The organism is Mycetohabitans sp. B2 (genome assembly GCF_021733735.1).
Lineage (GTDB): Bacteria > Pseudomonadota > Gammaproteobacteria > Burkholderiales > Burkholderiaceae > Mycetohabitans > Mycetohabitans rhizoxinica.
In genome coordinates, this window is sequence record NZ_JAHKSP010000043.1 from 1 (window position 1) to 111,717 (window position 111,717).

The window sequence follows — 111,717 nt, forward strand, 5'->3', positions numbered from 1 at the left end:
CACTGGAAGCGGCCTGTGCGAAGCTGTTCGTCTCCGAGGCGTACACGAAGTTTTCGATAGATGCACTGCGCATTTACGGCGCACAAGGCTACCTAGCTGAAACCTCCACTGAAAGAGGACTGCGCGACGCCATCGCATCCCTCCTCTATTCGGGAACATCCGATATTCAGCGCAACATCATTGCCACCGAGCTGGGATTATGAACGGACACAGACAGCGATGCGCCAGCGCAGCGTAGCGATCGAATCAAGCCCGTGTCGCTGTGCGCACTGCGCGGCACAACCCTGAATCGACGAGGAAAACATCGAGATAACAAGCAGAACATAACGACAAACAGAAGCACACGCGCCGCACTCAAAGCCCTTGCCAGCCGAATCCATCCTCTTGTGTCGCAACAATCACATCGGCCGAGGACGCACCGAGGACCGTCGCCAATGCATCTCGCGCAAGTTCGGGTAGATTATTCTGCTGCGACAGGTGGGCCGCGACAATGCAGCGTAGCTTCGAGCGGTCGATCGCCGCCAGGATCGCCGCCGCCTCGTCATTGTTCAAGTGTCCGTGCGTGCCGCCGACCCGGGCCTTCAGCGAGGGTGGATAGCGGCTTTGCGCGAGCATGCGCACGTCGTGGTTACATTCCAATACCAAACCGTCGCAGCCATCCAGCATCTGGATAATGTGCGGCGTCGACGTGCCTACGTCAGTCAGCACGCCAACGCGGTGCTGACCATCGCCGAACACGAACTGCAGCGGCTCGCGCGCGTCATGCGGCACGGTATACGGCAGCCATTCCAAGTCGCCGATGCCAACCGGCTCCCCACCCCACAACACCCGCCATTCGACACCCCGCGCATCGTCTGCGCCGACCGCCTGTGCCGTGCCCCAGCTCATGTAGAGCGGAATCGACGCCCGCCGGGCAACGGCCAGCGCACTGCCGATGTGGTCGGCGTGCTCATGCGTGATCACGATCGCGTGCAACGCATCAAGCGTGACGTCTAAGCGGGCGAGCCGCCGCTCAAGTTCGCGCGCGGAAAACCCGCAATCGAGCAGCACGCGGGTCGTCGTGGTGCCGTCTTGCGCCTCGACAAGCAGCGAGTTGCCGTCGCTGCCGCTGCCTAAGCTCGCAAAACGCACGGTATCACCCGATCAGCAGGTTGCAATCCGGATAAGCTCAATTTAGCTGCTGATGCAAGGCCGCCACCAGCCGCTGCGCATCGCTGGACGTATCGAGTTGGCCACTCGAGTCGATCACCGCAACCTGCGTGGCGCCGTCGCCCTTTGGGCGGATGTTGACCAGGTACTCCTTGCCGATGACATTCGGCTTGCCACCATAGATCAACCTGCCAAGCAGTCCCTCTCGCTTAATCTCCTGCACAGGATCATTGAAACGGACGTAATAGATGCCGCGCTCACGATCGCGGTTATCGACGGCAAAGTTCGTGCGATCGAGCGCCAGGCCGACGCGCAACCACGCGCGGTCAAACGACTCGGCCAAGTCGATCGTCGATGCGCCTGCGCTGCCGATCGCCACCTCCACCTTCGGGCCGGTGTGCCGCGCGCCGTCGAGCAACTGCTGGGCTTGCTTGTCGGTCAGCCCGAACTGCTGCATCAGTTGCGCATAGATCGCCGCCTCCAGCTTCGGATCACGCGGCCGCTCGACCCAGCGCGACGACGTCTTGTCCCGTCCGGTCAGCACTTCCTCCCTCGCGGTGTGCGATATGGTGATCACGGTGGCGTTGCTGTTCGCATTGCGCTCGACCAGCATGCGAAAGCGATCGCGCGTGCCCGACGAGTACACGAAGTCCAACAGCTTGCCCATCGAATTGCGGAACCAGTCGCCCGGGATCTTTGCGCGGTTCTCGGCCCAGTCCGTCTCGATGATTCCCGTTGCCGGCGAATCCGTCTTCAGCACGAAGCCGCTCTGCGCCCAGAACGCCTTGAGCTGCGGCCACAACTCGTCCGGCGTGCGCCCGTTGACCACCAGCCAGCGGCGCGTGCCATCCTGCTCCATGTGCATCCCATAGGGATCCTGCGCGGTAGGCACGCCCTCGGTCGTATTGCCGGCCGGCGTCGCGGCCCGCGTCGGCTGCCCGCCCAGGCCCGCGGTCGTGGACGGAGCGACATAACGCTGATCCAGCGGCGCAGTCTTCAGATCCGCCGGCACCTCGAGCCGCGGCGCGGAAGTCGCGCCCTTGTAGTCGACGCGATCCGGCGCGAGCACGTCATTGAGCGTGTCACAACCTGCCAGCGACAACGCAGCAACCGCCCATACTGTCACGCGCAACCCGCGCGCGGAGAAATCGAAACGTTTCATGAAATCCTTCGTGATGCGAATGGTGCCTGCTGGCCCGGCCATGCAGTCGTCTCGGCAGGGCGCGGTCAATCGGTCAACTCCGCGTCGCGCAGCGCGGCGCGTACCGTTTCATGATGGTGATCGGCCAGCGGTGTCAGCGGCAGGCGGATGCCGCCGCGGATTTTGCCCATCTGCTGCAATGCCCATTTGACCGGGATCGGGTTCGACTCGGCGAACAGGTGCTTGTGCAACGACAACAGCTTCAGGTGGATGGCCCGCGCGCTCTTCGCATCACCGGCGATCGCGGCGCGGCACAGCGCACTCATCGCGCGCGGCGCCACGTTGGCCGTGACCGAGATATTGCCGTGTCCACCCAGCAGCATCAACGCGATCGCGGTCGGATCGTCGCCGCTGAAAATCGAGAAATCGGCCGGTGCTGCCTTGATCAGATGCGCCGCGCGATCGATATTGCCAGTCGCATCCTTCACGCCCGCAATGCCTGGCACCTGAGCGAGCCGCAGGATCGTCTCGTTGCTGATGTCGGCGACGGTACGGCCCGGCACATTGTACAGAAACACCGGCAGGTCAACTGCCTCAGCGATCGCTCTGAAATGCCGGTACATCCCTTCCTGTGTCGGCTTGTTGTAGTACGGCACGACCTGCAGCGACGCGTCAGCGCCGACCTCCTTGGCCGCCCGGGTCAACTCGATCGCTTCGGCAGTCGAGTTGCCGCCCGCGCCGGCGATAATCGGGATGCGACGCGCCGCTTGCTCGACCGCCGTCTTGACCAGCAACACATGCTCCTCGACCGATACTGTCGCCGACTCGCCGCTCGTGCCGACCACGACCAGCGCATCGCTGCCTTCTTCGATATGCCAGTCGATCAGCGCGCGCAGCGCCGGAAGGTCCAACGCCCCGTCATCCAACATCGGCGTGACAATCGCCGGGATGCTGCCGCCAATCGGTGTGGCTTGCATTGCTTGGCTCATGAAACTGTCTGAAAAATCAATCGTTAAACTGAGATTGTAGCGGATTGGTCCGGCAAATCGTATCTCGCTGGCCCATCATGTGCCCCCGTTTTACGGCTGCGCACGTCACCGCGGCTTTCTCGAACGGCACACAGCCGCTGCACGAACGCGGGCTTAGGCCCGGCAATAAAGCCGTCCTCGAACGCAACGACGCGCAACGCGGCGTGCCGCGCTACCTCCAGCAGCTCGCCCGCGCGTAACAGGAAGCGCGGGTTCGAGGGCCGCCCCAGCGTTTCGTGGCCCTGCGCGAACGTCTCGTACAGCAGCACGCCGCCCGACGCCAGCGCGTCGGTCAGGTCATCGAACAGCGGCCGGTGCAGATACTGCGTGACGACGACAGCCGCGAAGCGCTGGTGCGCCTCGAAGGGCCATGCCGCGCTATCCTCATCCGGCTCCAAGTCGGCATGCACGATGCGCACCTTCGGCCATTCGGCCAGCGCGGCCAACGCCTGCACATCGCGATCCAGCGCGACGACCGGATGGCCGCGCTGGGCAAACCAGCGCACATGCCGGCCGCTGCCGCACGCCACGTCGAGCACGGTGCCATCGCGCGGCACCAGATGGGTCCATCGGCGGACCCACTCGGAGGCAGCAGCGAGTGCCATCAGCTGTACGACAGCCCCATAGCCTCGCGCACGTCGCGCATCGTCTCATGAGCGAATTTGCGCGCCTTGTCGCAGCCGTGCGCGACGATCGCGCGCAGCAGTGACGGATCGTCCATGTACTTCTGTGCCCGCTCAAGCATCGGCTGCTGCTCGCGCAGAATGCCGTCGATCACCGGCTGCTTGCACTCCAAGCAGCCGATCCCAGCGCTGCGGCAACCGTGCTGCACCCATTCGTGCGTCGGTTGATCCGTATAGACCTGGTGCAGCTGCCACACCGGGCATTTGTCCGGATCGCCCGGATCGCTGCGGCGCACGCGCGCCGGATCGGTCGGCATCGTGCGGACCTTTTTCTCGATCGACGCCTTGTCTTCCCGCAGCCTAATCGTATTGCCGTACGACTTGGACATCTTCTGCCCATCGAGCCCCGGCATCCGCGATGCCTCGGTCAGCAGTACCTGCGGCTCTACCAAAATGATCTTGCGCGAGCCTTCGAGATAGCCGAACAGCCGCTCGCGGTCACTCATCGACAGGCTTTGCGACTCCTGCAGTAGCGCGCGCGCCTGCTCCAGCGCCTCTTCGTCGCCCTCCTGCTGATAAGCATTGCGCAACTCATGGTACAGCTTGGAGCGCTTGCCGCCGAGTTTTCGCGCTGCCTCGTTGGCCTTGTCCTCGAAGCCCGGCTCGCGACCATACAAGTAGTTGAAGCGGCGTGCGATCTCGCGCGTCATTTCCACGTGTGGCACCTGGTCCTCGCCCACTGGCACCAGCGACGCGCGGTACAGCAGGATGTCCGCAGCCATCAGCACCGGATAGCCGAGAAAACCGTACGTGCCTAGATCCTTATCGCGCAGCTTCTCGATCTGCTCCTTGTAGGTCGGCACCCGCTCGAGCCAGCCAAGCGGCGTGCTCATGCCCAACAGCAGCGACAACTCCGCGTGCTCCTGCACGCGGCTCTGTATGAACAGCGTGGCCTGCGCTGGGTCAATGCCGGACGCGAGCCAGTCGATCAGCACTTCCCACACGTTGTTCTCAATCACATCCGGTGTCTCATAGTGCGTCGTCAGCGCATGCAGATCGACCACGCTGAAAAAGCACGGATACTCGGATTGCAGCTTGATCCAGTTCTTCAGCACGCCATGGTAATGGCCAAGGTGCAGCGAGCCGGTCGGGCGCATGCCGGAGAAGATACGGTCGGGGAACATGGTATCGAGAGGTCGAATGTGAGGAAATCGTCGGAGCCTAGCCAATGCCCGCTCAGACGTGGCTGAACAAAGAAACGATAGGACGCAATATGCCGAACACAACATCGTAGCCCACGTTCACCAGCGGACGCAGCCACAGTGTATCGAGCATGCGCGTCATCACCAACGCCATCACGATGAAAAAGCCGTAGGGCTCGATCTTCGCGAAGCGGTACGCGGCGCGCACCGGCAATAGCGCGGTGAGTACACGGCCCCCATCGAGCGGCAGCAGCGGAAACAGGTTCAGCGCGCATAGCACGAGGTTCACCGCGACACCAGCTGACGCCATACGCACAAAAAACGGCTCCTCGACGTCAAGGCCGCGCAGTCCGATCGCAATACAGGCCCACACGAGCGCTTGCAATAGGTTGCACGCGGGACCCGCGAGCGCGACCCAGAGGCTGTCCCAGCGAGGATTACGCAAGCGGCCGAAGTCGACCGGCACCGGTTTTGCATAGCCGAAGATAAACGCACCGCTGGTCGCAAACAACATAATCAGCGGAATCACGATCGTGCCCATCGGATCGATGTGGCGCATCGGATTGAGCGAGATACGCCCCATTAGGTACGCCGTATTGTCGCCAAAGCGGCGGGCGACGATGCCATGGGCCGCTTCATGCAACGTGATCGCGAAGAGCAGCGGCAACGCGCTGACCAAAATTGTCTGTACGAGAGAGTCCATCACGCTATTGTAACAAGGCGCCGATGGCCAGCCGCGCGCACGCGACGTGCCGCACGCTGCGCCGCCCAGGACTCACGGCGCGAGCCCGAAGGGCTCCAACGGGCCGCGGCCGACCCGCACGAGCACTGGCGCATCCCCACTCAAGTCGATCACGGTTGACGGCTCGGCCGCGCACGCGCCCCCGTCGATCACGAGATCGAGTTGTTTTTCCAGCTGCGCGCGGATCGCTTCGGGCTCGTTCAGCGGCTCATCGTCGCCGGGCAAGATCAACGTTGACGCGATCACCGGCTGCCCAAGCGCTTCGAGCAGCGCAAGTGTGATCGCGTGATCCGGCACGCGCAGCCCGATGGTCTTACGCGACGGATGCGACAGGCGCCGCGGCACTTCCTTGGTCGCCTGCAGGATGAACACATAGGGGCCCGGCGTGACGGCCTTGATCAGCCGATACTGCCGGTTGTCTACCATCGCGAACGTTGCCAATTCGGACAGGTCACGTACCATCAGCGACAAATGCCGGCGCTCGTCAAGGCCGCGGATGCGTCGCAACTGCTCGACGGCGGCCTTGTCGTCGAGATGGCAGGCAAGCGCATAGCTCGAATCGGTCGGCAACGCGACGACGCCGCCACCGTCGATGATCTGCGCGGCCTGTTTGATCAGCCTCGGTTGCGGGTTGTCCGGGTGGATGCGGAAGTATTGGGACATGGATCGGTTAGAGCCAGCGGGTCCACACCGGCGTCAGATCCGACGGCAACGGCGGCAAGCTACCCAGCTCAGTTGCGCCGTCGCCGGGCGCATGGAAATCGGAGCCGCGCGAGGCCTGCAAGCCAAAGCGCCGCGCCACTTGCGCATATTCGCGGTACTGGTCCGGCGTATGGCTGCCGGTCACCACCTCGATCGCCTCGCCGCCGAGTTGCTTGAATGTCGAGAGCAACGTGTCCCATTCCAACGGCGTGTACTTGTAGCGTCCCGGATGCGCGAGCACTGCCACGCCGCCCGCGCCGAGAATCCATCCCATTGCATCCTCGAGCGTAGCCCAGCGGTGCGGCACATACCCTGGCTTGTTCTGCACAAGGTAGCGAGCGAACACGTCGGCGGTGGACACCGCATAACCTGCGTCGACGAGAAAACGCGCAAAGTGCGTGCGCGAGATCAAGTCCGGATTCGATACATAGCGCAGCGCACCTTCATACGCATGATCGATGCCGACCTCGGCGAGCCGCCGGCCGATCTCGACCGCCCTTGCCTGCCGGCCACTGCGCGTCGCCGCCAGCCCATCGACCAGCGCACAGTGGCCTTCATCGATGCCCAGCCCCACCACGTGGATGGTACGCGACGCCCACGTCACCGAAATTTCGACGCCGGTCACATAGCGCATCTGCAACGCCGCGGCGGCTGCGCGCGCCTGCGCGAGGCCGCGCACCTCGTCGTGGTCGGTCAGCGCCCACAACTGCACGCCGCCGTCGGCCGCGCGGCGCGCAACGTCGGCGGGCGACAGGCGTCCGTCTGAAAAGGTCGAGTGGCAATGGAGATCAGCATTCATGGTCGTTCACGGCAGGTCCGACCATTCTACTGCAAGCGCGGCGCAGCGGTCCGCGCCGCCGCGCACCATGGTGCAGCGCTGTGACGGATCAAGCGCAAAACGCGTCGATCAACGCCGCCACCTGCTCCGGCTGGTCATGATGCAGCATATGGCCTGCGTCCGCGATAGTCTCCTGCCGCCAGTGCGTGAACGCCCGGAACCGCGCCTTGAACACCGGGATCGGCACATCGCCGGCCAGCGCATGCAATGTCGGCGAATCGACAGCCTCGACATGCAACACCTTCGCGCTCACGCGTGCCCACACCGCCATCACCTCGTCGAGGTGATACAGCAATGGCCCGCGCAGCTTGTGCGCGGGATCCGCCAGCAACTCGAAGCGCCCGTGCGCACGCTGGCGCGACCAGTGTGTCGCCAGGAACGCGGCACGTGACGGCGCCAGGCGCGGGTTAGTCTGGGTCAGCCGTGCCGCCACCTCGTCTAATGACGCATAGGTCTTCAACGTGGGCGGCTGGCGCAAGTCATCGAGCCAGTGCTCGATACGCGCGCCGGCATGGGCGGGATTGGACGCCGGCAGGCCGAACCCTTCCAGGTCCACGACGCGACGCACCCGGTGCGGTCGCACGCCGGCGTACAGGCAAGCCAGATTCGCCCCCATGCTATGGCCAACCAAGTTCACCGGCCGCTCAGGCGCGTACCGATCCAGCAACGCATCGAGATCCGCCAGGTAGTCATGGAATCCATAATATCCCCCGCCTTGTTGCTGTACGGGCCAATCCGATAATCCGAATCCCCGTGCGTCGGGCGCGATCACGCGCCAGTTTCCGCCTAGCGCGTCGACGACAAACTGGAACGATGCCGATACGTCCATCCAGCCGTGCAGCATGAACAACACCGGCGCATCATCCGGGCCCCAGCAACGCACGTGCAGATTCACGCCGCGCACCGTGAAGAACTCGGAGGTTGAAGCATCCATCTGACCGCCCCAGAAAACGAATGATCGTTCGATTATAGCGGCGCCCACACTGCAGCGCATCGTGATGCTGACTCACGTGGCGTCATACTGTCCCGTTCCGTCCCCGGTCGGCTCGTCGGCTCGGGCTCGGGTCGGGCCCGGCTCATCTCGGCTCATCTCGGCTCATCTCGGCTCATCTCGGCTCAGCTCGACTCAGCTCCGCTCATCTCGGCTTGACTCGGCTCGCCGGATCGGGTCATCGCGCCGGCTCTGCTCATGTCACAAAAGCGCGTCCGGATGGTTCAGCGCGGCAAGCTCCGCGTCGTCAAAGCCCGCCGCGCGACGCGCATCGACGTTGAACGGGCCCTTCAGCCGCGGCGCGCGATACTCGCTCGCAAGCCGGGCGTAAGTGGACAGCGGCGCGATGCCGGCGCGCTCGCACAACCAACGGAACCAATGGTTGCCGATTCGCACATGCCCAATCTCGTCGCGCAGAATCACATCAAGGATGCGCGCGGCGGCCAGATCGCCGGCCTGCTCAAGCTTGCGGCGAATCGGCGGCGACGCATCGAGTCCGCGTGCCTCCAGCGTGCGCGGCACCAATGCGATACGCGCGAGCACATCCGCACGCGTGCGCTCGGCCATCTCCCACAACCCGTCGTGCGCCGGAAAGTCCCCGTACGCATACCCGAGCGTGCCCAGATGATCGGACAACAGCGTGAAGTGATACGCTTCCTCTTCGGCCACGCTCAGCCAGTCGCGATAGAACGCATCGGGCAACCCCGGAAATCGCCAGATCGCATCGAGTGCGAGGTTGATCGCGTTGAACTCGATATGCGCCAGCGCGTGCAGCAGCGCCGCTCGTCCCTGCTCCGTATGCATGCTGCGCCGCTCCAGGCGCTCGGGCGCGACGCGCCGTGGACGCGCCGGGCGCCCCGGCACGCCCGGCGGCTCGCCGAGCACCCGACTCGCATCGATGACGCCGCTGCCCGAGCGCCAATGCGCGCCAAGCGCGGTCACCGCATCGACCTTGTCTCGCGGATCGGTGAGCAGGAGCGCCTCCAGCGCGCGCTGCCGCAAGCACGACTGAACGAGTGACTCGACCATGTTGATGCTTCCTCATGCTGGCGGCGCTAGGACGGCAACTGCGGTAACGGGCTGCGCGCAGCCCGGACGCAGCCGCTGACGCGCCGGTACAATATCGTTTTGGGCAATGTCCCGTGGCATGCATTTTACCGGCGCGCTCGCGCGTCACGGACTATCTGGCCGGCGGGGCCGGACTTCGATAAGGAGACAATGTGGCGATCTACAAGCTCGGCGAGGATGCGCCAACGATCCATGAATCCGCATTCGTCGCCGACAGCGCAACGGTGATCGGCCAGGTCGTACTCGCCGAAAACACCAGTGTGTGGTTCTCGGCGGTGCTGCGCGGCGACAACGAACCGTTGATGATCGGCGCCGGCAGTAACGTGCAGGATGGCGTGGTGATGCATACGGATCCGGGCTTTGCATTGACCATCGGCAAGAACGTATCGATCGGGCACCAGGCGATGTTGCACGGATGCACGATCCATGACAACACGTTGATCGGCATCCAGGCCGTGGTGATGAACGGCGCGGTGATCGGCTGCAATTGCCTAGTGGGCGCCGGCGCGGTGGTCACCGAGGGCAAGACATTTCCGGACAATTCGCTAATTCTCGGCGCGCCAGCGCGCGTGGTGCGCCCGCTCAGCGATGACGAGATTCAGAGTCTGCAAAGGAACGCACGCAGTTACATCGAGCGGCGCCAGCTGTTCAAGGAAAACCTGGTGCGCATCGGCTGATCCGGACCACCGGGCAAGCCCAGCGCCGCGCCGCAATCCATTTGTCGTAGTCAAGGAAGTCAGTCGTGACAGATCAGTTGCAAAAATTCATGTTCGAGGCCGCGCCAGTGCGTGGCAAAGTCGTCACGCTGGAGAAGACGTGGCAGGAAATCCTCGTGCGTCGTGCCTATCCGGCGCCGGTGCGTACGTTACTTGGCGAAATGATGGCCGCCGCTGCGCTGCTGTCGGCCAACATCAAGTTCGACGGCACGCTAGTCATGCAGATCCTGGGCGACGGGCCGGTCAAGATGCTAGTCGTGCAGTGCCGCTCCGATTTGTCGATGCGGGCGACGGCCAAGCTTGGCAGCGAGTGTGACACATTGAGCGACACTGCGTCGCTGACCGAGTTGGTCAACGCAACCGGTCGTGGGCGCTGCGTCATCACGCTGGATCCGCACGAAAAGCTTCCCGGCCAGCAGCCGTATCAGGGTATCGTGCCCTTGAGCAACGCGCACGATGGCCCGCTGGACAGCGTCGCGCAGGTGCTCGAGCACTATATGCGCCACTCGGAGCAGCTCGACACGCGGTTGTGGCTGGCGGCCGACGAACGGCGCGCGGTTGGGATGCTGTTACAGAAATTGCCCGGCGACGGCGGGATCGTGCCGCGCGCGGTGCAGACTGACGCCGACACGTGGGACCGGGTCTGCCACCTCGGCTCGACGCTGAAGGCCGACGAGATGCTCACGGCCGACCCGGATACGCTGATGCGGCGATTGTTCTGGCAAGAGAACGTCAGCCGCTTTGACCCCGCACCGACGCGTTTCGCCTGCACTTGCTCGCGCGAAAAGGTCGGCGGGATGCTGCAAATGCTCGGACGTGACGAGATCGACAGCATTCTGATCGAGCAAGGCCATGTGGAAGTACATTGCGAGTTCTGCAACCAGCGCTATGAATTCGACGCGGTTGACGCCACGCAACTTTTCCACGGCAATGAACGCTCATTGAACGTCGCGGCCGCGCCGAGCCAACAGCGGCATTAAACGGCGGGCCGATGCAGGAAAAGCGACCGGCGCAAGCCATCGCGCATGGCGAGCACAGCATGACGCAGCCGACGGAGATCGATATGAACAGGTATTCCCCTCGCGCCGCCGTGGCGGCGTTTGGTGCGCTCGCCGCCGCGTCGGCGCTGCTGCTCGGCGGCTGCGCCGTCAGTTACCCGCCCACCCCACACACCGTGCTGAGCCAGTTGCCGGAGTCGCCCCGCACCCCACCGACGCCGTTGACTCCAGCAGAAAAACGGCGCTATGACGAAATCGGTCGCCAAGTGTTGCGCGAGCAGGACGCGGCCATGCAGGCCGACGCGCTCGCGCGCGCGTGGTCCCGGTATCCATACGCGGTCACGCCGGTGTATGGCGGATACTACCGCGGACGTTGGGGACCCGGCTGGGGTGTCGGCAGCGGATGGGGCTATCCGGGGTACTATCCGGGCTGGTGATACTGCTGATCGGGCTCGCCGCGACCCATGCCAGCGCACACCAGTGCTGGCGCACAAGCGATGCCCGGCGTTACCGCCGGATTACGAGCAACGCTGGATCTCCACATTACCACTGGAGCCCCACATCACCGCCGGATCCTCACATCACCGTTGGATCCTGACATCACCGCCGGTTCAATGGCCGGGATCATGCCGCCCCCCTGCGCTGTCAGCACGTCGCGCAGCCGTGTCCTTCGCGGCCCGGCTGGCCTTCGTCTTTATGCGCGGCTCGGGATTCGGCACCACGCGCATTGGTTGGGCCGACACCTGGCCACGCGTGGACAGGATCGACGGCGCAGCCGTCGCGGACACCGTCGAGGCATTCGGCGACACGAACTGCACAAACACCTCGCTGTCCTTGATCATCCCCATCTCGTAGCGCGCCCGCTCCTCGACCGCAGCGGTCCCGGCTTGCAAGTCCTGCACTTCTCCGGCGATCCGCTCATTGCGCAGCTTCAAGTCATTGTTTTTCTTCTGCTGCGCCGCAAGTTGCTGCTGCAGCTCGTGCACGTGCAGCCAGCCGCCGTGGCCCCACCACAACGGAAACTGGATCAACACGATCAATCCGATCAAGACAACGGTAACGAGCCGCATAACAAGCTGCCGCCGGGCAAGCGTGGGTTGAACAAAGCCGCCGCCCCGGATCCGGGAGCGGCGGCCACGCGTGTCACAAGGCCCTTATCGGGCCGCCGGCCGCGTCGCCACGCGGCCCAGCCTGTTGCATCAGCGCAGGTTGTAGAACGCGGAGCGTCCAGGGTAGCTCGCGATGTCGCCCAGATCCTCTTCGATGCGCAGCAGCTGATTGTACTTAGCGATCCGGTCGCTGCGCGACAGCGAGCCGGTCTTGATCTGGCCGGCGTTTAGACCGACGGCGATGTCAGCAATCGTCGAGTCCTCGGTTTCGCCGGAGCGGTGCGACACGACAGCGGTATAGCTGGCCCGCTTGGCCATCTCGATCGCCGCGAACGTCTCGGTCAGCGTGCCAATCTGGTTGATCTTGATCAGGATCGAGTTCGCGATGCCCTTCTCGATGCCTTCCTTCAGGATCCGTGTGTTGGTCACGAACAGGTCGTCGCCGACCAGTTGGACCTTTTTGCCGAGCCGATCAGTCAGCAGCTTCCAGCCGTCCCAGTCGCTCTCATGCATGCCGTCCTCGATCGACACGATCGGGAATTTGTCGGCCAACGTCGCAAGATAGTCCGTGAACTCGGACGACGACAACTGCAGGCCCTCACCGGCCAGTTGATACTTACCGTCGTGGTAAAACTCGCTGGCCGCGCAGTCCAGCGCGAGCAGCACGTCTTCGCCGGCGCGATAACCGGCCTTCTCGATCGCCTGAAGGATTGTTGACAGGCATTCGTCGTTGCTGCCGAAGTTCGGCGCAAAGCCGCCTTCGTCGCCAACCGCGGTGCTCATGCCACGGTCCGACAAAATCTTTTTCAACGCATGGAACACCTCGGCGCCGCAGCGCAGCGCCTCGCGAAAGGTCGGCTGGCTCGCCGGCACGATCATGAATTCCTGAATATCCAGGCTGTTATTCGCGTGCGCCCCGCCATTCACGATATTCATCATCGGCACCGGCAATTGCATCGCACCGGAACCGCCGAAGTAGCGGTACAGCGGCAAGCCGGCCTCCTCGGCAGCGGCCTTCGCGACCGCCATCGATACAGCGAGCATTGCGTTCGCGCCGATCCGCGACTTATTGTCGGTGCCATCCAGCTCCAGCAGCGTCTTGTCCAGGAACGCCTGCTCGGACGCGTCCAGGCCCATGATCGCCTCGGAGATCTCGGTGTTCACGTGCTCGACCGCCTTGAGCACCCCCTTGCCGCTGTAGCGGCCCGCTTCGCCGTCGCGCAGCTCGATCGCCTCGCGCGATCCCGTCGATGCACCGGACGGCACCGCTGCGCGACCCATCGTGCCCGATTCGAGCAATACGTCGCATTCGACGGTCGGATTGCCGCGCGAATCGAGAATCTCGCGCCCGATGATGTCTACGATAGCACTCATGATGTCCTCAAAGGAGAGATGAATCGGTTTCGACTACGCTGAAGTCCACGGGGCTGTGGTCCGCGCCGGTCGGCGTCGCCGCCCGATGCCGCCCGCCGGCGTGCCACGCGCCGCGCTCCGGCAGGACGGACTTGCCGATCAGACGCGCCGAGCCATGACAAGGTTCATTCGCGACGCCTCCGACCTGTCCCACTACGCGTGGCTCAGTTGAAATCGTTCTCGAGCAGCGGCGTGGATTTCACCGCGCGATCAAGCGTCACCAGCGTTTCCAGCAATGCGCGCATCCGCTGCAACGGGACCGCGTTCGGGCCATCGGATTTCGCCTGCGCGGGATTCGGATGCGTCTCCATGAACAGTCCCGCCACGCCGACCGCGACCGCGGCACGCGCCAGCACCGGCACGAACTCGCGCTGGCCGCCGGACTGGGTGCCTTGGCCGCCAGGCAACTGCACCGAATGGGTCGCGTCGAACACGACCGGGGCACCGGTCTCGCGCATGATCGCAAGCGAACGCATGTCAGAGACCAGATTGTTGTAGCCGAACGACGCGCCGCGCTCACAAGCGAGGAAGCGGTCCGCCGACAGTCCGGCTTCGCTGGCTGCCGAACGCGCCTTGTCGATCACGTTCTTCATGTCGTGCGGCGCCAGAAATTGCCCTTTCTTGATATTGACGGGCTTGCCCGAACGGGCACACGCGTGAATGAAATCGGTCTGCCGGCACAGGAACGCCGGCGTCTGTAGCACGTCAACGACCGATGCGACCGCGTCGATCTCCTCCTTGGCGTGCACGTCGGTCAACACCGGCACGCCGATCTGGCGACGCACCTCGCTAAGGATACGCAGGCCCGCGTCCATGCCAAGTCCGCGAAACGACTTATCCGAACTGCGATTAGCCTTATCGTACGACGACTTGTAAATGAACGGGATGCGCAGCGCGCCGCAGATCTCGCTGAGCTGGCCGGCGGTGTCGAGCGCCATCTGCTCGGACTCGACCACGCAGGTGCCGGCAATCAGGAAGAACGGCTTATCCAGGCCGACCTCGAAATCGCATAGTTTCATGTTTGCTCCCGGCCCGCGTTAATGGGCACGCAGCGCGGCTGCTACCTTCTCGCCATGCTCGCGTTGTTGGCGATGCACGAGCGCAGCCTGCACGTAGGCTTTGAACAGCGGATGGCCATCGCGCGGCGTCGAGGTGAACTCGGGATGGAACTGGCAGCCGACGAACCATGGATGCAGGTCCTCGCGCAACTCCATCATCTCTGGCAGGTCCTCTGTCGGCGTGCGCGCGCTGATGATCATCCCGCCGGCTTCGAGCGCCGGCACGAAATGATTGTTGACCTCGTAGCGATGCCGATGCCGCTCGTTAACATCGCTGCCGTAAATTTGCTCGGCGCGCGTACCCGGCTTGACGGGACAGCGTTGTGCGCCCAGCCGCATCGTGCCACCCAGGTCCGACGATTCACTGCGCTTCTCGACGGTGCCATCGCGGTCGTACCATTCAGTAATCAGCGCGACGACCGGATTCGGCGTTGACGGATCGAACTCGGTGCTATCGGCCTGCTGCAGGTTTGCGACATGACGCGCGAACTCAATCACCGCCAGTTGCATGCCCAGGCAGATTCCCAGGTACGGCACCTTTGTCTCACGCGCGTAGCGGATCGCCTTGATCTTACCTTCCGTGCCACGCCGGCCGAAACCGCCCGGCACCAAGATCGCGTCCAGATGAGCGAGGCTGCTGGCGCCCTCCGTCTCGATCTGCTCCGAGTCGATGTACTCGATGTTCACACGCGTGAGCGTATGCAAAGACGCATGGCGCAGCGCCTCGATCAACGATTTGTACGATTCGGTGAGTTCGACATACTTGCCGACCATGCCGATTGTGACCTCGTGCTCTGGATGCTCGAGCCGGTGTACCAGATCCGACCACAGCGTCAGATCGGCCGGATTGGGCGCAAGCTTCAACTCGTCGCAGATGATCTCGTCCAGGCCCTGGTCGTGCAACATCTGCGGGATCTTGTAAATGCTGTCCACATCCCACACAGAGATCACCGCATCCTGCGGCACGTTCGAGAACATCGAGATCTTAGCGCGCTCGTCATCCGGAATCCGGCGATCGGCACGACACAGCAGCACGTGCGGCAAGATACCAATTTCCCGCAACTTCTGCACGCTGTGCTGCGTCGGCTTGGTTTTCAGTTCGCCGGCCGTCGCGATGAACGGCACCAGCGTCAGGTGCACGAAGCACGCGCTGTGGCGTCCGAGCCGCAAGCTCATCTGCCGGGCTGCCTCTAGGAACGGCAGCGATTCGATGTCGCCGACCGTGCCGCCGATCTCGACGATCGCCACGTCCGGCTCGCCGCATGTCGCCGACGCGGCGCCACGCTCGATGAACGCCTGGATCTCGTTCGTGATATGAGGAATGACCTGGACCGTCTTGCCAAGGTACTCGCCGCGGCGCTCCTTGCGAATCACCGACTCGTAGATCTGGCCCGTCGTGAAGTTGTTGGCACGGCGCATCTTCGTGCTGATGAAGCGCTCGTAGTGGCCCAAATCCAGATCCGTCTCGGCGCCGTCCTCAGTCACGAACACTTCGCCGTGCTGGAACGGGCTCATCGTGCCGGGATCAACGTTGATGTAGGGATCGAGCTTCAGTAGAGTGACTTTGAGACCGCGCGACTCGAGGATCGCGGCGAGGGAGGCGGCGGCAATGCCCTTGCCCAAGGAGGACACTACACCGCCGGTGACAAATACATATTGGGTCATCGCTGGATGCTCGCGGGAAAGCCGGATTATACTCGAAAGCCCGGCTTTTTCTAAGCGCCCCGCGCCAGGTTGTGCAGCAGGCGCCGGATCGCGCGAGCGGTATTAGGCGGCCGCTCCAGGGGGAAACCAAGGCGAGCCGTCGATCCAGTCAAAAGGGGGAACCACGATGCGCCGTGTCGCATCGAGCCTGACCTGCTGCCCCTGGCCGGAATGCGTGCCGACCAAGAAAACGAGCGGCACCGGCGCGCCATGCGCGAGGCGTGCACCAAGAGTACAGCGCAGCCTACGATAGATCCGATATTCCATTTCCCGGTTGAGCGCCGGTGCGCGGGCGCCACCGGGACCGAGCGGCGGAATCCCGAGTCGGGTGCCCCCCAGTTCTGCTAATCTGAGAAAAAACCGTAAATAGCCCGCAGCCTTCGACGCTTTTGCCCCCATGCGCTTACCCAAACGATATCTCATCACGCCGGATCCCTCTGACGCCGACCCTCCCGCGCTATTTCTCGAACAGTTGAAGCGAACGCTGGACTCGGGCATTGAACTGGTCCAGCTTCGCTCAAAGAAATTGAATGCCATTCATTACATGCGTTTGGCCGAGAAAGCGATGGACCTGTGCCAGCAACATCATGCCCTTCTGCTATTGAACGCCCACGCCCCGCGCAGTGCACGGCACAACGTCGATGGGCTGCACCTGGACAGCCAAAGTCTGATGGCGTGCGACGAACGTCCACTGCCGACAACCAAACTGGTGGCTGCGTCGTGCCACACGATGGCGGAACTCGAAAAGGCGCAGTCCATTGGGGCGGATTTCGTCACACTCTCGCCCGTGCTGCGAACCGCCAGCCATCCCGACGTCGAGCCGCTGGGATGGGATGGCTTTCTCGCGCTGGCCTCGCGGGCCACGTTACCCATCTACGCATTGGGCGGCCTCCCAGCTGATGCACTGCCTCATGCCGAACGACACGGAGCGTACGGCATCGCAGGCATTCGCTGCTTTTGGAAGTCTTGATTGCCCGCCATGGGTAGCCTTGGGCAGCCTTGGTGAGCGACGCACCCCGTGCCACGCAGATCGGCGGGCCTTGCCCAGCGGAAAATGACGCGAGTCAGCGCCCGGTCCAATAGCGCCTGCGTGAGCGGCGATACGCATCGACCATCCAGCCTGATACCCCGCTGTCGATACGCACTGCGCCATCATCATCACTGCGCAGCATATCGACGCCGCGCACACGATAACGCGCGGTGACCAGCGGATGCGGATGGCCGAAGCGATTGCGGTAGCCCACCTGAAATACCGCCATGCGCGGCCGTACCGAATCGATAAAAACATCCGTCGACGACGTCTTGCTGCCATGGTGCGGCACGATCAGCACGTCACTGCTCAATGCCGGCCCATGCCGCTCGACCAGCGCCCGCTCGGCGGCCCGTTCGATATCCGATGCGATCAGCACGGCGCCCAGCGCATTCGAGACACGCAGCACGCATGCCGTTGCATTCGGCTTGCGCGGATCCGCCGCGCCCGCCGGCCACAGGAATTCAAACGTCACGCCGTCCCATCGCCATCGCTCCCCGGCACGGCACGTCCGCGTTATTGCGCCGCGCGCGGTGGCGCGCGCCCACAACGGATGAGCAGGCGGCAGCGACGCCTGCATTTGCGCGATTGGCATATCGGCCAACACCGCAGGCACGCCGCCCGCGTGGTCGACATCGCGATGACTAACGACCAGCATGTCCAATGCGTTCACGTCATGCGCGCGCAGAAACGGCACGACGATACGCTGCCCCGCATTGCCGGCTTCCGGGCCCGGGCCGGCATCGAACAGCAGCCGTCGCTGCGCGGTCTCGACCAGCACGGCGGTGCCCTGCCCGATATCGAGCGCCGTGACGCGAAAACCGTCTGCGAGCGGCGCCCGCGATGCCGGCCACAGCAATGGCAGCCACAGAATGGGCGCAGCCGCGCGCAATGGCCAGCCCCGTGGTCCCAGCATCCAAGCCGCACCGACGAGCGCGAGCAGCAGCGCGGCCGGCTCGGGCGCCGGCAAGTACCACACGCCCCACGCGGGCTCGGCCAACGCATCGAGTATGGCAAACAGCCACTGCACCAGGCGGTGCGCCCATTGCAGCAGCAGCGCATCGAATGGCGCCGGGATCGCAATGGCGAGCAGCACCGCGGGCACGACCAGGGTGCTGACCCACGGAATCGCGATGGCATTGGCCACCGGACCCAGTGCCGGAATCTGCGAAAACCAGACAACCGTCAACGGCGCGAGACCGAGCGTCACCGCCCATTGCACGCGCATGGCCGACGCCAGCCGTGTCGGCATGCCACGCACCGCGGCGCGCATGCGGGCCACGAGCGCGCCAAAAGCCTTGGCAGAACGCGACACACACGTACTAGCAGGCTGCGGGCCAGGCATACCGGCAGGCCGCTCACCCGGCCTGTCCGCGCCAGCCTGCGGCAACGCATCGGCCGGATCAAGTGACGGCCAGTCCGGTTCGTCGTCTCGCTGCGACTGGTTGCGGCCCACGCAGCGCAACGCCACCACAATCGCCGCGACCGCACCGAACGAGAGCGCCGTGCTCGCCGACAACGTCGCCCACGGATCGACGAGCACCACGATCACGAGCGCCCACGCGAGGACCAGTAACGGGTCCACGCGCCGCCCGCTCGCATAAGCAAGCGTCGCGATCAACAGCATGGCAACCGTGCGCTGGGCGGGAATGCCCAACCCTGCGAGTGCAGCATAGCCGGCACCGGCGAGCATCGCACCAACACAACATGCGATGGGAACCGGCACGTGCAGCGGCAACGCCGGCGCAACGCCGAAACCGCGGCGCCAGGCCAGCGCGATGATCGCGGCGGCCAACGCCGCGACCGAGCCGATATGCAAGCCTGATATTGCCATTAGGTGGTTAGTGCCGGTACGGCGCAGCCGCTCCCAGTCCGGCTCCGTAATCGCATCCTGTACACCGATCGCCAGCGCAATCACAATCCCAGCATGCGACCGCGCGGCCTCGTCGCTGCCGCTGCCCGTCCCGGTTCGGTCGGATTCGGACAAGACCTGCTCGATCCGCGTGCGAATGGCCGCACGCCGACGGTCCACGGCGTTGAGCATCGCCCGGATACTAGGACCGCGCTCAATATCGGGCGCGCGTGGCGAGCCGAGGGACGTCCCCGGTTGCCCGCGCGGATCGGCCTGCAGGTGGCGCACGTAGCCCTGCGCACGCACGCCACGCGCCAGCTGCCGCACATCGGTGTCCGGCAATCTGAAATTGCCGTTACCATGCACCCGCTTAAGCCTTGCCACGAGCGTATGGCGCCCGCCCGGCACGAGCGTCGCCGAGGGTTGCCGGCCGAACGCGGCAAGCCAGCTCAATTGGACGGTGCGGGGAAACCGCTCGATCCGGGGCGAAGTCGCCTCGACGTCGAACAGAAAGCGAAGCCCGCGCGCATCGCGCGACGGCAAGCCGCGCACCGTGCCGGTCAGCGTCACATCGCGCCCCTCCCACTGCGGCGGCAAAGCATCCGACAGCGCGCTATGCGCGCGCCACGCCGCGTAGCCAAAACCGAGCAGCGCCGCACACCCGATGCTAGCCGCCCGTGCCAGCCACGACGTGGGCCAGTTGGCGCGCCCCGCTGCCCGCGCACGATACGCGATGCATGCCACCCCAGCAGCGGCGAGCGCTGCCGCACCCCAGGCAAGCCAACCGGCAGTGTCCGGCAAACTGGGTTGCCACTGCAACACGCCCGTGCCCACGACGAACGCGCATAATCGTGCGAGCATCATTCCTCCCTCGGCCGTGCGTTCGTGCGCGACGGATTGCGTAGCGACGACCTGCGCCGGCACAGCGACAAGCGCGCCACCGTAAAGCCCGCGACCGACGCAAGCAGCGCAAGCAGCACAACCCGGCGCCGCGACAAACATCCGGAGCGCCTGAATGCAAAATCCGATTATCGCTACGTGAGGGCGAGCCGCGGCAACGCGGCGTGCGCGTTGGCCGTTGTACAGCGGGCCAGTTGTGGCAACGTCAGCGAACGCATGGCCGCAATCACTGCCGCAATGCGTGGCACTTGGTCGGGCGTGTTGCGCTCCTTGTAGATCCACTGCGGCGCGATATCCGGTGCGTCGGTCTCCACGACCAGTGCATCGAGCGGCAATTGCGCGGCGAGTTGGCGGATGCGCCGAGCACGCTCGAACGTCACATTGCCGCCAAAACCGAGCTTGAAGCCTTGTGCGATATACGCATCGGCCTGTTGAAAGCTGCCATTGAATGCATGCGCGATGCCCCGCACGACGTTGAAGCGTCGCAACTCGGCGATTACCGAGTCTTGCGACTTGCGCACGTGGCAGATCACCGGCAAGTCGAAGTCGCGCGCCATCTTCAACTGTGCCGTATAGATCTCGCGCTGACGCACCGCATCCAACCCCGGCACGAAAAAATCCAAACCAATTTCGCCGACGCCGACAAAACGTGGATCATCCAGGCTGGTGAGGATCTCGCTGCGCAGCACCGCGAGGTCTTCATCCTGCGCGGCCGGCGCATACAGAGGGTGGATACCCAGTGCATAGGCCCCCCCATCCACACGATGGGCCAACTCGCGCACCGCCGAGAAGTTGAAGCGGGCGACCGCTGGAATCACAATGCGCGACACTTGCGCGTCGCGCGCTGCCGACGCCACGGCAGCCCGATCCGCATCGAATTCGGATGCATCCAGATGACAATGGGTATCGATCCACATCGAGGCTCCTCGCTGCCAGTTCGATGCAACGCTGCGCGGCCCGATCCGATCCGATCCGATCCGATCCGATCCGATCCAAACCAAACCAAACCAAACCAAACCAGGCCAGGCCAGGCCAGGCCAGGCCGTCGTTAGGCTATCGTCTTTGCGAGCGCAGCGCGCGCCACCGTTGTTTCATCATGCAGCACGCCGTCCCGCAAACGTAATACCCGGTCGCAGCGCGCGGCCAACTCGATATCGTGCGTGACGATCACGAAGCTCGTCTCGAACGTGCGCGACAACTCCAACATCAACTGGAACACCGTTTCCGCAGTATGGCCATCGAGGTTGCCAGTCGGCTCGTCCGCCAGCACGCACGCGGGCCGCGTCACCAGCGCGCGCGCGATCGCCACGCGCTGCCGTTCACCCCCGGACAGCTCTCCGGGCCGGTGTTTCGCGCGATGCGCGATGCCGACGCGCTCCAGCGTGGCCATCGCCTCGCGACGCGCGCCTTCGACCGGCATCCGGCGGATCCGCAGCGGCATCGCGACGTTGTCCAGCGCAGTAAATTCGGGCAGCAGATGATGAAACTGATAGACGAAACCCAGGGCGCGATTGCGCAAATCGTTGCGCTCACGCTCCGCTAGGTGCGAAAACGGCCGGCCCAATAGCGCGACACGCCCCGCACTGGGCTCGTCGAGCCCGCCCAGCAGATGCAGCAGCGTACTCTTGCCGGAGCCCGACGCGCCGACGATGGCCAGCTTCTCGCCGCGATACACATGCAGTTGCGCGTCGGCCAGCACCGGCACCGGCTGGCCACCCTGCACAAAGGTCTTCGATATGCTGGTCGCGGCCAGCACGATTTGCTGCTCGTTCATTGCTTTACTCATAGCGCAATGCCTCGGCCGGACGCACGCGCGCGCCCCGCCAGCTCGGATACAGTGTCGCGAGCGCAGACAGCACGAACGCAATCGCGCCGATCTTCACCACGTCAGCCGCGACCAAGTCGCTGGGCAGTTCGCTGATGAAGTAGATCGACGGCGGCAGGAATCGGAAGCCCAACACATGCTCGATCAACGGTACTAGCCACGGGATACTGACGGCAAGGGCGCAGCCAAGCACAATGCCAAGGCCGGTGCCCACGAAGCCGATGGTCACGCCCTGAATCACAAAAATCTTCATGATCGAGCGCGGCTGCGCGCCAAGCGTGCGCAGGATCGCGATATCGGCCTGCTTGTCAGTGACCGTCATCACCAGCGAGGAGACGAGGTTGAAGGCGGCGACCGCAATGATCAGCGTCAGGATGATGAACATCATCCGTTTCTCGATCTGTACCGCCGAAAACCATGTCTTGTTCTGCTGCGTCCAGTCGCGGATATAGAGGCCACCGGACAACGATCGCGCGAGTTGTCGCGCGACTTCCGGCGCACGCTGCATGTCCTTGATCCGGAGCCGCACGCCGCTAGGCGCGCTCAACCGGAATAGCGCCTGCGCATCGGCGATCGATACCATCGCCAGCGTGCTGTCGAATTCGTAGTGACCGGACTCGAACACGCCGACGACCGTGAACTGCTTGAGCCGCGGCAACATGCCGGCCGGCGTCATGGTGCCCTCCGGAGCCACCACGGTAACCTTGTCGCCGACGCTCACGCCCATCGCACTTGCCAGGTCAACGCCGAGCACGATGCCGAACGATCCCGGCCGCAGGTCGGTCAGCCGACCAGCCTTCATCTCACCCCCCATGTCGGATACCTGCGGCTCCAGCGCCGGGTCGATGCCGCGCAGCGCGACGCCGTTGACCGCGCTTTGTCGCGTGAGCAGCGCCTGCGCGTCGACGTACGGGGCCGCGCCAATCACCTCCGGATTCTGGCGCGCCTCGTTGGCGGTCAGTTGCCAGCTTGGCATCGAGCCGGTCGGCGAGAAGATCTCGATGTGCGCAAGCACCGACAGCATCCGATCGCGCACTTCCTTCTGGAAGCCGTTCATCACCGACAGCACGACAATCAGCGCCGCGACGCCGAGCGCGATGCCCGACATCGAAATCAGCGAAATAAACGAAATGAACCCGTTGCCAGAAGAACGTTTGCCAGTACGCGTATAGCGCAAGCCAATTTGCCATTCGTAGGGGAGCTTCAAACCAATCCTTTGTATCCACGCTGACCGATCCCGCTGCTGGACACCGCCGCGGGTAACAGCGAAGTTTGCCACATAACAGTGCCCTTCCGCCGCTGCGTGCCGCAATAGGATAAATTTGACCGCCACCTTCTGGCTGCCACGCCTAGGACACGCACGAGCGCCTCGACTCGCGTGTGCTGGATACCGCAATCGCAGGGGGCTCAAGTCACGGAACACGGAACTCAAGCCCATCGTACGCTGCTCCCAATAGAGGCATGGCACCGACTTGCTGGCCACCCCGAGCCGTTATCTTGACAGGCCGCAAGATTTTCAGTTTTTTGATCCTGGTTACCTGCGGTTTTGTACAATGGGATCGTCACAGGACAATTATTCACCCGCCTCCTCAATCTTGAACGAATACCGGTTTCAAACTACCTGGAGCCGCCATATCCCTTTTTTATTCCGCATGAATAGTTCGGCTCGATTGCATTCCGAAGTACTCGAGCGTACATTTTTCTCGCATTCCATTTCGCGACTCAATATCAACAAAGGGTTTCAGATGAGCGGATTTTATTATCCACGACGAGCTACAACTTATATCACCCCAAGCGCTCGCCGCTCGAACTCCATTACCTTAAAACTACCGAATAAAATATATGCACTTAGCATAGCCAGTACATTGATATTTTCTGATGACGCCATCGCATCCTTCCCCAGTTACGAAGAATCACACTTGGAAAGCGTGATGTCGAAACTGCTGGCACCACTTAACTCGTCAATCAAAGCAGTAGAAAAAAATCTACTGCATGCTATGGACGTCGATAATTGCAATATGAACGAAAAGCTGAAGTCCCTGTCTACGCGGCACGACGACGCGGTTTCGAAGCTCAAAAAGCAGCTACTCACACAAAATGAAGCATTGATAGAAAAGATGGATTATATTGGCTCGGCAACGGAAAATCGCATTAAGTCTCAAACAAGAATTTTGGAAAACAAAAATCCAGAATTTTACCAAAAAATAATTCAACACTCGAATGATCAGACAAAATCCATAAAATCCTTATCGCAGGAGATACGGAATACCAAAGCCATTTTAGAGCGGCTATCATTTAATAGCGAATCACTTAACAACAAAGTAGACAATATACCGCTCAAAATCCAGAATCAATTAAATAAGCATTACGAAACAATCAACGATGCTATAGACGACTCCATTGAGATAACAAAAAACCAACTCAAAGATCAAGAGGAAACGCTGGGAAATGGATTGGATAAGTTAGAAAAACGACTAAGAACGACAATAAAAAAAGAAGTGCAAAGGATAAACCAAGGCAATTGGTACGAAGAGGTGAAAGACAAGGTGGCTGCAGAGTCACCCGCCACGGTATCGCTGCAAACAGAGGTAGCCAAGGCGAACGAAAGTGGATACCCGAAACTCATGCTGTCGAGCGACAAAATGCGTCCGGAGCCTGAGCTGACGAACGCGGGCAGCCCACTGGCGCTTACGCTGCTAGACGAGGGTGGGCATCGCGCAGCGGCACAGGGAAGCAAAGGCGTCTATTCCGACCCTACGCTGGCGAACCAAAGCGGGCCCTCCAGACCTACACTGCCGAACCGAGCCAAACTCTCCGAACTTGCGCTGGTGGAGCCAGGCGGGCCCTCCCAACCTGCGCTGCCGAACCGAGCCAAGCCCTCTGAACCTGTGCCGGTGGACCAAAGCGAGCCTTCCGAACCTGCGCTGCCGAACCGAGCTAAGCGCTCCGAACCTGCGCTGGTGGACCCAGGCGGGCCCTCCCAACCTGCGCTGCTGGACCGAGCCAAACTCTCTGAACCTGTGCCGGTGAACCAAGGCGAGCCTTCCGAACCTGCGCTGCCGAACCGAGCCAAGCGCTCCGAACTTGCGCTGGTGGACCAAGGTGGCCCCCCTGAACCTGCGCCGATGGACAAAAGCGAGCTTATCGAACCAATGCCCGCCGGCGACGTCAGCGCCGCTCGGCATCCGCTCCTGGATAGCGGCGGCCATCCCAAGCCGATGCTCGCGGACGAAGTCGCGTCGGATCGCCACGACATTTCTTCCTGCAATCGGCCCGGCGAGTGCGGGGGCGGATCTGCGCGTGAGCGGCTGCGCGAACTCATCGGGGCTGACCTGCCTTCGCTTGTAGCCGAAAAACTGCATATTCACGTCGACGAGACCCGAGTCTCAGTCGGCGAGCCCGGCCATGAACGCAGAATTACCGACGTCGCACGCGGCACGCAGCCCACCGACGCAGTGAACAAAGCGCAAATGGATGAGGCGGTGGCACAGGTGGACCGCAACGCATCGGCGGGCACCGCGGCAGCAATGGCAGTAGCGGGGCTGCCACAGCCAACCTTGCCCGGCAAGAGTTTGATGACGTTCGCCGGTGCGACTTACCGCGGCCAGTACGGTGTGGCGCTTGGCATATCGCACGTGACGCCGAATAACCGCTGGGTGTTGAAATTTGCCGCCAACGCAAACGGCCGTGGCTACGTTGGAATGGTCGCGGCAGGCGGTTTTCAATGGTGAAGATGTGGCACAAAGCGTGCGCTCGCGCGACAGAGATGACGCGCGAGGGGCAAACGAGATCGATATGACCGGGTGGATTGCCCTACAATGCGCTCCATCATGCATGTCGCACACTCCGTTTCCCGCCTCCACCTACTGCTGCCCTTTGCGTTGCCCACCGCGGCCAGCGCACAGCCGGCGCTGCAGGACCTAGATAAGCCGGCGCTGGACAGGTTGCTCGAACGCGCGACGCTCGTCGAACGCGTGATCGGGGACGATTTCCAGCGCACCTTGCCACACGAGCGATGGGTCGCCCGCTGTTTCGGCGTCGGCCATGCCGCTGCACCTACTGCGTCGCGCCAGCAGGCAGACGATGCCGCATCGAGCGAGCGCGCAGTCCAGTCGGCTGCCGCGACCGACGACGAGACCCCGCTTGCCCCGTACATGCTGCTTGCGGACGGCGGCGAACCGCGCGATGCCGTCTGGGCATGCGTCGAGCCCGTCCATGTACAGGTCGCGCACGATCATCTGGTGCTAATCGATCCCGCGACGCTGCAGCTTTCGACGGATGACGCGGCCGCGCTACTTGCCGTCGCACGGCCCCTTATCGAGGCGCTCGGCGTAGAGGTGGCTGCCCCAACGCCGCTGCGCTGGTACTTGTCGAGCGAGCAACTCGGCTCGTTAGCCAGCGCGGCGCCCCTGCGCGCCGCCGGCCGCAGCATCGAGATCTGGCTGCCGCACGAGGCCCATACCGGCCGCCGGCCACGCACGTGGATGAAGCTGCAGAACGAGGTCCAGATGGCCTGGTTCGAGCATCCAGTCAACCAGGCTCGGGAAGCACGCGGGTTGCCCGCCGCCAATTCGATCTGGCTTCACGCACAAGGGCGCATGACGCCGGTGTCGCGGCCCTTCAAGCGCGTGCTATCGCAGGCAGCGGCCACGCGTGGGCTCGCGCTCGCGTCCGGCGCGGCGTTGGCGATACCACCTGCCACTTTCGACATGCTGCGGCAGCAAACCGGCGGTCAGACCGCGGCCCGCGCCACGGGTCGCGGCACAGCCGGTGTGACGTTGGTCGAGCTCGATCAACTGAGCGCGCCATTCGTGCAGCAGGACTGGCCGCGCTTTCGCGCCGCATTCGCGGCGCTGGAGCGCGACTGGTTCGCGCCGGCGCTCGCGGCGTTGCAACGCCGCGAACTCGCGGAACTCGCGTTGACGCTGTGCAGCGACACCGGCACGACGACGCTCATCGTGCGCCCCATCGACATGAAAAAATTTTGGCGACGCCGGTCATTTGCGTCGCTGTTGCCGTGAGCCCGCCCCCATGACCCGAATCGTCACCCGAACCTGCCCGCCCGCCGACGCGCATGCCCTTGCACAGCATGGTATCCATCCGGTGCTCGCTCGGCTGTATGCGTCGCGCGGCATCGGTACGCCCGCCGAGGCGGAAACCGCGCTGGCGCGACTACTGCCGCCAGCGCAGCTTTCAGGCGCCAGCGCCGCAGCCGCGCTGCTGGCCGATGCGATTGCCGCGCGACGGCAGATCCTAGTGGTGGCCGACTATGATTGCGATGGCGCGACCGCATGCGCGGTGGCCGTGCGCGGCCTACGCCTGTTCGGCGCGCACGTCGACTACCTGGTGCCAAACCGATTCGAATACGGCTACGGACTGACGCCGGAGATCGTCGAGCTGGCCGCCCGCCGCCCTGGCGCACGCCCCGACCTGCTGATCACTGTCGACAATGGGATCGCCAGCGTAGACGGCGTGGCGGCCGCCAACGCGCTCGGCATCGACGTGCTGATTACCGATCACCACCTGCCCGGCGACACGCTGCCCGCGGCACGTGCGATCGTCAACCCAAACCAACCGGGCTGCGCGTTCCCGAGCAAGCACCTGGCCGGCGTCGGCGTGATGTTCTACGTGCTACTGGCACTGCGCGCGCTATTGCGCGAGCGCGGCGCCTTCGATGGCCGTCCCGAGCCGCGGCTGGACGGTCTGCTCGACCTGGTCGCGCTGGGCACGGTGGCCGACGTCGTGCGGCTGGACGCGAACAACCGCGTGCTGGTTGCGCAGGGCCTTCAGCGCATCCGCACCGGCAAGATGCAACCGGGCGTGGCCGCGCTTTTCCGGGCGGCCGCGCGCGATGCGCGCAACGCATCCGCATTCGACCTGGGGTTTGCGTTGGGGCCGCGACTGAATGCGGCAGGTCGGCTCTCCGACATGTCGCTTGGCATCGAATGCCTGGTCACCGACGATGCACAGCGCGCCGATGCGCTGGCGCAGCAACTCGATGCAATGAACCGCGAACGGCGTGAAATCGAGGCAGGGATGCAGGAACAGGCGCTGGCCGAACTCGCACTGCTCGATCCGCGCGACGCGGCCACGATCACGCTGTTCAACCCGGCGTGGCACCAGGGGGTGATCGGCATCGTCGCCGGCCGGCTCAAGGAGCGCTTCCACCGGCCGGCAATCACGTTCGCACCGGCCGACGAGTCGGGCGAGCGCGTGAAAGGCTCGGGACGCTCGATTCCGGGATTTCATTTGCGCGACGCGCTGGACTTGATCTCCAAGCGGGAGCCCGGACTGATCGAGCGCTTTGGCGGCCACGCGATGGCCGCCGGCCTCACGCTGCGCACCAGCGACGTGCCGCGCTTCACGGCGGCATTCGAGGCGCTGGCACGCGAATGGCTGAACGAGGACGCGCTCGCGCGACAGATCGAGACCGACGGCGAGCTGGAGGACGCATATCACACACCATCGTTCGTCGAGCTGATCGACAACGCGGTATGGGGCCAGGGCTTCCCGGCGCCGGTTTTTTCAGGGGAGTTCGACGTGCTGTCTCAGTCACTCGTCAAGGAGCGGCACCTGAAGCTGCAGCTTGCCCGCGGGCGCCTGCGCTTTGCGGCCATCTGGTTCAACCACATCGACACGCTTCCGGCACGGGCGCTGTTCGCCTACCGGCTCGTGCGCGACACTTGGAACGGTGTGTCGCGTGTGCAGCTGGTCGTCGAGCATGCGGCTTCCTGATGTCGATCCGCTATAATTTACCCTTTTTGCAAGGCCCCGATCGACATGGAAGCAGAACGTCTGAACGCGATCGAAGCGACCCTCGCCGACCTGCGCAAGCGCGCGGGAGAGCTACGGGGGTATCTTTGACTTCGATGCGAAACAAGCCCGCCTAACGCAAGTCAACACGGCGCTCGAAGATCCGAACGTGTGGAGCGACTCGAAGCAGGCGCAGGCGCTCGGTCGCGAGAAGAAGCTGCTCGACGCGGTCGTGCAGATGCTCTCGGCACTGAACGGCGACCTGACAGACACGCAGGAGCTGTTCGAGCTGGCCAGCGAGGAGCAGGACGATGACACGCTGCTCGCCTGCGAGCGCGACGTGCAGGCCCTGGAGCGCCGCGTGGCCGACATCGAGTTCCGCCGAATGTTCAACAATCCGGCCGATCCGAACAACTGCTTCGTCGACATCCAGGCCGGCGCCGGTGGCACCGAAGCACAGGACTGGGCGTCGATGCTGTTGCGCCAATATCTGCGCTACTGCGAGCGCAAGGGCTTCAAGGCCGAAGTGCTCGAGCAATCCGATGGTGAAGTGGCAGGCATCAAGAATGCCACGATCAAGGTCGAAGGCGAGTATGCCTATGGCTACCTGCGCACCGAGACCGGCATCCACCGCCTGGTGCGCAAGTCGCCGTTTGATTCGTCTGGCGGCCGCCATACGTCGTTCTCGTCGGTGTTCGTGTATCCGGAAGTGGATGAATCGATCGACATCGACGTCAACCCGGCCGACCTGCGCATTGACACGTTTCGCGCATCCGGGGCCGGCGGCCAGCACATCAACAAGACCGACTCGGCGGTACGCATCACGCATTTGCCGTCAGGCATCGTCGTGCAGTGCCAAAACGACCGCTCGCAGCATCGAAACCGCGCCGAGGCGATGGCGATGCTCAAATCGCGGCTGTACGAGGCGGAGATGCGCAAACGCCAGGCCGAGCAGGACAAGCTCGAATCGAGCAAGACCGACGTGGGCTGGGGCCACCAGATCCGCTCCTACGTGCTCGACCAGAGCCGCGTGAAGGACTTGCGCACCAACGTCGAAATCAGCAACACGCGTGCGGTGCTCGACGGGGACCTTGACGATTTCATCAGCGCGAGCCTGAAGCAAGGCGTATAACCGCGGGCGCAACTGACCATGACCGAAAAGAATTTCAATGCCGCGCAAGCCGGCATCGACAGCGGCGACAACGCGATCATCGCAGAGCGCCGCGACAAGCTGCGGGCGCTGCGCGAGCAAGGTATCGCGTATCCGAACGACTTCCGCCCAGAACACAGCGCGGCGGATCTGCACGCTCGCTTCGCCGACACCGACAAGAACGCCCTTGAGGCGCTCGCGCTCAACGTATCGATTGCCGGCCGGATGATGCTCAAGCGCATCATGGGCAAGGCGAGCTTCGCGACCGTGCAGGACGGCACCGGTCAGATCCAGTTCTTCATCACGCCAGCTGACGTCGGTGCCGATACCTACGATGCATTCAAAAAATGGGACCTGGGCGACATCATCGCGGCGCACGGCGTGCTGTTCCGGACCAACAAGGGCGAGCTGTCGGTGCGCTGCACCGGGCTGCGGCTGCTGTCCAAGGCCATCCGGCCGCTGCCGGACAAGTTTCATGGGTTATCCGACCAGGAAACACGCTACCGGCAGCGCTACGTGGACCTGATCGTCACGCCCGAAGCACGCCAGACGTTCCAGGCACGCACGCGCACGATCGCGTCGATCCGTCATTTCATGACGAACGCGGACTTCATGGAAGTCGAAACGCCGATGCTGCACCCGATCCCGGGCGGCGCGGCGGCCAAGCCGTTCATCACGCACCACAATGCGCTGGACATGCAGATGTTCCTGCGCATCGCGCCGGAGCTGTACCTGAAGCGGCTGATCGTCGGCGGATTGAACCGCGTATTCGAAATCAACCGGAATTTCCGCAACGAAGGAGTCTCGCCGCGGCACAATCCGGAATTCACGATGATGGAGTTCTACGCCGCGTACACCGACTACCGCTGGCTGATGGACTTCACTGAGCAGTTGATCCGACAAGCGGCGCTGGACGCGCGAGGTACGACGGCGGTCCACTATCAGGGACGCGAACTGGACTTGGGCAAGCCTTTTCACCGCTTGACGATCACCGGTGCGATCCAAAAGTATGCGCCGCAATATAGCGACGCACAGCTTGCTGACCGCGACTGGCTGCGTGCGGAATTGCACCGGCTCGGCGTCGATACCCACGCTGCGCCGTTGCGCAACGCCGGCGTGGGAGCCCTGCAGCTTGCCCTATTCGAGGAAACCGCTGAAGCGCAGTTGTGGGAGCCGACCTATATCGTCGACTATCCGGTGGAAGTGTCGCCGCTCGCGCGGGCGTCGGACACGGTCCCCGGCATTACCGAGCGCTTCGAGTTGTTCATTACCGGCCGCGAGATCGCAAACGGCTTCTCGGAACTGAACGATCCGGAGGACCAGGCGGCACGTTTTCGCCAGCAGGTCGCGCAGAAAGATGCCGGCGACGAGGAAGCGATGTACTACGACGCTGACTACATCCGCGCGCTCGAATACGGCATGCCGCCAACCGGTGGATGCGGTATCGGCATCGACCGGCTCGTGATGCTGCTGACCGACAGCCCGAGCATCCGCGACGTGATCCTGTTCCCGCACCTGCGGCGCGAGGATTGACGCGACAATACGCGCGTACAGTCGGCCGCGAGCAGGTCCGTGCGCCAACGTCGCCCTGCGGGCCGGCAAGTTGCCGGCCCTAATTATTTGTAACGAACAGTAAAGCGGCGCGGGTGCGGCGGCTGGTACGCCGCAATTGGTTACAACTTGAAACCGACAACGGACGGGGCATCGCGCAGACTAGGCGTATTCGGAAAGCGCCCCCTTCGTGGAGGTCAACAAAATGGAAAGCCCACGCAAGCTCCATCCGCTGGTCGCGGCCGCCGCGGTCGGGGTCATCATTGCCAGCCTGGCCACGACCGCGGCCGTCACCGGGTTGCTGCCTAACGCATCCAGCAGCAGTGCGCGGAACGATGCCGCGCCGATCACCCAAGCCGCGCAGCCGCCGGCCCTGCATTCCGCCGCACCGGCGGCTGCCGTGCAGTCGAGCGCTACGTCGCCCCAGGCGCTCTCGCCCGCACAGCAATCGGCACCGCCCGCCCCACCCGCCGCGTCGTATGCGCCACGTGCACAGCAATCGGGCAGTGCAGCCCTGCCCGCGCCGCCCGCCGACTACGCGCAACATGGCACTGGGTCCGGTGCCGAACCGTCATATGCACCGCCCCGTGTGGCAGCCTGCGCATCATGCGGCACCGTGGAGTCGGTCGTTCCTGTCCGGCGCGAAGGCCATAGCACAGGGCTCGGCGCGCTCGGCGGCGCAGTGGCAGGCGGCGTGATCGGCAACCAGTTCGGCGGCGGCGGTGGACGTACCGCGATGACGTTGCTCGGCGCGCTCGGTGGCGGACTGGCCGGCAACTCGGTCGAGAAACATGTGCGCAGCGAAACGGACTATCGGGTCCACGTACGGATGCAAAACGGCAAGCTGCGCAACTTCACGTACCGGCAGCCCCCCTCCTTCCAGGCCGGTGAGCGCGTACGAATCGAAAACGGCACGCTCAGGCACGCCGGTTGACAGGTCGTGGACTAGGCACCGGCAACCCAGGTTGGGAACACCCGTGACGCAGGCTGGAGGCACCGGCGACGCAGATCGGGGACACCGGCGATGCAGATTGGGGGCGCCGGCGGCACGGATCGGAAGAGTCCATGAAGTTTAGTAGTCAGCGTCCTCGATCCACGCGGCCTGGATCGCCTCGAGAATCTTTTCACTCGAGCGCTCCGGGTCGTCGTCAAAGCCGTCCAGTTCCGTCACCCATCGATGCAGGTCGGTGAAACGCACGTATTGAGGATCAACGTCAGGATAGGCATCGGTCAGTGCCATCGCGATGTCGTTTATGTCGGTCCATTTCATCGCCGCCGCCCTCCTTGGACTCAATGATTTTCCTTCGCATGATTGATCGAGTATTTCGGAATCTCGATCACCAGATCCGCATTTTGCGGCACCTTGGCCTGACACGACAACCGGGAAGTCGGCTCCAGGCCCCAGGCCTTGTCTAGCAAATCGTCCTCATCCTCCTCGGACGGCGCCAGCGCATCGAACCCTTCGCGCACGATCACGTGGCACGTGGTACACGCGCACGACTTCTCGCACGCATGCTCGATCTCGATGCCAGCATCCAGCAACGCATCGCAGACGCTCTTGCCAGGCTCGGCTTCAAGCACCGCCCCCTCGGGACACAACTCGACATGGGGCAAAACAACAATTTGAGACATGGGAGAACAGTCCTGTAAAGCGGCAGTAGCGGCAACGGTCAGCCGATTTCGTCAAGCTTGCGGCCGGCGAGCGCGCCACGAATACTCTTGTCCATGCGCCGCGCGGCGAACTCGTCGGTCGCGGCCGATAGGGCTTTTGTCGCCTCGTCGATGCGGTCCGCGTCGTCACCGTCGATCACGGCGCGCAGCGCGTTCAATTTGGCATCGACGTCGGCACGCTCGGCGGCGTCGAGCAATTCCCCATCGGCCGCCAGCGCCGCGTCGGTGGCGTCCGCCAGGCGCCGCGCGTCGATTTGTGCCTCGCGCAACGCCCTCGCCCGCATGTCGCGCTCCGCGCTGCTGAAACTATCCTCGAGCATTCGCGCAATATCGTCGTCACCCAGCCCATACGACGGCTTGACGACCACCGCCGCCTCCGTGCCCGACTGCATTTCGCGGGCGGACACGGACAACAGCCCGTCCGCATCGACCTGAAACGTGACGCGGATCCGAGCGGCGCCGGCGGTCATCGGCGCAATGTCGCGCAACTCGAAACGCGCGAGCGAGCGACAGTCGGACACCAATTCACGCTCGCCCTGCACCACGTGAATGGCCATCGCGCTCTGGCCGTCCTTGAACGTCGTGAATTCCTGCGCCCGTGCCACAGGAATCGTCGAGTTCCGCGGAATAATCTTCTCCACCAGCCCGCCCATCGTCTCTAACCCGAGCGACAGCGGTATCACGTCGAGCAGCAACCAGTCGTCGCCCTCGCGCCGGTTGCCGGCCAGCACGTCGGCCTGGATCGCGGCGCCCAGTGCAACGACCTGGTCTGGATCCAAGTCGGTCAACGGTGCCTTGCCGAAATACTGCTCGACAGCCCGACGCACACCACGCATACGCGTGGAGCCACCTACCAGCACGATGCCGTCGAAATCCTGCGGCATTGCTTTCGCATCGCGCAACGCCTTGCGCGTGAGTGCCAGCGTACGTTCGACCAGCGGCTGGGTCAGCGTCGCGAATTCGGCTTCCGTGAGCGTCAGCACGACGCGCCGACCACAGGATAACGTGACGTCGAGCACGGCCTCGTCCTGAACCGACAGCGTTTCCTTAGCGACACGCACCGCATCCAGCAGCGCCCGCACGTCCTGCGGCGGCAGCGTGCCGAGCCCCGCGCGATTCAGCACATGCCGATACAGCACCTGGTCGAAGTCATCGCCCCCCAGCGCCGAATCGCCCCCCGTGGACAGTACCTCGAACACGCCACGCGTGAGCTTGAGCACCGACAAGTCAAATGTGCCGCCACCCAAGTCGTACACCGCGTATAGCCCTTGTGCACCGCTGTCCAGCCCATAGGCGATCGCCGCGGCGGTCGGCTCGTTCAACAAGCGCAACACGTTCAAGCCGGCGAGCTGTGCGGCATCTTTCGTGGCCTGCCGCTGCGCGTCGTCAAAATAGGCGGGAACCGTGATGACGGCACCGACTATGTCGTCACCGAGCGTATCCTCGGCGCGCTGCCGCAATGTCGCGAGGATCTCCGCAGAGACCTCGACCGGGCTGCGCACGCCATCCACGGTTTGCAGCTGGACCATGCCGGGCGCGTCAACGAAGGCGTAAGGTGCGTTGTCCAGGTACTGCATGTCGGCCTTGCCGCGTCCCATGAAGCGCTTGACCGAGACAATCGTGTTACGCGGATCCAACGCTGCGTCTTCCTTCGCCGGATAACCGATCTTGCGCCCACCGCCAGGCAGGTAGCGGACGACGGATGGCAGCAACGCCCGCCCTTCGTCGTCAGGCAACACCTCCGGAAGGCTGTTGCGCACCGCGGCTACCAGCGAGTGGGTCGTCCCAAGATCGATGCCGATGGCAATTCGGCGCTGGTGCGGCGCCGGTGCCATGCCGGGTTCGGAGATTTGCAGTAAAGCCATCTTTATCCATGTGGAATACGATGCCGAGCGCATGACGCCCGCGCGTCGCATCGGGCGGCAAGCTTCATGCCGCCTCTAGTTTGTCGATCCGTGCGTCGATTTCGTGCGCGACCCGTTCGATGAACATCAACTGGCGCACCGCTTCGGCCGCCGGCTGGTCTGCGCCGGAATCGAGCCATTCGCCGAGCCGCGTGAGCCGTGCCGATTCCTCGTCCCGCAACTCGTGCAGCAGCGCCTGCAGCGCCTGGACATTGCGCGCCGCAGCCGCATCCTCGGTCCGCTCGCGCCATTCCATTTGCTGCATCAGGAATGCCGGTTCCATCGCGGTATTGTTTTCCGCGCCAACGTCGATGCCACGCAGGTGCAACAGATAGGTCGCGCGTCGCAGCGGTGACTTTAGTGTCCGGTACGCCTCGTTCGCGCGCGTCGCCCATTGCATCGCGATGCGCTTTTGCGCGTCGCCGGCTGAAGCGAAACGGTCCGGATGCACCTGCGCCTGTACGGCGCGATAGGCATTATCGAGCGCGCGCGCGTCCAACCCGAAACGCTCGGGCAACTGGAACAATTCAAAGTGATTCTGGGTTAGCGAACGCATGGTCGGGAATCACAACTAGTGCCCCACTGTATGGTGGCACCGAGGGAATACGCCAAGGGCGCCAAAAACAACATGCGACGAATCAGACGCGGAACGACTCGCCGCACCCGCATTCGTCCTTCACATTCGGGTTGTTAAACCGAAATCCCTCGTTCAGCCCTTCACGAGCGAAATCCAGTTCTGTGCCGTCGATGTACGCCAGGCTCTTCGGATCAACAATGACCTTGATCCCGTGGCTCTCAAACACCATGTCGCCACCGTCCAGTTCATCGACGTATTCGAGCTTGTACGCCAGGCCCGAGCAGCCGGTCGTGCGCACGCCAAGCCGCAGCCCGATGCCCTTGCCACGGCGCGTCAGGTACTTCTGCACATGCTGTGCCGCTTTTTCCGTCAAAGTGATCGCCATCTTCGTTCACCGGTTTGGCCGGCCGTCATTGATCGGTTCGCCCATTGCCGCGCTTGACCGGCCGAACCGGCCGGTCAAGCGGCTCCCCGCGACGGTCAAGCCGCCGCTTCGCCCGCCTGGACAGCAGGTTCGCCGGCTACCGCCACACGTCGCTTCTTGTAGTCAGCCACTGCCGCCTTGATCGCGTCTTCCGCCAGGATCGAGCAGTGGATCTTCACCGGCGGCAGCGCCAACTCCTCGGCGATCTGGGAGTTCTTGATCGAGAGCGCCTGGTCCAGCGTCTTGCCCTTGACCCATTCCGTCACCAGCGAACTGGACGCGATCGCGGAGCCGCAGCCATAGGTCTTGAACTTCGCGTCCTCGATGACTCCATCCGCGCCGACCCGGATTTGCAGCTTCATCACGTCGCCGCACGCTGGCGCGCCGACCATGCCAGTACCAACCGCGTCGTCGTCCTTCGCGAACGATCCGACATTGCGCGGGTTTTCGTAGTGGTCTAAAACCTTGTCGCTATAAGCCATTGCCGTACTCCTTGCTGTATTCGTAGGGGTTCAAGCCATCGCGCTCAATGCGCGGCCCATTGGATCGACGACAGGTCGATCCCTTCCTGATGCATTTCCCACAGCGGCGAAAGCTCGCGCAGCTTCGCGATCTTGTTGTTCAACAACGCGATCACGTAGTCCACTTCCTGCTCGGTCGTAAAGCGCCCCACCGTGAAGCGGATCGAGCTATGCGCCAATTCGTCGTTACGGCCCAGCGCGCGCAGCACGTACGACGGCTCCAGCGACGCGGACGTGCAGGCGGAGCCAGACGATACCGCGACATCCTTGACCGCCATGATTAAAGACTCGCCCTCGACGAAGTTAAAGCTCACGTTCAAGTTGTGCGGCACACGCGCATGCATGTCGCCGTTCACGTACACCTCGTCAATCCGCAGCAGGCCGTCGAGCAAGCGGTCGCGCAGCATCCGCACCCGCTCGTTCTCAGTGGCCATTTCCTCGCGGGCCAGTCGGAACGCCTCGCCCATGCCCACGATTTGATGGGCGGCGAGCGTGCCCGAGCGCATGCCCCGCTCATGGCCACCGCCGTGCATCTGCGCCTCGATCCGCACACGCGGTTTGCGCCGCACATACAGCGCACCGATCCCCTTCGGCCCATAAGTCTTGTGCGCGGAAAACGACATCAGGTCGACCTTTAGCTTCTGCAGGTCGATTTCGACCTTGCCGGTCGCCTGGGCGGCATCAACGTGGAACACAATTCCTTTTTGACGGCAGATCTCGCCGATGGCTGCGATATCCTGGATCACGCCGATCTCGTTGTTCACATGCATCACCGACACGAGAATCGTGTCCGGCCGCAACGCCGCACTGAATGCCTCCAGGTCGAGTAGGCCATTGTCGCGCACGTCCAGGTATGTCACCTCGAAGCCTTGCCGCTCCAATTCGCGCGTGGCGTCGAGCACGGCCTTGTGCTCGGTCTTCACCGTGACAATGTGTTTGCCCTTGCTGCGATAAAAATTCGCCGCGCCCTTCAGCGCCAGGTTGTCCGACTCGGTCGCGCCCGACGTCCAAATGATCTCGCGCGGATCGGCATTGACCAGCGCGGCCACCTGCTCGCGCGCCTGCTCGACCGCGCGCTCGGCTTCCCAGCCATACGCATGGCTGCGCGAGGCCGGGTTGCCGAATTGCTCGCGCAGATACGGGATCATCTTATCCACCACGCGCGGGTCAACAGGCGTCGTCGCGCTGTAGTCCATGTAGATGGGCAAGTGGAACGGGGGATTTTTCATGTGGGGCTCCGCAAGTCTGTGTCTGCTGCCAATACGTGTGTCACGTCGTCGCCTGCTCAGGACTGGGCGATGTTGAATACGGAATTCGGTCCTTTTGGCCCAACGCGGACCGTGTCCGGCGCGACCGGCTCGCCTCGCCGGTCGAGCCGCACCGGCGCTGTACTCTCGCGCAAGCGCTGTTGGTCGACCAAGTCTTGCAGCGACACGGAATCGAGATACTCGACCATCTTCTGGTTCAGCGTCGACCACAATTCATGCGTCATGCAATGGCCGCCTGGCTGCTTGGTGCCTTCGCACGTGCCCTTGCCACCGCACTGCGTCGCGTCCAGCGGCTCGTCAACAGCGATAATGATGTCGGCTACGGTCACCTCGTCGGCGCGGCGCGCAAGATTGTAGCCGCCGCCCGGTCCGCGCACCGACTCGACGATTTCGTGCCGGCGCAACTTGCCAAACAGCTGCTCCAAATAGGACAGCGAGATCCGCTGCCGCTGGCTAATGCCCGCGAGCGTCACGGGGCCCTTTTCTTGGCGCAACGCCAAGTCGATCATCGCGGTAACGGCGAAGCGACCTTTTGTAGTGAGTCTCATGGTGTGGGGCACCCGTAATTCTCGACAATTTCTGTCAAGTATAAATATCCTAGCGTTTTAGTCAAGTACCCCTACCGCGGACAGGGCCAGAACAGCGCGCCGCCCTATGCAGCAACGCGCACCGTCGTCGGCCCGCGCGCTGCGTGCCGCCTAGATCGCGTAGCGATGCCGCAACTGCGCGAGCAAGCCGTCGCAGGCGTCCTCGACTTCGTCAAGCACGCGCTCGAAGCCCTCGTGGCCACCGAAATAAGGATCGCCGACTACGTCGGTATCGTGGCGGCGCGCGAACTCCATCAGCAGACGGATCTTATGCCCATGCTCGGACGGGCAACGGCGCCGCAGCTCGGCGGCGTTGTCGTGGTCCATCGCGAGCAGCAGATCGAACCGCGCAAAATCGCTGGCGATGACCTGCCGGGCGCGCAACGCATCCAACGCGTAACCCCGCGACATCGCGGCACGGCACGCCCGGGGGTCGGGCGCGGCACCCACATGCCAGTCGCCAGTGCCGGCAGAGTCCAAGCGGATCGTGTCGGCCAGCCCAGCCTCGTGCACCTTGGCGCGCATCACCGCTTCGGCGGTGGGGGAACGGCAGATGTTGCCAAGGCAGACGAAAAGCAGCGCGATGGTTTTCATGGATTTGAATGTTCGGAGCGCCGCAATTCTACGCTGGAATCCATGCTCGTGCTGGATGCTTGTGCTGATAGGCACGATTGCCGCGTCGCGCCCGGGCCGCCCGGCACGCCTGGGCATGGGCTCACCATCGATGAGCCGATATGATACGGCACGCGCCAACTTCGCATTGAACCGCTCTTGGCTGAGCGGACCGAGCCAGCGCAACGCGCAGCCCCGCACGGAAGAGCCCGCAAGGCGGATACGCACACTGGCCCTGAGCAGGCGCCACGGGGGCGTGCGCGATGCGTGAGTTGAGCAGTTCAGTCGTGCAGATCGGCCAGCGGATGCACGTCGGCGCGCCACGGCGAGCGCAGCATCGCAGCGACACGCTCTTCGCAGACCTCGGCCAGCGTGACCGGCGCCCAGCGCGGCCGCTTGTCCTTGTCAATCAGGTGCGCCCGCACCCCTTCGCAAAAGTCGCCGTCGTCAATCGCCTGTGTGGCGATTGCCAGTTCCATCCGCAGGCATTCAGCCAGCGTCATGTGGCGTCCCCGCAGCAACGCCTGCCGCGTTACGTTGAGCATGGTGGGGGAATAGGCGGTCAGCGCATCAAGGGTCGCGCCGAGCCATGCGCGCTCGGCCTCGCAGGGACCAGCCGACAGATGGCCGCGCAGCGACGCAACGATCTGCTCAACCGAGTGGCGAGGATTGAAATGACGCACGGCTAGCGCACGCCAATCGTCCACGGTACTGCATACCTGTCCCGGCTCGGGATCCGGGCCGCCGAACACCTGCTTTAGCGCCCGATCGATGTCCGTGGTGTCCGCCTCACACAGTCGCACGTCGAAATCGCGCAACGCATCGGCGTCAACCAGTCGATCGGCCAATCCAAGCCGCTGCGCATCGGCCCCGCTGAGCGTCACGCCGGTCAATCCAACATACAATTCCAACTCTACCGGCATCACGGCCAAAAACCGCGTGGCCCCCACGTCCGGCACGAAACCGATTCGCGTTTCCGGCATCGCGATCCGGCTACGTTGGGTGGCGATCCGCAGCGAGGCACCCTGCGCCAACCCCATTCCGCCGCCCATCGTAATGCCGTCCATCAGCGCCACCACGGGCTTGGGGAAATGATGCAGCGCGAAATCGAGCCGATATTCGTCAATGAAGAATGCTTGCCACGCGCGCTCGCCGGCGATCGCCAGCCGGTACAGCGCCCGCACATCGCCGCCCGCACAAAAGCCCTTGTCACCGGCACCGCGCAGCACTAGCGCCAAAATCCGGTTATCCGCCCGGCATTGCTCGACCCATTGTGCCAGCGTGCGCACCATCGAATGCGACAGTGCGTTCAGCGCATCGGGACGATTCAGCGTCACGACCGCCACCCGGTTGATCACCTGATAACTCAAATGCTCGGCTGTCACCGGTGCTGCGCCTGCTACCTGGGCGTCACCCATGGTTCTGGCGCGCCTGGTAAAGCTCACGGAATGTGCGACCGACCGGCACCGGCATGTCACGCGTGTCGGTCCAGCCGCCGCCGAACGGCAGCTTCGAAATCCGGCGCCCAGACCCGCCTAGGCGCTCCAGTATGCGCACGCCGGCTCGGGTCAATAACGCGTACAACGCCGGGCGCATCGCGACAAAGCCCCACACGGTGAGCGACGCGCGCTCGGTCCATGGCCGCAGCCGGCGCTCGACTTGCTTCTCGCGCAGCACCTTCTCGGCGAGTTCGCGGGCGATGCGCCGCTCCCCCGAGTTGTACGCCGGTTGGCCGCAGCAGGTTTGAGCGGCCGGGACGTGGACATCAAACCCGGCATGCTCCAGCAGCTTGATGACGGAGAACCCGATTTCCGGCCGCATTAGATCGACCAGACAAGTGACAAACAAGCCGACGCGCATTCGTTCCCCTGCATGTGTCATCCCGGCCCCCCATTCCGCTGCAAAATGCCCCGATTATGCGCGCATCGCGTCCAAACCGCATCTGCACGCGCCGCTCGGAGCAGGCTATCAGCGGATTCGCGCGAAACGCTAAGCGGCCCCTAAAAGACCCGTCTCCTCCTGTTCGCACCTTTCATAATACGAGATACAATCAGGCTTCTACTGCAGCATAGCGGTACCCATGATGAGTGACCTGAACGCAGAAGCCAAAACCTCGATCCAGGTAATCGACCGGATGATGCGACTGCTCGACGCACTCGCCGCGCATAGCGATCCTGTCAGCCTTAAGGACCTCGCGCAATGCACCGCGCTTCATCCGTCGACTGCCCATCGGATCCTGAACGACATGGTAACGTGCCGGCTCGTCGATCGTTCGGATCCCGGCACGTACCGCCTAGGCATGCGCCTGCTCGAGTTGGGCAATCTGGTGAAAGCCCGGTTGTCGGTGCGCGACGCCGCGCTCGGCCCGATGCGCGAACTGCACCGGCTCACGGGTCAAACGGTGAACCTATCTGTTAGGCAAAGCGACGAAATCGTCTATATCGAGCGCGCCTATTCGGAGCGCTCCGGCATGCAGGTGGTCCGCGCGATCGGCGGCCGCGCGCCACTGCACCTGACGTCCGTCGGCAAGCTATTCTTGGCTGCGGACGAAGCATCGCGCGTGCGCGCCTACGCGACGCGCACCGGGCTGGCCGGCCATACGCAGAACAGCATCACGGATCTAGCAAAACTGGAGCGCGAACTGGCACACGTGCGCCAGCAAGCGTGCGCACGTGACAATGAGGAACTGGAACTGGGCGTGCGATGTATCGCAGCTGGCATCTATGACGACAGCTCGAAACTGGTGGCGGGCCTGTCACTGTCCGCGCCGGCGGACCGCTTGCAAGACGCATGGATCGCCCAACTCACCCATACCGCGTTGGAAATTTCACAGGCGCTCGGGTACCAACCACCGGCAAGCGCCACCACGGCCGCCGCCGCGTGAAATAAACGATCCCGCCGTCCGCCCAGTATCACCAGCGGACGATGGACCCGCAAACACACGCCGGCCCGGCCAGCGCCAGGGCGCGGATTGGCCGCACACTAGCACACGGGTGCGGTTCAGGTGCCGGCGCCGTTGGTCTGTGCGCTCGTCACGCGTTGCACTCCGCCATTGCCCATCCAATTGCGCAACCGTTGCGCATCGGCAAAACGAGAATACTTGCCGAACGAGTCCAGCAACACCATGATCACGGGCCGGCCATGAATCGTCGCCTGCATGACCAGGCATTCGCCGGCCTCGTTGATGAAGCCGGTTTTTTGCAACCCGATGTCCCACGAAGCGTTGCGCACCAGTGCATTCGTACTGTTATAGGCGAGCGTGCGCTTGCCGGTGAATACATCGTAGCTGCGGTCAGTCGAGAACTGGCGGATCAGCGGATACTGATACGCCGCATTGACCATTTTCACGAGGTCACGCGCGCTGGACACGTTCTGCGACGTCAGGCCGGTCGCGTTCTGGAAATGGGTTTGCGCCATGCCCAATTCGGCGGCCTTGCGGTTCATCGCCGCGATGAACCCGGGCCGGCCGCCGGGATAGTAGCGCGACAGCGCCGCGGCGGCGCGATTCTCCGAGGCCATCAGCGCAATGTGCAACATATCCTCACGCGACAATGTCGAGCCGATCGACAACCGGGAACCGGTGCCCTTCTCGTAGTCGCGGTCCTCGTCGGTCACCGTCAGCCTTTCATTGAGTGGCGCCTTCGAATCCAGCACAACCATCGCAGTCATCAGCTTCGTGATCGACGCGATCGGCACAACTGACGCCGAGTTCTTGTCGTACAGTACCTCGCCGGTGTGCTGATCGACCATGAAGCCCACCGTCGAGCGCAACGCCACGCTGCCGTCGGACCGCAACGTGAACGCGCCTAGCGCGGGCCTAGGTTGGTACGCGACCCGGCGCACCGCCGCATGGTGCGCGCGACCCTCTAGGCGCGCCGACACGCGCCGTTTCGACGGCCGCGCGGCAGCCTGACGCACCACCTTGCTCGAGCGCACAGCGCAAACCCGCTGAGCCTTGGACACGCGCTTCGCGGCCCACACCTTGCCACCTTTGCCGGCGGCAGCATGGCTCGCGCGCGACGCGCGCGCATCCTTCGCGGCGGTGGCGACATACGCGTTGGCCGGCGCGACCAGCGCGGCCATCAGTACGGCTGAGCCGGCGAGGGACAACGCCGCGCTGAAGGCAGCAACACGGATGCCTTTCAGCGAAGAAAACAGGGAGCTTTTCATTCGTGTTATGACCGAATTTTCCGAAAGTGTAGCCAAGCCTGGAATGATGAACGACGTTAGGCACTTATTGCCAATACTTAATCCAATATCTGTAAAACGTTCAGGAAAGACAATCGAGCCTCACAGTGTAATTGAGATCAGTAATCAGGCGCGCGCGGCGATTCGCTCCACCGTCGCTGAACGGTGTCTACCGCAGTGTGCCGAGACGCTGCGTTGAACCTGCCGCACCGGCTACAGCGCCCGTCGTCTTGCGTCGCTAAACGCTTGTTTATTAAGTTAAAGCCTAATTTGTGCAATGCACAAATTAGGCTTGACACGCGCAAAAACGCTCCTACAATGTGCATCATGCTGCATTGCACAATCGCGCAGCAGTCTTCCCCACTAGCGGCCCCGTCAGGGTCGGATCAGGAGCGCAAGCATGAATCTGTTGACCCCGGAGCAAATCGCTGTCGCCCAGAAGGCGAATCTGGAAACATGGTTTGGTCTGACGAACAAAGCGTTCGAAGGCATCGAAAAGTTCGTTGAACTGAACCTGCAAGCGGCAAAGTCGACACTGGCCGAATCACAGGAAAACGCGCACCGCGCGCTGTCGGTGAAGGATGCGCAGGAGCTGTTGTCGTTGCAAGCCAGCCTGGCGCAGCCTGGTGCGGAAAAGGTCTTGTCGTACGGCCGTCAACTGTACGAAATCACATCGGCCACACAAGCCGAATTCGTTCGCGTTGCCCAAGCGCAGTACGACGAGCAAAGCCGCAAGGTGCAGGCGTTGGTCGACAACGTCGCGAAGAACGCACCGGCTGGCTCAGAAACCGCCGTCTCGGTGTGGAAGTCGGCGATCACCGCCGCAAACACGACGTACGAAACGGTACAAAAGGCCACGAAGCAAGCGGTTGAGATCGCCGAAAGCAACTTCAACGCCGCCGCCACCGCCGCGTCGAAGGCTGCTCAGCAAGCGGCCGCACAGGCATCGCACGCCGCAAAGAAGTAACGGCTACCGGCTCGGTGTCATGGAGCCGGCAGCGCCCAAGGCAACGGTGCGGTGCATGAACCCATGCCAGCGCAAGCCTGCATGGGACGATGGTATCGATTCCACGTCGCGCTGGCGCCCTGCGTCGCGCACTTTCGCCGGTGCCCCGGCAAAGCGCGACTCAGCGTCTCACGAAATGCGCCGTTGAATGTGCCGGCACCTCGACGAGGCATAGCGAAGGCACACTGAACACGCCTCCACGGCCTTACACGCGTTCACCGCGAACCGGCAACGGCTCGCGCTACTTCTTGCGCTGCGGCGGCAGATCGGTGCAGACACCCTCGTACAGTTCCGCGGCCATCCCAACCGATTCGCCGAGCGTCGGGTGTGGATGGATTGTCTTGCCGATATCCGTCGCGTCCGCACCCATTTCCACGGCCAGGCAAATCTCGCTGATTAGATCGCCCGCATTGAGCCCAACGATACCGCCGCCGATCACGCGATGGGTCTGCTCATCGAACAGCAACTTTGTGAAGCCCTCATCCCGGCCGTTCGCAATCGCACGCCCGGAGGCGGCCCACGGAAACACGGCCTTGCCATACTGGACGCCCTCGGCCTTCAGTTGCGCCTCTGTCTTACCGGCCCATGCGACCTCAGGGTCGGTGTACGCCACCGAAGGAATCTGCAGCGCATCGAAGTAGGATTTTTCGCCGGCGGCGGCCTGCGCAGCCACATGCCCTTCGTGGACCGCCTTGTGCGCGAGCATCGGCTGACCCACGATATCGCCGATCGCATAGATGTGCGGCACGTTGGTACGCATCTGCTTGTCGACGTCAATGAAACCACGCTCGGTCACCGCAACGCCAGCACGCTCAGCGCCAATGCGCTTGCCGTTTGGACTGCGCCCGACTGCGACGAGCACTAAGTCGTAGCGCTGCGGACCCGTTGGCGCATGCTCGCCTTCGAAACTCACATAGATGCCGTCCGGCTTAGCCTCGGCAGCCGTGGTCCGGGTCTTCAGCATCACGTTTGCGAAGCGCTTCGCGTTAAACTTCTCCCATACTTTGACGAGGTCTCGATCCGCGCCCTGCATCAAACCATCGAGCATCTCGACCACGTCGATGCTCGCGCCGAGCGTCGAATACACCGTGGCCATTTCGAGCCCGATGATTCCGCCGCCAATCACCAGCATCCGCTGCGGGATTTGCGGCAACTCCAACGCGCCGGTGGAGTCGATGACGCGTGCGTCGTCAGGCAGGAACGGCAGTTTCACGGCTTGCGAGCCGGCCGCGATGATTGCCTGCTTGAACCGCACGATCTGCTTGCCGCCATCGGCCTGCACCTCGAGATGATAAGGGTCGACGAACGCCCCGACGCCGGACACCACCTGCACCTTGCGCGCCTTGGCCATACCGGCAAGCCCGGTGGTGAGCTTACGCACCACGCCGCTCTTGAACTCACGCAGCTTGCCTAAATCGATCTGCGGCTTGCCGAGCGTGATTCCATGCGCTGCCAGCGCCGCCGCCTCGTCCACGATAGCGGCGGTGTGCAGCAACGCCTTTGACGGAATGCATCCGACATTCAGGCACACACCGCCCAGTGTCGGGTAGCGCTCGACGAGTACGGTTTTCAGGCCGAGATCGGCGGCGCGAAACGCAGCCGAATATCCGCCCGGGCCGGCACCAAGCACCAGCATGTCACATTCGATGTCGACGCTGCCGCGATAGGCCGCAGCCGGCGCCCCGGAGGCGGGCGACTGTCCCGACGTCGGCGCCGAGGCGGGGGCCGAGACGAACGCAACCGGCGGTCGCGCCGCGAGGTAACCGTCGTCGGCACCCGCCTGGGCAGCAACCTCCAAGATCGCGATCACGGTGCCTTTGGACACGCTGTCGCCGAGCTTGATCTTGACTTCCTTCACGGTGCCAGCGTAGTCGCTCGGTATCTCTATCGACGCCTTGTCGGTTTCCAGCGTCAACAACGACTGCTCCTTGTCGATCGTATCGCCAGGCTGGATCAATACTTCGATCACGATGGCATCATTGGAATCGCCGATGTCGGGCACTTTCACTTCAACGAGACTCATCCACGTCCCCTTCTTGTTCGCGCAACGGGTTGATATCGTCCGGTCACAGCATCACGCGGCGGAAATCCGCGAGGATCTGGCCCAGGTACGCGTTGAAGCGCGCGGCCTCCGCACCGTCAATCACGCGATGGTCGTACGACAGTGACAGCGGCAGCATCAACCGCGGGACAAATTGCTTGCCATCCCAGACCGGCTTGTAAGCGCTCTTGGACAGGCCGAGGATCGCCACTTCCGGTGCATTGATGATCGGCGTGAAATGTGTGCCGCCGATGCCGCCAAGCGACGAAATCGAGATCGAACCGCCCTGCATCTGGTCCGGCTTCAGCTTGCCTTCGCGAGCCAGTCTCGCCAACTCCGCGGTTTCCTTCGCGATGTCGAGCACCCCCTTGTGGTCAGCCTCCTTGAGCACCGGCACGACGAGCCCGTTCGGCGTATCGGCTGCAAAGCCAATGTTGAAATACTGTTTGAACACCAGGTTGTCGCCGGCCAGGCTGGTGTTGAAGGTCGGGAATTGCTTCAACGCGGCGACCACCGCCTTGATCACGAACGCGAGCATGGTCACCTTGATGCCCGCTTTCTCGTTTTCCTTGTTCAGTTGCACACGCAACGTCTCAAGCTCGGTAATATCGGCTTCGTCGTTGTTCGTCACGTGCGGGATCATGACCCAGTTGCGATGCAGGTTCGCTCCGGAGATCTTTTTGATCCTCGACAGCGGCTTGGCCTGCACCGGGCCGAACTTCGCAAAGTCGACCTTCGGCCAGGGCAGCAGGTCTAGCCCCGCGCCGCCCGATGCGGCAGCCCCGCCCGCAGGCATGCCGCGCTGTCCGGTCATCACGCCCTTCACATAGGCGGTTACATCCTCGCGCGTGATCCGGCCCTTCGGGCCCGTGCCCAGCACGCGCGCGACCTCGACACCCAGCTCGCGCGCGAACTTGCGCACCGACGGGCTCGCGTGACTAGCACGGTGTTCGCCAGCAATCGGGCTCGCCGGCGCCTGCGCAAGCGCCGACGGCTCGCCAGCGCCACTCGCCGGCGTTGGCGCAACCGGCAGATCTGAAGACTGCTCGGCCGACCTGGACGCCGTAGCCGGCTGCGCGGCCGGCGCCTGCTCGGACGCCGCGCCACCGACGCTATCCAGTACGACGATCAGCGTGCCTTCCGACACCGTGTCGCCAACGTTGACTTTCAGTGCCTTCACCCTGCCAGCGGCCGGGCTCGGCACGTCCATCGTCGCCTTGTCCGACTCGAGCGTGACCAGCGATTGCTCCGGCTCGACAACGTCGCCCACCTTCACATGCACTTCGATCACCGGCACGTCCTGGTAGTCACCGATATCGGGGACCTTGACCTCGCGGACACCGCCGCCGGCCCTACCCGACGCGGCAGGCGATGTGACCCGGGCTGAGTCCGGAGCCGCAGCGGCGGGCGGCGCGGACGCGGCAGCGGGCGCTGAGCCTGAGCCTGCGGCCGGCGCAGCGGCTACGGCGGGTTGCGCCGCACCGTGACCGCTAGGCGCCGAGGCGTTGCTCGCGCGATCGAGAATCACGATCAGCGACCCTTCGCAAACCGTATCACCCTGCTTGACCTTCACTTCCTTAACGACACCGGCGCTCGGGCTCGGCACGTCCATCGTCGCCTTGTCCGACTCGAGCGTGACTAGCGATTGCTCCGGCTCGACGGCATCGCCCGGCTTGACCAGCACATCGATCACCGGCACGTCCTGGTAGTCGCCGATGTCCGGCACCTTCACTTCGATCGCTTCACTCATTGATTTTGTCTCCATCAGCCACGCGCGTGCGACGGCTGGCCATGGCCGTCGCACACGGGGCAGCGCGTTCGCGCGATGCGGGAAAATGGCGTTAGACGGTCACCGGGTTCGGCTTGGCCGGATCGAGCTGGTATTTCTGCAGCGCTTGCGCCACCCGCTTGCGGTCAATCGTGCCTTCGTCGGCCAGCGCGTGCAGCGCGGCCACTGTGACCCAATAGCGGTCAACCTCGAAGAAGTGACGCAGTTTCTCGCGCGTATCGGAACGACCGAAGCCATCGGTGCCCAGCACCACATAGCAACGCGGCACGAATGCGCGGATCTGCTCGGCCAGCGAGCGTACATAGTCGGTCGCCGCAATCACCGGCCCTTGCGTGTCCTTCAGCAAGGTCTGCACGTGTGACAGTTTGGGCTCAGCGAGCGGGTTGAGCAGATTCTGGCGCTGTACCGCCTGCCCTTCGCGGGCCAGTTCAATGAAGCTCGGCACGCTCCACAGGTCGGCGGCCACGCCCCAATCGTTCTTCAGCAACTCGGCTGCAGCAATCACTTCGTTCAGGATTGTGCCGGCACCGAGCAATTGCACACGCGGAGCGTCGTTATCCGCATCAGCCTTGCGCAATGAATACATGCCTTTGATGATGTGCTGCGCGACATGCTCGCCCTCGGGCATCGCCGGATGCTCGTAGTTTTCGTTCATTACCGTCAGGTAATAAAACACGTCCTGCTGCTCCTGCACCATACGGCGCAAGCCGTCCTGGATAATCACCGCAAGCTCGTAGCCAAATGTCGGATCGTAGCTAACGCAATTGGGGATCGACGACGCCCACAACAGCGAATGCCCGTCCTCATGCTGCAACCCTTCGCCATTGAGCGTTGTGCGCCCCGCAGTGCCGCCGAGCAGGAAGCCACGCGAGCGCATATCACCGGCGGCCCAGGCCAGGTCACCGACGCGCTGGAAGCCAAACATCGAGTAGAAGATGTAGAACGGCACCATGATCTCGTTGTGCGTCGAGTACGATGTCGCCGCCGCGATCCAGTCGCAGAGGCCACCCGCCTCGTTGATGCCTTCCTGCAAGATCTGTCCGGTCGTCGATTCCTTGTAGAACATCAACTGGTCGGAATCTTCCGGCACGTACTTCTGCCCTTCCTGGTTCCAAATGCCGATCTGGCGGAATAACCCCTCCATGCCGAACGTGCGCGACTCGTCCGGCACGATCGGCACGATCCGCTTGCCGAGCGCCTTGTCCTTGAGCAGGATGTTCAAGATCCGCACGAACACCATCGTCGTGGAGATCTCGCGTCCCTCGCCGGTGCCCTTGAGCACCGGTTCGAACACGGACAGCGGCGGCACGTCCAGCGACATATCGGCCTTCATCCGTCGCTGCGGCAAATAGCCGCCGAGCGCCAGCCGGTGCTGGCGCATGTACTCAAGCTCTTTTGAGCCCTCGTCAAACTTTAAGTAAGGCACATCAGCGATCTCGTCGTCCGAGATCGGCAGCCGGAACCGGTCGCGGAACTGCTTTAGTTGGTCCACCTGCATTTTCTTCTGCTGGTGGGTAATGTTCATCGCCTGCCCGGCCTCGCCCATCCCGTAGCCCTTGATCGTCTTTGTCAGGATCACGGTCGGCTGGCCGACATTGTGCTGCGCCGCGTGAAATGCCGCGTAGATCTTATGCGGGTCGTGGCCGCCTCGGTTCAAATTCCAGATATCATCATCGGACCAGTCCGCCACCAACGCCTTGAGTTCCGGGGTGTTAAAGAAATGCTCGCGCACGTAGGCGCCGGACTCCGACTTGTACGTCTGGTATTCGCCATCGACCACTTCCATCATCCGGCGCATCAACGCGCCCGTCTTGTCGCGCGCAAACAGCGAATCCCAGCGGCTGCCCCAGATCACCTTGATCACGTTCCAGCCCGCACCGCGGAATTCGGACTCCAACTCCTGGATAATCTTGCCGTTGCCTCGCACCGGCCCGTCCAGCCGCTGCAGGTTACAGTTGATCACGAACACGAGGTTGTCCAGCCTCTCACGCCCGGCCATGCCGATCGCGCCGAGCGATTCCGGCTCGTCGGTCTCGCCGTCGCCGAGGAAAGCCCAAACCTTGCGCCCCGCGGTCTTCGCGATGCCGCGCGCCTCCAGGTAGCGCATGAAACGCGCTTGGTAGATCGCCATGATCGGACCCAAGCCCATCGACACCGTCGGGAACTGCCAGAAATCCGGCATCAGCCACGGGTGCGGATACGATGAGATGCCCTTGCCCCCGACCTCCTGCCGGAAGTTGTCCAGTTGCTCCTCGGTTAGCCGACCTAACAGGAACGCGCGTGAATAAATGCCGGGGGACGAGTGGCCCTGCACGAACACCAGGTCACCACCATGCTCGGCGCTCGGCGCGTGCCAGAAATGGTTGTACCCGACGTCATAAAGGGTGGCGGCCGACGCAAACGATGCAATGTGCCCACCGACGTTCGTGTGCTTGCCGGCGCGCAGCACCATCGCCAGCGCATTCCAGCGCGTGTACGAGCGAATCCGATGTTCGATGTCTTGATCGCCGGGGCTCTTAGCCTGCGCGGACACGGGGATCGTATTGATATAGGGCGTGTTCGCGGAAAATGGCAGATGCTCGCCATGGACCCGCGCAAATTCGATCTGCTTTTCGATCAAGTAATGTGCGCGCTCGAGGCCCACAGCCGACAGCACGCCATCTAACGCCTCGAGCCATTCGGCGGTTTCCTGCGGGTCGTTGTCTTTTTCGGCGGCGACATACTTCATCACTTCCTCGGGTACGGCGGACATGAGCGTCTCCTAGTCCTAGTATGGGGAACGTGCAGCACAAGCTGACCAGCTACCGCGTGCGCGGTTCCGCCTGCGGGATCGCGCGGCCGGAAGCGGCATCCTGGCCGGGCGGCCACCGAATTGTAAAGACCCGGTCTGAGCCTGCGCAACAAAATTTTCAAATGACGAGATGATTTCCCACAATACGAAAAATTGCTGCAGCGCAACCCGAAAATCCGGCATCTGACTGGATTCTATCGCTGCCTTGCCGCGAACAGCTCGCTTTGTGCTTTTAACCCTGCGCTACAATTTGCTTCATGTTGACTGAACGGCTTCTCGCTCGTGCAGCGCGGCCCGGGCCGACGCCGCCGCCTAACCGCTGGCATCACGGCCCGTGGTGGTCCAACTCTTACTTGCTCACGCCGCTCGTGTCGATCGTGGTGTTCCTGATCGTGATGAGCCTGATTCTATGGAGCCTGAACCGGCGCGAGCAACAGCAGCAAGAAGACACGCTGTATCGCAACGTCGCGTGGGCACAGCAACAGATCCGTCTGTCAATGACGAGCACGCAGGAACACATTGCTGCCCTCGCTCGCGACATTGCCGCCGGTCATGGTGACGCGCGGACCTTCCAAACGGCCGCCGGTGCCGTGATGCAAAGCCACCCGGAAATCATTTACATGAACTGGCTCGACGGCTCGCAGACGCCGCACTGGGCCAGCACCCCGGAGTCGCACGTCGGCTCGCGGCTGGCCAAGCCAAACGAGACGCAATTGGACGATGCGATCCACGCTGCGTTCACTGAGGCACGTGCTTCGCGCCGGCAGATCTACTCGGCGCTGCTCTACGACGACTTACGCAATGGCTACGTGACACTGCAAACGCCGATCTTTCGCGAGCGTGAGTTCCTCGGCACGGTGGCCGCCGTGTTCTCGGTCGAAGGCATGCTCAAGCACGACATTCCAGCCGAGTTGTCCGCCAAATACAAGATCTCGATCATTGATCTGGGTCACCGCGAGCTATCCACTACGTCCACCCGTCCGAGGCTGCCGCGCGATGCGTATTACGACCTGCCGCTCGATCCACCGGGCCATGGCCTGGCGGTGCGCGTGTACTCGTATCCGCAACTGACCAACTTTACGAACAAGACGCTGGTGTGGCTGGTCGCCGGCCTGTCGTGCTTCGTGCTATGGAGCCTGTGGAGCTTATGGAAGCACACTCGGCAGCGCTTCGAGGCTCAACAGGCGCTGTACGCGGAGGCGTTCTTCCGGCGCGCGATGGAAAACTCAGTGTTGATTGGCATGCGCGTGCTCGACATGCAAGGACGCATCACGCACGTGAATCCAGCCTTTTGCCGGATGACCGGCTGGGACGAAAGCGACCTGGTGGGCAAGACCGCTCCGTTCCCGTACTGGCCGCGCGAAGCCCATGCGGAGATGCATCGGCAGCTCGACATGACGCTGCGCGGCAAGGCGCCCTCGTCGGGGTTCGAGTTGCGGGTGCGCCGCAAGGATAGCTCGATTTTTCACGCGCGGCTGTATGTATCGCCGCTGATCGATAGCTCCGGGCGCCAGACCGGCTGGATGTCGTCGATGACCGACATCACCGAGCCCAAACGCGCGCGCGAGGAGCTGGCCGCCGCCCATGAGCGTTTCACCACGGTACTCGAGTCGCTGGACGCGGCAGTCTCAGTGCTGGCGGCAGACCAGGCCGAGCTGCTGTTTGCCAACCGCTACTACCGGCATCTGTTCGGTATCCGCCCGGACGGGCACCTGGAATTGGCAGGCTCGAGCTTCGATGCGGCGACCCAGGCGTCGAACGACTCGATCGATCTAGTCGATACCTACGCCGGCCTGCCAGCTGCCGCGCTGACCGAAAGCACATCGGACGCGCGCGAAATCTACGTGCAGAGCATCCAAAAGTGGTTCGAGGTGCGTCGGCAATACATTCAGTGGGTCGATGGCCACCTCGCGCAGATGCAAATCGCCACGGATATCACGCAGCGCAAGCAAGCGCAGGAACTGGCGCAGCAACAGGACGAGAAGCTACAGTTCACCAGCCGCTTGATGACGATGGGTGAAATGGCCTCGTCACTGGCGCACGAGTTGAACCAACCGCTGGCGGCGATCAACAACTACGCATCGGGCACCGTGGCGCTGGTAAAGTCCGGCCGCGCGTCGCCGGAAAATCTGTTACCGGTGCTCGAGAAAACGTCGCAGCAAGCGGTGCGCGCCGGCATGATCATCAAGCGCATCCGTGAATTCGTCAAACGCAGCGAACCGAAGCGTCAACGCACGAAGATCAGCGACATCATTGCGGATGCGGTCGGCCTAGCCGAGATCGAAATGCGCAAGCGGCACATCCGCATCGTCACCGACATGCGCGCGCGGCTACCGGTCATCAACGTCGATCCGGTACTAATTGAACAGGTACTCGTGAACCTGCTGAAAAACGCCGCCGAAGCGATGGCCGATGCCCGTCCAAACGCGGTCGATCCCGTGATCCGCGTCGAGGTGCGCATCGTCGATGAGGGGCCGTGCGTGCGCATCAGCGTGGTTGACCAGGGACCCGGCGTGGACGAGGCCAGCACCGAGCGCCTGTTCGAGCCGTTCTACAGCACCAAGTCCGACGGCATGGGCATGGGGCTAAACATCTGCCGCTCGATCATCGAGTCCCATCGGGGACGTCTGTGGGTCGTCAACAATGTCGAGCCCGACGGCCTTGTGACCGGCTGTACTTTTCATTTTACGTTGCCATTTGGCGAAACCGAAGAACCTACGCAGCATGGGCCCGCAGCGGCCGCGCCGCAAACTGTCACGGGAGATCTATGAGCAGCCCATTCACCACACAACAGGAAACCGTCTTCGTCGTCGACGATGACGAGGCAGTGCGCGACTCGCTGCGCTGGCTGCTCGAGGCCAACGGCTACCGTGTCCAGTGCTTCTCCAGCGCCGAACAGTTTCTCGATGCTTACCAGCCGTCGCAGCTCGGCTGCCTGATTCTGGACGTACGCATGTCCGGCATGAACGGGCTCGAGCTACAGGAAAAGCTGATTGCCGAGCATGCAACGCTGCCGATCATTTTCGTCACGGGCCACGGCGACGTGCCGATGGCCGTATCGACGATGAAAAAAGGCGCGATGGATTTTATCGAAAAGCCGTTTGACGAAGCCGAGTTGCGCCAGCTGGTCGAGCGCATGCTCGAGCGTGCCCGCACCGAGAGCTCGACCGCGCAGCAGCAGCGCGCGGCCGCCGAGCGCCTGTCCAAGCTGACCGCGCGCGAGCAACAAGTGCTCGGGCGCATCATCGCCGGACGGCTGAACAAGCAGATTGCCGACGATCTTGGCATCTCGATCAAGACGGTCGAGGCGCACCGCGCGAACATCATGGAAAAGCTCAACGTGAACACGGTGGCCGACCTGCTGCGCCTCGCTCTATCGAAAAAGCAGTAGCGGCACGTCAAGCCACGGGCGCGCACGAAGCCGCCCGCCCGTGGCGGTATAATCAGCCCTTTCGGTCGCATGCAGCCGCTTGCCGTGCAAGCGCAGTGTAGCATGCGCCGTCCACCGCTTTGCGCTTCGATAATCCGACCCACCACCTGCCATGACAGCCAGAATCATCGACGGCACCCTCCTTTCCAAACAGCTGCGCGCCGACGTAGCGCAACGTGCTGCCGCGCTTACCACACGTGGCCACCGGCCCGGCCTGGCCGTGGTGCTCGTCGGCGACAACGCGGCTAGCCAAGTCTACGTGCGCAACAAGATCAAGGCGTGCGAGGACAACGGATTGCATTCAGTCTATGATCGCTACCCAGCTGAACTCAGTGAAGCCGACCTGCTCGCCCGCATCGACGCGCTAAACCGCGATCCACAGATCCATGGGATCCTCGTGCAATTGCCACTGCCGCCGCATATCGACGCGCACAAGGTCATCGAGGCAATCGCACCGGAAAAGGACGTCGATGGCTTCCATGTCGCCAACGCGGGCGCGTTGATGACCGGCAAGCCGCTGTTCCGCCCTTGCACGCCGTACGGCGTGATGAAAATGTTCGAATCGGAGCGCATCCCGCTGGCTGGCGCCAACGCAGTGGTGATCGGCCGCTCGAACATTGTCGGCAAGCCGATGGCAATGCTGCTGATCGAGGCCGGCGCCACCGTGACAATCTGCAACAGCAAGACGCGGGATCTGGCCGCCCATACGCGCCGCGCGGACATCATCGTCGCGGCAACGGGCAAGCGCAATTTGCTGACAGCCGACATGGTCAAGCCCGGTGCGACCGTCATCGACGTCGGCATGAACCGCGACGACGAGGGCAAGCTGTGCGGCGACGTGGATTTCGCCGGCGTACGCGAGGTTGCCGGCTACATCACGCCGGTACCCGGCGGCGTCGGTCCGATGACGATCACGATGCTACTGGTCAACACGATCGAGGCGGCCGAACGCGCCGCCGGCTGACGACGCAACGGCGCGCGACGCCGCTGACCGATGCGTCGCGCTAATCCGCCACTCTTTCGGAATCCGCTAGGAACACCATGCCTCACACCGCCGCTAACAACCCACTGCTCGATTTTTCCGATCTGCCACGCTTTGCATCGATCCGTCCCGAGCACGTTACGCCGGCGCTGGACGTATTGCTGGACGCCGCCAACGACGCAATCGAGCGCGCCAGCGCGCCGCACACCCCGGCCACCTGGGAAGCGGTCATTGACCCCGTTGAGGCGGCGACCGAGCCGCTGTCGCGCGCCTGGGGCGTGATCGGGCACCTGAATGCGGTGGCCGACACGCCAGAGTTGCGCACGGCGCACGCGCAGAACCTGTCACGCGTGACCGAATTCTGGTCCAATGTGGGCCAAAACCTGGCGCTGTACGACAAGTACAAGGCGATTGCGGCAAGCAGCGCCTATGCGCAACTGAGTGACGCGCGCAAGAAGATCCTAGACAATGCGCTGCGCGATTTCCGCCTGTCCGGCGCCGAATTGCCGGAAGCCAGCAAGCCACGCTTTGCACAATTGCAGGAGCAGCAGGCGACGCTGGCGAAGGCGTTTTCCGACCATGTACTGGACGCGACCAACGCATACGCGTACTTCGCGACCGATTCCGCACAACTCGCCGGCCTGCCTGCCGACGCGGTTGACGCGGCGCGCCATGCAGCGGAAAAGGACGGCAAGCCGGGCTGGAAGTTCACGCTGCATTTTCCGTCGTATTTTCCAGTGCTACAGTACGCCGAACATCGCCCAATGCGCGAGGCGATGTACCGCGCCTACGCGACCCGCGCGTCCGAGTTGGGGGCCGAATACGGCAACGGCAAGCCCGAGTGGGACAACACCGCCAACATGGCCGAGCAATTGAAGCTGCGCGCGCAAGAAGCGTCGATGCTCGGCTACCGGAATTTCGCCGAAGTGTCGCTCGAGCCGAAAATGGCCGACTCTCCGGACCAGGTGATCGCGTTTCTTGACGATCTGGCCCGGCGCGCGCGACCCTATGCGGAAAAAGACTGGGCGCAGCTTCGTGCATTCGCTGCCAACGAGCTTGGCCTGGCGCAACTCGCACCATGGGATGTTGCATACGCGTCCGAAAAGCTGCGGCAAAAACGCTATGCGTTCTCCGAAAACGAAGTCAAGCAATACTTCCCGGAACGCGTCGTGCTGCACGGGCTGTTTCGCGTCACCGAGACATTGTTCGGCGTCTCGATCAAGCCGGACACCACCGAGACATGGCATCCCGATGTGCGCTTCTTCCGCGTCGAGAACGCGGATGGCAACCTCGTCGCGCAGTTCTACCTGGACCTATACGCGCGCGAAGGCAAGCGCGGTGGCGCGTGGATGGACGATGCGCGCTCGCGCCGCAAGCGCGGCGACGGTAGCCTGCAAACCCCAGTCGCCTATTTGACGTGCAACTTCTCGGCGCCGGTCGGTGACAAGCCGGCATGCTTCACGCACGACGAAGTGATTACGCTGTTCCACGAATTCGGCCATGGACTGCATCATATGCTCACGCGCATCGAGGAGTTGGGCGTGTCAGGCATCAACGGTGTTGAATGGGACGCAGTTGAATTGCCATCGCAATTCATGGAGAACTTTTGCTGGGAGTGGGACGTGCTGACCGGCATGACGTCGCACGTGGACACCGGTGCACCGCTGCCGCGCGAACTGTTTGACAAGATGCTGGCGGCCCGCAACTTCCAAAGCGGGCTCGCGACGCTGCGGCAAATCGTCTTTTCGAAGTTCGATATGCTGCTGCATACCGGTTACGATCCGGATGGCGCCGTCAGCGTGAATGCGCTTGCCCGGCAGATCAACGACAGCTGCCACGTCGTGCCCCAGGCGCCGTTCTCGCGTTGGCCGAACACATTCAGCCACATCTTTGCTGGCGGCTATGCGGCCGGCTACTACAGCTACAAGTGGGCAGAAGTGCTGTCGGCTGATGCATACGCGGCGTTCGAGGAAGCGGCAAGCGCGAGCGGCAGCGTGCTCGATAGACAAACGGGGGCACGCTACCGCGCGGAGATTCTTGAAGTCGGCGGCAGCCGTGCTGCGATGGCGTCGTTCAAGGCATTCCGCGGGCGCGAGCCGAACATCGAAGCACTGCTGCGTCACAACGGGATGGCTGGAGAAGCAGCCTAACCACGGGGCATGAGTGATGGCGAGCCCAAGCGCTTAAGGCTCGGGCCGTCAACGACGCAACTTGAAATCCACGGTATCGGGCCGACCAGCGAGCGCCAACGTCGCGTGCGCTGCCGGCTGGCGGCTGACCACCTGACCGCGCCGTATCACGGCCAGGCGTGCCGCGCGCAGCCGGATCGCCTCGATCGGATCGCGAGCATCGAGCAAGACGAGGTCGGCGTAGCAGCCCGGCGCCAATCCGTACCCTTCCAGACCCAGTATCCTGGCAGGCGTCTGCGTAACCGCGGTGAAGCAAGCGCGACTCGCGTCGATGCCAGTCATCTGCGCGACATGCAGCGCCATATGCGCGACCTCGAGCATGTCGCCGGAGCCCAGTGCGTACCACGGATCCATCACGCAATCGTGACCCAACGCGACATCGATGCCCGTGGCCAGCATCTCGGGCACGCGCGTCATGCCCCGTCGCTTCGGATAAGTGTCGGCACGGCCTTGCAGCGTAATGTTGATTAACGGGTTCGCGATGGCGGCCACGCCCGCTTCGTGCATCAACGGGAGCAGCTTGCTGACATAGTAGTTGTCCATCGAGTGCATCGACGTCAGATGCGAGCCAGCGACGCGCCCGTGCAGCCCAAGCCGGTGCGTTTCAGCCGCCAGCGTCTCGATGTGGCGTGACATCGGGTCATCGGATTCGTCGCAGTGCATGTCCACCCGCAGCCCTTTCTGCGCTGCAAACTCGCACAGCAGCCGGATGGATTCGGCGCCGTCGGCCATCGTCCGCTCGAAATGCGGGATACCGCCGACGACGTCCACGCCGAGTGCAATCGCGCGCTTCAAGTTGTCGAACGCGCCGGGACTGCGCAACAGACCATCCTGCGGGAACGCGACCAGTTGAAGGTCCAGGTAGGGTGCGACGCGTCGCTTGACCTCGAGCAGCGTCTCGACGGCCAGCAGCCGCGGGTCACAGACGTCCACGTGCGAGCGGATGGCTAGCAATCCACGCGCGACCGCCCAATCGCAATATTGCAGCGCGCGCTCCAACACGGCCTGTTGCGTGAGCGCGGGTTTGAGTTCTGCCCATAGCGCGATGCCTTCGAGCAAGGTGCCCGATGCATTGACCCGCGGCAACCCGTACGACAGCGTCGCGTCCATATGGAAATGGGCGTCGACGAACGGCGGTGTGACCAAGTTGCACTGCGCATCGATTTCGTGTGATGCGGTCGCCGCCAGCGCGGGCTCTACCGCGACGATACGCGCGCCGTTTATGCCGATGTCGATTTGCGTACGCCCGTCGGGCAACGATGCGTTACGGATAATTAGATCCATCCGAAGCTCCTCTGTGTCAGGGCGTGCCGACGTTGCATGTTGGTGAGCAACACACGCGCCGCGGTTTCATGCAAGACGTCACCACGACGCTCGATGCAGGCAGCGCGAAATTGACAGCCAGCGTGTACCATATGAGACAAGTTTGAAGACAAAAGCCGAAGAAAAATTGGGCGTGCCGTGCCACTACGATGCCATAAGGTTCAAGCTAGAGAACTTCGCCATGCTTGTTCACACTACCCGCTCGCATGGCGCCCGGTCATAAATACACGGACTAGCCTCATGAGGTTCAGCCCAATATAGAGTACCGATTGATAAATACCACGCTTCTTACTATTTTTTAAATCGCTAAGCGTTAAAATAAAACGAATTGGCACCTTCCGCGCAGTAGACAGATAGCGTTTGGCATGTTACAGAAGACAGTTACACGAAAGCACCGAAAGATACTTTGCATTGCAACTAAGTTGAAGTACCCCGCGGTCAGCCATTCTTTCATCGGCGTGACCGCACGTATGGTCAATGCGTCCGATCATCGGACGCTGTAACCTTGGCCGCAATGCAAGCCCTAACCAGGCAGTAAATCCCTGATAATCCCACCAGCCCGTAAATAATACGGGACGCAACCGATCCGACGCCGAGGATCGCCGCGACGAGATCAAACTGAAACAGCCCGACCAGCCCCCAGTTAAGAGCACCAATGATGACGAGTGCGCCGGTAATCCAGTCGAGTAGGTTGGAACGTGCGCCACAGGTAGTCACGATAGTCATAGCAATCTCCTAAAGATATGCAACGAAACGGGATAAACTAACTGCCTGCCTTTACCGCAAACCGCGTGCCTATACGGGTTCTATAGAAGTGGCCGCACAAAATCGGACCGACGAATAAGCGAGGCGTGCTGGACCTGAGGTAGCAATAAAGCCGACAAGAAAACTGGAAGATGACACAGACAGAGAAACGAGCGCATTGAACTGCATCGAGGCGAAGGTGCCCCTTGCGGTGATCAAGAGAGTCCGGACGCGGGCCGATTGGCACAGCAGTTCGATGTGCGACCGAGTCAAATCACTTAATGGAAACGGTAGTCGCAAAAGCGCGTGGCAAACATGTTCGGCGCGGCGGGTTCGTCGTCGCGCGAGTGTGGCGCAGCACCAAATGATGAGCAAGTCCATCTGAATGCGTACGAGTCGGTCTCAGTGACAATTCTGCATGGCACGGTAGCCGAGCACAGCGCGCTTTTGAAGACGCTTTTGACGGCGGATTTATCACGGCAATTTTGCCGCAGCACATCCAGTTCGGCTCCACGCTCATCGGCGACGCGCCACAGTGTATACGGCCTGCCGCGCAGATTCACGAACATTTCATCAAGGTGCCACGTCGAGCCGGGCTTACCCTGTACGGCTTTCGTTGGCGGGGCAAGCTGCCCGCCGGATGGGTTGCACCCGCACGCACCGACTCATACGTCACCTTCACATTGCGCTCAAGCAGCAGCCCCTGGACGGAATCTTTCTAAAAGCTCATGCTTGCCCCATGGCATAACGCTTTTTCTACCGTTTTCGTCTTCGTGAATGGCGTATCCATTCCTAGCACACGCAATTAACTCTTTTGCAAAAACACTGCTTCGATGTTGCCAGTTTTCCGCTGCATTGCTCAAAATTTCTTTATATTGATTAATGTTTTCTTCAGTCGGATTTTGAGCGGCATTGTTATGCGCAGCAACAAGATGTTCAGGCACGTCAGTTAACAAGCGGAACATATGACCTCTATCAAATGCTCCTTGTATCCAACCTTGATTGATTGAACCAGACCAATCTGAGAACGGGTTGATATTAAGAAATTCGCCTGCCGTTGGTTCTCGACCTGCTAACCTATTCCGCTTTAGCCAGTTATTTACACCGTTTATCATATCCCCTCCGTTCTCGCCCCCCAAGCGTCCCAACACGCGCACCGGCACCTGTTGCCGTCGATCACTCGTTACCCACTCATCGATAGCTGCAGCGCGCTTGTCGATTTCGCGCATCGCCGGGCTTGGACGAGCGGTTGCACCGAAACGCGCGGCAACGGTGTTGAGTATTGCTTGTAGCTCACCGTAATGCCGCTGCATTCGCGTGAATGAACTGAGTTCTCCCTCATGTTCATGTAAAATTCTTGCAACTTTAGCTTTTTGTTGCGCTTTTACTTTCATCGCTCGCTTTCTCATTGCCATCCTCCCTTGTTCCCGTGGTCAGTGATCATCACGCGCCCATAGCAGGCCCAGCCTCATAGGCCAACGCTTCCATAATTTTCCAGCCTTGTCCAGGCCGTAATTCGCGTCTTGCCTTAAGCGTACAAGAAAAATTATTGGTCCAATGGCCACGCAATTTGTCAGAAGTCACTGACATCGGCAAAGCACGTTTATTTTTGCGCGTCGAACCCATTGTCCCCACCATAGCAGGGCCACCATCGCCGTAAGTGCTCCACCAATCCGGGTAGCAAGTTGCGCAAACGGCATCAGTGGCAGACGGTTGGCCGCGGTGACCAACGCCCAACGAGAAAACCGATTGCCATCAGTATCAGCACCGCGACAAGCGCTGCGGCAAGGTGCGCCCCCCCTCCTGCGCCGTTCCCACAAGCCGAGAACCGAAGCACGGCATCATGATCCTGCGACAGGAGCTTTACGATGACCGGCTCACGTGCCGAAAGCCAAAGTTGCCCAGACGTGCTTAAGTCTGCTGTCGCCTGACGAATTGGCCGCAAGGCCCGCACCGTTGCCACTCAAGAGCCGCGAGGGTCAAGCAGCGAACTAAAGCTATCATAAGCGGCCTCCATCGTTTTCTCTACCACCTCCAAGGTGGGTAGCTAGATAGTCAACTACCATTTAAACATAGCCGCAAAGCCAGTCCTGTCGCGGCACTGACTCAAACATGAAAATCGCCACGTGGAACATCAATTCTCTGAAAGTCCGCTTGCAACACGTCATCGACTGGCTCGCCATGAGTCGTGTCGACGTATTGTGCTTGCAGGAACTGAAGCTGCCCGACGACAAGTATCCGCGCGCGGCACTCGAAGCGGCCGGCTACCGCAGCTGGTTTTCCGGACAAAAGACCTATAACGGCGTCGCGATCCTCGTACGCGAAGGTTTGCCCGTCGACGAAGCGGTCGTCATACGAAACATTCCCGGCTTTGACGACCTGCAGCAGCGCTTGATTGCCGCGACCATCGACGGCGTGCGCGTGGTCAGCGCTTACTTTCCCAATGGGCAGGCGCCGGGCACCGACAAATTCGCGTACAAACTGTCATGGCTGGCCGCGCTGCGTGAATGGGTCGCCGCCGAAATGCGTGCACACCCGCAGTTCGCGCTAACGGGTGACTATAATATCGCGCCGGAAGATCGCGACGTGCACGACCCGCAAGCGTGGGAAGGACAGAACCTCGTGTCGCCCGAGGAGCGCGATGCCTTCCGATCGCTCGTCGAACTCGGGCTCGTCGATGCCTTTCGCTGCTTCGAGCAGCCTAACAAGTCGTTCTCGTGGTGGGACTACCGAATGCTGGCCTTTCGCCGCAACGCAGGATTACGCATCGATCACATTCTGCTGTCGCCGTCGCTCGCGCAGTGCTGCAGCGCGTGCGAGATCGACAAGACTCCGCGTCGCTGGGACCAGCCATCGGACCATGCGCCAGTAATCGCGACGCTGGAGCGTTAAGCGGGCGGCGACCCGATCGCCATCACGATTCCAAACGCAGGTCCTGGATCTTGCGGGTGATCGTATTGCGTCCAATGCCAAGCCGCTCGGCGGCTTCGACCTTGCGGCCGCGCGTGAAGTCCAGCGCCTCGCGAATCACCGCGGCTTCGAAGCGGCGCGCCAGCCCATCCATCACCTCGGGCGCGTTCTCGCGCAGCAGTCGCGCCACTTCGGTGCGCAAGCCAGCCTCCCATGCACTGACGTGAGACGATACTGGCGACAGCGCGTCACGGGCGGGGCCGCCCAGCGGCGTCACGCCGCTGGGCGCCAGTGCTGCGGCGCGGGTATCGCCGGACGAGAACGCCGCTGCTGCGCCGGCGGCGACGCCGACAGTCTCGCCAATCAGTAGCCCTTCATCGGACACGGCGTGCGGGGCCGATTGCCGCTCTATGACCAGCTCCGGCGGCAAGTCCTTGATCTCGATGGTCTGCGCGGGCGCCATCACGGTCAGCCAGTTGCACAGATTCTCCAGTTGGCGCACGTTGCCGGGAAACGGCATTAGTGCCAGGTACGCCAGCGTCTCGTCAGTGACGCGCTTGGGCTCGACGCTAAGCTCGCGGGCACTCTTTTGCAGGAAATGCCGTGTGAGCAGCGGGATATCCTCGCTGCGCTCGCGCAATGGCGGCAGCCGCAACCGGATTACGTTGAGCCGATGATAGAGATCCTCGCGGAACAATCCCTGCCGCACCCGCGTCTCCAGATTTTGATGCGTCGCCGCAATCACCCGCACGTTCGCCCGCAAAGGACGGTGACCGCCGACGCGGTAGAACTGCCCGTCCGAGAGCACGCGCAACAGTCGCGTCTGTAGATCGAACGGCATATCCCCGATTTCGTCCAGGAACAGTGTGCCGTTCTCGGCCTGCTCGAAGCGGCCCTGCCGCATCGCCTGCGCGCCCGTGAACGCCCCGCGCTCGTGCCCAAACAGCTCTGACTCGAGCAAGTCTTTCGGCATCGCCGCCGTGTTCAATGCGATAAACGGTCCATTGGCGCGCGGGCTGTGTCGATGCAGCGCATGGGCCACCAGTTCCTTGCCGGTCCCGGACTCGCCAGTGATCAGCACCGTCGCCGCGGAATGAGACAACCGGCCGATCGCACGGAACATGTCCTGCATCGCCGGGGCCTGCCCAAGCATTTCCGGCGCCTCAGCGAGCCGGTCATCGCAGCCGGACTCGCCGCGCATGCCCTCGTCAACGGCGCGGCGGATCAATTCGACCGCCTTATCGACGTCGAACGGCTTGGCCAGATACTCGAACGCCCCGCCCTGAAAAGCCGCGACGGCGCTGTCCAGGTCCGAGAATGCCGTCATGATGATCACCGGCAACCCCGGCCACCGCTCGCGCACCGTATTGAGCAGTTCAAGTCCCGAGCCGCCCGGCATTCGAATGTCCGATACCAGCACCTGCGGCTGGTCCTGCTCGAATGCGGCCAGCACGTCGCGCACACTGGTAAAGCTACGGGTCACGAAGCGCTCGCGCGCCAGTGCCTTCTCGAGCACCCAGCGTATCGACTGATCGTCGTCAACTATCCAGATTGGCTTCATAGATTTCAGATTGGCTTCAAGATTGATCGAGCGGTTTTCTTCAATATCTGCGTGCGCGCACCTGTCGCCTACAGTCATCGAGCCAGCGGCAACAGGATCTGAAATTCGGTATGGCCGCAACGGCTTTCCACTTCGATCAACCCTGCGTGCTGCTGCACAAAGGTCTGCGCAAGCGTGAGTCCAAGCCCGCTGCCATCTTCCCGTCCCGACACCAGCGGATAAAAAATCCGGTCACGGATCGCCTCCGGTATGCCGGGGCCGTTGTCGGTTATCCGCAAGTCCAATGCCAACTTGCACAACCGCTTGGCGATCGTGACCTTGCGCGCGACGCGCGTGCGCAACGCGATATGCGCGTCACCTTGCGAGATGCGCTCTTTGAGCGCCTGCGTTGCGTTGCGCACGATGTTCAGCAACGCCTGGATCAGTTGCTCCTTATCGCCGCGAAACTCCGGCACGCTCACATCGTAGTCGCGCTCGATCGTCAGCCCCCAGGGAAACTCGGCCAAGATCACCGCGCGTACCCGTTCGCAGACCTCGTGGATGTTCACGTCACCAACAATGTGCGGATGACGGTGTGGCTCCAAAAGCCGGTCCACCAGCGTCTGCAGCCGATCGGACTCCTTGATAATGACCTGCGTGTATTCGCGCAGGTCGTAGCGCGCCTCGCGCTCGCCTAACTCGAACTCAAGCAACTGCGCCGCGCCGCGAATGCCGCCAAGCGGATTTTTAATTTCGTGCGCCAGATTGCGGATCAATTGCTTGTTGACCGACGTCAAGTCATGGATACGTTCCTCTCGATCGCTGCGCAATTGCTGGTCGTTGGCGAACAGCTCGAGCAATACGTAGTCCGATGCTGTCTCGAGGTAGCCCACGATCACGTGCACGCGCAACGGCTCGCGCAGCTGGCGCTCCAGTGTGGCGTCCAAGTGCGTCGCCTGGAACCGGTTGTCAGCAATCGCTGCGATGGTCGTCACTAACTCGTCGCCATTGGAGAACAGATCCGGCCACGTGGTCTGCTCCAGTTGCCGGCGCGACATCTCGAGCATCGACTCGGCCGATGGATTCGCATACGCTACTCGCAATGTCCGCTTATCCAGCACCAGCACGGCCGTTGGCAGCGCGTCGAGCCCAGGCAGCAGCCCAGAGCATGACAACGCTGAATCGTCCGGCGTATCGGATGGGCTTCGTTTCGCAGCGTATCGCATTGGCTTCGTTTCGATTTGACCAGGCTCTTCAATATCCTCGGGCCGGTCCAATAAAATAGGGACGGCGCAAGGCCATCCCCATTTCCTACCGGTCACCTCGCGGGCGCGGGCGACAACGCGCATAGGCGCGCCGCACGGCCTGCCGGCTGCCGGACAGCACGCGCCATCGCTCAGAGCGAGTAGTACATCTCGAACTCGATCGGGTGCGTGGTTTGACGGAAGCGTTGCAGCTCCTGCGTCTTAAGCTCGATGTACGCATCCAGCATCGAATCCGTGAACACGCCGCCGCGCGTGAGGAACTCGCGATCGGCATCGAGCGCATCCAGCGCGGTGTCCAGGTTCTCGCAGACGGTCGCGATCTTCGCGTCCTCTTCCGGCGGCAGGTCGTACAGGTTTTTGTCCGCGGCCTCGCCCGGATGGATCTTGTTTTGCACGCCATCTAGGCCGGCCATCATCAACGCCGAGAAGCACAGATACGGGTTGGCCATCGGATCCGGGAAACGCGTCTCGATCCGGCGCCCCTTCGGGTTCGACACATGCGGAATGCGGATCGACGCGGAACGATTGCGCGCCGAATACGCGAGCTTGACGGGTGCTTCGAAGTGCGGCACTAGCCGCTTATACGAGTTCGTGGTCGGGTTCGTGATCGCGTTCAACGCACGGGCGTGCTTGATGATGCCCCCGATGTAGAACAGCGCGAACTCGGACAGGCCCGCATAGCCATTGCCTGCGAACAGGTTTTGGCCATCCTTCCAAATCGACTGATGCACGTGCATGCCGGAACCGTTGTCGCCCACCACCGGCTTGGGCATGAACGTCGCGGTCTTGCCGTACGTATGGGCCACGTTATGTACAACGTACTTCAGGATCTGCGTCCAGTCAGCGCGTTGCACCAATGTCGAGAATTTTGTGCCGATCTCGTTCTGGCCGGAACCCGCGACCTCATGGTGATGCACTTCGACCGGCACGCCCAGTTGCTCGAGCAACAGGCACATCTCCGAGCGCATGTCCTGGAACGAATCGACCGGGGCAACCGGGAAATAGCCGCCCTTAACACCCGGACGGTGACCGCTGTTGCCGTGCTCGAATTCCTTGCCCGACGACCAAGCAGCCTCTTCGGAGCCGATCTTCACGAAGCAGCCCGACATATCAATGTTCCACTGCACCGAATCAAAAATGAAGAATTCGGGTTCCGGGCCAAAAAACGCGGTATCACCCAAGCCCGTGCTCTTCAGGTACGCCTCGGCACGCTTGGCGAGCGAGCGCGGGTCGCGCTCATAGCCCTTGCCGTCCGACGGCTCGATCACGTCGCAGATGAGGACCAACGTCGATTCCTCGTAGAACGGGTCGATATACGCGGTGTTCGGATCCGGCAACAGCAGCATATCCGACGCTTCAATTCCCTTCCAGCCGACAATCGAGGAACCGTCGAACGCGTGGCCGGCTTCGAACTTGTCCTCGTCGAACGCCGACACCGGCACCGACACGTGTTGTTCCTTGCCGCGGGTGTCGGTGAAGCGAAAATCGACGAACTTGACGTCCTCGTCCTCGACGAGCTTGATGACGTCGGCCACGGTTTGAGTCATTCCTTTCTCCTGATGAACAATGGGGGCGATACCACTTCCCGATTCCGGCTTCTCGGTTATGCAACGGGATCGGGTCCAAACAAAGCACACTCCATGCCAAATTATGATGCAGGGACACCGGGCACGCTCCATTGCAGGGCTTATGCCCTACCACGACCTACAAGCAGCGTATTACCCGTCCTAGTGGCAGCGCATTGCGCACAATATTAGTGCAACTGCGATTGGCGGCACCGAACAAGCACGCGATCGGTGCAAAAAGACGATAATGCACCAAGGTCGTGCTCCATGCCGCTGCCTAGGCGGGTCATTCTACGACGACGCTAAAATTAAACCATTGCGCTTTTTGGACACAGTGATGACTTCCCGTGACGCGATTTATGCAGCGGCCGAGCAGCGCCGCACGCAACACCAGCTGCAGTATGCTGGCGCGCTGGCGCCAGGTGAGGCATTCGAGTTGTTGGCGCTCGAGCCGGGGGCCCGGCTAGTTGACGTACGCACCCGCGCGGAACTGGACTGGGTCGGCCGCCCGGTCGTCGGGGATGGCCAGTACGTACACATCGAGTGGACGCGATACCCGGGCGGCGTTCCCAACCCGGAGTTCGTCGAGCAACTGTCCCAAGTGGCGATGCCGCATACGCCGATCCTGCTGCTGTGCCGCAGCGCCGCGCGCTCAAAGCTGGCCGCAGTGGCAGCGGCGAACGCGGGCTTCATGCACGCTTACGATATTCTGGAAGGTTTCGAGGGCGACAAGGACGCTCGAGGCCACCGTAAGACGGTTGGCGGTTGGTGCTTCCGCGGCTTGCCCTGGGTAAGCGCCTAGGCTCGGGGACACCGGGTTGGGGACACTGCGCCACGGGAGGTCGCGCCCGGATGGTCCCGCACGCGGAACGTGCACGACCCGGACGCGGCGGCCCGACGTGCCCCCTCACTGCCATGCCGCACGCCCGTCGCGGTTGCCGCAGGCGGTGGGCGCAGTAACGTTCCGAAAAAAAGGGCGCTGGACTGACACGGTCGACGCACGTAGGATTTCGTGCAGTTTCCAATGATGGTCCGACAAACCAGGCACCCCACCACGTCGGCTCGTCGTCGCAGCCCTTCCCCACCATCGCGTCCCAACGATTGGCTCGACCATGCAGAAAGACGAACAACAACAAACCCGATCATCCGATGCAGCGCCGCGCGCCGTGGCCAGCCGCACCCGCACGCGCGTGCTGCGGCTGGCCACGGGGCTCGTCGCTGTCGTCGTCGTGCTGCTTTGGTGGCATCCGTGGCAACGTAATGCCATGCGCGGCACGGCGGGCGCCCACGCCAGCGGCACAGCCACGGGCAATGCCGGCAAGCCGCCTGGCGCGAAACGTGGCAGCCATGGTGGCGGCGCGTTCGCGGACATGCCACAGCCGATTAAAGTCGCGACCGTGGTCCATGGCGAAATGCCAATCATGATCAATGCGCTGGGCACCGTGACACCGCTCGCGACGGTGACCGTGCGCACGCAGTTGAATGGCACGCTGATGTCGGTCAATTTCCAGGAAGGCCAACTCGTCAAGCGCGGCGATGTACTCGCACAAATCGATCCACGCCCCTACGAAATTTCACTGCGCAACGCCGAAGGGCAACTGGCGAAAAACCAGGCGCTGCTGCGACAGGCAGTGTCGGATCTGAACGCGTACCAGGCGTTGTTCAAGCAGGATTCGATCTCGCGCCAGCAGGTCAACACGCAGGCCTCGCTCGTCGAGCAGTACCGTGGCCAGGTAAAGTCGGACCAGGCGACGATCGATACGTACAAGCTGGACTTAACCTACGCGCGGATCACCGCGCCGGTGACTGGCCGAGTGGGACTGCGTCAGGTGGATCCGGGCAACTACGTGACCACCAGCGATACAAACGGCATTGTCGTCATCACGCAGATGCAGCCCATGAGCGTCGTGTTCACCACGTCCGAGGACAACCTACAAGCCATCCTTAAGCAATGGACCGCCGGCGCCAAGATGTGCGCGACCGCATACGACCGCACCAACAGCCGGCCGCTGGAAACCGGCGAGTTGCACACCCTCGACAACCAGATCGATACGACCACCGGCACCGTGAAGCTGCGCGCGGTGTTCCAGAACGCGGGGCAGGCGTTGTTCCCGAATCAGTTCGTCAACGTGCGGCTACGCGTGGACACGATCCGCAACGCGACCATCGTACCGACTTCCGCGGTGCTCAATGGCTCGATGGGAACATTTGTCTATGTGGTCAAAGCCGACAATACAGTCACCGCGCGCCCGGTGAAAACGGGTCCGGTCGATGGCGAGCGCACCAGCATCGTCTCCGGTCTAGTGGTGGGAGAGCGTGTCGTCATCGACGGCTCAGACCGATTGCGCGAAGGCGCCAAAATCACGATTCCGGCCGCGATCGCTAGTGGCCGCCCCGCCGCGTCGGCAGGCCAAGCGGCGCGTGGCGCGCGTCACGCGTCGGCCACGCACGGCCACGCGCACCAACCGCAGCCTTGATTCCGGCCGGGACCTGCCCCGGCGCCGCGCTCCCGGACCATTCGACGCATGAATCCATCCCGCCTCTTTATTCTCCGCCCAGTCGGCACAGCACTGCTGATGGCCGCCATCATGCTGGCCGGCCTTGTGTCGCTGCAGTTCCTGCCACTGTCCGCGCTGCCAGAAGTGGACTATCCGACGATTCAAGTGCAGACCTTCTATCCCGGTGCCAGCCCCGAGGTGATGACCTCGTCGGTGACTGCGCCGCTGGAGCGCCAGTTCGGTCAGATGCCGGGGCTGAATCAGATGTCGTCGCAAAGCTCGGCGGGCGCATCGGTCATCACGCTGCAGTTTTCGCTGGACTTGCCGCTGGACATCGCGGAGCAAGAAGTGCAGGCGGCCATCAACGCGGCAGGCAACCTGCTGCCGTCCGATCTGCCAGCGCCGCCGATCTACGCAAAGGTCAATCCGGCCGACGCCCCCATTCTCACGCTGGCGATCACTTCTAAGACGCTGCCGTTGACCCAGGTGCAGGACCTGGTCGATACCCGGCTCGCGCAGAAAATCTCGCAAGTGGGCGGCGTCGGGCTGGTGAGCTTGAGCGGTGGACAGCGGCCCGCGATCCGCATCCAGGCCAACCCGCGCGCGCTCGCGGCGTACGGCCTGAATCTGGACGATCTGCGCACCACGATTTCGAACCTGAACGTCAACACCCCAAAAGGCAACTTTGACGGTCCGACACGTGCCTACACGATCAATGCCAACGACCAGTTGACCGATGCCAGTGCGTATCACAGCGCGGTAGTCGCCTACAAGAACGGCCGTCCGGTGATGCTAACCGACGTCGCGCAGATCGTCTCCGGCCCGGAGAACACGAAGCTAGGCGCGTGGGTCGATACCGAGCCGGCGATCATCCTAAATGTGCAGCGGCAGCCGGGCGCCAATGTGATCCAAGTGGTCGACAACATCAAGGCGCTGCTGCCGCAGTTGCAGCAAAGCCTGCCCGCATCGGTCGAGACCCGCGTGTTGACCGATCGCACCACGACGATCCGCGCGTCGGTACGCGACGTGCAGTTCGAGCTGGTAACGGCGGTCGTGCTGGTGGTGCTGGTGATGTACCTGTTCCTCGGCAGTTGGCAGGCGACCGTGATTCCCAGCCTGTCCGTGCCACTGTCGCTGATCGGCACGCTGGCGGTGATGTACCTGTACGGATTTTCGCTGGACAATCTGTCTTTGATGGCGCTGACCATTGCCACGGGCTTCGTCGTCGATGACGCGATCGTGATGATCGAGAACATCACCCGCTACGTTGAGGACGGCGACACGCCGTTGCAAGCCGCGCTGAAGGGCTCCAAGCAAATCGGCTTCACGATCATTTCGCTGACCGTGTCGTTGCTCGCGGTGCTAATCCCGTTGCTGTTCATGGGTGACGTCGTCGGCCGGCTGTTCCACGAGTTTGCGATCACGCTTGCCGTGGCGATCGTGTTCTCTGCAGTGGTGTCGCTCACGCTCGTGCCGATGCTGTGCGCCAAGCTGCTCCGGCACAGTCCACCGAAGGAAAGCGGCCGCTTCGAGGCTCGGGCCCGTGCGTTCTTCGATGCGGTGATCGCCGCCTACGCAAAGATGCTCTCGCGGGTGCTCGATCACCAGCCGCTCACGCTGCTCGTTGCACTGCTCACGCTGGTGCTCACGATCGTGCTCTATATCGTAGCGCCGAAGGGCTTTTTCCCGACGCAAGACACCGGCATCATCCAAGGCATCACGCAGGCCTCGCAAAGTGTGTCGTACGCGGCCATGGCCGAGCACCAGCAAGCGCTCGCCGCCGAAATCCTGAAGGACCCGGATGTCCAGAGCCTGTCGTCGTTCATCGGCGTAGACGGCACCAATCTCACGCTGAACAGCGGCCGTTTGCTGATCAATCTGAAGCCGTTCGACGAACGCAGCCGCGACGCGCCGCAAATCATCCGCTCGTTGCAGCAGCGCGTCGCGCAGATACCCGGCATCTCGCTGTATATGCAGCCAGTGCAGGACCTGACGATTGACTCGACGCTCAGCGCGACGCAATACCAACTCATGCTGACCGACGCGAACGCCCAAGCGTTTGCCGACTGGGTGCCGAAGCTTGTCGCACGGCTCAAGCAGGCGCCGGAGTTGGTCGATGTCGCCAGCGACTTACAGCAAAACGGGCTCTCAACCTATATTGAGATCGATCGCAGTACCGCCGCGCGCTTCGGCATCACGCCGGCGACGGTCAACAACGCGCTGTATGATGCCTTTGGGCAGCGCATCATCTCGACCATCTTCACTCAATCAAACCAGTATCGCGTAATCCTGGAGGCGGACCCGAAGGTGCACGCGTCCCCGGACGCACTGGGCACGATTTACCTGCCATCGGCCACCGCGCCTGGCGCCCAGGTCCCGCTGTCGTCCATCGCGACCTTCCATCAGCAAAACGCGCCGCTGCTGATCTCGCACTTGGGCCAGTTCCCGTCCACGACCCTCTCGTTCAACCTCGCGCCGGGCAAATCGCTCGGCGCGGCGGTGAAGGCCATCGAGCAAGCGAAGGACGACATCGGTCTGCCGCCCTCGTTCCAGATCCGCTATCAGGGCGCGGCGCTGGCATTCCAAGCATCGCTGTCCAACCAGGTATTTTTGATCCTGGCCGCGATCGTCACGATGTACATCGTCCTTGGCGTGCTATACGAGAGCTTCGTCCATCCCATCACGATCCTGTCTACACTGCCCTCCGCCGGCGTCGGCGCGCTGCTCGCATTGAGCGTCACCGGGCATGACCTGGATATCATCGGCATCATCGGCATCGTGCTGCTGATCGGCATCGTCAAGAAGAACGCGATCATGATGATCGACTTTGCGCTTGAAGCGCAGCGAGAACAAGGCAAGCGCCCTCGCGACGCGATCTACCAGGCTTGCCTGCTGCGCTTTCGGCCGATCCTGATGACGACGATGGCAGCGCTACTCGGTGCGCTGCCGCTGATGCTGGGCACGGGCTCCGGTCACGAGTTGCGCCATCCGCTAGGCATCGCGATCGCCGGCGGGCTGGTCGTCAGCCAGTTGCTGACGCTGTTCACGACGCCGGTGATTTACCTTGGCTTTGACCGGCTCGCCTCGGCGCTGCGCGAACGCTTGTCGCGCGATGCCAGCGGCGAAGGCAGCAGACAATGAACCTTTCCCGCCCTTTCATCGCGCGCCCCGTCGCCACCACACTGCTGACCGTGGGCATCGCACTGGCCGGGTTATTCGCTTTCGTGAAGCTGCCGGTGTCGCCATTGCCGCAGGTGGACTTTCCGACCATCTCGGTGCTGGCAACACTGCCTGGCGCCAGCCCGGAGACCGTGGCCACCAGCGTGGCCAGCCCACTCGAGCGACATTTGGGCGCCATTGCGGACGTCACCGAGATGACGTCCACGAGCGGCATCGGCAATACGCGGATCGTGCTGCAGTTCGGGTTGAACCGTGACATCGACGGGGCGGCTCGCGACGTACAAGCCGCGATCAACGCCGCGCGGGCAGACCTGCCGGCCAGCCTGCGACAAAATCCAACATACCACAAGGTCAACCCGGCCGACGCGCCAATCCTCGTCCTTGCGCTGACGTCGAAAACAATGACGGCCGGACAGATGTATGACGCGGCCTCGACCGTGCTGCAACAGGCGCTGTCGCAAATCGACGGAGTCGGTGAAGTCAACGTGAGCGGCGCAGCCAATCCGGCCGTGCGCGTCGAAATCAATCCGACCGTGCTGTTCCACTACGGGATCGGACTGGAAGACATCCGCGCCGCGCTCGCGTCGGCCAATGCGAACAGCCCGAAAGGCGCGATCGAGGCCGGCCGCCGGCACTTGCAGCTATACACGAACGACCAAGCGCGGCGCGCTGACCAATACCGTGACCTGGTGATTGCTTACCGCAACGGCTCCGCGGTGCGGCTTTCCGACGTCGCGCAGGTCGTCGATTCGGTCGAAGACCTGCGCACCATGGGCATAATGAACGGCGAACGCGCGGTGCTCGTGCTCCTGTACCGGCAGCCTGGCGCCAATATCATCGAGACGGTCAACCGCGTCAAGGCGAGGCTGCCCCAGCTACGCGCGGCGCTGCCCGCGGCAATCGATGTGACGCCGACCGCCGACCGCACAATGACGATCCGTGCTTCACTGCGAGACACCGAGCGTACGCTGTTGATCGCGGTAATCCTGGTGGTCATGGTCGTGTTCCTGTTCTTGCGCAACTGGCGTGCGACGCTCATCCCCAGCGTTGCGGTGCCCGTATCGATCATCGGTACGTTTGCCGGCATGTACCTGCTCGGCTATTCGATCGACAACTTGTCGCTGATGGCGCTGACGATCGCCACCGGCTTCGTCGTCGATGATGCGATCGTCGTGCTCGAGAACATCTCGCGGCACATCGAGGCCGGCATGCCGCGCATGCGCGCAGCGATCGTTGGCGCACGCGAAGTCGGCTTCACGGTATTGTCGATCAGCGTCTCGCTGGTCGCGGTGTTTCTGCCGATTCTATTGATGGGCGGCATCGTCGGTCGTCTGTTTCGCGAGTTTGCTGTCACGCTGTCGCTGGCGATCTTCGTGTCGCTGCTCGTGTCACTGACGCTCACGCCAATGCTGTGCGCCAGACTGCTCGGGCCCACCCCTGACGTGCGCGGCGAAGGCCGGCTCGCGCGCTGGCTCGAAGCCGGCTTCGCCCGCTTGCAGCGCGAATACGAACACTCACTCGGCTGGGCGCTGGACCACGCGTTGCTGGTGCTGGCCGTGCTGGTCGCCACCATCGGCTTGAACGTGTACCTGTACACGATCGTGCCAAAGGGCTTCTTTCCGCAACAGGACACCGGCCGACTCGTCGGCGGCATCCTGGCGGACCAGAGCACGTCGTTCCAATCGATGCGGGTGAAATTTTCGCAGATGATGGACATCGTCAAGCGCAACCCGGCAGTCGATTCCGCAGTCGGTTTCACCGGCGGGCGTCAGACCAACGCGGGTTTCATGCTCATCTCGCTGAAGCCGCTCGCCGAGCGCGGCGTGTCCGCGGACCAGGTCATCGAGCAACTGCGCGCGCCGCTGGCCGAAGTCGCCGGCGCCAGAACGTTCTTGCAAGCGGTGCAGGATATCCGCGTGGGTGGAAGACAATCGAACGCGCAGTATCAGTTCACGCTGCTCGGTGATTCGACTGCTCAGTTGTACAAATGGGCGCCGATTCTAACCGAGGCGCTGCAAAAGCGGCCCGAGCTTGCCGATGTCAACTCGGACCAGCAGCAAGGCGGTCTGGAGGCGAACGTGATCATCGACCGGCCAACTGCTGCACGCTATGGCATCACCCCTGCGCAGATCGACAATACGCTGTACGACGCCTTCGGCCAGCGGCAGGTGTCGACGATCTACAATCCGCTGAACCAGTATCATGTCGTGATGGAAGTGGCGCCCCGCTATTGGCAAAGCCCCGACATTTTGAAGGACATCTTCATTAGTCAGTCCGGCGGCAGCGCATCGGGCACCGCGAGCACCAACGCGACGGCCGGGACCGTCACCCGTGCATCGGGCACGAAAAAGACGGTCGGCGTGTCGGCGTCCAATGCCGACAGCCGTGCAGCGAGCGTCGCACTTGATTCGGCACGCAATCAGGCGATCAACTCGATCGCCGCCAGCGGCAAGTCCAGCTCATCGTCCGGCGCCGCGGTATCCACCGCCAAGGAAACGATGATCCCGTTGTCGGCCATCGCGCGCTTCGCCCCGGGCAATACGCCGCTGGCGGTCAGCCATCAAAACCAATTCGTCGCGACGACGATCTCCTTCAATCTGCCGGTGGGCACCTCACTGTCGGACGCGACCGCCGCGATCTACCAAACCATGGCCGACATCGGCATGCCCGGCACCCTTCATGGCAGTTTCTCCGGCACGGCACACGCCTTCCAGCAAGCGTTATCGAACCAGCCGCTATTGATTCTCGCGGCGCTCGCCGCGGTCTACATCGTGCTGGGCATTCTGTACGAGAGCTACATCCATCCGCTGACGATCCTGTCCACATTGCCGTCGGCCGGTGTTGGCGCGCTACTGGCGTTACTGCTGTTCCGTATCGAGTTCAGCATCATTGCGCTAATTGGCGTGATCCTGCTGATCGGTATCGTGAAGAAGAATGCGATCATGATGGTGGACGTCGCGATCGACGCCGCGCGCACCGGCATGAGTTCGCGCGAGGCCATCCGTCAGGCCTGCTTGCTGCGCTTCAGACCGATTATGATGACCACCTGCGCCGCGCTGCTCGGTGCATTGCCGCTCGCATTCGGCCACGGCGAAGGACACGAGATGCGCGCGCCGCTGGGCATCTCCATCGTCGGCGGACTGATTGTCAGCCAATTGCTAACGCTCTATACCACACCGGTGGTTTACCTCTACATGGACCGGCTTCGTACTTGGTGGGGCGCACGGCACGGCGGCGAGCACGTCCCGCCGCGCCACGTGTTCGGCAGTGACGAGTAACGCTGCCGGGCGGCGGCGCCCCGTGTGACGGTGTCCCGGCATGATGTCGCTACGTCCTGGCCAACATGAAACGCCGGCGCACGCGGAAGCCGATAGCGGCGATGCGCCGCCGACGGCGTGCAACGCCACTCATCGCGGATGCTGCGCGCGCCATTGTTTGAGCGCGCGCAGCATCTTGGCAACATCGGCGACAGGCTGATGTACTCGTAGACAATGCGATACTGCGACGCGGTCATATAGGACGCGCGGTTTGCCATTGATGCCTTGAAAGACAGCGCCGCATCGTAGGAGTGGATGATCGTGCCTTGCTCGTCAGCCGCTACCGGAACTTGCTGCGGCACTCGCTAGCCGAGGATCGGCTCAACCTCTCGATAGGGTCGTTTGCTATGCCGACCACGGCCGTACCCAGCGCGCAGTACCGGTCAATCGCGGCGACAAACTCGTGCGCCCCGATCGTACAACCGGTCGTGCTCTACGGATCGGGCGATGGAAACATCATCGCGCGGCGACGGCGTCGAGACACCTCTTCGAAGCAGGTAGAATACGGCCCCCGCAACGAGTGCGATCGCGCGCCCGCGCAGCTTGCGCATCGCCCGATGCACGCATTCCCCCTGCTTCAACTGCATATCTTCATGGCTAAACTCTTGACAGACCAAGAATTCCATCGCTTCAACGAATTGCAACAGAAACAAGCGGCATTCACGATTTCGAGCGACGAAGCCGATGAACTACGCGATATTGTCGCGCGCGCCCAGCAGCGTCGCGACGATCGTGCACAAGCGATGCAGACGATTGAGAGCCACATTCGCACGTTCAACATCACGCCCGACGAACTCTTCTCCCCGGAGCAGATCGCCGAGGCGGCGCGCGCCTTCGGCCTGATCCCGTTAGCCAAGAAGCCACGCAAGGGTACAGACGCCAAGCCGGCCGAGCCCAAGGCGAGCGCCGTCGCACCGGCGAGCTCTGTCGCGGCACCGACGGGTCCTATCGTGGCACCGACGAGTCCTATCGTGGCGCCGGCGGGTTCCGTCGCGACGCCCGCGCTCGCGGTCGATGCCTCGCGCAAGTCGAAGCTGCCTGGCGCCGGCATGGACGCGTGCACGGCCGCCGACCATGCGGATAGCCACCCGGCCCCTGCACCGGGCGCCAAGACCGCCATCCCGGCGGCCGTGCAAGCCGGAACCGAAGCGCGAGCCAGCGCTGAAACAGGGACTGAAGTCCGGACCGAGCCTGCATAAGCCCGCCCGCGCCAACCGGCGATGACGTGCCGTTCAATACGACCCTCTCGCACGGGTAACGTCCAATAAGCACAGCGCGCGTCGCACCGGCGCGCCTGCCCACCTGCCTGCCCAGCCCCCGTCCGGGACGCCGCTCAAGTCGCCCGTCCGGTTTATCAGCGACAGGGTATTCTCATCTTTTTTCTCCACACCTGCTTAGCGAACGCCATGGTGAGCGGCCACCGTTCGTCTGCTCGCCCCGCCGAGCATCATCGGCCACGCCCGACCAGGTTCGGGCCATCGGGTTCGCTTGCGGCACCTCCCGTTCGCGTCCAGCTTAGCGAGCCAGCCAAATGCCTATGAAATAACGACATATTTGTTTATTTCAGACGAGGTCTTGCATGACAACCACGATCACAATCATCCAAACCGATTCGCCGTCTTCCAACTGGTCCCAATGGCCCGGGCTTTACGACAACGACACGTCAGGAATCCATCACAAGCGGGCAGGAGACGGGCACACCTCGACGTCATCGGACGGGCAGTGGTCGAACACCGACGATCTGCTCAATCAGCTAATCCAGTTGTTGATGCAATTCAACGGCAACGGTAACGAGGACAAAACCGGCGATGGCCCGGACGCGGATGGTGCCATCGGCCGGCATCACGGCGGCGGCGGATGTCACCATCACCATTGCAACGCGCCAGAAGATGGCACGAGCGGCTCATCCAGCAAGACCCACGGCACCTCATCCGACGGCGACACCACCGACTCGACCCAAGCAAGCAACCGGTCCGGTAAGGACCAGCCCGCGCTGGATGGTCCGACAACGCCAGGCAAGGCATACACGCCAGGCAAAAATCCGAAGATCGACCGGTGGGAAAACGACATCAACCTGGCCGCGCGGCTGACGGGGCTAGATGGCAACCTGATCGGTGGACAGATGTGGGCCGAATCGCGCGGTAATCCGAAGGAATGGTCGAGAAACAGCGACGGCACGCCGGACCTAGGCCTGATGCAGATCGGCCAGCGGCGCTGGGAAAAGGACGTACTGCCGGAACTGACGAAACAAGACAAAGAAAACATCAAGAAGTTGACTGGCAAGGATCCGAAGGACCTGGACATGAACAATCCGCACGACAACGTGATTGCGGGAGCCTTCGAACTGAAGACCCACATCATCGAGCACGGCGGTGATCGCAACAATCCGATGGCCAACGAAAAGGCGCTGAAGAAGGGGCTCGAAGAATACGTTGGAGTGGGCGACGAAGGGAAATACGCAAGAAACGTCATCACCAACTACAACGTATTGAACCAGCACAAAGAACTGGACGACAGCCAATAATGCGCAGAGGTGCCGGCGCCCTGCCTCGATAAAGCGAGGTTGCCCGGCACAATCAGCGCATATGCCCCAGGAGCGCAGTTGCCGCTGCAAGCGACCGGGTTAACACTGCGCCAACCCAATCCCAGGTGGACTGACAACGGAACCCGAGCGCGCCGCTAGGCACCATGGCGAGCCGTACTGGCAGTGGTTTTCCAAAATAACGGCGCGCTGCCCAACAAGGAGCACAACATGACCATTACCATTTCCATCACTCAAACGGATTCGCCCTATTCGCCGTTCGACCCGGGTAGCCCGAGCCACACGTACGGCACAGCCCCGGACGCTGCGCACCACAAGCGCGCGGATCAAAGCGATTCCATGTCGTGGCCGGCGAACGGTACTTCATCGGACGACTCCGATTTATTGCAAAAACTCATCGAGCAATTGCTGGCCCTGCTGCAGAATTCGCATAGCGACGACGACGATTCGTTCGATGACGACGGCACGACGTGCGGACATCGCTCTCCAGCCCCATCAACGGATGGCGACTGTGAATGTCCATGCTCACCGCATCATAGGCACTCGACCGCGGATAGCGCCCAGCATGATGGCAAGGCGCCGGTCACTAGCGGCGGCTGGGGCACGATCACCGATCCCGTGACCAGTGGCGGCTCAGGCACGACTACAAAGCCCGTGACCAGCGGCGGCTGGGGCACAATCACCGATCCGGTCACTAGCGGCGGCTCGGGCACGAGCACCAGCCCGGCGTCCAACGGCGACTCAAGCACGAGCACCCATCCGGGAAGCAGCAACAGCAAGAACGCGTCGACGAGCCCCACCGAGTCCGCAGACCCTTTTCATCGCGATAGTTCGTCCGACAATAACGGCTTTGACCCCTCCGGCGTCAGCAATCAGAAGGCCTCCGGCACGTACTTTTACCAATAGTCATCATACGGCGTCCGCCACACTGTTGCGGCGTTGCGCGGCCGCTACGCGCGTGCCGCGCCCACCACCCGGGGTGGTACGTCAACGGTCGCATCGTCGATCGGAAAGTGCAACATCGCCGCGACAAAGCCCGCCACCACGGTGGCAGCCCAACGCTGCTGCCGCAACCGAGGCAGCAGCGGCAGCAGCCACCGTGATGCAAGCGTCGGTGCACAGCTGATCGCGATCGCATGGCTGCCGCGGCTGTGCGTTAACCTTTGCGTGCCAAGCTGGGGGTAACGTTCGCGACATGCCAATACGCATTGCGCTGCGCTGGCAGCACGCAGCGCTCGCTGACATCGCCGTCGAACAAGGCGGCATATAACCCCGCCCATCCTGGCGAATCTGCAGCGATCCGTCCCACCCGTGCGAGGATACGATCAGCCGCCACTTGCCGCACTTGTCCGCATCGCTGATACGGGCTTGCTGATACCGCGGCTCGGCGCTCTTGACATTTGGACACCTCCAGCAAAATGCACGGGTCGCGACGCGGCCGTTGCCAAGTTCGGCATCGTGCTGCGGCCTCGCTTCATCGTGGCACCGGCGTTGGACCGTAGTCAACTCGTCACCGTGCTAGAGCCGTTTGCGCCAGTTCCATTGCCGCTGAGCGTCGTCTATCCACTGCATCGGCAGTTGTTTGCCACCTGTTGGGCATTTGTCAGGTTCATTGAGAAACGCTTACGCACGCGCTTTCCCCAATGATCGACGCCACTGCGGCTATATTGCTTGCAACCCCGTCAACACTGTATTTCGGGAACTTCCCGCAGTGTACGCCCCTGGCAACGGGGCTTCGTGCGCCTTCATGGTCACGCGTTGCAAAGCGTCCTAGAGTGACAACGTCAGCACTACCAGAGGGTACCCGATATGATGTTGAGCTCGTCACTTCATCCACGCAATTATGATGTAGACCTAACAATGGATTTCGGTGAACGCCTGGCGCAATTGGTTGGCGCCCCACCACGGCTGCAAACGGCGCCGTCCAGCCATGCGCATCACCACGGCCAGATTGAAAGCCTGCCTCACGCGTGGAAAAAACAGCTTGCGGCACGCAGCCGCGCGATGACTCAATTAGAAGGCCTGCCCCACGACGGGAACGTGCGTTCAGTGCCTGTGTCAGCGGTAGACAGACCTTCAGCGCAAACCCTGCCCACCTCCGATAGCACCTCATCCTCGCTGAGCTTGGTCGAGATACACGACCTTGCTCGGAATTGCCGGAACCTGATAGCCCGCATCACGCGGTCCCCGTCCGAGCAGCGGACCGTTTCGACGGAAAGATCCGTGGCAGGTGCGTCGCAACGCGATGTCCGCCTGCCGCGCGCCATCACGCGGATGGGCTTAGGTACCGCCATGCGCGGCGTGTATGCCGCGATGGCCACCCCGATTCAGGTCTTCAAAGGTTGCACGCAAACCACTTCCGACGGCCTTGATCAATCTTCCGAATTAATTGAAGCTGATCCACTGGACACCCTCAAGCGAGCAGGCATCTCCGAGGAAATTTTCAGCCGGAACGAGAAAATCGGTGCCGACGGCACGTTGGCCTTGCTGGCGGTCATGGAGATCAAGTCAGGCATTCAAGAAATGGCGCATGCCGCCAGGCACCACAAGGAACTGAAGCACTCGATCAAGCAACTCGAACAAGAGGTCGCCTGTCTTGAGCGGCTCGCCGGCGTTGCCGGCTCAACGCGGGATCACAATCGTCCCGCGCAAGCGGCTTCGGTCCGACTGTTCACCGACGCGCAATCAATGATGACATGCTTGCGCGCCGTCATGGAAGTCAAGCGCCAGGTGATGACGTTTACGCGACAGCAAAACCGTGCCGGCGCCGCATTAGGGGCATGCTCGATCGCTTCCGGCAGCACCGTGCTGGCCAAGGCTTCAGTCGGCATTGCCGCCAAAGCTGCCCTGTGCGCATCGGACAGCCCTGCCGCAGCAGCACTGGATCATGTCGCAGGCCTCGCAACGCTGGGCCTGGAGCCGCTTGTCGGTGCCACGGCGCTCGCCAGTGGTGCATACAAGGTTCATCGTTCGCGCCAGCAACTCAGCGCGTTCCGCGCCGCCAAGGCCGCAACCGACACACGCTTGAAAGACGCACATATCGATGCCCTGATCGGTCAATTGCGTCAGAACGGGCACCCTCTAGACTCTGAAGACGTCGAATGGCTGCACCGCTACGCGCGATTCCAATCACTCAAGTCGGAACAGCGGGATCAGTTCTTTACAAGCTATGCGCGATGGAACAACAGCTTCCTCGCTGGCAGCGCCCTCTATGCCGCCAGCACGCTGACCAAGGCCGGCGTGGCGGGCGCCATCGCCGCCGGTACAGCAGGCGCCGCGATGGCCCATCCCGCCGTCGCCGGGGGCCTGCTGGCCGTGACAATAAGCGGGCTGCTTATAATGAGCGCATCCTCGCAACGCGCGCTCTTCGACTACCGCAAGCAGCGGCGCTATCAAACCTACTACACCGGCGATGACCCGGAATTGAATCGTACGTTCCTGGAATCCATGGACGTGCTCAATTGGGGCAGCAGCACTGCAACGCCGTTGGACGGCTTGCTGCTGCAATCAGCATTTTACAAGCAGATATACCAGCGTGAAGACCGACGTCAAACATTTTTAAGCCAGGTCGCGGACCAACTCGGCAAACGCTACGACGACAAATATGTCTACACTGGCGATTCCGATGCGCGTGGCACTAAACCGTCCACCCAGCAAGTTATCGCGAGCACGGCCCGACGCGCGGCGCAAGACTCATTGGGACGGCTGAAGGCCACATCATCGTTCCTGGCTCACAGTGCCAAGCTAAACTCCCCGCACAGCGCGACGCGCGCCGCCCAGCAAGCTTGGAACGGCTCGCGCGAGTATCTGACCCGAAGCAGCTTGAAAACATGGCTCGCTCAACCGACACGAGAAGCGCAAGCGGCCCAGATTGAGTTGCTTGAAGACATGCTAGACACTCAGGCCACTTATCTGCGCAGGAAGCTAAAGGTCAAAATACAGACCTATCAGCACGTGGTAAACAAATTGAGCGGCACGCCTGCCCCCTTTGCGGACGGGCACGCCATCGAGGACGTCAGGCTCAGCACCGTGGACGCCACTGACAACACGTCGCACGAGCACAAATTCAAGGCAATATTCGCCCCGCTCGATGCGACTATCACGCACGTCGAGGATGTCCGCATCGAGAACCATCCGGCCGACATGCCGCGCAACCTCGCGCTGAAAGAAATCCTGGTGGGGTTGGACAAGGATCTAGAATATGATCAGCGCCTGTATCGCGACGCATTGGCCGTACGGGCGCAATGCCGGAAGCTGAAGCGCCAGCTGCCGTTGACGAATGCACACGAGCGGCAACTGGCCATTGCCATCGACCAGTTCATCTCAGTGCAACAGGGTAAACTCGTCGATCCGCACGCGCGCCACGCCGACTTGGCAACAAGCCACGACAAGCTCGCGAACTATCTGATGAAAAGCGCGCCGAAACGCTACCGTGATCTGCGTGGCAAGCTGATTGAAACGCTGATGCAAGCGACGCGGCAGATCGACCTGTGCCGTGCATGGCACGATGGCGAAGCGGCTAAGACGCGAGATCCAGACGCGTCGGATGCGGCTTTGCGCCAGCCACGACACGCATTTTCAGACTTAAGGCAGCATCACGCGGTTTCCTGATGCCGTTTAATTTTTTGATTTTGTTGGCCCGCCCTGCAGGATTCGAACCTGCGGCCTACGGCTTAGAAGGCCGTTGCTCTATCCAACTGAGCTAAGGGCGGTCAAGGGAGTGATGATTGTACTGCGTATCACCCGTTCGCTGCTCCATCGGGGCTCTAGCGTCGGCTTAGAAGACCGATGCGCTATCCCAACTGAGCGATAGACAAACAGGTGCTCAATTATAGCTGAACAACGCAGCCGGCTCCGATTGCCGGCTCGCTCTACGCGACAGCGTAACGTCTACGCCAACGATTGGGGATGGAAAAAGAACCAGCCCAGACAAGCCAAGCCGGCCATCACGCAATAAAGGCCGAATGAAGCCAACCGCCCCCGGCCTTCGAAATAACGCATCAGAAAACGCACGCTCAGATATGCCGCGATGCCGGTCAGCACGCCTCCTAGCGCCGCGTCAGCCAATTGCGCCGGTGCGTGAAACAGCTTGGGCACCTCGAGCAGGCCCGCCCCCAAAATAATCGGCGTACCGAGCAGGAACGCGAACTCCGCCGACTTTTCTGCGGACATGCCAGCACCCACGCCGGCAATCATTGTCAAGCCGCTGCGCGAGAAACCCGGAATCAGCGCACCGATCTGCGCGATGCCGACCAGCGCGGCCTGCCTGAACGTTAGCGCCTCAGGTACACGCGCCTCGGGTGCACGCGCCGCGCGCGCGCGCTGCAACCGGTCGCCGATCCACAGCAAAATACCGTTGATCACCAGTGCCAATGCCACGATACGCAAGTCATGAAAGACATGCTCGATCCGCTTTTCCAGCAGAACGCCGACGATGCCTGCCGGAATCGTGCCGATCAGCAACGCCCAGGCTAAATGTCCGTCCTCGGTACGGCGGCCGCCCAGCGAGCCGAACAAGCCTTGGATGATCGCGATCCACCGTGTGCGGAAATACCACAACAGCGCAAAAGCAGTGCCCAAATGCAGCGCTACCAGAAAAGGCAACAGTTGCGGCGCATGCTTGTCGATGTGCATGTCGAACAGTGCCGGCACGAGCAGCGTATGCCCGAGGCTGCTGACCGGGAACAACTCGGTCACACCCTGCAAGACACTCAGGAAGATCAGAAACACAAGGCTCACGAAAGAAAGTCCTCCATGTAAATGACAGCATCAGCGCGGGCTCCTTTTTGGCATGCCGGCATAGGCTTGTCCGTGCGGCAGGTCGCACACGCTGGCCGCCGCTGATGAGTATCGTGGTTGTACATTTATTGCGCGTGGACTCGGACTTCGATAGGCCATGACAATCTTGTCGGTCGCCGATACGACCTCACACAACACGCCTGTGCTGTAGTGGCGCGATGCCGCGGCATGGACCGCAGCAGTGGCGGCACAAAGGCGACAGACCGGTTATTTGACCAGCTTATAGAAAAAGAGGAACGTGCCGCCAGTAAACATGCCAAAAAGCGCACATCCCATCGCCATGGCCAAGTCCATGATCATCTCCTCTCCGATACGGTATGGTCTGAGTGATTATCGACAGCGATCTGCCGGCGAACAACCAGAGAGAACCCGCATAGCCGACATCCGGCGACACACCGATATCATGGAAAACCCGCCCGTCGGCAGGCCGTGCGCCTGACGGCGACGCAGCATTCGACAACCCCGGGGCAGGCACCGTCGGCAGCAGGGACGCCCCACTTTTTCTGCTTCGATTACAAGATGCGTTTCCAGAACCAGGATGTCATTGAACTCGAACGTGAGCGCGCCAGCTTGCTGGTCGCGCCGCAATCAGGAGGCCGTCTATTGCGCTGGCGCGTGGGCGGCCACGACGTCATTGGATGGCCGGACAACGCGAATTGGAACGAGCCCGCCCGGGTGCGCGGCGGCAATCCGCTGCTGTTCCCCTTCCTCGGCCGGCATCGCGTTGATGGCACAATCGGTCGATGGCGCGATCACGCCGGCGTTGTACGGGCGTTGCCGATGCACGGATTCGCCCGCGATCTGCCGTTCGAGCCGACGATCGACGTGGCTAACGCCCGCATCGACATGACGCTGACGGACAGCGACGCGACCCGCACCGGCTATCCATTCGGTTTCCGGTTCGATGCGATCTATCATCTCATCGACGGCTACACCCTTGACGCGACCCTCACGACAACGAACACCGGCGACACGCCGCTGCCGTACTATGCGGGTCATCACTTTTATTTCTCGCTGCCTCACGGGCTGCGGAGCGAATCCCTGCTCTCGTTACCGCCGGCGCGGCTGCTGTACCAGCGCGACGACGGTGTGATCGCCGAAGCGGCTGCCGCGGCACGCGAGTACCGTCTCGACGACGCGCGTATCGTCGACCGTTTTCATGCACTAGACCCGTTGTCAGGCGGGGCGCGGGTCACGCTGCACACACCGTCACTGGGCCGCACGATCACGCTAGCACTCGAGCGCCCCGGCTCGATCCCGTGGTATGCCGTCACGACGTGGACCGAGAAACCTGATTCCGATTTCTATTGCATCGAACCCTGGCTTGGTTTGCCAGATGCCATTCACAACGGACTTGGGTTACGTTGGCTTGCGCCCGGGGCGAGCGAGCGCGCGGTGCTGCGAATCCGCGTAGAACTTGACGAATGACGTAAAATGAATCGTTTTATGCCCCGCCCGCATGGCCCGGCCAGCGCCTTGCGGGCGTCGCGAGGTTCGATGCAGAGAATAAAAAGTGGTTTTTCCGAGAGGCGCAGCACGATGTTTCAACGCGTGTGCGCCCTCGGTTCGGTGCAGTGCGTGACGGTATGCTGCGGTATCGCGTTGTTGCTGTCCGCGTGCAGTTCCGCCCCGGTCGGTTCTGGCTTCTATCGCGTCGCGCGGGGCGACACGCTTTCGCGGATCGCCCAACGAAACGGCCAAAGCGTCGCTGCGATCGCGCGGTGGAATAATCTGTCCAATCCGGACGTGATCGAAGTTGGCCAGCTGCTGCGCGTCGCGCCCCCGACACGTCCGGCGCCGTCGCGCAGCGCGGCGGCTGCGCCGAACACCACTGCTACGGCCAAGGTCAGGCCTTCGTTGGCGCCCGCCACGACGATCCGCTTGATCTGGCCTGCCCGAGGCGACGTCATACGCCGTTTCAACGGCATGGATTCCAAAGGCGTGGACATCGCGAATGCGCCCGGCACACCCGTGGTCGCCGCCGCAACCGGAACCGTCGTCTATGCCGGCAATGGTTTGCGCGGTTACGGCAACTTGCTGATCATTAAGCACAATGCCAATTTTTTGACCGCCTATGCACACAACCGCGCCCTGCTGGTCAAGGAAGGACAGAACGTCACGCAAGGACAGACCATCGCCGAAATGGGTGATAGCGACAGCAACCGGGTCGCACTGCACTTCGAGCTGCGATACGATGGCAAGTCGATCGACCCGGCCCGCTATTTGCCACCGCAATAACGGCAAGCGCACGCCCCGCGTCGGACGACAATGCTTGTCACCGTTCCCATCCCGCGGATCAACTTAATTTAAGCTCGCCCAGGAAGTGGCGCGCGTAGCGCTTGTTGATATCGGCGAGGCGGAACAGCGTGAGGAAATCTGCGACGTTGAAATCCGGATCCCATGCGGGTGCGCCGCATATCCTCGCGCCTAGGCGTAAATAGCCCTTGATCAGCGGCGGTGGGGATACCGCAGAGCCGGTGGCAAGGTCGTCCGTCGGCAGCGGGGTATGGGGGAAGGCCCGGTACTCTGGCGCAGTCATCGACGCGTCCCGCAGCGACGCGAACAAGTTGGCCGCGTAATGCCCGCCGTCCGCCATCGGGACACTCGCACAGCCAAGCATCGTCTCATAGCCGTTTTGCAGCATGTATTCAGCCAGTCCCGCCCATAGCGATATGATCACCGAGCCGCTACGGTAGTCCGAGTGCACGCACGAGCGCCCGACTTCGACCATCTTGGCGCGCAGATGCGTAAGGCGCGAAATGTCAAATTCACTTTCTGCATACAGCTTGCCGATGCGTGCCGCCTGGTACGGTGGCAGCACACGATAGGTCCCAACGACCTGCAGCGAGTTCAGGTCGCGCACTAGCAGATGATCGCAGTACGCGTCGAATTCGTCGACGTCCTGGCCCTTGGGGCCTTTGAGTTGCGCTCCCATTTCTTCTGCAAAGACACGATAACGCAGCCCTTGTGCTTCGCGAAGCTCTTCTTCCGTCCGTGCCCAGGCCACGCCGAGATGATGTTGTCCAGCAACCGTTTCTTGCGGCCGAGGAAGACTCCTGCGTGAATCGAGGGGAATGGACGCAAGCGGCAAGGTAGGATTCGGCAACTCTCGCATTGGCGTGTCCTGTCAAAATTACAGAAAGGTTGCGTGCAATGTAGAAATCAGCGGTGACGTGTGGTGGCAAACGGGGTGATTCGGTGACAACATACGCAATCGACACGAATCACACAAGGTCCGGATTCACGATGGCACGCAGCACGACCTGCGCTTGTTCGTCGCGGCGGTGGTTGGATGTCCACCAGATCCCGCCTTTTTGAGGCCCCAGTTCGCTTCGTCACCAAACAGCAGATCGGTTTTACGTTCGGGAAGGTGTGCGGCGTCGGCACGACGCCACAGAATTAGATTCATTGCCGTTGCGATGTCCGTGCACAGCATTGACTGTTGCACCGAATTCAGTCGCGAGGACAGCTCCGAGTGCAGTTCGACAGTGTGCAGGGCAGCGATGACGCGCGCATGTCCGGCGCACTGATGCGCCCACTACGGGAGCGGGCACAGTACACGATACATCGATACAGCACAGTGCACTGCACCGAAAAAATTGACGTCGCACCAATCGTTCAACTATAATCAGCAATTCGGCGGAGCGTAGCGCAGCCTGGTAGCGCATCTGATTTGGGATCAGAGGGTCGTAGGTTCGAATCCTATCGCTCCGACCAATATTTTTACAAAGATTCGGCGACCCTGACGGTCGCCGTCTTCAAATTATTCTCCCTATTCTCTTCAAAAATTTTCTGCTTTCGAATGCTTAAGCGGCACTCGATTTCAGAATATGAAGGTATATTCCACTGAGTGGGACATGCCGCAAAGCACAGAGCTGGACGCTCAGAGAGCGCCAGCTCAGCCCACTTCAACGCTGGTGTGCTTGCTTACTCACGCACGATCGTTACGTCACTGCAATTGAAAAAGCCCTCGTTGCCTGCATCTATACGCTGCCAGTAGCTGTAAAGAATCGCATCGCCTACCCGGTTTTCCGGAATAGGAACGTTCAGTTTATAAAATGACTGGACATTCGGCAAATGGCCTGCGCCATTAGCTGGCACCGGGACCGGAGCGGGTGCATCGTAAATCAGTTCAAGGTCAGACCAGCTTAGTGGCCGAGTCGGATCATATGAGGGCTTGGAGATAAACACACGCATGCGTGAAGGATTATGCGCTGTCGTATTTTCCCAGGCCAGCTCTATAGCACCGTTTTTGGGGGTAATTTTGGTTTTACGCCAAAGAGTCGTTGGTGCGCGGTCCAGTCCCTGCTTACGCGGGTCGCCTCCCGCGCACAGTAGCCCGTCGGGCACGGCGCGTTTGACCTCGTCAAAATCCTCGGGATTCCTTGGATTGGCGGAAAGCTCGTTCCACTGCACAAACGGATAAGCACTGTTGTCACCTGCGCGATAGGCAGCCAGGCAATCAGCGTTCGGAATACCGGAGCCGTCAGGTGACGACCAATAGCCTCCGTCCAAATGGCATTGATACTGTCGGGCGATTGGAAAGCCTACCGCGCCATGCGCGCTCACTTCCTGCACCATGCCGCTTAAGCCTGCCATCCCCGCTAACCATAGCCAGGTCGCACGCCAGCCCAGGCTAGAACGCCCCAAATTTCGTCTCATCGCTTTCTCCTTGAGATAAAAATTCAGCTTGCACCACACCAGCTCCCAAATAGTTAGGCGATAACTACAGCGCCCAACACCACTGCAACAGCCAACCGACGTACCTACCGGATACGCCGATTCACTCCTTGCCCGTTTGCCGCCGGCTCCACGCAAGCTGACTTAAACACGCTGAGTGATGCAAGCCACTCGATGCGTGGCTCCAGTCGCACTTCTCCGTGCGGCTCACTTTTTCGTGCTCAATATCAGCCTCGTGGTGCTTTGCGATTTTTCAGCCCTTAACCCGTTTTTCTTCTAGTTGACTACGCACCAAAGCGTCTCCTCAGATCACGTCTCTAAATATCGTAAGTTTCTGACTTGCTTTCGAACTCACTGTAGACCAGGTGTATTGCTTTCGCAAGAAATTTTCATGAGCCAGCAAACACGCACGGGCCGTGCACATACGAGGGCGGGCTTCGCGTGGTGAAGGGCACGCAAAACTCGCCAAACAGTTACGATTAACTTAAGACGAAGCCAATGAGTACTACGGGTCCAATCCTCGCCAGCGCGTCAAACTCGACAGACCCATCAGAGGCTTCGTCTGCAAGTATGTCTGGCCGGCAAACAGTTGCCAATACGGGTTTTCCAGCCATTGCCAAACAACTCCTTGTCTGACAGAGCAAAGGCGTGCTGCAAGTACAGTAGCGCGGCCATCGATGTGGCGAGTTCGCCGGCCGACCCTGCTGCGAGACGAAGCTTACACTCATCCGCCTACTCAACCGATCCCAATCGAACAGATCGGCCGATTGCACCAACAGATGCTTCAAGTTGATCTGCGCGCAGCGGCGGGTGCCCCCTCTGGCACCGGCGTCTTCGACCTCCTCCAAACCCCGTCGAAATTTGCAGCAAACTCATACTAATATGCTTGCGTCTTGCCATTCCCCAACACCATTTCATTGCTGCATAAGCCTGGGTAGATTGTTCAGCGCCGAGTATTTAGCTTCGCGACACAGGGTTATCACTATCAGGCACTGGTCAATGCACCAATCAAAAAAACAAACAGAAACACGCGCATTATGCGCTGCTTTTGCTTTTGCTTTTGCTTTTACGCACAATGCGACTCATACAAGATCCGCAAGGGTAATACACCCGCCGTCTTTACAAGGTTTCTAGTTTTGTTCGACCCATCTAAAAATTAGGGCCATTATTTCGCAAAGAAGGCATAGGCTTGCCGATGACTGAGCAGAACGCTGCATTCAAGGCGCATCATCGGCGTGCCGTCTTGCTGCGTTCTAGCACTGTGCCAAGCTGGCTTGCGGGAGGCACACACTGATTTTAAGTGTGTGCCTCCCTGAGGGCACATATTGCATCATGACTGACTGTGCAATATCTAGCCACTCATTTTTTAATAAAGTTCTGGCGACGTACGCACTGGCATTTTTACTTTAAAAACCTTGCCATCCGAAAGAAAGAAAATAACTCTAGCATCGTTGCCCGGCGTAATCAAATGAGTTGGTTTTTCAAACATTAAGTGGTATTTACCCGGAACCAGCGCAAATTCTCCTTTTGCCGGGATGGTAAATTTATCCAATTTAACCATTTTACTAGATTCTGCATCGTTTACAGTTTGATAGATCGCAATATTTTGATAATCTGGACTTTTGATCTTCGTGACATCAACTGGCTGTTCGGAACTGTTTTTCAAGGTGATATAGCCAGCAGCAGGCAGTGCATTAGGTAGCCAGCGTATCCATACTGACTTTTCCACCGATGTGATGTCAGTCGACACAGGCATTTTGGCAGATGCCGAGATAGGGGAAAGCCAAGTCAATACACCAGTTAACAGCAGAGCAAGCAATCTCATGATTTTTTCCTATTTAGATGGATGATTAAAAGTCCCGCTTAAATCGAAATTATAATTGGAGATTGAATTTGAGCCTTAACCTATTTCTCGCACCTCCTTTTTGGGTTCAATATATACAAGTACCTAAATGGCTAAACGTTACATAGCAGCGTAACCATCGAAGTCAAATTGCACAAATAGATAATTTTGATTGTGTGGTACTTAGCCAACACTTCTAGCTTGACCAAGATGCGGCCACCCCACGATCAAGTGCGCTCGTGTTAGATTTACTGGTTTAGGTGGTTTCACTTGAAAGCGATCCGCGTGCTTCTTGCGGTCATCGCACCGCGCCTGAGCATGACTTCCGTTGTGCACAGCCCGCGACGATATCACACCATTTAGCGGCTTCCGAATTTGATCGTTGACTATTGAATTTTCAGTCGTTCTCACCACAGTAAGGTTTAGTGCATGTCGTAATTCGTAACAAATGTGGCGCTTGCCAACCAGATCAACCTGAATAAAGCAAGCGGCATATTTCTAGATGCGATCTGCATATTGACTGGGCTTGAACGCGTCAATCCGCTCAGGGCCGCGATTAGCGACACGTCCATGCCACTGTACTTCGAGCGCCATTTGTAAACGTTGTCATGCTGCTGCCTAGTTCCGGCACAACTACGGTACCACCAGCCCCACCGCCGCGCGCTTGAGCGCATCCATGATCTAGCTGTCCTCAAATCTCGGCTACTTTATTCGGTGAAAAGCCATCATCGAGAAATTCTACTTTTGGTCCCAGCGGATTTTTAGAGAGGTTACCGTACCGTTCGCGTTACAAGGTCTGCAAGGTCGAGCACGCATTACACCGGCTGCGGCAGCATATCGCGCACACGCTATCGGAACGTCATCATGCGCGCGTAGGATCCGCGATATCGCACCACTGCTGCGCGTCTAACGCCATCACCGACACTTTTGCAAGCGTGTGCCCGCGGCGCAAGACCGACCAAAGACCACTCGTTGGTTCGTTATCGACGCTAGCGGGTCCGAATTCTGCTTTCTCTTGAAAGCGCAGCCACGCAGGTATTTCGATGGCACGACGGTACGCTTAACATTGTGCTTGCCCTCGCCGCATGCCGTTGATCGTCCAGTGTCCGGCTCGCAACGAAATTTGACTGAATCAGGTAGGCGTGCGCATTATCCGATGCGGCAAAGGATAATCTTCTGTCCGGCGTTGGCATAGCCCAGGCAGCTTTTACATGGCCGGAAGGTCCTTCCCGTCAGGACAGAATTGGCTAGCACGCTCGCCATGGCAGCACAGTTCCGTTACGATATTGATGACGGCAAGTTTGTCGCAGGAGCAGTCATGACGGAAGTTAACAAGGAGAATTTAATGTCGGATATCAAAACCGTCCTGTCGGACGCCGAGGACCTGCTCAAGCAAGCAGCAAGCACGACGGGCGAACGCGCGACCGAATTGCGCGAAAAGGCCCTGGCGCGCCTAAAGCAAGCCAAGGAAAAGGCGGCCGATGTTCAAGTGGTGGTCGTCGAAAAAGGCAAGAAGGCGGCTCGTGCCACGGACGATTACGTCCACGATCATCCATGGACATCCATCGGTGTCGCCGCCGGGGTCGGCATATTGATCGGACTGCTGATCAACCGCAAGTAGGGCTGGGTGCGACGACGCCTGCGCGTCGCGCCTGCCAGTACCTGGTGTTACCGCGTCCCGCCTGCGCGCGACGCGGTGGCTGATTGAACGTCCCGCCTGCCGCGCCCTGCGCAATCTGCTAATGAGCCACGACACTCAATCGTCACCGCCGAATCACGGCCCGCTGCGACGCCTGATCGGATCGGTCTTTTCCCTGCTCCAAACGCGTCTGGAGTTGATCGGTATCGAACTCGCGGAAGAAAAGGAGCGGCTGCTCGGTGCATTGTTCGCTGGCCTCGCGGCCATGATGTTTGCGACAATGGCGCTGATTACCCTCACCGTCCTGATCGCCGCGGCGTTCTGGGAAACATATCGATGGCAGGCGTTGGCTGGACTCACCGTGCTATACGTTATCGCGGCACTCGCCTGCGTGCACAAGGCGCGTTCGGGCGTGCGGCGCGCACCTCTGATTTTCGAGGAAACGCTAGCCGAATTCGATAAGGACCGTGCTATTTTCCGCAAGCCATCGCCATGAACCATCCCTATTCCAACGGCCGTCTTGCCCAACCAGCCTCAGTGCGCGGGTCGGGCGATCCCAAGGTGCGAGCGATCCGTAAGGAGCTCTTGCTGGCGCGCGCCGATCTCGACCGACTGGACATCGCTCAAGCCGGCCAAGAACTACGCCAAGGCGTCACAAAGTTCAGTTGGCTTGGCCGGCTGATGCCCGGCATCGGTCGGTTCCGCTCATTGCGCCGGCTTCCGGCCATCGGCGCATTGCTGGGTCAGCATCCGGTGCTCGGCTCGATCGCGTCGGCCGCGTTCTCCGGCCCCGTGCGTCGCATGGTGATGCGCAACGCCAAACCGTTGCTGAAATGGACCGTGGTAGGCACCATCGCGTGGCGCGGCTACAAGCTGTGGAAGGCGGTACGCCCACAACGCAGCATGCCAGCCGCCGCCGCGAGGCACACCGGCCCATCCGCGCACTCGCGTGATGCCCATAGGGACGCTTAGGACGTTCACGCTACGCGCGACTGCCACTCGTTGACGCGCTGGCATGCCGTAGTGACATCCCGCGCCGGCGTGGTTGCGCGCATCATCGAGCCCAGCAATACGCATGCTCGTGCCATCGTGAAAGGATGCCCGCTGGGTTCGACGGGCTGGCAGCGCCGCCGGCGGCCCCGGCAGCGCCGGAATTGCTTCGCTGCCCAGTGGCATCAAGCCGGAATGCACCGCACAGGTGATCGTCGGCCATCGGACCATCTTGCAGCGGCTCAGCTATCACAGAGTACCCGCCATTGGACCGCGTCGCGCCGGTAACCCGCAGCGCATAGGCGGCGCGCGCACCTGGCGGCACGCGCACCAATTCCGCTGGAAGGACAATGGGATCCGTGGCAACGCCAGCCCCGCCGAGCGCCGGCGCACGCTGTGTGTGTTGGATCTCGACATGGTGAGCGGCGCGGTAAACGGCGCTGACGGCAGCTACCCGCATGCCGCGACGCATTTGCTCACGATACACCGGCAACGCATACGTTGCGAGAATGGCAACAAGCGCCAATGCCACCGCCAGTTCGACCAGCGTCATGCCCCGGCGTCGCACCGTGCTCAAAACGGCCTGCGGGCCACGAACCGCCATCCAGTACGCACCGTCCGCGGCGTCTCGCCAACCCACATGATCGCCTGCAACCATATCTCGCTCTCCTCATCGACCGCGAAGCCGCGCGCGGTCAGCAGATAAGCGACCGCGCCAGCCTCCGAAACATTCACCGCCTCGATCAGGCACTGCGGTGCTCGCCCCCCGGCACGCCAACGACGCACCGGTTGTATCGCGCTATCGGCCTCCTCGTCGAATAGCGCGCGCTGATGCCATCCGGGCGCGGCCTGCATCGGGTCGGGTGTGGCACCATGGATCGGTGTGCCGATGTCATACGCATGCGTCACGTAACGTTCGCACCATCGCAGCGCTGAATCCGCCGCATGAAATGCTTCGATATGCGCGATGAATCCACGCTCCATGCGCGCCGTCGAGCGCAACGCGTCTAATGATGATCCGAGCAATGCGGTCAACGCGGCGGCGAATATCAACACGAACGGCAGCGCGCTGCCACGCTGCCTGAGCATCACACGTGTCATCACGCGCCGCCCGCAACGACGTTGCGAATCGCCACGCGGCGCATCCAGGCGGTACGGACCCGTCGATCGGCCGGCGTCACCCGATTGCCGTCGCAGTCGAGGTAGGCCGTCGGACGCGTGGCCACCGGTCCGCGCGACACGACGCAGACATCGATGGCTACGATACGACGCCAGTCCGACTCGGATAACGACGACGCGCGAACCGCGGCGTGAGCGCCGGCAAGCCAATAGGACAACCGTAACTGTTCGATACCCTCGACCAACGGCTGTGCCGCCACGTCGTGGCCATTGCCCCGGCAATAAAGCTCCGGTTGCTCGGGCGTACTCGCCTGCACGTAGAAACGCACCGCAATCGTATCGCCCGTCACGTTCTGGCCCAGGCAATCAGTGGGCCAGTTGTCTTTCGATGGCCAGGTCGCCACGGGGTCAGCCGCATACCGAAAAACCACGCCGTCCGAATCGTGCATGACCGCGCGGCACCGCCCAGCTTGCTCGCGCTCGGGTATGCCGCGCTCACAACCGAAGATCGGCGGGTCTCGGATCGTCTCATCCCCAACGGGTACATCGGATGCTTCGGCGGCCTGCGTCGCCGTTGAAGTCGTTGAGGCACGCCATGTCTGTGGGAAAGCTCGCGGCATTCCGGCAAGCCTTGCATGCGCCACAATGATCTCCAGCGCCTGTAGGCCGGCGGCCGCGGCTCGGCGGGTCTCGTCGACATGACCGAGCACCCCACTGAGCGTACCGTAGGTCCCAGCTAGCAAGAGCATGAGCATTAAGCCAATGGTCGATGAAAGGAGCAATTCCACCAGCGTATGCCCCTCATCGCGCCTGCGTGACGCGCTGATCATTCGAGAAAGCCCAGCGATAGGCAGCGGCGCACATATCCGTCGGGCGGCACGATCGTCCCGCGGCACGCTGCTGCCCGCTGCGACGCGTCGGTAGCCAGTTCCGACCATTCGAGCATGAGCACGTTGGCACCGTCCGGATCACGTTCCACCGTCACGGTACCGTCAAGCAGTTGGCGTGACGCATCCCGACTCGCATGCGCGAGCGCCACGGATTGCGGGTGTCCGGCGCGCATCAACTCGAGCGCGGCGTCCGCGATCAACGCCGCTCGCATGCGATTCGACAAAGCTTGATCCGAGCGCACCATCGCCTGCCACGCCGCGCCCACACCAACGATGGTCACCGCAGCCAATGCAGTGGCCATCGCGGCCTCGATCATCGTGGCACCGGTCACGCCCAGCCGCGGTACACGTAGCGCGCGCCATGGCGCCCGAGCCATGGGCGGAATCACGCCGGCCTTGCACAGCCGGCTCGGCAAGCCGCGCACAAAACTCATTTGCGATACGCATCGGCACGGATCAACGCACGGCCACCTGCCGCAAGGCGGACATGCAACGCCGCAATACGCGGTGACGCGCGCGCTGCGCGCACCGCAAAGCCACGAAAGGTGCCAACAGATAAGCCAGCAGGCGGCAGGAACCTCATCTCCGTCGTACTGCCAGTGATCGTTACCTCGCTCACAGCCGGTTGTGCGTGTAGCACGACCGGCCGCGCGCCGACGCCAGGCTGCCGGGCCTGCACCAGCCAGCCGCAGGACCAGTCCAGCGCGCCCGTGGCGCACGGTCGGCCGGGTAAGATGCACCGGCCCGCACCATCCGAGCGACAGACCGTCACCGGCGCCTGCCGCGCTACGGCCTCGCTGCGAGCCAACGACAACGTGCGTGCCAGTGCACGCGCCGCCGCCCGAATTTGCTCACGCGAACGCCATTCGTCGAGCGACGGGATGACCCATGCCGCTAACGCCAATGAAATCGCCATGACCGTGCAGATCTCGGTCAGCATGAATCCGCACCGCCGCGCGGCTCGATATCGTTCCACCGTCACGCCTCCTGGATGCTCGCGACACGCAACGCCCGATGCGTTGCCATTGACGAACACTGTAAGACGGCGCGCGGCGCGCAACAATTGACCGAATGGCCGACGGTGCCGGACCACAGGCTTATGCCCGCTTCGCGTCGCGGATTCTGAGCCGCAGCACGTCGAACTACACGCCGTGCGGCTCAATGGTGGGGTGGAACAGCGATATATAGAATGAGAAACGCGATGACGCCGTCAGAGGCGCCTACGATTGCCGCTTGCGCGAGGCAGGGCCGGGCGTGCCGGCTGCAGATCGACCAAACTCATCGATCAGATTCTTGAACTCGGACACGTCCTCAAAGCGCTTATACACCGACGCGAAACGCACGTAGGCGATCTTGTCGAGCTTGCGCAACGCGTCCATGACCAACTCGCCGAGCCGTTCGCTGCGCACCTCGCGCTCGCCGGATGCCAGCAACTGGTATTCGACACGCGCAACCGCTTCGTCGATCGCCTCGGCGGCCACGGGCCGCTTGCGTAACGCAAGCTGCATGCTGGACAAAATCTTGCGACGGTCGAATTCGACTCGCGTGCCATCCTTCTTGACGACCGTCGGCAGCGCAAGCTCGACCCGCTCGTATGTCGTGAAACGCTTGTCGCAAGCTGGGCAGCGGCGGCGGCGACGGATCGCTGCGCCGTCCTCCGACACGCGCGAATCCACCACCTGGGTGTCGTCGTGCCGGCAAAACGGGCAGCGCATAACGATTCGTCCCGCGGCTTACTTGTACACCGGAAACCGGCGCGTGAGTTCGGCGACCTGGCCGCGCACCCGCTCAATCGTCGCTGCGTCGTCCGGCTTGTCCAGCACATCGGCAATCAGATTGCCGACCTGCTCGGCCTGGGCGGGACCGAAACCGCGCGTGGTCATGGCCGGCGAGCCGAGCCGGATGCCGCTAGTCACAAATGGCTTTTCCGGATCGTTCGGGATCGCATTCTTGTTCACGGTGATGTGCGCGGCGCCCAACGCGGCTTCCGCAGCCTTGCCCGTGATCTGCTTCGCACGCAGGTCGACCAGCATCACATGGCTTTCGGTGCGGCCGGACACGATCCGCAAGCCGCGCTTGACCAGCGTTTCGGCGAGCACGCGCGCATTGTCCACGACCTGCTGCTGGTAGGTCTTGAACTGCGGCGCGAGCGCTTCCTTGAACGCAACGGCCTTCGCTGCGATCACGTGCATCAACGGACCGCCCTGGATGCCCGGGAAAATCGCTGAATTGACCGCCTTCTCGTACTCGGCCTTCATCAGGATCACACCGCCACGCGGACCGCGCAAGCTCTTGTGCGTAGTCGTCGTCACGAAATCGGCATGCGGCACCGGGTTCGGATAGACGCCGGCGGCAATCAGCCCCGCATAGTGCGCCATGTCCACCATGAAATAGGCGCCGACCGACTTCGCGATCCGTGCCAGGCGCTCGAAGTCGATGCGCAACGAGAACGCCGACGCGCCCGCGACGAGCAGCTTCGGCTTGTGCTGCTGCGCGAGCTGCTCGGCTGCGTCATAGTCGATGTCCTCGTTCTCGTTCAGCCCGTAGCTGACGACATTGAACCACTTGCCGGACAGGTTGACCGGCGAGCCGTGCGTCAGGTGGCCGCCGTGCGCGAGGCTCATGCCCATAATCGTATCGCCCGGCTTGAGCACCGCGAAAAACACCCCTTGATTGGCCTGCGAACCCGAATTGGGTTGTACGTTCGCCGCCTCCGCGCCAAACAGCTGCTTGACCCGTTCGATCGCCAACTGCTCGACCACATCGACATATTCACAACCGCCGTAATAGCGCTTGCCGGGATATCCTTCGGCGTACTTGTTGGTCAGTTGAGAGCCCTGGGCCGCCATCACCGCCGGGCTCGTATAGTTTTCCGACGCGATCAACTCGATATGGTCTTCTTGCCGGCGGTTCTCGTTCTGAATCGCCTGCCAGACCTGCGGATCGACGTTCGCAATGGTTTGCTCGGCTTTGTCAAACATGCGTCAATTCCCTTCAATGTTCAAACGGTTGACCGAATCGGTGCACTGTCGCGCCCACGGCAGAGATACGGTCCTGGAACGGCTTAGCGGAAAAAGACTTCCGATGACGCAAGGACAGGACAGCCCGGGTGACGCAACGACTGCGACCGGATCACGGCTGCCCAGGCGAACGGCAAGACTGCACCCCGCGCTTCACGGTGGTCGTTCCACCTTCGACTTGAAAGTCGCTATCGCCAGTTACGCAGGGTTAGGCGCGTTAGTGTATTGGAAGGATACTGAATAGGCAACTAAGCGTGGCATTTAAAAACGAGCATTCATTTTTCCATCATTGCGACGTCGCGACTGCCTGGACGCAGCGCAACACCGTTCACTACCCGAGACTGCCACACGCGTTCCGGTAGAATCCCGCGGATGAACATGATCTCGCCTGAACCAGCAGCCCAGCCCGGCTTTACGTGGCCAGTACGCGTATATTTCGAGGACACCGACGCCGGCGGCATTGTCTTCTACGCCAATTACCTGAAGTTCTTCGAGCGGGCCCGCACCGAGTGGCTGCGCGCATGTGGCATCGACCAGCGACGGCTGGCCGACACCCAGCAGATCATGTTCGTCGTGCGCAGCACCGCGGTCGATTACCGCGCCCCGGCGCGCCTGGACGATGTGCTCATCATCGACAGTCGCATCGAGCGGCTCGGCCCCGCCTCAGTCGATTTTTACCAACAGGCAAGCTGCAACGGCAAGGTGCTGTCCACCAGCACAATCCGCGTGGCCTGCGTCCAGCGCGCGACAATCCGGCCCGTGCCACTGCCTGACGCTGTACGCCAAGCGCTGCTGAGCGGCCCGCGCGACGCGGGGCTGTCAACGCTCGCACGCTGACATGCGTTGACACTGTACAGAACGTGAGCCGATCCGCTCCACCCAACGAATCCTCATGAATAACGCACAAGACCTTTCGATCATTGCGCTTGTATTGAACGCAAGCCTGCTGGCGCAAGCCGTCATGGCACTGCTGCTGTTGCTGTCGCTCATGTCCTGGACTTTCATCTTCCGCAAATGGTTCTCGATCCGTCGCGCCCGCGCGCAGACGGAATTGTTCGAGCGCGATTTCTGGTCAGGTGGAGAGCTGCAGTCGCTTTACCAGAGCGCGGCGAACAATCGTCATACGATTGGCGCCCTCGAGCGGATCTTCGAGTCAGGCATGCGTGAATTCCTGAAAGCCAAGGAAAAACGCGTCGCCGACCCCGGTGCGATACTGGATGGTGCACGTCGCGCGATGCGCGCCGCGTTCCAGCGCGAAATGGATGCGCTCGAAGCCAATCTAGCGTTTCTTGCGTCGGTCGGCTCGGTGAGCCCGTACATCGGCCTGTTCGGCACGGTCTGGGGCATCATGAACGCGTTTCGCGGGCTTGCGAACGTGCAGCAGGCGACGCTGGCCAGCGTCGCGCCCGGCATCGCGGAGGCGTTGGTCGCCACCGCCATCGGCCTGTTCGCGGCCATCCCGGCGGTGGTCGCCTATAATCGCTACGCACACGACATCGACCGCCTGTCGATCCGCTTCGAGACCTTCATCGAAGAATTCTCAAACATCCTGCAACGGCAGACTCACTGACGGAGAACCCGATGGCCGGCACTCCGATCCGCTCCAGTCTGCGCGGCGGCCGTTCGCGCCGCGCGATGTCCGACATTAACGTCGTTCCATACATCGACGTGATGCTCGTGCTGCTCGTCATTTTCATGGTGACCGCTCCGCTTGTCGCGCCGTCAATCATCAACCTGCCCACGGTCGGCCATGCTGCGCCACAGGAGCAGACGCCGCCCGTCATCGTCAATCTCAAGCCTGACGGCACCATGAGTGTTAAATACAAGAACGACGCGTCGGGCGCCACGCAGGAATTGCCGATGACGCTGGCCGACCTGAACCACTTTGTCGCCGACCGGGCGCAGACCCACCCCGACCAGCCGGTCGTGATCGGCGCGGACAAGTCGGTCAAATACGAAATCGTGATGAATGTCATGTCGGAGCTGAAAGCAAACGGCGTGAAGCGTGTCGGGCTGCTCGTCAAGCCGAAATGAAGCCGAAAGCAGGATATCCGTTTGAACCGCCACGGGAACGCGGCACGCTGCGCGCACTCGCGCTCGCCGCGTTGATGCACGTGCTGCTCGCGCTCTTTCTGTACCACGGGATGAAATGGCAAAACAGCACGCCTGCCGGCGTTGAAGCAGAAATCTGGACGCAAGTGCCGAGCACGCCGGCCCCGCTCTCCCCTGCCCCCGCGCCGGCGCAACTCGCACCACCGCCAGCCCAGCGCGAGGAAGCAGACATCGCATGGCAACAGGAAAAGCGGCGCAAGCAACAAGAGGCGCAACGCCAAGCGCAGTTGGCCGAACAGGAGCACGTGCGCAGGCAAGCCGAGCAACAAGCCGACGCGCACCGCCAGCAGCTCGCCGCGCAAAAAGCAGCGGCCGAGAAACTCAAGCAGCAGCTCGCGGAGCAGCAACGGCAAGAGGCGCTGAAAAAGCAGCAAGCGCTGGAAAAGCAGGAAGCGTTGAAGGCGCAGCAGTTGAAAGAGCAGCAGGAAAAGCTTGCGCTGGCCCAGGCGAAAAAACAGCAGGAGCAACAAGCGGCCAAGGCCAAGCAGGCGGCCGAGCAGGCCGCGCGCCAAAAGCTCGACCAGGCGCGTCGGGCGCGGCTGGCGCAGTTGCAGGGCTTGGCCGGCGATGCGCCCGGGGGTAACGGACTGGCCAAGAGCGGCACAGGCACGGGAAGTGGCGGAACCGCAACGTCGGCTGGCTATGCGGACAAGGTGCAGCGCCGTGTGCGGCCCAATGTCATCTGGTCCGGGCCCACTGAAGGGCTGGACACGCTGATTGCCGTACGCTGCGCACCCGATGGTGCACTGCTCGACGCGCGCATCGCGCGCAGCAGTGGTAACGCGCAGTGGGACGACGCAGCGCTGCGCGCGGTCCAGCGCTCCGATCCGATGCCGCTAAACACTCATGGCAAGGCGCCGGCAAGCTTCAATATCCGGATGCGGCCTGCCGGCGGATGATTGATCGTTGACTGCGGCGCATCCGCATGCACGCTTGCGAGGCTCACGGCGCGATGGCGCCAAGGGAACGATCGCCCCGTTTCACGGTCTGTGCCGTGTTGCGGAATCGTCAACAACGTAGTCAGGCAAACGTAGGAAAAGCATGAGTTTGATCAAAAAACTGGGGCTAAAAACGCTAGTTGCGTCATTACTCGTCACCGCCGGCGTATCGGCGCGCGCCGACCTGACGGTGCTCGTCACAGGTGTCGGTTCGACCCAGTTCCCGATTGCGGTAGCAAGCTTTGCAAACGAGGCCAGTTCGCCGCAGCAGGTCGCGGCGATCGTGCGGGCCGACCTGGCTCGCAGCGGCAGGTTCAGCAACATCGACGCGGGTAGCGCGCCGGTGTCCGAGTCCGACTCAGTCGATCTCGGCGGCTGGAAGGCCAAGGGGGCAAACGCGTTCGTCGGCGGCAGCGTCACGCGGCTCGCGAACGGCCAGTATGAAGTCCGATTCCGCCTGTACGACACGGTCAAGCAGCAAAGCTTGGGCGGGCTCTCCCTTGTGAGCCCGGAAAGCGGGCTGCGCATGAGCGCGCACAAGGTCGCCGACTACATCTATCAGAAGCTTCTTGGCTCGCGCGGGATGTTCGCCACGCGGCTATCGTATGTGACGCGTCACGGCGGACGTTATCAACTCAAGATCTCCGACTCGGACGGCCAGAACGAGCATATCGCGCTGACGAGTCCGGAGCCGATCATCTCTCCAACGTGGTCGCCGGACGGCACGAAGCTCGCCTATGTATCGTTCGAAAGAAAGAAACCAATTGTGTACATCCACGACCTGCCAACCGGCCGGCGCGTGATGGTATCCGGCCAAAAGGGCAACAACAGTGCACCGGCGTGGTCGCCGGACGGCACGAAACTCGCGGTAGCGCTGTCGCTAACCGGCAATACGCAGATCTTTATCGTCAACGCCGATGGCTCCGGCTTGCGCCGCCTCACCCGCGGCCATTCGATCGATACCGAGCCGGCCTTCTCGCCGGACGGCCAGTCGATTTACTTCACCAGCGACCGCGGCGGCCAGCCTCAAATCTACAAGATGCCCGTACAAGGCGAATCGGTAAACGCCGCGCAGCGCGTGACGTTCAACGGCAGCTACAACACCAGTGCACGCGTCTCGCCAAACGGCAAGGAGCTTGCGTACATTTCGCGCGTCGGGGGTGCATTCAGGCTGTATCTGCAAGACCTGTCGACGGGGTCCGCGACGGCGCTCACCGATACGACGCGCGACGAATCACCGAGTTTCGCTGCGAATGGCCAATACCTGCTCTACGCGACGCATGTCAATGGCCGTCAGGTGCTGGCCGCGGTTTCGACCGACGGCAGCATACGGCAAGTGTTGTCGATCCCGGGCGGCGGCGTGCGTGAGCCGTCCTGGGGCCCTTTCATGCAATAATCACAAGGAGAGCTTCAAATGATGTCCAAACTGCGTATTGTTTTTGCAGCGCTGCTGGTGGGCGCATTGGCGGCGTGTCACTCGGGTGTCAAGCTCGACGAAGGCGCTAACGCCAAGGGGGGCGCCTTGAGCACGCAACCGCAGCCGACCGACGTGCAGCAAGTCAATGTTGACGAGCTCAACCACCCGAACAGCCCGCTCGCCAAACGCAGCATCTACTTCGATTTTGATAGCTACACCGTCAGCAATGAATATCAGCCGCTGCTGCAAGCCCACGCGCAATACCTGAAGGGCCATCCGCAACGCCACGTGCTGATCCAAGGCAACACCGACGAGCGCGGTACCAGCGAATACAATCTGGCATTGGGCCAAAAGCGTGCCGAGTCGGTGCGTCGCACGCTGGCACTGCTCGGGGTAAACGACAGTCAGATGGAAGCGGTGAGCCTGGGCAAGGAAAAACCGGCTGCGACGGGCCACGATGAAGCATCGTGGGCACAGAATCGCCGTGCCGATCTCGTTTATCAATAACCGACGGTGACTGACGCATGAAAGTCTGTTTCAGGGGGCTGCGCGTCGCTGCAGCCGTAGCTGCGACGGGCGCCGCGCTTGCCGCGTCGCCCGCGCACGCTGGTCTGTTCGACGATAACGAGGCACGGCAGGCAGTGCTAGATCTGCGCGCGAAAACCGACTCGTTGTCAAACCAGATGAGCGCGGCGCAGCGCACAATACTCGATCAATCGAACCGCCTTGAACAACTGAACCAGCAGGTGGCAACGTTGCGCGGACAGAACGAGGACTTGGCCAATCAAGTCGCCGCGCTGCAAAAGCAACAGCGTGACTACTACATCGACCTGGACGCCCGGCTAAAAAAGTTCGAGCCTCAGCAACAGACGATCGATGGCGTCCAGGGCGAAGTACAGCCAGGCGAAACGGACGCGTTCAACGCAGCGCTGCAACTGTTCAAGAACGGCGACTTCAAGGGCGCGACGTCGGGATTCAAAGCGTTCGTGTCGAAGTATCCGAACAGCCCCTATCAACCGACGGCACAATACTGGCTCGGCAATGCATTGTACGCGCAGCGCGACTACAAGGCGTCGACGACGGTATGGCAGGGTGTCGTGACGAAGTACCCTACACACCCGCGCGCGCCCGAGGCATTGCTCGCCATCGCGAACAACCAGTTGGAGCAAGGACAGAAGGTAGCCGCGAAGCGAACACTGGGACAAGTGCTCGCGCAGTACAGCGGATCGAACGCCGCGCAGGCGGCACAAAGCCGTTTGTCGCAGATCCGATAGGGCTAGTACCGGTCGGCGGCTCGCCGCAAGTCGCTCGCTTGACCAATCGTTCTTTTATCGATATACTTTTCGGCTCTTTGGGTCGTTAGCTCAGCTGGTAGAGCAGCGGACTTTTAATCCGTTGGTCACTGGTTCGAATCCAGTACGGCCTACCAAAGAAATCAAGGGCTTGCACGTGAGTGCGAGCCCTTTTCCATTGGGCGATGCGTTTGTTATTAGATAGCGTCTAATACCGAGCGGTCCCGTGTTCATTGCTGCGTGTAGTTTTCGTTTTCAGACCGCTGGCTTCGGCGCAAGCCGTTCCTGTCAGTCAAGCAAATTTTTTACGCCCATAGGTTTTGCGCTGCCATCGCTACGATGGTCGCTTGCTTATGGTCGGGTGGCACGCAGCTATACAGGACCTGAAAGGGAAAATCTGCGGGCGGCCCTACGACCGTGTTCGAATGCCCGGCCGCCTCTCTGGACAGGGGGCGAAATTGAACGATTCGTAGGGGGCTAACATGGCCGCATGCCCCCCTTCTCTTCAACCCTTTCAATGGGGTGAAATAGGTCTTTCCCAGATTGTCCGCATGGGGCACGCGAGCGTGCCGTGCCGAATATCATGAAAACCGGTTCGCGAGCGCGGCGATTAACGTTCGCATCGAGCGCGCAAAGCTCGGCAATCTTGGGTATTGGCGTGTTGTGGGCGAAGGCGTCTGCGAGATGAAGATCGACGTTGGTCTAGGCTACCGCGCCTACTTCGTGCGGCGGGGCAAAATCATTGTCGTGCTGCTGTGCGGTGGCGACAAATCAACGCAGAAAAAGGACATCAAACTGGCGAAAAAGCTTGCCGGCGAACTGGAGGATTAAGTATGAAAATCAGCGAACTGACTGAATTCGACGGCTCGAAGTACCTAAAGGACGAGGAAACGGTTCGTCACTACCTGGCGCAAGCGTTCGAGGATGGCGATCCGCGCCTGATTCAAGCCGCGCTCGGGAACGTCGCGAAGGCGCGCGGCATGACCGCGCTCGCGCGCGAGTCCGGTGTGAAGCGAGAAGCGCTCTATCGGGCTCTGTCGGAAGGTGGGAACGCGGAGTTCGCAACGGTCATGAAGGTAGTGCGCGCGTTGGGACTGCATCTGACCATCATTGCATCGCCCGTGCATGCGGCGGAACCCGCGCCGGCGCCAACTCGGGCGCGCGCGCGTACCGCCGCGCACGCGTAACGTCATTGGCGGCTAAACGCGATCGGTGTCGCTGGCGCAATGGCGTTTGGACCGAGGCGCGCCTGCCGCGGCTGGATTGCGTGGCGCCCGAATACGCGTGCGGCAGTGTCCGACATGCCAAACCCGCCCGCGTTGCTTGGCACGATGCTGAGCAGTTGCAGTGGCACGCGATGCGCAGCAAGCAAATCGTCGCGTGTCACGTTCTTGATATTGAAGAACTTGTCTTTGGCGGCCACTTCCGACACCGGAATCAGCTGGATCCCGTCCTTCTTGCCATGGGGCGCGTAGTAAAAGAGGTTACGGAAATTGCCCGGCCCCTTCGCGCTTTTGAGCGCCGCGCGCATCTCGTCGATATCGTCCTGATTCTGTGCCGGATCGGTCACGTACAGAATAAAGCCGGCATGGCTGCCGTTCTCGTAGTAGCGACGGCGAAACAGTGTTGACGACTCGTTGAGCCACGCCGCGTGCAGCGCGACGAGGTACTCGGACAAGCCGTACACCTCATTCACGTCCGGCTCGACTAAATGGTGAATTGTGCCGGGCGTGAACTCTTTACCAAATCGCCGACATCCTGGGGTTTGTTAAAAAGAAGGGACAAAGCGATGAAAACCGATTCGGCGATTTGACCCGCGCAATCGAAATCATTGCCGAGCACGGCCGCAATCAAGCCGAACAAATTGAGGTCTTGCATAGTCTTCCGGTCCAGCTTCAGGGCTCCACGCTCATGCGCGAAGTGGCCCAGATTTCAGTTGCGCTTAACAGCACGGCGTGCAACACAATGCTATGTGGTCGTTCTCCCAAATTAAGTACCTGCTTGGCGTTGCTTTAACTGGTATCGGGCTTGGCGATGCAGACTTACCACGTCCCAAGGATTTGTAACGCGATGCCGCAATATCACTTCTTCAACCGCCACGCCCTGGATGATGTCCAACATCGCGTTATGATGCGCTGACAAGCCGCTAGCCGACTGGACGTCAAACTCACGGTATCCTGGATCCCTATGTATGGCGCTCACCACGGCGTCCAGCAAAGCAGGACGGGGCGCCGGCACCCGTTCAGCAACGCGTAACCAAGCTTTGCCAGCTTCTAGCCGATGTTTGGGTGAAAGCAAAGTGTGCATTTGCCCACCCAATTCAGCAACGGGCTCGCTTTGACGATGAGCAGGAAGTCGCTCGATGCGTTCGAGCAAGCTGATGAAGCCTTGGAAATTCTTTACGCGCGGGATTGATTCCAATATCCACTGAACTTCCCGCGTTATCTCCAGTTGCGGGGCGGCTTCATAGTGCAAACGCTTAGATGCTTGAGATACAGTCGCAAGCGTTTTGGCGTCCATATGCTGAAAAATTTCTTGCAACGTCTCATTAGGCAGTGTCTCGAGGCGACTTGGAGACGAAGTTGGCACTTGCTTGTGGGAAATAGGGCTGTCCGCTACCTTCTTATTGGACGTTTTTTCGTACATGCCGGCAGCCGATCGTCGCGCTGGGTTTTTTAACTGAGACAGCACATTGTGCGTTGGCTTCTGACTCGGCACGCCGTGCTCAGCCGGATTGGCGGCGTTGCTCGTGCTTGGCTGATCGGTATTTTGTCGCCGGCGCCCCATCGAAAGAACATTTAGGCTAGGTAAGCATCCGCGCATCCATTTCTCCTTAATCAAAAAAGCTTAGGTGGCGACCGAAAAAACGCTCGCTCCTATTCAATAGGGCGATAGGTGACACGGCGTACGATGGCGGCCGACATGCTTGTCCTATTAGGATGGCGCTTGGCGACGCACGTGCCGCGGCGTGCGCGAAGTCAAGTCAGCCCCAGCGAACGGTAGTCTGCGACGCGTGAGCGGGTCCCGGACGCTTTATCGCGCTGCGCCTATCGCAGCCCCTCTGCGCAGGCCATGCCGTGGCGACGCTATTCGATGTCCTTGTGATATTGAATGAAGCCGGCATACGTCGCGAGGTTGTCATACAGTGCGCGACGCGGCAAGCGGCCGGACGGTCACCGGCGCACCGGCACGCCGAGTTGCCGCCTGCTGTGCGCGGATCGCCGTGAGGCAAAGGCGCTGCGCGCATTGCGCATCGAAGTTCTGTGGCGACAGCCATGCATCAAACGCCGCGGCAAGCGCGCTCCATTCGCTATCGATGATCGAAAACCACGCCGTGTCGCGGGAGCGTTCCTTATAGACGACGGCTTGCCGGAACGTGCCCTCGTAGCGAAAGCCGAGTCGAACAGCCGCCTTGCGTGATGGCGCGTTCAGGTTGTCGCACTTCCACTCGTAGCGACGGTATCCTAGCGTGTCGAACACGTACTTCATTAGCAGGTACTGTGCTTCGGTCGATGCCGGTGTGCGCTGCAGCTCCGGCGAGAATGCTACCGAGCCCACCTCGATGACACCGTTTGCCGGATCGATGCGCATCAAGGCGAGCGTGCCGACCGCCCGGCCGCTTGCCAGATTGATCACCGCGAAATGCAACGGATCCGTGCTCGCAGCGGCACTTTCGGCGTAGCGCCGATAACTGATCTCATCGTCAAAAGGTCCGACCGCCAAATACGTCCAGTCCCGGCCGTCGGGCGCTTTTGCGTACGCGCCGTACAGCGCTAATGCATGCCGGTCTGGCTGCAACGGTTCGAGCCGGCAATAGCGTCCATGCAGCGTAACGCGCTGCGGGTATGCGCGCGCGGACCAATCGGCAAGCGGCCGCCCGATCGGCTGGCCAAATCTGTTCGTCGGAGCGGACAAGGTCGTTCTCTCATCGGTGACGGCCGGCGTCATGCCGGTTGGGTTTGACGCACATCTTAGTCATCCAGCGATACCGCGAGAAGAGCCAGGATCGGCGGTTTTCATCGTACCAGCCGCAGTGGATGGCGCAACGGGCGCGCCCGGCGTGCGAAAAAATCGACGGCAACGCTGCCCATCAGATCGTCGCGGTCCGTTGCCGCTTCATCGAGATGGTTGCGCGAACCCGCGCCTTCACTGTTGACGGGTACGCCGGATCGGCCACTCACAGCTGTTGATCAGGCCTGCATAGGCACGACTGACCAGCAGCCCGTCGCCGTGCCCGTGCAGGTGGAGGCGCAGCCGGACCAGTAGGTCGTACTCGATGGCCGTAGGCGACGATCGTCCCGCGCTGCACCTGTACGGAGCGTGCACGACAATGGCCTGCACGATGCTACCAAGCACGTCACGCAACACCGTGCAAGCGCAACCACGTCAAGCACTCACCCCATGCCTGCGCAGCGTCGGCTGGCTGGTAGCTCGCCCGATAGTCGGCAAAGAATGCATGTCCGGCGTGCGGATAGACATTAATACGCGATGACCTGGCAGCGGGACTACCCTGCTCGAGTCCGGCGTGCATCGCGCTTAGATGCGCCACCGGCACAATTGGGTCCTGTCCGCCATACAGGCCCAGTACGGGCGCGTACAGTCGGGAAGCTACGCTGACCGGATGGACGGGCGTGCAGTCCATCACGTCGCCATCGAGCCGACCGTACCATGCCACGCCCGCCTTGACGCCCGCGTTATGCGCCGCATAAAGCCATGTGATACGGCCACCCCAGCAAAAACCTGTGACACCCAACCGACCGACGTCCCCGCCCAGCACACCGGCATGCGCTGCGACCGCGTCGAGGTCGGCAATCACCTGGGTATCGGCGGTTTGGGACACCACCTCGCGCATCAGTTCAGGCAGTGTCTGGTACGCTGAAGCATCGCCACGGCGCGCAAATAGGTCTGGTGCAAGCGCCAGATAGCCCAGCTTAGCAAAGCGCCGGCATACGTCCGCGATGTGCGCATGCACGCCGAATACTTCCGACACAACCAGCAACACCGGATGCAAGCCACCGCCCGAACCGGGCTTCGCAAAATAGACCGGAACCTCGAAGCCGGCCGACGATACGCTCGTTTCGCCCACCACCAGTCCTTGCGCGTCGGTATGGATCGTGGTGCCTTGCACCGGCGCGGCCGCCGCCGATACGCGCTCGTGCGCGCCCATCGCGGTACGCGCACTGTTCGACTTGAGCTTCGGGTCGTCCATTCGACTGTCCTTCATGCTCAGCGCGGACCAAATCCGCGATACGGCAGTAGCGGCACCAAGTGCTCGAGTTCGAGCATCCCGGCTTTGACCAGCGGCAACGACTCGATCATCGCGCGGGCCGCCGGCTCGGAATCGGCTTCGAGAATCGAGCAGGCCCCGCGCTTGTCGCCGCGATACCAAATCTGGCGCACCGAACCCTCGATGTACAGCGTGCGGGCACGCTGGGCCTCGTCCTCGAGCAGCGGGGCAAAGTCCTCATCCGAATAACGATCCGTGCACAAACGCGACAGGGCAAGAAATTGCATCATGCGACTCCATGATTCAGCGTGCGTCGAGTGTAGCGGCACGGCGATGTGCCGACAATGCACGCAATGCCCGCATGTCGTTGACTTCAGGGCAACGCTTGCGCGGGTGACCCTGCTCCTGCACGCCCTGCCCGCGGGGATCGAGGCCACGTTGCGGGAAATGCGCGGAGAATCGGCCGGGCCCGACCATGGGTTCATCCAACGGATTGCGCCTGAGCACATGCCGGAACTGTCCCGTTTGACACGAAATGGTTGTGGGCCAGGGTCAACGCTCGTGAATAGTGGGCAGAGTGCTGGATCGACGGCGGCGTCGAAAATCGAATATAGACGATTACCGTATTTAAAAGTCTGCAGCATCTACGTTTTGAGTCATGGCGCCTTCCGTCTTTACATCTATCAAATATAAGCAGACAATGCGCTTTCTAGCACCGTATGCATGTTATAGCATCGTATGCGCGTTACCACAGGCCGCTGCATGGTGTGTACGCAACAACTAGAAAAATTATTTGGTCACACATTCGCTCCTTGAATGAAGCGCTCTTGCCTGTCATCGCTGTTTGAAGAACAACGATTATTCACAAAAATGAAAATAAACATAAATCAATGCAGCATTACATCCAATAAATTGCAACTTTGTGCATGTCGATTCGAAATTTGTCGGTTTAAATTAGGTCTGCGCGCTTGGCTTTTTTGAATAGCTTCTCTATAGTTGAACTACTTTATCGTTAGACAAGCATGACAGTTGGTACTGAGTACCGTTAACCTCTGTACATATCCGCTGTTTATGAAGCCATGAGGTGATTTGCTAACAGGACAGGTGCATCTCAAAAAAGATTTGGTTTTACGAAAGTAATGTCTGGAGCGAATGGAAATGACGAAGTGCTTCCTGCTATACCTATCCATCCTGTCTGCGTTCCTTCCCTCTCGACGCTGGATTTAATTTAGATACTGTGAGGCGCTTACGCTGCACGTAGCACATTTACATCACCATTACTTTGGCGTCTTGCATGCAAGCTTGATCCGTACTCGTCAGTTTCGCTACGGTAACTATTTTTGAAGTCATGCTGAGGCAGGCATCCATCGCCCCCTCAGGGGTAGTTGCACGCTTGCCGTATGCTGTAAAGCTGAGTGTTTTGAACGTCTGAATGTTTTAAGCGTATATGCAGTGCAGTCAGAATTCATTTTCCTTCTTTTTAGGCACTACCACCATATCAACCAGCGGAAGTAAAGGAGTTAATGTATGACCAATCCCTTTGATGACCCAAATGGAAGCTTCTTAGTACTGGTTAACTCCGAGAATCAGCATTCATTGTGGCCAAATTTTGCCGAGTTGCCTGCAGGCTGGCAAGTGGTGCACGGACCTGATACACGCCAAGCTTGTCTTGATTATGTCAACACGCATTGGACTGACATGCGGCCCAAAAGCCTAATTGAAGCCAAGGATGATTGAGCCAAAGCGCCGGCGCGGCTGATCCGCTTACATGATAAGCGAAGTTACTTTTTTGTCACTTTTTGACTGAACCATATTGATATGAAAATCCTTGGCATCAATTCCGCCTATCATGAATCTTCCGCGTCGATTGTCATCGACGGTAAAATCGTAGCGGCAGTCGAAGAAGAGCGATTCACCCGAATCAAGCATGCGAAAGAAGCCTGTGTAAGTGGCCCGGCTGAGCTACCGAAAAACAGCATACAGTTTTGCCTTTCTCATGCAGGATTAAAAGCCACGGATTTGGATGGGATCGCCTACTCGTTTGATCCCGCCCTCAGAAAGCGTGAATTCAAGCTCGATTCGCTCAGCCTACCGGGTGATTGGGGAAGTGCGGAGGGAGAGGAAATTTTCCTTGCCAAGCTCCAGCAAGTTCCCGGTGCAATCGATGCGCTGTTAGACCACCAGTTTGGCAGCAAATTAGTCTTTGTTCCGCATCATATCGCTCATGCCGCTTCGACTTTCTATCCGTCTGGTTTCGCTCAGGCTGCGATCCTTGTCGTCGACGGGATCGGCGAATCAGGCTGTACTTTGCTGGCGCGTGGGGACGGCAATAAAATAACGACAC

98 protein-coding genes, 3 tRNA genes, 9 pseudogenes and 1 riboswitch are annotated in these 111,717 nt (G+C 61.7%); of the genes and pseudogenes, 45 read left to right on the top strand and 65 right to left on the bottom strand.

What is annotated here, in order from left to right; genetic code table 11:
- Positions 1–203, top strand: a 203-nt coding sequence (locus tag KPG66_RS08435; protein ID WP_272907053.1) for an acyl-CoA dehydrogenase family protein, incomplete at its 5' end; no start/stop codon positions are given.
- Between the two features lie 151 nt (positions 204–354).
- Here the strand turns inward: KPG66_RS08435 and KPG66_RS08440 are convergent.
- From KPG66_RS08440 to KPG66_RS08485, 10 genes are all read right to left on the bottom strand, one after another.
- The gene (locus KPG66_RS08440) at positions 355–1,131 is read right to left on the bottom strand and encodes an MBL fold metallo-hydrolase (protein WP_013435686.1); all 777 of its coding nucleotides are present in this window, start codon (positions 1,129–1,131) and stop codon (positions 355–357) included.
- A 37-nt stretch (positions 1,132–1,168) separates the two neighbouring features.
- Positions 1,169–2,311 carry an outer membrane protein assembly factor BamC gene (gene bamC, locus KPG66_RS08445; RefSeq protein ID WP_041754342.1) on the bottom strand — a complete coding sequence of 381 codons (1,143 nt, stop codon included), beginning with the start codon at positions 2,309–2,311 and terminating at the stop codon, positions 1,169–1,171.
- Positions 2,312–2,376: 65 nt separating this feature from the next.
- On the bottom strand, positions 2,377–3,279 hold the full coding sequence (dapA, locus tag KPG66_RS08450) for a 4-hydroxy-tetrahydrodipicolinate synthase (RefSeq protein WP_013435688.1): 903 nt from the start codon (positions 3,277–3,279) through the stop codon (positions 2,377–2,379).
- Between the two features lie 23 nt (positions 3,280–3,302).
- Entirely contained in the window at positions 3,303–3,923 is a 621-nt protein-coding gene (locus KPG66_RS08455; RefSeq protein ID WP_237070625.1) for a class I SAM-dependent methyltransferase, read from the bottom strand.
- On the bottom strand, positions 3,923–5,125 hold the full coding sequence (locus KPG66_RS08460; protein WP_237070626.1) for a tryptophan--tRNA ligase: 1,203 nt from the start codon (positions 5,123–5,125) through the stop codon (positions 3,923–3,925). Before KPG66_RS08460 ends, KPG66_RS08455 begins: the two co-directional genes overlap by 1 nt.
- A 52-nt stretch (positions 5,126–5,177) precedes the next feature.
- The gene (locus KPG66_RS08465) at positions 5,178–5,846 is read right to left on the bottom strand and encodes a site-2 protease family protein (protein ID WP_237070627.1); all 669 of its coding nucleotides are present in this window, start codon (positions 5,844–5,846) and stop codon (positions 5,178–5,180) included.
- Positions 5,847–5,918: 72 nt separating this feature from the next.
- Positions 5,919–6,548 (bottom strand): L-threonylcarbamoyladenylate synthase, encoded by a 630-nt coding sequence (locus KPG66_RS08470; RefSeq protein WP_237070629.1) that lies wholly within the window; start codon positions 6,546–6,548, stop codon positions 5,919–5,921.
- Between the two features lie 7 nt (positions 6,549–6,555).
- Entirely contained in the window at positions 6,556–7,386 is an 831-nt protein-coding gene (locus KPG66_RS08475; protein ID WP_237070630.1) for a 3',5'-nucleoside bisphosphate phosphatase, read from the bottom strand.
- A gap of 88 nt (positions 7,387–7,474) precedes the next feature.
- Positions 7,475–8,359, bottom strand: a complete 885-nt coding sequence (locus KPG66_RS08480; protein ID WP_237070631.1) for an alpha/beta fold hydrolase — start codon at positions 8,357–8,359, stop codon at positions 7,475–7,477.
- Between the two features lie 258 nt (positions 8,360–8,617).
- The gene (locus KPG66_RS08485) at positions 8,618–9,445 is read right to left on the bottom strand and encodes a ferritin-like domain-containing protein (RefSeq protein WP_237070632.1); all 828 of its coding nucleotides are present in this window, start codon (positions 9,443–9,445) and stop codon (positions 8,618–8,620) included.
- 191 nt (positions 9,446–9,636) lie between these two features.
- On the opposite strand from KPG66_RS08485, the gene KPG66_RS08490 reads away from it, so the two are divergent.
- The 3 genes from KPG66_RS08490 (at position 9,637) to KPG66_RS08500 (ending at position 11,635) form a co-directional block, all read left to right on the top strand.
- Positions 9,637–10,161, top strand: coding sequence for a gamma carbonic anhydrase family protein (locus KPG66_RS08490; RefSeq protein WP_237070633.1), 525 nt, complete (start codon positions 9,637–9,639; stop codon positions 10,159–10,161).
- Positions 10,162–10,226: 65 nt separating this feature from the next.
- Positions 10,227–11,180: an Hsp33 family molecular chaperone HslO gene (hslO, locus tag KPG66_RS08495; RefSeq protein WP_237070634.1), complete on the top strand. Its 954-nt coding sequence runs from the start codon at positions 10,227–10,229 to the stop codon at positions 11,178–11,180.
- 83 nt (positions 11,181–11,263) lie between these two features.
- Entirely contained in the window at positions 11,264–11,635 is a 372-nt protein-coding gene (locus KPG66_RS08500) for a hypothetical protein (protein WP_237070635.1), read from the top strand.
- Between the two features lie 174 nt (positions 11,636–11,809).
- On the opposite strand, the gene ftsB is transcribed toward KPG66_RS08500, so the two are convergent.
- The 5 genes from ftsB to KPG66_RS08525 all read right to left on the bottom strand — a co-directional run bounded on the left by ftsB (position 11,810) and on the right by KPG66_RS08525 (position 16,881).
- Positions 11,810–12,268 (bottom strand): cell division protein FtsB, encoded by a 459-nt coding sequence (gene ftsB, locus KPG66_RS08505; RefSeq protein ID WP_013435699.1) that lies wholly within the window; start codon positions 12,266–12,268, stop codon positions 11,810–11,812.
- Positions 12,269–12,397: 129 nt separating this feature from the next.
- Positions 12,398–13,681, bottom strand: coding sequence for a phosphopyruvate hydratase (eno, locus tag KPG66_RS08510; protein ID WP_013435700.1), 1,284 nt, complete (start codon positions 13,679–13,681; stop codon positions 12,398–12,400).
- Positions 13,682–13,884: 203 nt separating this feature from the next.
- The gene (gene kdsA, locus KPG66_RS08515) at positions 13,885–14,739 is read right to left on the bottom strand and encodes a 3-deoxy-8-phosphooctulonate synthase (protein ID WP_237070636.1); all 855 of its coding nucleotides are present in this window, start codon (positions 14,737–14,739) and stop codon (positions 13,885–13,887) included.
- A gap of 18 nt (positions 14,740–14,757) precedes the next feature.
- Positions 14,758–16,443 (bottom strand): CTP synthase, encoded by a 1,686-nt coding sequence (locus KPG66_RS08520; protein ID WP_237070637.1) that lies wholly within the window; start codon positions 16,441–16,443, stop codon positions 14,758–14,760.
- A 102-nt stretch (positions 16,444–16,545) separates the two neighbouring features.
- On the bottom strand, positions 16,546–16,881 hold the full coding sequence (locus tag KPG66_RS08525; RefSeq protein WP_237070638.1) for a hypothetical protein: 336 nt from the start codon (positions 16,879–16,881) through the stop codon (positions 16,546–16,548).
- On the opposite strand from KPG66_RS08525, the gene KPG66_RS08530 reads away from it, so the two are divergent.
- Positions 16,880–17,452, top strand: coding sequence for a thiamine phosphate synthase (locus KPG66_RS08530; protein WP_237070639.1), 573 nt, complete (start codon positions 16,880–16,882; stop codon positions 17,450–17,452). The genes KPG66_RS08525 and KPG66_RS08530 overlap by 2 nt on opposite strands.
- A gap of 94 nt (positions 17,453–17,546) precedes the next feature.
- Here KPG66_RS08530 and KPG66_RS08535 read toward each other — a convergent pair whose 3' ends face one another.
- The 4 genes from KPG66_RS08535 to KPG66_RS08550 all read right to left on the bottom strand — a co-directional run bounded on the left by KPG66_RS08535 (position 17,547) and on the right by KPG66_RS08550 (position 23,296).
- Complete coding sequence (locus KPG66_RS08535; protein ID WP_237070640.1) at positions 17,547–20,225, bottom strand: DNA internalization-related competence protein ComEC/Rec2; 2,679 nt, start codon at positions 20,223–20,225, stop codon at positions 17,547–17,549.
- A 173-nt stretch (positions 20,226–20,398) separates the two neighbouring features.
- Positions 20,399–21,181 (bottom strand): TatD family hydrolase, encoded by a 783-nt coding sequence (locus KPG66_RS08540; protein WP_237070641.1) that lies wholly within the window; start codon positions 21,179–21,181, stop codon positions 20,399–20,401.
- Positions 21,182–21,312: 131 nt separating this feature from the next.
- Positions 21,313–22,038 (bottom strand): ABC transporter ATP-binding protein, encoded by a 726-nt coding sequence (locus KPG66_RS08545; protein WP_232509283.1) that lies wholly within the window; start codon positions 22,036–22,038, stop codon positions 21,313–21,315.
- Between the two features lie 4 nt (positions 22,039–22,042).
- Positions 22,043–23,296 carry a lipoprotein-releasing ABC transporter permease subunit gene (locus tag KPG66_RS08550; protein WP_237070642.1) on the bottom strand — a complete coding sequence of 418 codons (1,254 nt, stop codon included), beginning with the start codon at positions 23,294–23,296 and terminating at the stop codon, positions 22,043–22,045.
- Between the two features lie 265 nt (positions 23,297–23,561).
- Between KPG66_RS08550 and KPG66_RS08555 the strand changes: the two genes are divergently transcribed.
- The 6 genes from KPG66_RS08555 to KPG66_RS08580 all read left to right on the top strand — a co-directional run bounded on the left by KPG66_RS08555 (position 23,562) and on the right by KPG66_RS08580 (position 32,477).
- Positions 23,562–25,820 (top strand): YadA family autotransporter adhesin, encoded by a 2,259-nt coding sequence (locus KPG66_RS08555; protein WP_237070643.1) that lies wholly within the window; start codon positions 23,562–23,564, stop codon positions 25,818–25,820.
- 87 nt (positions 25,821–25,907) lie between these two features.
- On the top strand, positions 25,908–27,110 hold the full coding sequence (locus KPG66_RS08560; RefSeq protein WP_237070644.1) for a regulator: 1,203 nt from the start codon (positions 25,908–25,910) through the stop codon (positions 27,108–27,110).
- A 10-nt stretch (positions 27,111–27,120) separates the two neighbouring features.
- Entirely contained in the window at positions 27,121–28,824 is a 1,704-nt protein-coding gene (gene recJ, locus KPG66_RS08565; RefSeq protein WP_237070645.1) for a single-stranded-DNA-specific exonuclease RecJ, read from the top strand.
- A gap of 45 nt (positions 28,825–28,869) precedes the next feature.
- Positions 28,870–29,974, top strand: a protein-coding gene (prfB, locus tag KPG66_RS08570; protein WP_173362423.1) for a peptide chain release factor 2 whose coding sequence is annotated in 2 segments (ribosomal slippage) — positions 28,870–28,941 and positions 28,943–29,974 — 1,104 coding nt in all. Because the reading frame shifts where the segments join, the coding sequence is not laid out codon by codon here.
- Positions 29,975–29,992: 18 nt separating this feature from the next.
- Positions 29,993–31,525, top strand: coding sequence for a lysine--tRNA ligase (lysS, locus tag KPG66_RS08575; protein ID WP_237070646.1), 1,533 nt, complete (start codon positions 29,993–29,995; stop codon positions 31,523–31,525).
- Positions 31,526–31,748: 223 nt separating this feature from the next.
- The gene (locus tag KPG66_RS08580) at positions 31,749–32,477 is read left to right on the top strand and encodes a glycine zipper 2TM domain-containing protein (RefSeq protein ID WP_237070647.1); all 729 of its coding nucleotides are present in this window, start codon (positions 31,749–31,751) and stop codon (positions 32,475–32,477) included.
- A 138-nt stretch (positions 32,478–32,615) separates the two neighbouring features.
- On the opposite strand, the gene iscX is transcribed toward KPG66_RS08580, so the two are convergent.
- The 12 genes and pseudogenes from iscX to KPG66_RS17940 all read right to left on the bottom strand — a co-directional run.
- Complete coding sequence (gene iscX / locus KPG66_RS08585) at positions 32,616–32,813, bottom strand: Fe-S cluster assembly protein IscX (protein ID WP_041753682.1); 198 nt, start codon at positions 32,811–32,813, stop codon at positions 32,616–32,618.
- 20 nt (positions 32,814–32,833) lie between these two features.
- Entirely contained in the window at positions 32,834–33,175 is a 342-nt protein-coding gene (fdx, locus tag KPG66_RS08590; RefSeq protein WP_013435717.1) for an ISC system 2Fe-2S type ferredoxin, read from the bottom strand.
- 38 nt (positions 33,176–33,213) lie between these two features.
- On the bottom strand, positions 33,214–35,079 hold the full coding sequence (gene hscA, locus KPG66_RS08595; RefSeq protein ID WP_237070648.1) for a Fe-S protein assembly chaperone HscA: 1,866 nt from the start codon (positions 35,077–35,079) through the stop codon (positions 33,214–33,216).
- Between the two features lie 64 nt (positions 35,080–35,143).
- The gene (gene hscB / locus KPG66_RS08600) at positions 35,144–35,674 is read right to left on the bottom strand and encodes a Fe-S protein assembly co-chaperone HscB (protein ID WP_237070649.1); all 531 of its coding nucleotides are present in this window, start codon (positions 35,672–35,674) and stop codon (positions 35,144–35,146) included.
- Between the two features lie 82 nt (positions 35,675–35,756).
- Complete coding sequence (iscA, locus tag KPG66_RS08605; protein ID WP_013435720.1) at positions 35,757–36,080, bottom strand: iron-sulfur cluster assembly protein IscA; 324 nt, start codon at positions 36,078–36,080, stop codon at positions 35,757–35,759.
- 95 nt (positions 36,081–36,175) lie between these two features.
- Positions 36,176–36,601 (bottom strand): Fe-S cluster assembly scaffold IscU, encoded by a 426-nt coding sequence (gene iscU / locus KPG66_RS08610; protein ID WP_013435721.1) that lies wholly within the window; start codon positions 36,599–36,601, stop codon positions 36,176–36,178.
- A gap of 44 nt (positions 36,602–36,645) precedes the next feature.
- Entirely contained in the window at positions 36,646–37,869 is a 1,224-nt protein-coding gene (locus KPG66_RS08615) for an IscS subfamily cysteine desulfurase (RefSeq protein WP_237070650.1), read from the bottom strand.
- A 56-nt stretch (positions 37,870–37,925) separates the two neighbouring features.
- Entirely contained in the window at positions 37,926–38,456 is a 531-nt protein-coding gene (gene iscR / locus KPG66_RS08620; protein ID WP_237070651.1) for a Fe-S cluster assembly transcriptional regulator IscR, read from the bottom strand.
- A gap of 150 nt (positions 38,457–38,606) precedes the next feature.
- Entirely contained in the window at positions 38,607–39,089 is a 483-nt protein-coding gene (locus KPG66_RS08625) for a low molecular weight protein-tyrosine-phosphatase (RefSeq protein ID WP_237070652.1), read from the bottom strand.
- 299 nt (positions 39,090–39,388) lie between these two features.
- Positions 39,389–40,525, bottom strand: coding sequence for an enoyl-CoA hydratase/isomerase family protein (locus KPG66_RS08630; protein WP_237070653.1), 1,137 nt, complete (start codon positions 40,523–40,525; stop codon positions 39,389–39,391).
- A complete protein-coding gene (locus KPG66_RS17935) occupies positions 40,518–40,784 on the bottom strand; it encodes a lactate utilisation protein LutB domain-containing protein (RefSeq protein WP_422393334.1) in 267 nt (88 codons plus the stop codon). The genes KPG66_RS08630 and KPG66_RS17935 overlap by 8 nt, the downstream gene beginning before the upstream one ends.
- Positions 40,773–40,967, bottom strand: a pseudogene (locus tag KPG66_RS17940) (heterodisulfide reductase-related iron-sulfur binding cluster); the annotation flags it as partial. The pseudogene KPG66_RS17940 and the gene KPG66_RS17935, both read right to left, overlap by 12 nt.
- A gap of 223 nt (positions 40,968–41,190) precedes the next feature.
- Here KPG66_RS17940 and KPG66_RS08645 point away from each other — a divergent pair.
- The gene (locus KPG66_RS08645) at positions 41,191–41,991 is read left to right on the top strand and encodes an IclR family transcriptional regulator (protein WP_237070654.1); all 801 of its coding nucleotides are present in this window, start codon (positions 41,191–41,193) and stop codon (positions 41,989–41,991) included.
- A 116-nt stretch (positions 41,992–42,107) separates the two neighbouring features.
- Here KPG66_RS08645 and pbpG read toward each other — a convergent pair whose 3' ends face one another.
- Positions 42,108–43,277 (bottom strand): D-alanyl-D-alanine endopeptidase, encoded by a 1,170-nt coding sequence (gene pbpG, locus KPG66_RS08650; RefSeq protein WP_237070655.1) that lies wholly within the window; start codon positions 43,275–43,277, stop codon positions 42,108–42,110.
- Between the two features lie 418 nt (positions 43,278–43,695).
- Between pbpG and KPG66_RS08655 the strand changes: the two genes are divergently transcribed.
- On the top strand, positions 43,696–44,262 hold the full coding sequence (locus KPG66_RS08655; protein ID WP_237070656.1) for a phasin family protein: 567 nt from the start codon (positions 43,696–43,698) through the stop codon (positions 44,260–44,262).
- 280 nt (positions 44,263–44,542) lie between these two features.
- Here KPG66_RS08655 and lpdA read toward each other — a convergent pair whose 3' ends face one another.
- The 3 genes from lpdA to aceE form a co-directional block, all read right to left on the bottom strand.
- Positions 44,543–46,324, bottom strand: coding sequence for a dihydrolipoyl dehydrogenase (gene lpdA / locus KPG66_RS08660; RefSeq protein WP_237070657.1), 1,782 nt, complete (start codon positions 46,322–46,324; stop codon positions 44,543–44,545).
- Positions 46,325–46,367: 43 nt separating this feature from the next.
- Positions 46,368–48,092, bottom strand: coding sequence for a dihydrolipoyllysine-residue acetyltransferase (aceF, locus tag KPG66_RS08665; protein ID WP_237070658.1), 1,725 nt, complete (start codon positions 48,090–48,092; stop codon positions 46,368–46,370).
- A 91-nt stretch (positions 48,093–48,183) separates the two neighbouring features.
- A complete protein-coding gene (gene aceE, locus KPG66_RS08670) occupies positions 48,184–50,883 on the bottom strand; it encodes a pyruvate dehydrogenase (acetyl-transferring), homodimeric type (protein ID WP_237070659.1) in 2,700 nt (899 codons plus the stop codon).
- A gap of 296 nt (positions 50,884–51,179) precedes the next feature.
- On the opposite strand from aceE, the gene fixL reads away from it, so the two are divergent.
- The 4 genes from fixL (at position 51,180) to KPG66_RS08690 (ending at position 57,484) form a co-directional block, all read left to right on the top strand.
- Positions 51,180–53,693, top strand: coding sequence for an oxygen sensor histidine kinase FixL (fixL, locus tag KPG66_RS08675; RefSeq protein WP_237070660.1), 2,514 nt, complete (start codon positions 51,180–51,182; stop codon positions 53,691–53,693).
- Complete coding sequence (fixJ, locus tag KPG66_RS08680) at positions 53,690–54,313, top strand: oxygen response regulator transcription factor FixJ (RefSeq protein WP_013435735.1); 624 nt, start codon at positions 53,690–53,692, stop codon at positions 54,311–54,313. Before fixL ends, fixJ begins: the two co-directional genes overlap by 4 nt.
- Before the next feature lie 151 nt (positions 54,314–54,464).
- Positions 54,465–55,316, top strand: a complete 852-nt coding sequence (gene folD, locus KPG66_RS08685) for a bifunctional methylenetetrahydrofolate dehydrogenase/methenyltetrahydrofolate cyclohydrolase FolD (RefSeq protein ID WP_237070661.1) — start codon at positions 54,465–54,467, stop codon at positions 55,314–55,316.
- Positions 55,317–55,393: 77 nt separating this feature from the next.
- The gene (locus KPG66_RS08690) at positions 55,394–57,484 is read left to right on the top strand and encodes a M3 family metallopeptidase (protein ID WP_237070662.1); all 2,091 of its coding nucleotides are present in this window, start codon (positions 55,394–55,396) and stop codon (positions 57,482–57,484) included.
- A 48-nt stretch (positions 57,485–57,532) separates the two neighbouring features.
- Here KPG66_RS08690 and KPG66_RS08695 read toward each other — a convergent pair whose 3' ends face one another.
- From KPG66_RS08695 to KPG66_RS17950, 5 genes and pseudogenes are all read right to left on the bottom strand, one after another.
- Positions 57,533–58,807, bottom strand: a complete 1,275-nt coding sequence (locus KPG66_RS08695) for an amidohydrolase family protein (protein WP_237070663.1) — start codon at positions 58,805–58,807, stop codon at positions 57,533–57,535.
- Positions 58,808–59,320: 513 nt separating this feature from the next.
- Positions 59,321–59,572 (bottom strand): DUF378 domain-containing protein, encoded by a 252-nt coding sequence (locus KPG66_RS08700; RefSeq protein ID WP_237070664.1) that lies wholly within the window; start codon positions 59,570–59,572, stop codon positions 59,321–59,323.
- Positions 59,573–59,868: 296 nt separating this feature from the next.
- Positions 59,869–60,168, bottom strand: a pseudogene (locus KPG66_RS17945) (DDE-type integrase/transposase/recombinase); the annotation flags it as partial.
- Between the two features lie 111 nt (positions 60,169–60,279).
- Positions 60,280–60,999 (bottom strand): hypothetical protein, encoded by a 720-nt coding sequence (locus KPG66_RS08705; protein WP_237070665.1) that lies wholly within the window; start codon positions 60,997–60,999, stop codon positions 60,280–60,282.
- Between the two features lie 171 nt (positions 61,000–61,170).
- Positions 61,171–61,323, bottom strand: a pseudogene (locus KPG66_RS17950) (2-hydroxycarboxylate transporter family protein); the annotation flags it as partial.
- A 379-nt stretch (positions 61,324–61,702) separates the two neighbouring features.
- Here KPG66_RS17950 and xth point away from each other — a divergent pair.
- Entirely contained in the window at positions 61,703–62,482 is a 780-nt protein-coding gene (gene xth, locus KPG66_RS08715) for an exodeoxyribonuclease III (RefSeq protein ID WP_237070666.1), read from the top strand.
- A gap of 22 nt (positions 62,483–62,504) precedes the next feature.
- Here xth and ntrC read toward each other — a convergent pair whose 3' ends face one another.
- From ntrC to glnA, 3 genes are all read right to left on the bottom strand, one after another.
- Positions 62,505–64,061, bottom strand: coding sequence for a nitrogen regulation protein NR(I) (gene ntrC, locus KPG66_RS08720; RefSeq protein ID WP_237070701.1), 1,557 nt, complete (start codon positions 64,059–64,061; stop codon positions 62,505–62,507).
- A 74-nt stretch (positions 64,062–64,135) separates the two neighbouring features.
- On the bottom strand, positions 64,136–65,266 hold the full coding sequence (glnL, locus tag KPG66_RS08725) for a nitrogen regulation protein NR(II) (protein ID WP_237070667.1): 1,131 nt from the start codon (positions 65,264–65,266) through the stop codon (positions 64,136–64,138).
- Between the two features lie 170 nt (positions 65,267–65,436).
- Positions 65,437–66,852: a type I glutamate--ammonia ligase gene (gene glnA, locus KPG66_RS08730; RefSeq protein ID WP_237070668.1), complete on the bottom strand. Its 1,416-nt coding sequence runs from the start codon at positions 66,850–66,852 to the stop codon at positions 65,437–65,439.
- A 355-nt stretch (positions 66,853–67,207) separates the two neighbouring features.
- Here glnA and KPG66_RS08735 point away from each other — a divergent pair, with 355 nt between their 5' ends.
- From KPG66_RS08735 to KPG66_RS08765, 7 genes and pseudogenes are all read left to right on the top strand, one after another.
- Positions 67,208–67,672, top strand: a complete 465-nt coding sequence (locus KPG66_RS08735; protein ID WP_237070669.1) for a rhodanese-like domain-containing protein — start codon at positions 67,208–67,210, stop codon at positions 67,670–67,672.
- Between the two features lie 310 nt (positions 67,673–67,982).
- A complete protein-coding gene (locus KPG66_RS08740) occupies positions 67,983–69,347 on the top strand; it encodes an MdtA/MuxA family multidrug efflux RND transporter periplasmic adaptor subunit (RefSeq protein ID WP_237070670.1) in 1,365 nt (454 codons plus the stop codon).
- A gap of 48 nt (positions 69,348–69,395) precedes the next feature.
- The gene (locus tag KPG66_RS08745) at positions 69,396–72,509 is read left to right on the top strand and encodes an MdtB/MuxB family multidrug efflux RND transporter permease subunit (RefSeq protein WP_237070671.1); all 3,114 of its coding nucleotides are present in this window, start codon (positions 69,396–69,398) and stop codon (positions 72,507–72,509) included.
- On the top strand, positions 72,506–75,826 hold the full coding sequence (locus KPG66_RS08750) for an efflux RND transporter permease subunit (RefSeq protein WP_237070672.1): 3,321 nt from the start codon (positions 72,506–72,508) through the stop codon (positions 75,824–75,826). Before KPG66_RS08745 ends, KPG66_RS08750 begins: the two co-directional genes overlap by 4 nt.
- Positions 75,827–76,458: 632 nt before the next feature.
- Positions 76,459–76,731, top strand: a pseudogene (locus KPG66_RS08755) (hypothetical protein); the annotation flags it as partial.
- 713 nt (positions 76,732–77,444) lie between these two features.
- Complete coding sequence (locus tag KPG66_RS08760; RefSeq protein ID WP_237070673.1) at positions 77,445–78,389, top strand: transglycosylase SLT domain-containing protein; 945 nt, start codon at positions 77,445–77,447, stop codon at positions 78,387–78,389.
- 228 nt (positions 78,390–78,617) lie between these two features.
- Positions 78,618–79,313, top strand: a complete 696-nt coding sequence (locus KPG66_RS08765) for a hypothetical protein (protein ID WP_237070674.1) — start codon at positions 78,618–78,620, stop codon at positions 79,311–79,313.
- 44 nt (positions 79,314–79,357) lie between these two features.
- Here KPG66_RS08765 and KPG66_RS17960 read toward each other — a convergent pair whose 3' ends face one another.
- On the bottom strand, positions 79,358–79,609 hold the full coding sequence (locus tag KPG66_RS17960) for a hypothetical protein (protein WP_041753692.1): 252 nt from the start codon (positions 79,607–79,609) through the stop codon (positions 79,358–79,360).
- A gap of 109 nt (positions 79,610–79,718) precedes the next feature.
- Here KPG66_RS17960 and KPG66_RS08775 point away from each other — a divergent pair, with 109 nt between their 5' ends.
- Both KPG66_RS08775 and KPG66_RS08780 read left to right on the top strand, forming a co-directional pair.
- Positions 79,719–80,054 carry a hypothetical protein gene (locus tag KPG66_RS08775; RefSeq protein ID WP_237070675.1) on the top strand — a complete coding sequence of 112 codons (336 nt, stop codon included), beginning with the start codon at positions 79,719–79,721 and terminating at the stop codon, positions 80,052–80,054.
- 576 nt (positions 80,055–80,630) lie between these two features.
- Positions 80,631–83,018, top strand: coding sequence for a hypothetical protein (locus KPG66_RS08780; protein WP_237070676.1), 2,388 nt, complete (start codon positions 80,631–80,633; stop codon positions 83,016–83,018).
- 24 nt (positions 83,019–83,042) lie between these two features.
- Here the strand turns inward: KPG66_RS08780 and KPG66_RS08785 are convergent.
- Positions 83,043–83,119: transfer RNA gene (locus KPG66_RS08785), tRNA-Arg, on the bottom strand.
- A 178-nt stretch (positions 83,120–83,297) separates the two neighbouring features.
- Positions 83,298–84,146 (bottom strand): undecaprenyl-diphosphate phosphatase, encoded by an 849-nt coding sequence (locus tag KPG66_RS08790; protein ID WP_237070677.1) that lies wholly within the window; start codon positions 84,144–84,146, stop codon positions 83,298–83,300.
- A gap of 579 nt (positions 84,147–84,725) precedes the next feature.
- On the opposite strand from KPG66_RS08790, the gene KPG66_RS08795 reads away from it, so the two are divergent.
- Together KPG66_RS08795 and KPG66_RS08800 are read left to right on the top strand one after the other, a co-directional pair.
- Entirely contained in the window at positions 84,726–85,634 is a 909-nt protein-coding gene (locus tag KPG66_RS08795; RefSeq protein WP_237070678.1) for an aldose epimerase family protein, read from the top strand.
- Positions 85,635–85,745: 111 nt separating this feature from the next.
- The gene (locus KPG66_RS08800) at positions 85,746–86,444 is read left to right on the top strand and encodes a peptidoglycan DD-metalloendopeptidase family protein (protein ID WP_049786403.1); all 699 of its coding nucleotides are present in this window, start codon (positions 85,746–85,748) and stop codon (positions 86,442–86,444) included.
- A gap of 58 nt (positions 86,445–86,502) precedes the next feature.
- Here the strand turns inward: KPG66_RS08800 and KPG66_RS08805 are convergent, their stop codons facing one another.
- Together KPG66_RS08805 and KPG66_RS08810 are read right to left on the bottom strand one after the other, a co-directional pair.
- Entirely contained in the window at positions 86,503–87,321 is an 819-nt protein-coding gene (locus KPG66_RS08805; RefSeq protein ID WP_013435764.1) for a GNAT family N-acetyltransferase, read from the bottom strand.
- Positions 87,322–87,447: 126 nt separating this feature from the next.
- Positions 87,448–87,615 (bottom strand): hypothetical protein, encoded by a 168-nt coding sequence (locus KPG66_RS08810; RefSeq protein ID WP_237070679.1) that lies wholly within the window; start codon positions 87,613–87,615, stop codon positions 87,448–87,450.
- Between the two features lie 231 nt (positions 87,616–87,846).
- Between KPG66_RS08810 and KPG66_RS08815 the strand changes: the two genes are divergently transcribed.
- Positions 87,847–87,923: transfer RNA gene (locus KPG66_RS08815), tRNA-Pro, on the top strand.
- 213 nt (positions 87,924–88,136) lie between these two features.
- On the opposite strand, the pseudogene KPG66_RS08820 reads toward KPG66_RS08815, so the two are convergent.
- The 3 genes and pseudogenes from KPG66_RS08820 to KPG66_RS08830 form a co-directional block, all read right to left on the bottom strand.
- Positions 88,137–88,868 (bottom strand): annotated as a pseudogene (locus KPG66_RS08820) (lytic polysaccharide monooxygenase); the annotation flags it as partial.
- Between the two features lie 538 nt (positions 88,869–89,406).
- Positions 89,407–89,712 (bottom strand): annotated as a pseudogene (locus KPG66_RS08825) (transposase); the annotation flags it as partial.
- A gap of 540 nt (positions 89,713–90,252) precedes the next feature.
- A complete protein-coding gene (locus KPG66_RS08830) occupies positions 90,253–90,711 on the bottom strand; it encodes a copper chaperone PCu(A)C (RefSeq protein WP_237070680.1) in 459 nt (152 codons plus the stop codon).
- A gap of 1,336 nt (positions 90,712–92,047) precedes the next feature.
- On the opposite strand from KPG66_RS08830, the gene KPG66_RS08835 reads away from it, so the two are divergent.
- From KPG66_RS08835 to KPG66_RS08845, 3 genes are all read left to right on the top strand, one after another.
- Complete coding sequence (locus tag KPG66_RS08835; RefSeq protein ID WP_041754360.1) at positions 92,048–92,350, top strand: DUF883 family protein; 303 nt, start codon at positions 92,048–92,050, stop codon at positions 92,348–92,350.
- A gap of 121 nt (positions 92,351–92,471) precedes the next feature.
- Complete coding sequence (locus KPG66_RS08840) at positions 92,472–92,864, top strand: phage holin family protein (protein WP_237070681.1); 393 nt, start codon at positions 92,472–92,474, stop codon at positions 92,862–92,864.
- A complete protein-coding gene (locus KPG66_RS08845; protein ID WP_237070682.1) occupies positions 92,861–93,340 on the top strand; it encodes a DUF3318 domain-containing protein in 480 nt (159 codons plus the stop codon). The genes KPG66_RS08840 and KPG66_RS08845 overlap by 4 nt, the downstream gene beginning before the upstream one ends.
- Before the next feature lie 82 nt (positions 93,341–93,422).
- Here the strand turns inward: KPG66_RS08845 and KPG66_RS08850 are convergent, their stop codons facing one another.
- From KPG66_RS08850 to glyA, 7 genes are all read right to left on the bottom strand, one after another.
- Positions 93,423–93,962 carry a type IV pilin protein gene (locus KPG66_RS08850; protein WP_237070683.1) on the bottom strand — a complete coding sequence of 180 codons (540 nt, stop codon included), beginning with the start codon at positions 93,960–93,962 and terminating at the stop codon, positions 93,423–93,425.
- Positions 93,932–94,459 carry a pilus assembly PilX family protein gene (locus KPG66_RS08855; protein WP_237070684.1) on the bottom strand — a complete coding sequence of 176 codons (528 nt, stop codon included), beginning with the start codon at positions 94,457–94,459 and terminating at the stop codon, positions 93,932–93,934. The genes KPG66_RS08850 and KPG66_RS08855 overlap by 31 nt, the downstream gene beginning before the upstream one ends.
- The gene (locus KPG66_RS08860) at positions 94,459–95,226 is read right to left on the bottom strand and encodes a PilW family protein (protein ID WP_237070685.1); all 768 of its coding nucleotides are present in this window, start codon (positions 95,224–95,226) and stop codon (positions 94,459–94,461) included. The genes KPG66_RS08855 and KPG66_RS08860 overlap by 1 nt, the downstream gene beginning before the upstream one ends.
- A 77-nt stretch (positions 95,227–95,303) precedes the next feature.
- Positions 95,304–95,801, bottom strand: coding sequence for a hypothetical protein (locus tag KPG66_RS08865; protein WP_237070686.1), 498 nt, complete (start codon positions 95,799–95,801; stop codon positions 95,304–95,306).
- Positions 95,798–96,343, bottom strand: a complete 546-nt coding sequence (locus KPG66_RS08870) for a GspH/FimT family pseudopilin (RefSeq protein WP_237070687.1) — start codon at positions 96,341–96,343, stop codon at positions 95,798–95,800. Before KPG66_RS08870 ends, KPG66_RS08865 begins: the two co-directional genes overlap by 4 nt.
- A 244-nt stretch (positions 96,344–96,587) precedes the next feature.
- Positions 96,588–97,082: a transcriptional regulator NrdR gene (nrdR, locus tag KPG66_RS08875; protein ID WP_013435780.1), complete on the bottom strand. Its 495-nt coding sequence runs from the start codon at positions 97,080–97,082 to the stop codon at positions 96,588–96,590.
- Between the two features lie 18 nt (positions 97,083–97,100).
- Complete coding sequence (glyA, locus tag KPG66_RS08880) at positions 97,101–98,348, bottom strand: serine hydroxymethyltransferase (protein ID WP_237070688.1); 1,248 nt, start codon at positions 98,346–98,348, stop codon at positions 97,101–97,103.
- A gap of 152 nt (positions 98,349–98,500) precedes the next feature.
- Positions 98,501–98,599, bottom strand: a riboswitch (ZMP/ZTP riboswitch).
- 151 nt (positions 98,600–98,750) lie between these two features.
- Here glyA and ybgC point away from each other — a divergent pair.
- The 10 genes and pseudogenes from ybgC (at position 98,751) to KPG66_RS08930 (ending at position 105,333) form a co-directional block, all read left to right on the top strand.
- Positions 98,751–99,224 (top strand): tol-pal system-associated acyl-CoA thioesterase, encoded by a 474-nt coding sequence (ybgC, locus tag KPG66_RS08885; protein WP_041753696.1) that lies wholly within the window; start codon positions 98,751–98,753, stop codon positions 99,222–99,224.
- A 55-nt stretch (positions 99,225–99,279) separates the two neighbouring features.
- A complete protein-coding gene (gene tolQ / locus KPG66_RS08890) occupies positions 99,280–99,957 on the top strand; it encodes a protein TolQ (protein WP_013435784.1) in 678 nt (225 codons plus the stop codon).
- 11 nt (positions 99,958–99,968) lie between these two features.
- Entirely contained in the window at positions 99,969–100,421 is a 453-nt protein-coding gene (gene tolR, locus KPG66_RS08895; protein ID WP_237070689.1) for a protein TolR, read from the top strand.
- Positions 100,418–101,398, top strand: a complete 981-nt coding sequence (gene tolA / locus KPG66_RS08900) for a cell envelope integrity protein TolA (RefSeq protein WP_237070690.1) — start codon at positions 100,418–100,420, stop codon at positions 101,396–101,398. Before tolR ends, tolA begins: the two co-directional genes overlap by 4 nt.
- A 142-nt stretch (positions 101,399–101,540) precedes the next feature.
- Positions 101,541–102,833 (top strand): Tol-Pal system beta propeller repeat protein TolB, encoded by a 1,293-nt coding sequence (tolB, locus tag KPG66_RS08905; RefSeq protein WP_237070691.1) that lies wholly within the window; start codon positions 101,541–101,543, stop codon positions 102,831–102,833.
- 18 nt (positions 102,834–102,851) lie between these two features.
- On the top strand, positions 102,852–103,361 hold the full coding sequence (gene pal, locus KPG66_RS08910; RefSeq protein ID WP_237070692.1) for a peptidoglycan-associated lipoprotein Pal: 510 nt from the start codon (positions 102,852–102,854) through the stop codon (positions 103,359–103,361).
- Positions 103,362–103,378: 17 nt separating this feature from the next.
- Complete coding sequence (gene ybgF, locus KPG66_RS08915; RefSeq protein WP_237070693.1) at positions 103,379–104,128, top strand: tol-pal system protein YbgF; 750 nt, start codon at positions 103,379–103,381, stop codon at positions 104,126–104,128.
- A 79-nt stretch (positions 104,129–104,207) separates the two neighbouring features.
- Positions 104,208–104,283: transfer RNA gene (locus KPG66_RS08920), tRNA-Lys, on the top strand.
- Positions 104,284–104,746: 463 nt separating this feature from the next.
- Positions 104,747–104,977: pseudogene (locus tag KPG66_RS08925) on the top strand (type II toxin-antitoxin system RelE/ParE family toxin); the annotation flags it as partial.
- 2 nt (positions 104,978–104,979) lie between these two features.
- Positions 104,980–105,333, top strand: a complete 354-nt coding sequence (locus KPG66_RS08930; protein WP_013435791.1) for an addiction module antidote protein — start codon at positions 104,980–104,982, stop codon at positions 105,331–105,333.
- A gap of 56 nt (positions 105,334–105,389) precedes the next feature.
- Here KPG66_RS08930 and KPG66_RS08935 read toward each other — a convergent pair.
- From KPG66_RS08935 to KPG66_RS08965, 7 genes and pseudogenes are all read right to left on the bottom strand, one after another.
- Positions 105,390–105,857 (bottom strand): annotated as a pseudogene (locus KPG66_RS08935) (phage portal protein); the annotation flags it as partial.
- Positions 105,854–106,024 (bottom strand): hypothetical protein, encoded by a 171-nt coding sequence (locus KPG66_RS08940; RefSeq protein WP_237070695.1) that lies wholly within the window; start codon positions 106,022–106,024, stop codon positions 105,854–105,856. The pseudogene KPG66_RS08935 and the gene KPG66_RS08940, both read right to left, overlap by 4 nt.
- A gap of 111 nt (positions 106,025–106,135) precedes the next feature.
- Positions 106,136–106,792, bottom strand: a complete 657-nt coding sequence (locus KPG66_RS08945; protein WP_237070696.1) for an F-box protein — start codon at positions 106,790–106,792, stop codon at positions 106,136–106,138.
- Positions 106,793–107,296: 504 nt separating this feature from the next.
- Positions 107,297–108,094, bottom strand: a pseudogene (locus KPG66_RS08950) (GNAT family N-acetyltransferase); the annotation flags it as partial.
- 409 nt (positions 108,095–108,503) lie between these two features.
- A complete protein-coding gene (locus KPG66_RS08955; protein ID WP_237070697.1) occupies positions 108,504–109,355 on the bottom strand; it encodes a dienelactone hydrolase family protein in 852 nt (283 codons plus the stop codon).
- Positions 109,356–109,372: 17 nt separating this feature from the next.
- A complete protein-coding gene (locus tag KPG66_RS08960; protein ID WP_237070698.1) occupies positions 109,373–109,660 on the bottom strand; it encodes a muconolactone Delta-isomerase family protein in 288 nt (95 codons plus the stop codon).
- Positions 109,661–109,676: 16 nt separating this feature from the next.
- Positions 109,677–109,862 (bottom strand): hypothetical protein, encoded by a 186-nt coding sequence (locus KPG66_RS08965; protein ID WP_237070699.1) that lies wholly within the window; start codon positions 109,860–109,862, stop codon positions 109,677–109,679.
- Between the two features lie 1,038 nt (positions 109,863–110,900).
- On the opposite strand from KPG66_RS08965, the gene KPG66_RS08970 reads away from it, so the two are divergent.
- Positions 110,901–111,110 carry an MbtH family protein gene (locus tag KPG66_RS08970; protein ID WP_237070700.1) on the top strand — a complete coding sequence of 70 codons (210 nt, stop codon included), beginning with the start codon at positions 110,901–110,903 and terminating at the stop codon, positions 111,108–111,110.
- An 81-nt stretch (positions 111,111–111,191) separates the two neighbouring features.
- Positions 111,192–111,717 (top strand): carbamoyltransferase N-terminal domain-containing protein (locus tag KPG66_RS08975; RefSeq protein WP_272907054.1); only part of this gene is annotated, 526 nt, incomplete at its 3' end.

Bases quoted from the DNA above. Each gene is read 5' to 3' on its own strand.
- pbpG (WP_237070655.1), bottom strand. From the start codon at position 43,277: ATGAAAAGCTCCCTGTTTTCTTCGCTGAAAGGCATCCGTGTTGCTGCC.
- KPG66_RS08850 (WP_237070683.1), bottom strand. From the start codon at position 93,962: ATGGCGGTTCGTGGCCCGCAGGCCGTTTTGAGCACGGTGCGACGCCGG.
- iscA (WP_013435720.1), bottom strand. From the start codon at position 36,080: ATGGCGATCACTTTGACGGAAAAAGCGGCACAGCATGTGCAGAAGTAC.
- KPG66_RS08705 (WP_237070665.1), bottom strand. From the start codon at position 60,999: ATGAGAAAGCGAGCGATGAAAGTAAAAGCGCAACAAAAAGCTAAAGTT.
- pal (WP_237070692.1), top strand. From the start codon at position 102,852: ATGATGTCCAAACTGCGTATTGTTTTTGCAGCGCTGCTGGTGGGCGCA.
- lysS (WP_237070646.1), top strand. From the start codon at position 29,993: ATGACCGAAAAGAATTTCAATGCCGCGCAAGCCGGCATCGACAGCGGC.
- KPG66_RS08535 (WP_237070640.1), bottom strand. From the start codon at position 20,225: ATGCTCGCACGATTATGCGCGTTCGTCGTGGGCACGGGCGTGTTGCAG.
- lpdA (WP_237070657.1), bottom strand. From the start codon at position 46,324: ATGAGTCTCGTTGAAGTGAAAGTGCCCGACATCGGCGATTCCAATGAT.
- KPG66_RS08800 (WP_049786403.1), top strand. From the start codon at position 85,746: ATGTTTCAACGCGTGTGCGCCCTCGGTTCGGTGCAGTGCGTGACGGTA.
- aceF (WP_237070658.1), bottom strand. From the start codon at position 48,092: ATGAGTGAAGCGATCGAAGTGAAGGTGCCGGACATCGGCGACTACCAG.
- ftsB (WP_013435699.1), bottom strand. From the start codon at position 12,268: ATGCGGCTCGTTACCGTTGTCTTGATCGGATTGATCGTGTTGATCCAG.
- fixL (WP_237070660.1), top strand. From the start codon at position 51,180: ATGTTGACTGAACGGCTTCTCGCTCGTGCAGCGCGGCCCGGGCCGACG.
- KPG66_RS08735 (WP_237070669.1), top strand. From the start codon at position 67,208: ATGACTTCCCGTGACGCGATTTATGCAGCGGCCGAGCAGCGCCGCACG.
- KPG66_RS08970 (WP_237070700.1), top strand. From the start codon at position 110,901: ATGACCAATCCCTTTGATGACCCAAATGGAAGCTTCTTAGTACTGGTT.
- KPG66_RS08835 (WP_041754360.1), top strand. From the start codon at position 92,048: ATGACGGAAGTTAACAAGGAGAATTTAATGTCGGATATCAAAACCGTC.
- iscR (WP_237070651.1), bottom strand. From the start codon at position 38,456: ATGAGACTCACTACAAAAGGTCGCTTCGCCGTTACCGCGATGATCGAC.
- glyA (WP_237070688.1), bottom strand. From the start codon at position 98,348: ATGTTTGACAAAGCCGAGCAAACCATTGCGAACGTCGATCCGCAGGTC.
- KPG66_RS08840 (WP_237070681.1), top strand. From the start codon at position 92,472: ATGAGCCACGACACTCAATCGTCACCGCCGAATCACGGCCCGCTGCGA.
- KPG66_RS08830 (WP_237070680.1), bottom strand. From the start codon at position 90,711: ATGAGATTGCTTGCTCTGCTGTTAACTGGTGTATTGACTTGGCTTTCC.
- hscA (WP_237070648.1), bottom strand. From the start codon at position 35,079: ATGGCTTTACTGCAAATCTCCGAACCCGGCATGGCACCGGCGCCGCAC.
- tolQ (WP_013435784.1), top strand. From the start codon at position 99,280: ATGAATAACGCACAAGACCTTTCGATCATTGCGCTTGTATTGAACGCA.
- KPG66_RS08480 (WP_237070631.1), bottom strand. From the start codon at position 8,359: ATGGATGCTTCAACCTCCGAGTTCTTCACGGTGCGCGGCGTGAATCTG.
- KPG66_RS08750 (WP_237070672.1), top strand. From the start codon at position 72,506: ATGAACCTTTCCCGCCCTTTCATCGCGCGCCCCGTCGCCACCACACTG.
- KPG66_RS08485 (WP_237070632.1), bottom strand. From the start codon at position 9,445: ATGGTCGAGTCACTCGTTCAGTCGTGCTTGCGGCAGCGCGCGCTGGAG.
- ntrC (WP_237070701.1), bottom strand. From the start codon at position 64,061: ATGAAGCCAATCTGGATAGTTGACGACGATCAGTCGATACGCTGGGTG.
- KPG66_RS08470 (WP_237070629.1), bottom strand. From the start codon at position 6,548: ATGTCCCAATACTTCCGCATCCACCCGGACAACCCGCAACCGAGGCTG.
- KPG66_RS08520 (WP_237070637.1), bottom strand. From the start codon at position 16,443: ATGACCCAATATGTATTTGTCACCGGCGGTGTAGTGTCCTCCTTGGGC.
- recJ (WP_237070645.1), top strand. From the start codon at position 27,121: ATGACCCGAATCGTCACCCGAACCTGCCCGCCCGCCGACGCGCATGCC.
- hscB (WP_237070649.1), bottom strand. From the start codon at position 35,674: ATGCGTTCGCTAACCCAGAATCACTTTGAATTGTTCCAGTTGCCCGAG.
- KPG66_RS08655 (WP_237070656.1), top strand. From the start codon at position 43,696: ATGAATCTGTTGACCCCGGAGCAAATCGCTGTCGCCCAGAAGGCGAAT.
- KPG66_RS08960 (WP_237070698.1), bottom strand. From the start codon at position 109,660: ATGCAATTTCTTGCCCTGTCGCGTTTGTGCACGGATCGTTATTCGGAT.
- bamC (WP_041754342.1), bottom strand. From the start codon at position 2,311: ATGAAACGTTTCGATTTCTCCGCGCGCGGGTTGCGCGTGACAGTATGG.
- nrdR (WP_013435780.1), bottom strand. From the start codon at position 97,082: ATGCGCTGCCCGTTTTGCCGGCACGACGACACCCAGGTGGTGGATTCG.
- KPG66_RS08865 (WP_237070686.1), bottom strand. From the start codon at position 95,801: ATGAGTTTTGTGCGCGGCTTGCCGAGCCGGCTGTGCAAGGCCGGCGTG.
- eno (WP_013435700.1), bottom strand. From the start codon at position 13,681: ATGAGTGCTATCGTAGACATCATCGGGCGCGAGATTCTCGATTCGCGC.
- KPG66_RS08760 (WP_237070673.1), top strand. From the start codon at position 77,445: ATGACAACCACGATCACAATCATCCAAACCGATTCGCCGTCTTCCAAC.
- KPG66_RS08955 (WP_237070697.1), bottom strand. From the start codon at position 109,355: ATGGACGACCCGAAGCTCAAGTCGAACAGTGCGCGTACCGCGATGGGC.
- KPG66_RS08765 (WP_237070674.1), top strand. From the start codon at position 78,618: ATGACCATTACCATTTCCATCACTCAAACGGATTCGCCCTATTCGCCG.
- KPG66_RS08455 (WP_237070625.1), bottom strand. From the start codon at position 3,923: ATGGCACTCGCTGCTGCCTCCGAGTGGGTCCGCCGATGGACCCATCTG.
- KPG66_RS08805 (WP_013435764.1), bottom strand. From the start codon at position 87,321: ATGCGAGAGTTGCCGAATCCTACCTTGCCGCTTGCGTCCATTCCCCTC.
- iscX (WP_041753682.1), bottom strand. From the start codon at position 32,813: ATGAAATGGACCGACATAAACGACATCGCGATGGCACTGACCGATGCC.
- KPG66_RS08545 (WP_232509283.1), bottom strand. From the start codon at position 22,038: ATGAACGAGCAGCAAATCGTGCTGGCCGCGACCAGCATATCGAAGACC.
- KPG66_RS08945 (WP_237070696.1), bottom strand. From the start codon at position 106,792: ATGTACGAAAAAACGTCCAATAAGAAGGTAGCGGACAGCCCTATTTCC.
- KPG66_RS08580 (WP_237070647.1), top strand. From the start codon at position 31,749: ATGGAAAGCCCACGCAAGCTCCATCCGCTGGTCGCGGCCGCCGCGGTC.
- KPG66_RS08540 (WP_237070641.1), bottom strand. From the start codon at position 21,181: ATGTGGATCGATACCCATTGTCATCTGGATGCATCCGAATTCGATGCG.
- tolB (WP_237070691.1), top strand. From the start codon at position 101,541: ATGAGTTTGATCAAAAAACTGGGGCTAAAAACGCTAGTTGCGTCATTA.
- KPG66_RS08615 (WP_237070650.1), bottom strand. From the start codon at position 37,869: ATGAAAAATCCCCCGTTCCACTTGCCCATCTACATGGACTACAGCGCG.
- KPG66_RS08810 (WP_237070679.1), bottom strand. From the start codon at position 87,615: ATGAATCTAATTCTGTGGCGTCGTGCCGACGCCGCACACCTTCCCGAA.
- xth (WP_237070666.1), top strand. From the start codon at position 61,703: ATGAAAATCGCCACGTGGAACATCAATTCTCTGAAAGTCCGCTTGCAA.
- kdsA (WP_237070636.1), bottom strand. From the start codon at position 14,739: ATGAAACTATGCGATTTCGAGGTCGGCCTGGATAAGCCGTTCTTCCTG.
- KPG66_RS08475 (WP_237070630.1), bottom strand. From the start codon at position 7,386: ATGAATGCTGATCTCCATTGCCACTCGACCTTTTCAGACGGACGCCTG.
- KPG66_RS08700 (WP_237070664.1), bottom strand. From the start codon at position 59,572: ATGACTATCGTGACTACCTGTGGCGCACGTTCCAACCTACTCGACTGG.
- KPG66_RS08940 (WP_237070695.1), bottom strand. From the start codon at position 106,024: ATGCAAGACCTCAATTTGTTCGGCTTGATTGCGGCCGTGCTCGGCAAT.
- KPG66_RS08525 (WP_237070638.1), bottom strand. From the start codon at position 16,881: ATGGGGGCAAAAGCGTCGAAGGCTGCGGGCTATTTACGGTTTTTTCTC.
- KPG66_RS08845 (WP_237070682.1), top strand. From the start codon at position 92,861: ATGAACCATCCCTATTCCAACGGCCGTCTTGCCCAACCAGCCTCAGTG.
- glnA (WP_237070668.1), bottom strand. From the start codon at position 66,852: ATGACTCAAACCGTGGCCGACGTCATCAAGCTCGTCGAGGACGAGGAC.
- aceE (WP_237070659.1), bottom strand. From the start codon at position 50,883: ATGTCCGCCGTACCCGAGGAAGTGATGAAGTATGTCGCCGCCGAAAAA.
- KPG66_RS08740 (WP_237070670.1), top strand. From the start codon at position 67,983: ATGCAGAAAGACGAACAACAACAAACCCGATCATCCGATGCAGCGCCG.
- KPG66_RS08645 (WP_237070654.1), top strand. From the start codon at position 41,191: ATGAGTGACCTGAACGCAGAAGCCAAAACCTCGATCCAGGTAATCGAC.
- KPG66_RS08560 (WP_237070644.1), top strand. From the start codon at position 25,908: ATGCGCTCCATCATGCATGTCGCACACTCCGTTTCCCGCCTCCACCTA.
- glnL (WP_237070667.1), bottom strand. From the start codon at position 65,266: ATGCGATACGCTGCGAAACGAAGCCCATCCGATACGCCGGACGATTCA.
- KPG66_RS08630 (WP_237070653.1), bottom strand. From the start codon at position 40,525: ATGGGTGACGCCCAGGTAGCAGGCGCAGCACCGGTGACAGCCGAGCAT.
- tolR (WP_237070689.1), top strand. From the start codon at position 99,969: ATGGCCGGCACTCCGATCCGCTCCAGTCTGCGCGGCGGCCGTTCGCGC.
- KPG66_RS08465 (WP_237070627.1), bottom strand. From the start codon at position 5,846: ATGGACTCTCTCGTACAGACAATTTTGGTCAGCGCGTTGCCGCTGCTC.
- folD (WP_237070661.1), top strand. From the start codon at position 54,465: ATGACAGCCAGAATCATCGACGGCACCCTCCTTTCCAAACAGCTGCGC.
- KPG66_RS08460 (WP_237070626.1), bottom strand. From the start codon at position 5,125: ATGTTCCCCGACCGTATCTTCTCCGGCATGCGCCCGACCGGCTCGCTG.
- KPG66_RS08745 (WP_237070671.1), top strand. From the start codon at position 69,396: ATGAATCCATCCCGCCTCTTTATTCTCCGCCCAGTCGGCACAGCACTG.
- KPG66_RS08795 (WP_237070678.1), top strand. From the start codon at position 84,726: ATGCGTTTCCAGAACCAGGATGTCATTGAACTCGAACGTGAGCGCGCC.
- dapA (WP_013435688.1), bottom strand. From the start codon at position 3,279: ATGAGCCAAGCAATGCAAGCCACACCGATTGGCGGCAGCATCCCGGCG.
- KPG66_RS08500 (WP_237070635.1), top strand. From the start codon at position 11,264: ATGAACAGGTATTCCCCTCGCGCCGCCGTGGCGGCGTTTGGTGCGCTC.
- KPG66_RS08530 (WP_237070639.1), top strand. From the start codon at position 16,880: ATGCGCTTACCCAAACGATATCTCATCACGCCGGATCCCTCTGACGCC.
- KPG66_RS08930 (WP_013435791.1), top strand. From the start codon at position 104,980: ATGAAAATCAGCGAACTGACTGAATTCGACGGCTCGAAGTACCTAAAG.
- KPG66_RS08860 (WP_237070685.1), bottom strand. From the start codon at position 95,226: ATGCTCTTGCTAGCTGGGACCTACGGTACGCTCAGTGGGGTGCTCGGT.
- KPG66_RS08695 (WP_237070663.1), bottom strand. From the start codon at position 58,807: ATGGATCTAATTATCCGTAACGCATCGTTGCCCGACGGGCGTACGCAA.
- KPG66_RS08855 (WP_237070684.1), bottom strand. From the start codon at position 94,459: ATGACACGTGTGATGCTCAGGCAGCGTGGCAGCGCGCTGCCGTTCGTG.
- tolA (WP_237070690.1), top strand. From the start codon at position 100,418: ATGAAGCCGAAAGCAGGATATCCGTTTGAACCGCCACGGGAACGCGGC.
- iscU (WP_013435721.1), bottom strand. From the start codon at position 36,601: ATGGCTTATAGCGACAAGGTTTTAGACCACTACGAAAACCCGCGCAAT.
- KPG66_RS08625 (WP_237070652.1), bottom strand. From the start codon at position 39,089: ATGAAAACCATCGCGCTGCTTTTCGTCTGCCTTGGCAACATCTGCCGT.
- ybgF (WP_237070693.1), top strand. From the start codon at position 103,379: ATGAAAGTCTGTTTCAGGGGGCTGCGCGTCGCTGCAGCCGTAGCTGCG.
- fixJ (WP_013435735.1), top strand. From the start codon at position 53,690: ATGAGCAGCCCATTCACCACACAACAGGAAACCGTCTTCGTCGTCGAC.
- KPG66_RS08690 (WP_237070662.1), top strand. From the start codon at position 55,394: ATGCCTCACACCGCCGCTAACAACCCACTGCTCGATTTTTCCGATCTG.
- fdx (WP_013435717.1), bottom strand. From the start codon at position 33,175: ATGTCTCAAATTGTTGTTTTGCCCCATGTCGAGTTGTGTCCCGAGGGG.